The sequence below is a fragment of the Aeromonas sp. AE23HZ002T15 genome, assembly GCF_054165525.2.
On sequence record NZ_CM201342.1, the window covers coordinates 3,024,813 to 3,136,401 of the forward strand.

107 protein-coding genes, 4 tRNA genes and 1 pseudogene (2 of these 112 only partly in view) are annotated in these 111,589 nt (G+C 62.1%); 81 read left to right on the forward strand and 31 right to left on the reverse strand.

What is annotated here, in order from left to right:
• A protein-coding gene (gene lfiI, locus ACT5M9_RS14110; RefSeq protein WP_457982094.1) for a lateral flagellar FliI-like assembly ATPase LfiI crosses the window boundary here: on the forward strand, positions 1–1,138 show its 3' portion. The gene continues 194 nt to the left of window position 1, outside the view; only the last 1,138 of its 1,332 coding nucleotides appear in the window; the start codon falls outside the window, past its left edge; the stop codon is at positions 1,136–1,138.
• Positions 1,139–1,147: 9 nt separating this feature from the next.
• On the forward strand, positions 1,148–1,564 hold the full coding sequence (gene lfiJ / locus ACT5M9_RS14115; protein ID WP_438549422.1) for a lateral flagellar protein LfiJ: 417 nt from the start codon (positions 1,148–1,150) through the stop codon (positions 1,562–1,564).
• Between the two features lie 5 nt (positions 1,565–1,569).
• Here lfiJ and flgN read toward each other — a convergent pair whose 3' ends face one another.
• From flgN to flgA, 3 genes are all read right to left on the reverse strand, one after another.
• A complete protein-coding gene (flgN, locus tag ACT5M9_RS14120; RefSeq protein ID WP_457982095.1) occupies positions 1,570–2,013 on the reverse strand; it encodes a flagellar export chaperone FlgN in 444 nt (147 codons plus the stop codon).
• Entirely contained in the window at positions 2,010–2,288 is a 279-nt protein-coding gene (gene flgM, locus ACT5M9_RS14125; RefSeq protein ID WP_438549420.1) for a flagellar biosynthesis anti-sigma factor FlgM, read from the reverse strand. The genes flgN and flgM overlap by 4 nt, the downstream gene beginning before the upstream one ends.
• A 76-nt stretch (positions 2,289–2,364) precedes the next feature.
• Positions 2,365–2,988, reverse strand: a complete 624-nt coding sequence (gene flgA, locus ACT5M9_RS14130) for a flagellar basal body P-ring formation chaperone FlgA (protein ID WP_457982097.1) — start codon at positions 2,986–2,988, stop codon at positions 2,365–2,367.
• A 229-nt stretch (positions 2,989–3,217) separates the two neighbouring features.
• Here flgA and lfgB point away from each other — a divergent pair, with 229 nt between their 5' ends.
• The 12 genes from lfgB (at position 3,218) to ACT5M9_RS14190 (ending at position 12,988) form a co-directional block, all read left to right on the forward strand.
• On the forward strand, positions 3,218–3,607 hold the full coding sequence (lfgB, locus tag ACT5M9_RS14135; RefSeq protein WP_457982098.1) for a lateral flagellar basal body rod protein LfgB: 390 nt from the start codon (positions 3,218–3,220) through the stop codon (positions 3,605–3,607).
• 2 nt (positions 3,608–3,609) lie between these two features.
• The gene (gene flgCL, locus ACT5M9_RS14140) at positions 3,610–4,035 is read left to right on the forward strand and encodes a lateral flagellar basal body rod protein FlgCL (RefSeq protein WP_438549417.1); all 426 of its coding nucleotides are present in this window, start codon (positions 3,610–3,612) and stop codon (positions 4,033–4,035) included.
• A complete protein-coding gene (locus ACT5M9_RS14145; RefSeq protein ID WP_438549416.1) occupies positions 4,036–4,719 on the forward strand; it encodes a flagellar hook assembly protein FlgD in 684 nt (227 codons plus the stop codon).
• Between the two features lie 18 nt (positions 4,720–4,737).
• Positions 4,738–5,931, forward strand: a complete 1,194-nt coding sequence (gene flgEL, locus ACT5M9_RS14150; RefSeq protein ID WP_438549415.1) for a lateral flagellar hook protein FlgEL — start codon at positions 4,738–4,740, stop codon at positions 5,929–5,931.
• 10 nt (positions 5,932–5,941) lie between these two features.
• Positions 5,942–6,676, forward strand: coding sequence for a lateral flagellar basal-body rod protein LfgF (gene lfgF / locus ACT5M9_RS14155; protein ID WP_457982099.1), 735 nt, complete (start codon positions 5,942–5,944; stop codon positions 6,674–6,676).
• Between the two features lie 87 nt (positions 6,677–6,763).
• Complete coding sequence (gene lfgG / locus ACT5M9_RS14160; protein WP_438549413.1) at positions 6,764–7,549, forward strand: lateral flagellar basal-body rod protein LfgG; 786 nt, start codon at positions 6,764–6,766, stop codon at positions 7,547–7,549.
• Positions 7,550–7,560: 11 nt separating this feature from the next.
• The gene (gene flgH, locus ACT5M9_RS14165) at positions 7,561–8,220 is read left to right on the forward strand and encodes a flagellar basal body L-ring protein FlgH (RefSeq protein WP_457982101.1); all 660 of its coding nucleotides are present in this window, start codon (positions 7,561–7,563) and stop codon (positions 8,218–8,220) included.
• Between the two features lie 8 nt (positions 8,221–8,228).
• Positions 8,229–9,332 carry a lateral flagellar basal body P-ring FlgIL gene (gene fgIL, locus ACT5M9_RS14170; RefSeq protein WP_438549411.1) on the forward strand — a complete coding sequence of 368 codons (1,104 nt, stop codon included), beginning with the start codon at positions 8,229–8,231 and terminating at the stop codon, positions 9,330–9,332.
• An 8-nt stretch (positions 9,333–9,340) separates the two neighbouring features.
• Positions 9,341–9,739 (forward strand): rod-binding protein, encoded by a 399-nt coding sequence (locus ACT5M9_RS14175; RefSeq protein ID WP_438549410.1) that lies wholly within the window; start codon positions 9,341–9,343, stop codon positions 9,737–9,739.
• Complete coding sequence (lfgK, locus tag ACT5M9_RS14180; RefSeq protein WP_457982102.1) at positions 9,739–11,058, forward strand: lateral flagellar hook-associated protein LfgK; 1,320 nt, start codon at positions 9,739–9,741, stop codon at positions 11,056–11,058. Before ACT5M9_RS14175 ends, lfgK begins: the two co-directional genes overlap by 1 nt.
• Positions 11,059–11,068: 10 nt before the next feature.
• Positions 11,069–11,968, forward strand: a complete 900-nt coding sequence (gene lfgL, locus ACT5M9_RS14185; RefSeq protein WP_457982103.1) for a lateral flagellar hook-associated protein LfgL — start codon at positions 11,069–11,071, stop codon at positions 11,966–11,968.
• An 18-nt stretch (positions 11,969–11,986) separates the two neighbouring features.
• Positions 11,987–12,988 (forward strand): hypothetical protein, encoded by a 1,002-nt coding sequence (locus ACT5M9_RS14190; RefSeq protein WP_457982105.1) that lies wholly within the window; start codon positions 11,987–11,989, stop codon positions 12,986–12,988.
• Between the two features lie 57 nt (positions 12,989–13,045).
• On the opposite strand, the gene fliB is transcribed toward ACT5M9_RS14190, so the two are convergent.
• Positions 13,046–14,209: a flagellin lysine-N-methylase gene (fliB, locus tag ACT5M9_RS14195; RefSeq protein WP_457982107.1), complete on the reverse strand. Its 1,164-nt coding sequence runs from the start codon at positions 14,207–14,209 to the stop codon at positions 13,046–13,048.
• 207 nt (positions 14,210–14,416) lie between these two features.
• Here fliB and lafA (ACT5M9_RS14200) point away from each other — a divergent pair, with 207 nt between their 5' ends.
• From lafA (ACT5M9_RS14200) to ACT5M9_RS14250, 11 genes are all read left to right on the forward strand, one after another.
• The gene (lafA, locus tag ACT5M9_RS14200; RefSeq protein ID WP_457982108.1) at positions 14,417–15,280 is read left to right on the forward strand and encodes a lateral flagellin LafA; all 864 of its coding nucleotides are present in this window, start codon (positions 14,417–14,419) and stop codon (positions 15,278–15,280) included.
• Positions 15,281–15,450: 170 nt separating this feature from the next.
• On the forward strand, positions 15,451–16,314 hold the full coding sequence (lafA, locus tag ACT5M9_RS14205; protein ID WP_438549404.1) for a lateral flagellin LafA: 864 nt from the start codon (positions 15,451–15,453) through the stop codon (positions 16,312–16,314).
• A gap of 114 nt (positions 16,315–16,428) precedes the next feature.
• Positions 16,429–17,712, forward strand: coding sequence for a lateral flagellar capping protein LafB (lafB, locus tag ACT5M9_RS14210; protein ID WP_457982110.1), 1,284 nt, complete (start codon positions 16,429–16,431; stop codon positions 17,710–17,712).
• Positions 17,713–17,751: 39 nt separating this feature from the next.
• Positions 17,752–18,144, forward strand: a complete 393-nt coding sequence (lafC, locus tag ACT5M9_RS14215; RefSeq protein WP_438549403.1) for a lateral flagellar export chaperone LafC — start codon at positions 17,752–17,754, stop codon at positions 18,142–18,144.
• 120 nt (positions 18,145–18,264) lie between these two features.
• Positions 18,265–18,603 (forward strand): LafX, encoded by a 339-nt coding sequence (locus ACT5M9_RS14220; RefSeq protein WP_457982112.1) that lies wholly within the window; start codon positions 18,265–18,267, stop codon positions 18,601–18,603.
• Complete coding sequence (locus ACT5M9_RS14225; protein WP_457982113.1) at positions 18,600–19,673, forward strand: flagellar hook-length control protein FliK; 1,074 nt, start codon at positions 18,600–18,602, stop codon at positions 19,671–19,673. The genes ACT5M9_RS14220 and ACT5M9_RS14225 overlap by 4 nt, the downstream gene beginning before the upstream one ends.
• Before the next feature lie 40 nt (positions 19,674–19,713).
• Positions 19,714–20,172 carry a lateral flagellar basal body-associated protein LafF gene (gene lafF / locus ACT5M9_RS14230; protein ID WP_457982115.1) on the forward strand — a complete coding sequence of 153 codons (459 nt, stop codon included), beginning with the start codon at positions 19,714–19,716 and terminating at the stop codon, positions 20,170–20,172.
• Between the two features lie 3 nt (positions 20,173–20,175).
• Positions 20,176–20,886, forward strand: coding sequence for a lateral flagellar system RNA polymerase sigma factor LafS (gene lafS, locus ACT5M9_RS14235; RefSeq protein WP_457982117.1), 711 nt, complete (start codon positions 20,176–20,178; stop codon positions 20,884–20,886).
• Positions 20,887–20,936: 50 nt separating this feature from the next.
• Positions 20,937–21,794 (forward strand): lateral flagellar motor stator protein LafT, encoded by an 858-nt coding sequence (gene lafT / locus ACT5M9_RS14240; RefSeq protein ID WP_438549398.1) that lies wholly within the window; start codon positions 20,937–20,939, stop codon positions 21,792–21,794.
• Positions 21,794–22,741, forward strand: a complete 948-nt coding sequence (gene lafU, locus ACT5M9_RS14245; RefSeq protein ID WP_438549397.1) for a lateral flagellar motor protein LafU — start codon at positions 21,794–21,796, stop codon at positions 22,739–22,741. The genes lafT and lafU overlap by 1 nt, the downstream gene beginning before the upstream one ends.
• A complete protein-coding gene (locus ACT5M9_RS14250; RefSeq protein WP_438549396.1) occupies positions 22,728–23,186 on the forward strand; it encodes a hypothetical protein in 459 nt (152 codons plus the stop codon). Before lafU ends, ACT5M9_RS14250 begins: the two co-directional genes overlap by 14 nt.
• Here ACT5M9_RS14250 and ACT5M9_RS14255 read toward each other — a convergent pair.
• Positions 23,122–24,165 (reverse strand): lytic transglycosylase domain-containing protein, encoded by a 1,044-nt coding sequence (locus ACT5M9_RS14255; protein ID WP_527249219.1) that lies wholly within the window; start codon positions 24,163–24,165, stop codon positions 23,122–23,124. The genes ACT5M9_RS14250 and ACT5M9_RS14255 overlap by 65 nt on opposite strands.
• A 168-nt stretch (positions 24,166–24,333) precedes the next feature.
• Between ACT5M9_RS14255 and ACT5M9_RS14260 the strand changes: the two genes are divergently transcribed.
• The 20 genes from ACT5M9_RS14260 (at position 24,334) to mutT (ending at position 47,027) form a co-directional block, all read left to right on the forward strand.
• Positions 24,334–24,528: a hypothetical protein gene (locus ACT5M9_RS14260; protein ID WP_438549395.1), complete on the forward strand. Its 195-nt coding sequence runs from the start codon at positions 24,334–24,336 to the stop codon at positions 24,526–24,528.
• Between the two features lie 239 nt (positions 24,529–24,767).
• Complete coding sequence (gene mraZ / locus ACT5M9_RS14265) at positions 24,768–25,226, forward strand: division/cell wall cluster transcriptional repressor MraZ (protein WP_349920799.1); 459 nt, start codon at positions 24,768–24,770, stop codon at positions 25,224–25,226.
• The gene (gene rsmH, locus ACT5M9_RS14270; protein ID WP_318164269.1) at positions 25,227–26,165 is read left to right on the forward strand and encodes a 16S rRNA (cytosine(1402)-N(4))-methyltransferase RsmH; all 939 of its coding nucleotides are present in this window, start codon (positions 25,227–25,229) and stop codon (positions 26,163–26,165) included. It abuts the gene before it with no gap.
• Between the two features lie 3 nt (positions 26,166–26,168).
• Positions 26,169–26,483, forward strand: coding sequence for a cell division protein FtsL (gene ftsL / locus ACT5M9_RS14275; protein WP_318164268.1), 315 nt, complete (start codon positions 26,169–26,171; stop codon positions 26,481–26,483).
• On the forward strand, positions 26,480–28,243 hold the full coding sequence (locus ACT5M9_RS14280) for a penicillin-binding transpeptidase domain-containing protein (protein ID WP_318164267.1): 1,764 nt from the start codon (positions 26,480–26,482) through the stop codon (positions 28,241–28,243). The genes ftsL and ACT5M9_RS14280 overlap by 4 nt, the downstream gene beginning before the upstream one ends.
• Positions 28,227–29,708 carry a UDP-N-acetylmuramoyl-L-alanyl-D-glutamate--2,6-diaminopimelate ligase gene (murE, locus tag ACT5M9_RS14285; protein ID WP_457982120.1) on the forward strand — a complete coding sequence of 494 codons (1,482 nt, stop codon included), beginning with the start codon at positions 28,227–28,229 and terminating at the stop codon, positions 29,706–29,708. The genes ACT5M9_RS14280 and murE overlap by 17 nt, the downstream gene beginning before the upstream one ends.
• Entirely contained in the window at positions 29,705–31,060 is a 1,356-nt protein-coding gene (locus ACT5M9_RS14290; protein ID WP_457982122.1) for a UDP-N-acetylmuramoyl-tripeptide--D-alanyl-D-alanine ligase, read from the forward strand. Before murE ends, ACT5M9_RS14290 begins: the two co-directional genes overlap by 4 nt.
• The gene (mraY, locus tag ACT5M9_RS14295) at positions 31,054–32,136 is read left to right on the forward strand and encodes a phospho-N-acetylmuramoyl-pentapeptide-transferase (protein ID WP_349920805.1); all 1,083 of its coding nucleotides are present in this window, start codon (positions 31,054–31,056) and stop codon (positions 32,134–32,136) included. Before ACT5M9_RS14290 ends, mraY begins: the two co-directional genes overlap by 7 nt.
• A 3-nt stretch (positions 32,137–32,139) precedes the next feature.
• A complete protein-coding gene (gene murD / locus ACT5M9_RS14300) occupies positions 32,140–33,423 on the forward strand; it encodes a UDP-N-acetylmuramoyl-L-alanine--D-glutamate ligase (protein ID WP_457982123.1) in 1,284 nt (427 codons plus the stop codon).
• Positions 33,420–34,604: a cell division protein FtsW gene (gene ftsW / locus ACT5M9_RS14305; protein ID WP_438549391.1), complete on the forward strand. Its 1,185-nt coding sequence runs from the start codon at positions 33,420–33,422 to the stop codon at positions 34,602–34,604. The genes murD and ftsW overlap by 4 nt, the downstream gene beginning before the upstream one ends.
• Positions 34,601–35,668 carry an undecaprenyldiphospho-muramoylpentapeptide beta-N-acetylglucosaminyltransferase gene (murG, locus tag ACT5M9_RS14310; protein ID WP_457982125.1) on the forward strand — a complete coding sequence of 356 codons (1,068 nt, stop codon included), beginning with the start codon at positions 34,601–34,603 and terminating at the stop codon, positions 35,666–35,668. Before ftsW ends, murG begins: the two co-directional genes overlap by 4 nt.
• Before the next feature lie 100 nt (positions 35,669–35,768).
• Positions 35,769–37,223, forward strand: a complete 1,455-nt coding sequence (murC, locus tag ACT5M9_RS14315) for a UDP-N-acetylmuramate--L-alanine ligase (RefSeq protein WP_438549389.1) — start codon at positions 35,769–35,771, stop codon at positions 37,221–37,223.
• A 97-nt stretch (positions 37,224–37,320) separates the two neighbouring features.
• Complete coding sequence (locus tag ACT5M9_RS14320; RefSeq protein ID WP_457982127.1) at positions 37,321–38,073, forward strand: cell division protein FtsQ/DivIB; 753 nt, start codon at positions 37,321–37,323, stop codon at positions 38,071–38,073.
• A complete protein-coding gene (gene ftsA, locus ACT5M9_RS14325; RefSeq protein ID WP_349920811.1) occupies positions 38,054–39,313 on the forward strand; it encodes a cell division protein FtsA in 1,260 nt (419 codons plus the stop codon). Before ACT5M9_RS14320 ends, ftsA begins: the two co-directional genes overlap by 20 nt.
• Before the next feature lie 40 nt (positions 39,314–39,353).
• Positions 39,354–40,505 (forward strand): cell division protein FtsZ, encoded by a 1,152-nt coding sequence (gene ftsZ / locus ACT5M9_RS14330; RefSeq protein WP_005336147.1) that lies wholly within the window; start codon positions 39,354–39,356, stop codon positions 40,503–40,505.
• Between the two features lie 101 nt (positions 40,506–40,606).
• On the forward strand, positions 40,607–41,530 hold the full coding sequence (gene lpxC, locus ACT5M9_RS14335) for a UDP-3-O-acyl-N-acetylglucosamine deacetylase (RefSeq protein ID WP_438549387.1): 924 nt from the start codon (positions 40,607–40,609) through the stop codon (positions 41,528–41,530).
• A gap of 140 nt (positions 41,531–41,670) precedes the next feature.
• Complete coding sequence (locus ACT5M9_RS14340) at positions 41,671–42,576, forward strand: M23 family metallopeptidase (protein ID WP_457982128.1); 906 nt, start codon at positions 41,671–41,673, stop codon at positions 42,574–42,576.
• A 57-nt stretch (positions 42,577–42,633) separates the two neighbouring features.
• Positions 42,634–45,354, forward strand: coding sequence for a preprotein translocase subunit SecA (secA, locus tag ACT5M9_RS14345; protein ID WP_457982130.1), 2,721 nt, complete (start codon positions 42,634–42,636; stop codon positions 45,352–45,354).
• A gap of 72 nt (positions 45,355–45,426) precedes the next feature.
• Complete coding sequence (locus ACT5M9_RS14350) at positions 45,427–46,611, forward strand: tetratricopeptide repeat protein (protein WP_457982131.1); 1,185 nt, start codon at positions 45,427–45,429, stop codon at positions 46,609–46,611.
• A gap of 8 nt (positions 46,612–46,619) precedes the next feature.
• A complete protein-coding gene (gene mutT / locus ACT5M9_RS14355) occupies positions 46,620–47,027 on the forward strand; it encodes an 8-oxo-dGTP diphosphatase MutT (protein WP_457982132.1) in 408 nt (135 codons plus the stop codon).
• Positions 47,028–47,121: 94 nt separating this feature from the next.
• Here the strand turns inward: mutT and yacG are convergent, their stop codons facing one another.
• The 9 genes from yacG to ACT5M9_RS14400 all read right to left on the reverse strand — a co-directional run bounded on the left by yacG (position 47,122) and on the right by ACT5M9_RS14400 (position 54,834).
• The gene (yacG, locus tag ACT5M9_RS14360; protein WP_457982134.1) at positions 47,122–47,316 is read right to left on the reverse strand and encodes a DNA gyrase inhibitor YacG; all 195 of its coding nucleotides are present in this window, start codon (positions 47,314–47,316) and stop codon (positions 47,122–47,124) included.
• A gap of 12 nt (positions 47,317–47,328) precedes the next feature.
• On the reverse strand, positions 47,329–48,051 hold the full coding sequence (gene zapD, locus ACT5M9_RS14365; RefSeq protein ID WP_438549381.1) for a cell division protein ZapD: 723 nt from the start codon (positions 48,049–48,051) through the stop codon (positions 47,329–47,331).
• Positions 48,052–48,088: 37 nt separating this feature from the next.
• A complete protein-coding gene (coaE, locus tag ACT5M9_RS14370) occupies positions 48,089–48,703 on the reverse strand; it encodes a dephospho-CoA kinase (protein ID WP_457982136.1) in 615 nt (204 codons plus the stop codon).
• A gap of 18 nt (positions 48,704–48,721) precedes the next feature.
• Positions 48,722–49,594: a prepilin peptidase gene (locus ACT5M9_RS14375; RefSeq protein ID WP_457982434.1), complete on the reverse strand. Its 873-nt coding sequence runs from the start codon at positions 49,592–49,594 to the stop codon at positions 48,722–48,724.
• A gap of 79 nt (positions 49,595–49,673) precedes the next feature.
• Positions 49,674–50,915 carry a type II secretion system F family protein gene (locus ACT5M9_RS14380; RefSeq protein WP_457982138.1) on the reverse strand — a complete coding sequence of 414 codons (1,242 nt, stop codon included), beginning with the start codon at positions 50,913–50,915 and terminating at the stop codon, positions 49,674–49,676.
• Between the two features lie 119 nt (positions 50,916–51,034).
• On the reverse strand, positions 51,035–52,741 hold the full coding sequence (gene tapB / locus ACT5M9_RS14385) for a PilB family type IVa pilus assembly ATPase TapB (protein ID WP_457982139.1): 1,707 nt from the start codon (positions 52,739–52,741) through the stop codon (positions 51,035–51,037).
• A gap of 3 nt (positions 52,742–52,744) precedes the next feature.
• Complete coding sequence (locus tag ACT5M9_RS14390; protein ID WP_457982141.1) at positions 52,745–53,185, reverse strand: pilin; 441 nt, start codon at positions 53,183–53,185, stop codon at positions 52,745–52,747.
• A 317-nt stretch (positions 53,186–53,502) separates the two neighbouring features.
• Complete coding sequence (gene nadC / locus ACT5M9_RS14395) at positions 53,503–54,360, reverse strand: carboxylating nicotinate-nucleotide diphosphorylase (protein ID WP_457982143.1); 858 nt, start codon at positions 54,358–54,360, stop codon at positions 53,503–53,505.
• A gap of 3 nt (positions 54,361–54,363) precedes the next feature.
• Positions 54,364–54,834 carry a retropepsin-like aspartic protease family protein gene (locus tag ACT5M9_RS14400; protein WP_457982144.1) on the reverse strand — a complete coding sequence of 157 codons (471 nt, stop codon included), beginning with the start codon at positions 54,832–54,834 and terminating at the stop codon, positions 54,364–54,366.
• A gap of 135 nt (positions 54,835–54,969) precedes the next feature.
• Between ACT5M9_RS14400 and ampD the strand changes: the two genes are divergently transcribed.
• The 6 genes from ampD (at position 54,970) to ACT5M9_RS14430 (ending at position 64,022) form a co-directional block, all read left to right on the forward strand.
• Positions 54,970–55,539: a 1,6-anhydro-N-acetylmuramyl-L-alanine amidase AmpD gene (gene ampD / locus ACT5M9_RS14405; protein WP_457982145.1), complete on the forward strand. Its 570-nt coding sequence runs from the start codon at positions 54,970–54,972 to the stop codon at positions 55,537–55,539.
• Positions 55,540–55,817: 278 nt separating this feature from the next.
• The gene (pdhR, locus tag ACT5M9_RS14410) at positions 55,818–56,582 is read left to right on the forward strand and encodes a pyruvate dehydrogenase complex transcriptional repressor PdhR (RefSeq protein ID WP_438549373.1); all 765 of its coding nucleotides are present in this window, start codon (positions 55,818–55,820) and stop codon (positions 56,580–56,582) included.
• A 69-nt stretch (positions 56,583–56,651) separates the two neighbouring features.
• On the forward strand, positions 56,652–59,312 hold the full coding sequence (gene aceE, locus ACT5M9_RS14415; protein ID WP_457982146.1) for a pyruvate dehydrogenase (acetyl-transferring), homodimeric type: 2,661 nt from the start codon (positions 56,652–56,654) through the stop codon (positions 59,310–59,312).
• Positions 59,313–59,468: 156 nt separating this feature from the next.
• Positions 59,469–61,364, forward strand: coding sequence for a pyruvate dehydrogenase complex dihydrolipoyllysine-residue acetyltransferase (gene aceF / locus ACT5M9_RS14420; protein ID WP_457982148.1), 1,896 nt, complete (start codon positions 59,469–59,471; stop codon positions 61,362–61,364).
• 148 nt (positions 61,365–61,512) lie between these two features.
• Entirely contained in the window at positions 61,513–62,940 is a 1,428-nt protein-coding gene (gene lpdA, locus ACT5M9_RS14425; RefSeq protein WP_457982149.1) for a dihydrolipoyl dehydrogenase, read from the forward strand.
• A gap of 125 nt (positions 62,941–63,065) precedes the next feature.
• A complete protein-coding gene (locus ACT5M9_RS14430; RefSeq protein ID WP_438549369.1) occupies positions 63,066–64,022 on the forward strand; it encodes a GGDEF domain-containing protein in 957 nt (318 codons plus the stop codon).
• Here the strand turns inward: ACT5M9_RS14430 and ACT5M9_RS14435 are convergent.
• From ACT5M9_RS14435 to ACT5M9_RS14445, 3 genes are all read right to left on the reverse strand, one after another.
• Complete coding sequence (locus ACT5M9_RS14435) at positions 64,019–64,201, reverse strand: hypothetical protein (protein WP_100860585.1); 183 nt, start codon at positions 64,199–64,201, stop codon at positions 64,019–64,021. The genes ACT5M9_RS14430 and ACT5M9_RS14435 overlap by 4 nt on opposite strands.
• Positions 64,202–64,333: 132 nt before the next feature.
• Positions 64,334–65,980: a methyl-accepting chemotaxis protein gene (locus ACT5M9_RS14440; RefSeq protein ID WP_457982150.1), complete on the reverse strand. Its 1,647-nt coding sequence runs from the start codon at positions 65,978–65,980 to the stop codon at positions 64,334–64,336.
• Between the two features lie 123 nt (positions 65,981–66,103).
• Positions 66,104–68,014: a methyl-accepting chemotaxis protein gene (locus ACT5M9_RS14445; protein WP_457982151.1), complete on the reverse strand. Its 1,911-nt coding sequence runs from the start codon at positions 68,012–68,014 to the stop codon at positions 66,104–66,106.
• 262 nt (positions 68,015–68,276) lie between these two features.
• On the opposite strand from ACT5M9_RS14445, the gene ACT5M9_RS14450 reads away from it, so the two are divergent.
• The 4 genes from ACT5M9_RS14450 to ACT5M9_RS14465 all read left to right on the forward strand — a co-directional run bounded on the left by ACT5M9_RS14450 (position 68,277) and on the right by ACT5M9_RS14465 (position 76,897).
• Positions 68,277–70,583, forward strand: a complete 2,307-nt coding sequence (locus tag ACT5M9_RS14450; RefSeq protein ID WP_457982153.1) for a patatin-like phospholipase family protein — start codon at positions 68,277–68,279, stop codon at positions 70,581–70,583.
• 228 nt (positions 70,584–70,811) lie between these two features.
• Positions 70,812–73,409, forward strand: a complete 2,598-nt coding sequence (acnB, locus tag ACT5M9_RS14455; RefSeq protein WP_457982154.1) for a bifunctional aconitate hydratase 2/2-methylisocitrate dehydratase — start codon at positions 70,812–70,814, stop codon at positions 73,407–73,409.
• Between the two features lie 237 nt (positions 73,410–73,646).
• Entirely contained in the window at positions 73,647–75,197 is a 1,551-nt protein-coding gene (locus ACT5M9_RS14460; protein ID WP_457982156.1) for an EAL domain-containing protein, read from the forward strand.
• Between the two features lie 119 nt (positions 75,198–75,316).
• Positions 75,317–76,897: an EAL domain-containing protein gene (locus ACT5M9_RS14465; RefSeq protein WP_457982158.1), complete on the forward strand. Its 1,581-nt coding sequence runs from the start codon at positions 75,317–75,319 to the stop codon at positions 76,895–76,897.
• A gap of 26 nt (positions 76,898–76,923) precedes the next feature.
• On the opposite strand, the pseudogene ACT5M9_RS14470 reads toward ACT5M9_RS14465, so the two are convergent.
• A pseudogene (locus ACT5M9_RS14470) lies at positions 76,924–77,836 on the reverse strand (LysR family transcriptional regulator).
• Between the two features lie 77 nt (positions 77,837–77,913).
• Here ACT5M9_RS14470 and ACT5M9_RS14475 point away from each other — a divergent pair.
• The 4 genes from ACT5M9_RS14475 to ACT5M9_RS14490 all read left to right on the forward strand — a co-directional run bounded on the left by ACT5M9_RS14475 (position 77,914) and on the right by ACT5M9_RS14490 (position 82,739).
• Positions 77,914–78,531, forward strand: a complete 618-nt coding sequence (locus tag ACT5M9_RS14475; RefSeq protein WP_457982160.1) for a LysE family transporter — start codon at positions 77,914–77,916, stop codon at positions 78,529–78,531.
• A gap of 112 nt (positions 78,532–78,643) precedes the next feature.
• The gene (locus tag ACT5M9_RS14480) at positions 78,644–80,038 is read left to right on the forward strand and encodes a D-arabinono-1,4-lactone oxidase (protein ID WP_457982161.1); all 1,395 of its coding nucleotides are present in this window, start codon (positions 78,644–78,646) and stop codon (positions 80,036–80,038) included.
• A 71-nt stretch (positions 80,039–80,109) separates the two neighbouring features.
• A complete protein-coding gene (locus ACT5M9_RS14485; protein ID WP_457982163.1) occupies positions 80,110–81,237 on the forward strand; it encodes a CobW family GTP-binding protein in 1,128 nt (375 codons plus the stop codon).
• A 104-nt stretch (positions 81,238–81,341) separates the two neighbouring features.
• Positions 81,342–82,739, forward strand: coding sequence for a multidrug transporter subunit MdtD (locus ACT5M9_RS14490; RefSeq protein ID WP_457982165.1), 1,398 nt, complete (start codon positions 81,342–81,344; stop codon positions 82,737–82,739).
• A 78-nt stretch (positions 82,740–82,817) separates the two neighbouring features.
• On the opposite strand, the gene ACT5M9_RS14495 is transcribed toward ACT5M9_RS14490, so the two are convergent.
• From ACT5M9_RS14495 to folB, 3 genes are all read right to left on the reverse strand, one after another.
• Positions 82,818–83,306 (reverse strand): YbaK/EbsC family protein, encoded by a 489-nt coding sequence (locus ACT5M9_RS14495; RefSeq protein WP_457982167.1) that lies wholly within the window; start codon positions 83,304–83,306, stop codon positions 82,818–82,820.
• A 120-nt stretch (positions 83,307–83,426) separates the two neighbouring features.
• Positions 83,427–83,936 carry a 2-amino-4-hydroxy-6-hydroxymethyldihydropteridine diphosphokinase gene (gene folK, locus ACT5M9_RS14500; protein ID WP_457982168.1) on the reverse strand — a complete coding sequence of 170 codons (510 nt, stop codon included), beginning with the start codon at positions 83,934–83,936 and terminating at the stop codon, positions 83,427–83,429.
• A 26-nt stretch (positions 83,937–83,962) separates the two neighbouring features.
• Positions 83,963–84,334 (reverse strand): dihydroneopterin aldolase, encoded by a 372-nt coding sequence (gene folB, locus ACT5M9_RS14505; RefSeq protein WP_438549356.1) that lies wholly within the window; start codon positions 84,332–84,334, stop codon positions 83,963–83,965.
• A gap of 159 nt (positions 84,335–84,493) precedes the next feature.
• Between folB and plsY the strand changes: the two genes are divergently transcribed.
• The 8 genes from plsY (at position 84,494) to ACT5M9_RS14545 (ending at position 88,983) form a co-directional block, all read left to right on the forward strand.
• Positions 84,494–85,156: a glycerol-3-phosphate 1-O-acyltransferase PlsY gene (gene plsY / locus ACT5M9_RS14510; RefSeq protein ID WP_457982170.1), complete on the forward strand. Its 663-nt coding sequence runs from the start codon at positions 84,494–84,496 to the stop codon at positions 85,154–85,156.
• Positions 85,157–85,203: 47 nt separating this feature from the next.
• Positions 85,204–85,279, forward strand: a tRNA-Phe gene (locus tag ACT5M9_RS14515).
• Positions 85,280–85,330: 51 nt separating this feature from the next.
• A tRNA-Thr gene (locus ACT5M9_RS14520) sits at positions 85,331–85,406 on the forward strand.
• Positions 85,407–85,409: 3 nt separating this feature from the next.
• Positions 85,410–85,485, forward strand: a tRNA-Phe gene (locus tag ACT5M9_RS14525).
• 8 nt (positions 85,486–85,493) lie between these two features.
• A tRNA-Asn gene (locus ACT5M9_RS14530) sits at positions 85,494–85,569 on the forward strand.
• Positions 85,570–85,689: 120 nt separating this feature from the next.
• Complete coding sequence (locus ACT5M9_RS14535; RefSeq protein ID WP_457982171.1) at positions 85,690–86,022, forward strand: YegP family protein; 333 nt, start codon at positions 85,690–85,692, stop codon at positions 86,020–86,022.
• 276 nt (positions 86,023–86,298) lie between these two features.
• Complete coding sequence (ompA, locus tag ACT5M9_RS14540; RefSeq protein WP_457982172.1) at positions 86,299–87,309, forward strand: porin OmpA; 1,011 nt, start codon at positions 86,299–86,301, stop codon at positions 87,307–87,309.
• 330 nt (positions 87,310–87,639) lie between these two features.
• Entirely contained in the window at positions 87,640–88,983 is a 1,344-nt protein-coding gene (locus ACT5M9_RS14545; protein WP_457982173.1) for a potassium channel family protein, read from the forward strand.
• Positions 88,984–89,004: 21 nt separating this feature from the next.
• On the opposite strand, the gene ACT5M9_RS14550 is transcribed toward ACT5M9_RS14545, so the two are convergent.
• Entirely contained in the window at positions 89,005–89,337 is a 333-nt protein-coding gene (locus ACT5M9_RS14550) for a hypothetical protein (protein ID WP_457982174.1), read from the reverse strand.
• A 385-nt stretch (positions 89,338–89,722) separates the two neighbouring features.
• Here ACT5M9_RS14550 and ACT5M9_RS14555 point away from each other — a divergent pair, with 385 nt between their 5' ends.
• Positions 89,723–90,322 (forward strand): Yip1 family protein, encoded by a 600-nt coding sequence (locus tag ACT5M9_RS14555; protein WP_438549350.1) that lies wholly within the window; start codon positions 89,723–89,725, stop codon positions 90,320–90,322.
• 74 nt (positions 90,323–90,396) lie between these two features.
• Here the strand turns inward: ACT5M9_RS14555 and ACT5M9_RS14560 are convergent, their stop codons facing one another.
• The 4 genes from ACT5M9_RS14560 to treR all read right to left on the reverse strand — a co-directional run bounded on the left by ACT5M9_RS14560 (position 90,397) and on the right by treR (position 95,334).
• On the reverse strand, positions 90,397–91,002 hold the full coding sequence (locus ACT5M9_RS14560; protein WP_457982436.1) for a sugar O-acetyltransferase: 606 nt from the start codon (positions 91,000–91,002) through the stop codon (positions 90,397–90,399).
• 27 nt (positions 91,003–91,029) lie between these two features.
• Positions 91,030–92,691, reverse strand: a complete 1,662-nt coding sequence (treC, locus tag ACT5M9_RS14565; protein WP_457982175.1) for an alpha,alpha-phosphotrehalase — start codon at positions 92,689–92,691, stop codon at positions 91,030–91,032.
• Positions 92,692–92,764: 73 nt separating this feature from the next.
• On the reverse strand, positions 92,765–94,195 hold the full coding sequence (gene treB / locus ACT5M9_RS14570) for a PTS trehalose transporter subunit IIBC (protein ID WP_457982177.1): 1,431 nt from the start codon (positions 94,193–94,195) through the stop codon (positions 92,765–92,767).
• 191 nt (positions 94,196–94,386) lie between these two features.
• Complete coding sequence (gene treR / locus ACT5M9_RS14575; protein ID WP_438549347.1) at positions 94,387–95,334, reverse strand: trehalose operon repressor TreR; 948 nt, start codon at positions 95,332–95,334, stop codon at positions 94,387–94,389.
• A 137-nt stretch (positions 95,335–95,471) separates the two neighbouring features.
• Here treR and ACT5M9_RS14580 point away from each other — a divergent pair, with 137 nt between their 5' ends.
• The 4 genes from ACT5M9_RS14580 to ACT5M9_RS14595 all read left to right on the forward strand — a co-directional run bounded on the left by ACT5M9_RS14580 (position 95,472) and on the right by ACT5M9_RS14595 (position 98,607).
• Complete coding sequence (locus ACT5M9_RS14580; protein WP_457982179.1) at positions 95,472–96,422, forward strand: AEC family transporter; 951 nt, start codon at positions 95,472–95,474, stop codon at positions 96,420–96,422.
• A 95-nt stretch (positions 96,423–96,517) separates the two neighbouring features.
• On the forward strand, positions 96,518–96,712 hold the full coding sequence (locus ACT5M9_RS14585) for a heavy-metal-associated domain-containing protein (protein ID WP_438549345.1): 195 nt from the start codon (positions 96,518–96,520) through the stop codon (positions 96,710–96,712).
• Positions 96,713–96,840: 128 nt separating this feature from the next.
• Entirely contained in the window at positions 96,841–97,899 is a 1,059-nt protein-coding gene (ansB, locus tag ACT5M9_RS14590; RefSeq protein ID WP_457982181.1) for an L-asparaginase 2, read from the forward strand.
• Positions 97,900–98,019: 120 nt separating this feature from the next.
• Positions 98,020–98,607 carry a superinfection exclusion B family protein gene (locus ACT5M9_RS14595; RefSeq protein WP_457982183.1) on the forward strand — a complete coding sequence of 196 codons (588 nt, stop codon included), beginning with the start codon at positions 98,020–98,022 and terminating at the stop codon, positions 98,605–98,607.
• A gap of 61 nt (positions 98,608–98,668) precedes the next feature.
• Here the strand turns inward: ACT5M9_RS14595 and ACT5M9_RS14600 are convergent, their stop codons facing one another.
• The 4 genes from ACT5M9_RS14600 to ACT5M9_RS14615 all read right to left on the reverse strand — a co-directional run bounded on the left by ACT5M9_RS14600 (position 98,669) and on the right by ACT5M9_RS14615 (position 102,354).
• Positions 98,669–99,127 (reverse strand): methylglyoxal synthase, encoded by a 459-nt coding sequence (locus tag ACT5M9_RS14600; RefSeq protein WP_438549342.1) that lies wholly within the window; start codon positions 99,125–99,127, stop codon positions 98,669–98,671.
• 87 nt (positions 99,128–99,214) lie between these two features.
• Positions 99,215–101,320 carry a DUF885 domain-containing protein gene (locus tag ACT5M9_RS14605; protein ID WP_457982185.1) on the reverse strand — a complete coding sequence of 702 codons (2,106 nt, stop codon included), beginning with the start codon at positions 101,318–101,320 and terminating at the stop codon, positions 99,215–99,217.
• A 201-nt stretch (positions 101,321–101,521) separates the two neighbouring features.
• Positions 101,522–102,001, reverse strand: a complete 480-nt coding sequence (gene bfr, locus ACT5M9_RS14610) for a bacterioferritin (protein WP_457982186.1) — start codon at positions 101,999–102,001, stop codon at positions 101,522–101,524.
• A 146-nt stretch (positions 102,002–102,147) separates the two neighbouring features.
• On the reverse strand, positions 102,148–102,354 hold the full coding sequence (locus ACT5M9_RS14615; RefSeq protein WP_438549340.1) for a bacterioferritin-associated ferredoxin: 207 nt from the start codon (positions 102,352–102,354) through the stop codon (positions 102,148–102,150).
• Between the two features lie 138 nt (positions 102,355–102,492).
• Here ACT5M9_RS14615 and ACT5M9_RS14620 point away from each other — a divergent pair, with 138 nt between their 5' ends.
• From ACT5M9_RS14620 to ACT5M9_RS14645, 6 genes are all read left to right on the forward strand, one after another.
• Entirely contained in the window at positions 102,493–102,807 is a 315-nt protein-coding gene (locus ACT5M9_RS14620) for an HlyU family transcriptional regulator (protein ID WP_457982188.1), read from the forward strand.
• Entirely contained in the window at positions 102,804–104,873 is a 2,070-nt protein-coding gene (locus tag ACT5M9_RS14625; protein ID WP_457982189.1) for a tRNA(Met) cytidine acetyltransferase TmcA, read from the forward strand. Before ACT5M9_RS14620 ends, ACT5M9_RS14625 begins: the two co-directional genes overlap by 4 nt.
• A gap of 507 nt (positions 104,874–105,380) precedes the next feature.
• Positions 105,381–106,442 carry a cytochrome c oxidase subunit II gene (gene coxB / locus ACT5M9_RS14630; protein WP_457982191.1) on the forward strand — a complete coding sequence of 354 codons (1,062 nt, stop codon included), beginning with the start codon at positions 105,381–105,383 and terminating at the stop codon, positions 106,440–106,442.
• Between the two features lie 9 nt (positions 106,443–106,451).
• A complete protein-coding gene (gene ctaD, locus ACT5M9_RS14635; protein WP_457982192.1) occupies positions 106,452–108,050 on the forward strand; it encodes a cytochrome c oxidase subunit I in 1,599 nt (532 codons plus the stop codon).
• Between the two features lie 9 nt (positions 108,051–108,059).
• Complete coding sequence (locus ACT5M9_RS14640) at positions 108,060–108,614, forward strand: cytochrome c oxidase assembly protein (RefSeq protein ID WP_457982193.1); 555 nt, start codon at positions 108,060–108,062, stop codon at positions 108,612–108,614.
• A gap of 2 nt (positions 108,615–108,616) precedes the next feature.
• Positions 108,617–109,498 carry a cytochrome c oxidase subunit 3 gene (locus tag ACT5M9_RS14645; protein ID WP_457982194.1) on the forward strand — a complete coding sequence of 294 codons (882 nt, stop codon included), beginning with the start codon at positions 108,617–108,619 and terminating at the stop codon, positions 109,496–109,498.
• A gap of 8 nt (positions 109,499–109,506) precedes the next feature.
• On the opposite strand, the gene ACT5M9_RS14650 is transcribed toward ACT5M9_RS14645, so the two are convergent.
• The gene (locus tag ACT5M9_RS14650; protein WP_253627400.1) at positions 109,507–109,716 is read right to left on the reverse strand and encodes a DUF2909 family protein; all 210 of its coding nucleotides are present in this window, start codon (positions 109,714–109,716) and stop codon (positions 109,507–109,509) included.
• A gap of 73 nt (positions 109,717–109,789) precedes the next feature.
• On the opposite strand from ACT5M9_RS14650, the gene ACT5M9_RS14655 reads away from it, so the two are divergent.
• The 3 genes in view from ACT5M9_RS14655 to ACT5M9_RS14665 are tightly spaced (each overlapping or abutting the next) and all read left to right on the forward strand, a layout consistent with a single transcriptional unit that may run on beyond the window.
• The gene (locus ACT5M9_RS14655) at positions 109,790–110,488 is read left to right on the forward strand and encodes an SURF1 family protein (RefSeq protein ID WP_457982196.1); all 699 of its coding nucleotides are present in this window, start codon (positions 109,790–109,792) and stop codon (positions 110,486–110,488) included.
• Positions 110,485–110,970, forward strand: coding sequence for a hypothetical protein (locus ACT5M9_RS14660; protein ID WP_457982197.1), 486 nt, complete (start codon positions 110,485–110,487; stop codon positions 110,968–110,970). The genes ACT5M9_RS14655 and ACT5M9_RS14660 overlap by 4 nt, the downstream gene beginning before the upstream one ends.
• Positions 110,967–111,589 carry the 5' portion of a COX15/CtaA family protein gene (locus tag ACT5M9_RS14665; RefSeq protein ID WP_457982198.1) on the forward strand. Its footprint extends 388 nt past the window's final position, so the window shows 623 of its 1,011 coding nt (coding positions 1–623); it begins with the start codon at positions 110,967–110,969; the stop codon falls past the right edge of the window. Before ACT5M9_RS14660 ends, ACT5M9_RS14665 begins: the two co-directional genes overlap by 4 nt.

Sequence of the window (111,589 nt, forward strand, 5' to 3'; positions counted from 1 at the left end):
CTTCAACCGTGACATCTCCTATCTGATGCCGCTCCAGCCCATGAGCGGCCTCTATGCCGGTGCCCGGGTGCAGCCCATCGACGGCGAGGAGCGGATCCGGGTTGGCTCACACCTGCTCGGCCGGGTGCTCGACGGTCTGCTGCAACCCCTGGATGGCCGCCCCCTGCAGGAAGAGGGGGAAAGCGTCCCCCTGTTTGCCTCTCCCCCCAACCCCCTGCTGCGTACCCCGGTGCGGGAGCCGCTGGATGTGGGGATCCGCGCCATCAACGGCATGCTGACAGTGGGCAAGGGTCAGCGACTGGGGCTGTTCGCGGGATCCGGGGTCGGCAAGAGCATGCTGCTCGGCATGATGACCCGCAACACCAGCGCCCAGATAGTGGTGGTGGGCCTCATCGGTGAGCGGGGCCGGGAGGTGCGGGAGTTCATCGAGCACAGCCTGGGGGCCGAGGGGCTGGCCCGCTCCGTGGTCATAGCGGCGCCGGCGGATCAATCCCCCCTGATGCGGCTGCGGGCGGCCCAGCTGTGCCACCGCATCGCCGAGTATTTCCGTGAGCAGGGGCAGGACGTGCTGCTGCTGATGGACTCCCTGACCCGCTATGCCCAGGCCCAGCGCGAGATAGCGCTGGCGATCGGCGAGCCCCCCGCCACCCGTGGTTATCCCCCCTCTGTGTTCAGCATGTTGACCCAACTGGTGGAGCGGGCGGGGAACGGCACCCGGGCCGACGGCAGCCTGAGTGCCTTCTACACTGTGCTGGCGGAGGGGGACGATCAGCAGGATCCCGTGGTGGATTCGGCCCGTGCCATCCTCGATGGTCACATAGTGCTGACACGCCGGCTAGCGGAGGAGGGGCACTACCCCGCCATCGACATCGGCGCCTCGGTGAGCCGGGTGATGCCCCAGGTGGTGCCGCCGGAATGGCAGGCCCTGGCGGTCACCCTGCGCCAGCTCTGGGGACGCTATCAGCAGGTGCGCGAACTCCTGCCCCTGGGCGGCTACCAACCCGGCGCCGATCCCCAGATGGATGAGGCGGTGCAGCGTTACCCCGCCATCGCCGGCTTCCTGCAGCAGGGCATCCATGAGGAGACCCCCATCACCCAGGTGGTGGGGGCCTTGAAACAAGTGCTCGGCAGAGCCTAAGGACGCGGCGTGCTGAAATCCTATCTCGGCCTGCAACAGGATGCGCTGGACGCCATGGGCAAGGAGCGGCAGCGACTGCGGGAGGTGGCCATGCGCGAAGAGCAGCGGGTGCTGAAGCTGCAGGAGGTGATCGCGACCCTGCAGCCGGGCTCGGCCAGCTTCCATCCCCTGCTTTGGCAGAACAAGCAGCAGATGCAGGGGCAGTTGCGCCACCTGCTGGATCATCAGTTGCAACAATCATCCCTGGCCCGGCTGGATCTCTCCCGTCATGAGGGGCAGCTGCTCAAGCAGTTTGGCCGGGTCAAGGGGCTGGAGCTGTTGCTGGACAGGCGAGCCCTGGAGGCGCGTCAGCGGCAGGAGTCAGGGGATCAGCGCCAGCTCGACGAACTCGCCAGCCTGCGCCATCGCGCCCTGCAGGGGCGCTGAAGGGATCAATCGGGGAAGCGTTCCTGCCGGCCGTAGGCAGATTCCTGACCGAGCAGGCTGTTGATGGTCTCTATCTGACCGGCCAGCAGGCGGCCATTGTGTTCATTCTGGCGTCGGCACTGTTGCAGCAACAGCTCCAGCCGTTGCCACTCTCTCCCCACGCTCTGTTGCAGGGCATCGGGCAACTTGGCGATCAGCTTCGCCATCCCCTTCTCATCGGGCTTGAGCCCCAGCGCCAGCAGATGCTGACAGCGCTGCTGCGCCTCTTGCTGGATGTCGACCATCAGCCGGGTCTGCTGGTGGTTGTGGGCGGTCAGACCCTCGACGTCATGACTGGCCAGCAGACCGTGCTGGTTGAGCAGCAGTTGCTGCAACTGTGCGTAGCGCCCGCAATCCTGCTGAATGCCGATGATCAACTGTTTGACCCTCAGCTTGGGTGCCATGGTCATCGGCGGTGCATGTCCAGAATGGCCTGACCCAGGGCATCCATGTCGAGTTCGAGCTTGCCCTCGCTGATGGCCTGGCGGATCTGGTTGACCTTCTCCATGTCCACGTCCGGGGTAGAGGCGAGCTCGGCCCTTGCCTGATTGATGCTGTGTGCCCTGGTGCTGATCTGGGCGTCAGCCTGGGGGCTCCTGGACTGAGGCTGGGTCAGGGGGGCGGCATCCTGCTGGCGTTGCAGCTGGGCCTGGACATAGAGCGGATCGGTACGGGTGATTTTCATAACGTCAATTCCTGATGGTCTATCTATGACAGGCGACCCTTGGGCGCCCCAACTTGAATCAAACTCGCTTTCCGTCTCAAAAACGGGTTTCCACTTCCCCCTTGTCGATGACCCAGGCCTGGATCTCCTTGCCGGACTGGTTGTTGCGTACCCGAACTCCGTCGCCGATGGCCCCGCTCTCCAGCGCCCTGCCGCGGGTGGTGGCCGAGAAGTTCCCCTGACCAGCCCGGATCAGCACCCCTTCCCCCTCCCGCACGGCCCAGCTCTTCTGCAGATCCAGCTCGCTGATGAGCTGCCCCATCCTGAGATGACGATTGCTCTTGCTGCCTACCGGCGAATGGTTGCTGGGGATGAAGCCCCGCTGCAGCCGGCTGACATCCAGCTCCTTCTCCACCAGGTCGGCGGACTGGATGGCCCTCCCTTTCTGGATCTCCCTGGCGGTGACCCAGACCGGCATCATCAGGCTGACCTCGACTCTGGCCCTGAGTTGCCAGGCGGGCTCGGTGCACTCGACCAGATAGGGGCGTCGCCCCCAGGGCTGACGATACTGGCCCCCCGCCTGCAGCCTGATCTCCTGCTGGCAGGGGGGGAGGTGAGCCACCGCGGGGGAGAGCCAGACCTGATATTCCGCCGGGGGGCTCGGCCAACCCTGCTGCTGCAGGTAGTCGCTGAGGGCCGCACTGGCATCAGCCTTCAACATGCTCTCCAACTGCTGCGGCAGTGGCGCAGGCTCGGCCAGGAGCGGGCGCACCAGTAACGAGAGGCAGAGCAGACAGATCAGCTTCCATATGGGAAACGATGCTTCCCCTTTTGACCGGCAGGTCAATCGTCGGCGACTCCCTGATCGGCGGAAATAACGGATTTTCATGATTGGCATGAGTCTTGATAAAGGATGCACCGGTCTGACTGGTTCACAAGAAGGATGAAGCATGAGTATCTCATTTGACAGCGCGCTTGGGGTGCACCCCTATGCCCTCGATGTACGAGCGGATCGGGCACGTATTCTGGCAGGGAATCTGGCCAATGTGGATACCCCCGGTTATCTGGCGCGGGATGTGGATTACAAGAGCATACTCGGCCGGGTCGCCCAACAGGTCGCCGCCGGGGAGCAGGGGGCGGCCATCAGCCAGGGCGCCATGAGCAACGACATGCAGCATCCCCTCTATCGCATTCCCTACCAGGTCTCCATGGATGGCAACACCGCCGAGCTCAGCGTGGAGCAGAGCAAGTTTGCCAGCAATGCCACCGACTTCCAGACCAGCCTCACCTTCCTGAATATGAAAATCACCGGGATCGCCAAGGCGATCGAGGGCCGTTAATCATGTCGTTCAACCGAATCTATGACATCGCCGGCAGCGCCATGCGGGCACAGACAGTCCGTCTGGACACCGTCGCCTCCAACCTGGCCAACGTCGACAGCGCCGCCGGCAGCGAAGCCGCCGCCTTCCGGGCCATCAAGCCCGTCTTTTCTACCCTCTATCAGCGGGTGCAGGAGGCCGATGGGCTGGGGGCCGCCCAGGTGCAAATAGCGGGCATAGTGCAGTCGGATCGCCAGGTCGAGAAGCGACTGGAGCCGACCAACCCGCTGGCCGATGGCGAGGGCTTTGTCTACTACTCCAACGTCAACGCGGTGGAGGAGATGGCGGACATGATGAGCGCCTCCCGGGGGTTCGAGACCTCGGTGGAGGTGATCAACCGCATCAACAGCATGCAGCAGGGTCTGCTGCGACTGGGTCAGGGAGCGTAAATGAGCCTGCCACAAGTCAGCGGTCTGGACTCAGCCCGCAGCACCAGCCAGTACTCGGCGACCCCTGAGATCGCCAGCAATAACGCAGCCGCCGGCCAGGGCGTACAACTGCGCAACGAATTCCTGCAGATGATGGTGGCCCAGATCCAGAACCAGGATCCGACCAACCCGCTTGACGGCGCCCAGTACGTCACCCAGCTGGCGCAGTTCAGCATGGTGGAGGGGGTCGAAGGGCTCAAGGTGCTGCAGCAGAAGTCCATCAACATGATGGATACCCAGCAGGTGCTGCAGAGCACGGATCTCATCGACAAGGAGGTGATGGTGCCGAGCCAGACCCTGAGCCAGAAAGAGGAGAAGGCGATCCGCGGCCAGGTGGAGCTGGGCGGTGCGGCCGATGCGGTCGAGCTGAAGGTCTATGACAAGAACGGCACCCTGGTGGCCAGCAAGAGCTGGGGCGAGAGCAAGGCGGGCGGGCTGGACTACGAGCTGCCGACCCTGCCGGCCGGCGAGTACAGCTTCGAGGTGAAGGCCTCCCTCGCGGGTGTCGCCACCACCACCAAGAACTATGTGGCGAGCCAGGTGGAGCGGGTCAATCTGCCCGGCACCGGCGAGATCATGTTGCAAGTGGCGGGCGTCGGGGAAGTTCCCCTGTTCAGCGCCGTCCAGTTTGGCAAGTCGGCGTAATCAAATAGGAGCGAAACTGTGTCTTTTAGTATCGGACTGAGCGGCCTGCGCGCCGTCAACCAGGAATTGAGTGTCATCAGCAACAACGTGGCCAACGCCAGCACCGCGGGCTTCAAGTCCAGCCGTGCCGAGTTCGCCGCCATCTACGGCGGTGGCCAGGCCGGCGGGGTGGAGATGAACAATGTCTCCCAGAACTTCGATCGCAACGGGGACGTGACCCGGACCGGGCGCGGCCTGGATCTGGCGATCTCCGGCAGCGGCTTCTTCGTCCTCAAGGACAGCAACGGCCAGACCTCCTACACCCGGGCCGGCATGTTCCAGCGCGATGCCAGCAACTACCTGACCACGGCGAGCGGCACTCGCTTGCAGGGCTACACCACCAACGAGGCGGGTGAACTGCAATCCGGCGTGGTGGGGGACATCCAGGTCAAGGCCGGCAGCCTGCCCGCCAAGCCGTCAGACAGCCTGGAATTCGTGGCCAACCTCAAGGCGGATGCCAGCATCATCGATCAGACGGCGCATCCGTTCGACCCTGCGAAATCCGACAGCTTCAGCTACTCCCAGTCCAGCAAGGTCTATGACTCCCTCGGGGTTGAGCACACTGTCACCCAGTATTTCGTGAAGACGGGGGACAACACCTGGCAGGTCAACTACGCCTTCAACGGCGCCAAGACCGGCTCCCCGGTGACCATGGAGTTCAACACCAACGGCACCCTGAAGACGCCGACCACGGCCCCGGTGCTGAACCTGGCTCCTCCTGGCGCCGATCCCATCACCCTCAAGGCGGATCTGGCCAAGGTCAGCCAGTATGCCTCCGACTTCAACGCCACCCGCAACCAGTCCAACGGCTATGCGGCCGGTGATCTGACCGGGGTCCGGGTCGATGCCGACGGCGGCGTCTACGCCACCTTCACCAACGGTCAGAGCCTGTTGCAGGGTCAGGTGGTGATGGCGAACTTCACCAACCCGAACGGCCTGGTACAGGCCAACAACACTACCTGGCAGCAGTCGTTCAGCTCGGGCCAGCCCGTGCTGGGGGCGCCGGGCACCGGCACCCTGGGCACCCTGACCGCGGGGGCCTATGAGGCATCCAACGTGGATCTGACCGGCGAACTGGTCAGCCTGATGACCTCCCAGCGCAACTATCAGGCCAATGCCAAGACCATCAGCTCGGCCGACAAGATGACCCAGGTTCTCTTCAACTCCTTCTAAGGCGTGATGCGTGGAAAAGCTTATCTATACCGCCATGTCGGGGGCGCAACACAGCCTGATGGCCCAGCAGATCCGGGCGAACAACCTGGCCAACGTCAACACCGCCGGTTTTCGGGCCGATTTCGAGCGGGCCTCCGCCTATGCCCTGGCCGGTGACGGCTTCCAGAGCCGGGTCATGGCCCGGGAGGAGCAGGCGGGCACCGACTTCAAGCCGGGTGCCCTGATGCAGACCGGTCGCAAGCTGGATGTGGCGATCCGGGGTGATGGCTTCATCGCGGTACAGACCGCAGATGGCAAGGAGGCCTACACCCGCGCCGGCAACCTGGAGGTGGATGGCGAGGGTCTGCTGACCCTCAACGGCCGCCCCGTGTTGGGGGATGGCGGTGAGATGGTGCTGCCTGCCTATCGGGATCTCAGCTTCGGCAAGGATGGCTCCCTCAGCATCACCCCGCCGGGGGGCGGTGCCCGTCTGGATGTGGGTCGTCTCAAGCTGGTCAACCCGGATCCGGTGGAACTGGTGAAGGGGCAGGACGGCCTGTTCCGTCAGCGCCGGGGCGGCGATGCGGAGATCAGCGAACAGGTGGTGCTGGCGTCCGGCTTCCTCGAGGGAGCGAACGTGAACGCGGTGGACGAGTTGATCGGCAGCATGTCCCTGACCCGCAACTTCGAGCTGCAGGTCAAGCTGATGAAGACGGCGGATGAGCAGGCCAGGCAAGGGGCCAGACTGATCTCCGGTCAGGGCTGACAGAATGACGCAGGGTCGGTGTGACCGGCCTGCAAGAGATTGATGAGGGTGCCAGGCGCCCTCCCATGAGATGGTGGAGAGACGAGGATGCACGCAGCACTTTGGGTGAGTAAAACGGGTCTGTCGGCACAGGATGCCAAGATGGCCAGCATTTCCAACAACCTGGCCAACGTCAACACGGTCGGTTTCAAGCGCGATCGGGTGGCGTTCGAGGATCTGTTCTATCAGGTCCAGCGCCAGCCGGGTGCCCAGCAGGATCAGCAGAACCTGTCCCCCATCGGCATCCAAATGGGTAATGGTGTGCGGGTGGTCGGTACCCAGAAGGTGTTTACCTCGGGCCAGTTCCAGAACACCAACCAGGAGCTGGACATCGCCGTGGTCGGTGCCGGCTTCTTCGGGGTCGAACGCCCGGACGGTGAGACCGCCTATACCCGCAACGGCCAGTGGCATCGCAACGCCGAGGGGCTGCTGGTCAACTCCGACGGCCTGCCCATGCTGCCGCAGATCCAGATCCCCGACAACGCCACCAAGATCGCCATCGGCACCGACGGTACCGTCAGCGCGACCCTGCCGGGCCAGCAGGAGAACGTGGAGCTGGGTCGCATCACCCTGACCAACTTCTCCAACCCGGCCGGGCTGGAAGCCCTGGGGGGCAACCTCTACCGGGCGACCGGTGCCTCCGGCGAGGCCATCGAAGGGGTGCCGGGCGAAGAGGCCATGGGGGCCCTCAAGCAGTTCACCCTGGAGAGCTCCAACGTCAACGTGGTGGAGGAGATGGTGGACATGATCACCACCCAGCGCGCCTACGAGATGAACGCCAAGGTCGTCTCCTCCGCCGATCAGATGCTCAAGTTTGTCACCCAGGCGCTGTGATGATCAGGTCGATGTTGCGTTGCGCCGGATTGGCCCTGCTGCTGGGGGGCTGCTCCACCTATGAGTTGCAGGCCCCCGAGCCCGGTGACGAGAAGTGGGCTCCCTCCCGTACCCAGCTGACGAAGACGGGAATGGGGGAGGATGGCAGCCTCTACCGGAACGATTACATGATGACCCTGTTCCAGGATCGTCGTGCCTATCGCATCGGCGATATCCTCACCGTGATGCTGGAGGAGCGGACCCAGTCCAGCAAGAAAGCCAACACCAGCATGAACAAGAACAACAGCATCAATGTGCCCGCCCCCTCCATCGGTGGCGTGTCACGCCCCGACTGGGGTGCCTCGATCAGCGCCGATCGAGACTTCGATGGTGGTGCCACCTCCAGCCAGCAGAACACCTTGGCGGGGGCCATCACGGTCACCGTGGCCGAGGTGATGCCGAACGGGGTGCTGGGGATCCGCGGGGAGAAGTGGATCCGCCTCAACCAGGGGGATGAGTACATCCGTCTGGGGGGCATGGTGCGGGTCGAGGACATCGATCAGAGCAACCGCATCTCCTCCCAGCGCATCGCCGATGCCCGCATCACCTATGCGGGACGTGGCGCCCTCGCCGACAGCAACCAGATGGGCTGGCTGGCGCGCTTCTTCAGCTCCGCCTTCGCCCCCTTGTGAGGATTCCAATGAACAGATGGTGTATCGCCTTGCTCTGCTGCCTGCTGCCGGGCATTGCCGCCGCCGCGCCCGCCAAGCGGGCCCTGCTGGACATCGCCGATGTGCAGGGGATGCGAACCAACCAGCTGGTGGGTTACGGTCTGGTGGTCGGCCTCTCCGGCACCGGGGATCGTAGCCAGGTCAAGTTCACCGGCCAGTCCATGACCAACATGCTCAAGCAGTTCGGCGTGCAACTGCCCGATGACATCGACCCCAAGCTCAAGAACGTGGCCGCCGTGTCGGTGCAGGCGACCCTGCCGGCTCTGGCGGGCAAGGGGCAACTGGTGGACGTGACCGTCACCTCCATCGGTGATGCCAAGAGCCTGCGGGGCGGCTCCTTGCTGCTGACCCCCATGCGCGGCATCGACGGCGAGGTCTATGCGGTCGCCCAGGGCAACTTGGTGGTGGCCGGGGTCAAGGCGGAGGGGCAGTCCGGTTCCTCCGTGACCATCAACGTGCCGACCGCGGGCATCATCCCGAACGGCGCCATCATAGAGCGGGAGGCCGCCAGCAGCTTCTCTGACAAGCCCGAGGTCACCCTCAACCTGCATCAGCCGAACTTCAAGACGGCCCGCAACGTGGAGCGGGAGATCAACCGCCAGCTGGGGCCCGTGGCCAAGGCGGTCAGCGCCGGTCGCATCCAGATTGCGGCCCCTCGCGACGAGAGTCAGCGCATCTCCTTCATGGCCCTGCTGCAGGACATCGAGATCGACATGGGCAAGGAGAGGCCCAGGGTGGTCTTCAACAGCCGCACCGGCACCGTCGTCATGGGACAGGGGGTCAAGGTGCACAAGGCGGCGGTCAGCCACGGCAGCCTGACGGTGACGATCGGCGAGAGCCAGACGGTGAGTCAGCCCAACGCCTTCTCCAACGGCCGGACCACCACCACGCCGAACTCCCAGATCCAGGTTGACCGGGAGCGCAACAACATGTTTGTCTGGCCGGATGGCACTTCCCTCGAAGTGATCGTCAAGGCAGTGAATTCCCTGGGGGCGACCCCGGATGATGTCATGGCCATTCTGCAAGCCCTCGACGAGGCGGGAGCCCTCGAAGGCGAGCTGGTGGTCATCTAAGGATTGTTATGACCCGAATTACGTCCGAGCCTGGTTTCTATCAGGATCTCAATGAACTGCAGCAGATAAAGGGCAACCCGGATCAGCGGGCGGCCCTGGAGGCCGCCGCCGGCCAGTTCGAGGTGAGCTTCCTGCAGACTGTGCTCAAACACATGCGTTCGGCCTCCGACGCCATGCAGGATGAGGATGACAAGCTCATCAAGGGGCAAGAACTCTACCGCGACATGTACGACAGCCAGCTGGCCATGAGCCTGGTGAAGCGCGGCGGACTGGGCCTCAAGGAGCAGATGGTCAATCAGCTGGCCCCCACATTAAAGAATGCCGAGCCTGTGGTCGCTTCAGAATCCCAGACCCTGGCTGCCTTCAGTCAGCCTCTGAATTCGGCAAAAATGAGGAAAGTTGACTGATGTCGCTGCTCAATATCGGTTTTAGCGGACTCAACGCGGCGCAGATCGCGCTGAACGTCACCGCCCAGAATATCGCCAACGTCAATACCGTCGGTTACAGTCGCCAGGAGGCCATGATGGGCAGCCTGTCCGGTTTTGGCCGGCTGGACAACGGCATGGGGGTGGAGGTGACCGGGGTTCGCAGGATCACCGATGACTACCTGGTGTCCCAGCACTGGCGCAGCCGCTCATCGACCGGCTCCTCCTATGCCTTTCATCAGTACATCAACACCACCGAGCAGCTGCTCGGCAGCGAGTCCATGAACATCACCAAGGGGCTGGACAGCTTCTTCGCCTCCCTGAACGCCGCCCTCGACAGCCCGGAGACACCGGCCCAGCGCAGCCAGATCGTCAGCTCGGCGGGGGCCCTGGCCAACCGCTTCAATCAGCTGAACGAGAGCCTGGTGACCCAGGAGAAGCAGATCGACGATCAGCTGAACAGCACAGTCACTCAGGTCAACAGCTACCTGAAGCAGGTGGCGGAGCTCAACACCCAGATCGGCGAGCAGGCCTCCAAGGGGGTCAACACCTCGGCGCTGGAAGACAGCCGCGAGCAGATAGTGCGCGAGCTGTCGACCTTCATGGAGGTGCGGGTCAATCGCCAGAGCGACGGCTCGTTTTCCCTGAGTCTGCCCCAGGGCCAGCCCCTGGTGCTGGCGGGCAGCAGCAGTACCCTCTCCCTCACCGGCGACACCCTGAGCCTGAGCTTCGGGCCCCAATCCTTCGAGGTGCCCAAGCTGCAGGGCGGCACCCTGGCCGGGGTGCTGGAGTATCGCACAACTGTACTGCGCCCCTTGCGCGACGAGCTGAACCAGATCGCGAAGAAGCTGGCTGATGATTTCAACGCCAAGCAGGGGGGGGGGATCGATCTGAACGGTGATCCTGGCAAACCCCTGTTCAGTTACGATCCGCTCAATCCGTCCGGCACCCTCAAGGTGGCGGACGGCTTCACCGGTGATCACCTGGCCTTCGCCAAGGCGGGGGGCGGCACCGGGGACAACCGCAACCTGCAGGAGCTGTTGACCATCAAGGATGACCAGTATGACGCCTACAGTGCCCTGCTGGGCCGCATGGCGGTGCAGAGCGGCCAGGCCAAGGCGACCATGGAGGCGGACGCCAACATGGAGAAGCAGCTGGCCACCAAGCTCAGCAGCGTCAGCGGCGTCAACACCGACGAGGAGGGGGTCAAGATCATGGCCTACACCAAGGCCTATCAGGCCAACGCCAAGGTGATCAGCACTTCGGATCAACTCTTCAACTCCATCCTGAACATGTTCTGACGAGGCCAGCATGCGCATCAGTACCAACCAAATCCAGCTCAGCATGCTCGACAACCTGCAACATGGTTTCGGAGAGTATGCCAGGCTCGATCGCCAGATCTCGTCCAACAAGCGGATCCTGCAGCCCTCCGACGATCCCGTCGGCAGCGTGCAGCTGCTCGGCCTGAAGAAAGAGCAGGCGGCGATGGCGCAGTACCAGAAGAACATCGCCAATGCCAAGAGCCAGCTCTCCCAGGGGGAGATCCAGCTCGACACCATGACCAACATGCTGAGCCGTCTGCGGGATCTGACCCAGACCGCAGCCAACGGCTCCCTCTCCGAGGACGATCGCCGTGCCGTCTCCAGCGAGCTGGCCATCATCAAGGATGGCCTGCTGGATCTCGCCAACGCCCGCAACGAGAGTGGATCCAGCCTGTTCAGCGGCAGCCAGGTCGATAAAACCGCCATAGTGAAAGACCCAAGCGGTAATTATGTCTACCAGGGGGATGCCCTGGTGCGGGAGGTCGGTATCGCCAAGGGAGTGACGGTGGAGCTCAATCACACCGCCGACAAGCTGTTCATCCAGAACGGGGACTTCTTCAAGCAGCTCGACGACATGGTGGCCGCCTTCGACAGCGGTGCCGCGGACTCCGCCGATCAGGCCAGGGCCATGCTGGATCGCAGCCTGACCCTGCAAGACGACATCAGCCAGATGGTCAGCTCCATCGGTGCGCGGATCAACCTGCTGGATCAGGTCGACGAAGGGCACGAGGAGAAGAGTGTCTATAGCAAGGAAGTGAGCAATCAGATAGAGTCCCTCGATTATGCCAGTGCGGTGACCCAGCAGGCCCATGTGCTGATGGCGCTGCAGGTGCAGCAGCAGGCTTTCGCCAAGGTGAACGGCCTCAGCCTGTTCAACTACATGCCTTAAGCCTTTCAAGGAGCCAGGATGCAGATTCAACAAACCCGTCCGGGCGGTGTGGCCGAGACCCCGGCCCAGCCCAAACTGCACGGACGTCAGACTGCCCAGGCTACTTCTCCCCAGGTCACCCGCCACGAACGTCAGCCCAATGTCATCCGGCTCGACCGCTGGGCCCTGATCGGCACGGCGCAGCAGCGCATCGCCCATGCTCAGGGCAGTGAACAGGCCCTGAGCCAGGTCTGGGGCGAGCTGAAACGCCTGGAGCAGCAGCTCGGCCAGAACCGGGCGGCGAGCGGCGATCTGGTCTCCCGTCTCAAGCTGCTGGAAGAGAAGCTGACCCAGCCCCAGGCGCCGTTGACCTCCGAACTCAAGCCCCGCCTGCTGGCATCGGCCAGCGACAGCCGGGTGCACTACAGCGCGGATCGCCTCGATCTGCTGAGCCCCAAGTCGAGCGCCGAGCGGCTGGTCTTCTCCTTCCCGCAGACCAGCAGCGCCGTCGAGGTGCTGCTGCCGGCCGGGGCCAATGAGGCGGAAGCCGCCACCAGACTGGATCGGGCCCTGCGCAAGGAGCATATCCAGGCTCGTCTGAACGAGCTGGGCAAGCTGGAGCTGAGCGTGCCGGATCAGCACAGGCGCAAGCTGGACGAACCCGTGCTGCTGAGCGGGGAGGGGATCCGCATCCCCGCCGGCAACCCGGTCCCCGTGCAGTTCAAACCCAGGGCCGGTCAGCTGACCCAGCTAGGGGAGGGGCTCGACAAGGGGGAACTCAGGCAGGAGCAGCAGCGCCTGAAGCGGTTGCTCGGCGAGATCGAGCAGTCGGTGCGGGAGCTGAAGCAGTTCCGCCAGAAGATGGTGAAGCAGCTCGATCGCGTGAAGGCCCGCAGCCAGAACCTGCAGCAGGAGGAGCTGGAGCAGTTGCAAGGCAAGCTCAGCAATCAGCTTAAAGAAGGTGGCTTTATGGGGACCATGTCCGGCCTGCTGGCCCAGGCCAATGTGTCGCGTCAGAACGTGGTGGCCCTGCTGACCTGAGGCCGGCAGAGAGAGTCGAACTAAAAAAACCGCCAGCACTTGCTGGCGGTTTTTGTTTCATGGCTTGAGCAGGGCGTAGAGGCTCAGATCCGATGCAAAACCAGACTCGCTCAATCCCTGTTCTATGGTCTTGATAAAGCCCGCATTGTGCTGGCGTATGGTGTGATAGCTGTAGAACAGGTTGATGACATCCTGCTCTTCCAGCTCCTTCTCCATGGTCATCAGACACAGATAGCTGCGCAGCAGGAAGTAGTCGATGACCAGCAACTGATAGGCCTGGGCCGGGGTGTTCTGCTGCTGCGGGAAGTTGTGGTGGTAGACGTAGTAGAGCAGGTAGTTGTCCATGATCTGGGGACGGGCCGCCAGGAAGGGCGAGACCTTGTCGTACCAGGCCTGCTGCAACCGTGCGAGTTTCGCCTCATCATAGACCCCCTCCAGCAGCCGGTTGATCTTGTCGAGACAACCTTGCATGGTCTGCCGCCCACGCCTTCCCTGCGAGTAGGCCAGCAGCTGATGGGTGATGGTACGCAGCCCCCACCACTGCAACCGCGGCAAGACCGGCAGCTGGTCGAACATGGTGAGGAGCTCTCCCCGCTCGGCCAGAACGGCCACCTGATCCAGGAAGGCTTCGTGTGACAGCTGTGAAGGATCCCGGTGGACCAGCATGCCGATGAGCCACAGCCGTATTTCGACGGGTACCTCAGTGGCGGCCAGCACATGGATGCTCAGGCTGTGCAGGGTCGCCATGGCGGTCGAGGGGGGGGAGACGAACGGCAGGCGTTGATCCAGCTCGGTGACCTCGATCTGCATCGCCATGGGATCGAGCAGCAACTGCCGGCTGACCTCGGGGCAGGAGAGCATCAGGGATTTCCTGACCTGGTTGCCGATGCGTGAATGGGATCTGGGGTAGGTCTTGCAGGTATGGCTCAGTGCCTCGGCCCCGGCCTTGCTGTGGATCTGGCACAGACGGTTCTCATCGAGGAAGGGGCAGGCCCCCTGCTCATCGAGCTGGATCTCTCCCCAATGCTCATTGCTCTGTTTGACCTTGCGGATATGCAATTTGCTGAGGGACTGGACTGTGGGGTCCGGGTGCTTCTCATAGTTCCGGAAGGTCAGCTTGTCGATGCTGATGGTCCAGCTATGACAGCAGTTGTCCTCGCAGCGATCGCCTATGCACTGGAAATGTTTAACGAAGTGAGGGGTATAGAGAGAGGCTGCCATGTCGCTGTCCGGTGAGGGGAGGTGCCGCGATAAAAGCAATAACCATGCCGAATGCCCTGACTCTGTGGCAGTTTCATGGATTGTGACGGGCGCAGGAAGCGCAAAAAAATATGCGTCAAGCCGCCTACATTTCTGCAGGAAAGGGGTCGCCTATATCTGATGTCAACCTAACAGGCTGCAGTGCAGCGTCATATCGAGGAATACATCATGGGCTTGTCCATCCACACCAACTTCGCTTCTCTGACCACCCAGAGCCAGCTCAATACCACCAACAAGATGCTGGGCACCGCCATGCAGCGTCTGGGTACCGGTCTGCGCATCAACTCCGCCGCCGATGACGCCGCCGGCCTGCAGATGGCCACCCGTCTGCAATCCCAGTCCAGCGGCCAGAAAGTGGGCATGCGCAACTCCCAGGATGCCATCTCCATGATGCAGACCGGTGAAGGCGCCATGGACGAGATGAGCAACATCGTTCAGCGCATGAAGGATCTGGCTACCCAGTCTGCGAACGGCACCAGCACCGCCGAAGACCGCAAGGCCATGGACGCCGAGTTCACCGAACTGCGTGCCGAGCTGGACAACATCACCAACAACACCACCTTCGGTGGCCAAGAGTTGCTGAAGACCGGCAAGGGTTTCCAGGAAGATGTGACCTTCCAGATCGGCGGCACTGGTGCCGAGAAGCTGGAACTGAAAAAGACCGGCACCCTGGCCAAGGCGCTGGCAGAAGTCGTGGGTACCGGCAAGGGTACCGATGGTGCAGCCGTCAAGGCTGGTATCAGTGATCAGGCCAAGGCTACCGCCTCCATGGCCGAGCTGGACACCTTCTCCCAGAAGATCGGTGAGTCCCGTTCCGCCTTCGGTGCCAACATCAACCGTCTGGAGCACACCGTCAACAACCTCTCCAACATGAAAGAGAACACCGATCTGGCGAACGGCCGCATCATGGATGCCGACTTCGCCCAGGAGAGCACCAACATGACCAAGAACCAGATGCTGATGCAGGCTGGCATGTCCGTGCTGTCCAACTCCAACCAGATGACCGGCATGGTAACTTCCCTGCTGCGTTAATCCCTGTGGCACTCATCCCCGGGATGAGTGCCCTCTTCCTCCCGTTCTTCTCCTCTCTTTCCGCTTTTCCGCATATTTTTCCGATCTCCATTCAAGTCTTGGCCGATACCTGTCGCTTCTCACTCCCATAGGGTTACCCGCTGCATCGCAGCTTTTTTGAGGAGTAAATCATGGGTTTGTCCATTCACACCAATTTCGCTTCCCTGACCACTCAGAGCCAGCTGAACACCACCAACAAGATGCTGGGCACCGCCATGCAACGTCTGGGCACCGGTCTGCGCATCAACTCCGCCGCCGATGACGCCGCCGGCCTGCAGATGGCCACCCGCCTGCAATCCCAGTCCAGCGGCCAGAAAGTGGGCATGCGCAACGCCCAGGACGCCATCTCCATGATGCAGACCGGCGAAGGCGCCATGGACGAGATGAGCAACATCGTTCAGCGCATGAAGGATCTGGCTACCCAGTCTGCGAACGGCACCAGCACCGCCGACGATCGCAAGGCGATGAACGCCGAGTTCAGCGAGTTGCGCGCCGAGCTGGACAACATCACCACCAACACCACCTTCGGTGGTCAGACTCTGCTGGCCAAGGATCAAGGTTTCCAGAAGGCCGTGACCTTCCAGATCGGTGGCACCGCCGCCGAGAAGCTGGAGCTGAAAGACGATGGCGCCCTGGCCACCGCCCTCAAGGGGGTGATCGCCGATGACAAGGGTACCAAGGGTACTGCCGTCGCCGCCGGTATCGATGACCAGACCAAGGCCACCGCAGCCATGGCCGAGCTGGACACCTTCTCCAAGGGGATCGGCGAGGCGCGTTCCGCCTTCGGTGCCAACATCAACCGTCTGGAACACACCGTCAACAACCTCTCCAACATGAAAGAGAACACCGATCTGGCGAACGGCCGCATCATGGATGCCGACTTCGCCCAGGAGAGCACCAACATGACCAAGAACCAGATGCTGATGCAGGCTGGCATGTCCGTGCTGTCCAACTCCAACCAGATGACCGGCATGGTGACTTCCCTGCTGCGTTAATGAGTTGCCTGGCCACCTCGAGAGGGGTGGCCTTGTTATTGCTTGTGCGTTGGAAAGCACCGACCCGGTTTTTTCCAACGGGCATGCCACCGATAAGTTGATAAGGATGTGATGATGCAAGTAGATCCGGCCAGCATGGCGATGCAACTGGTAGCCATAGAGCGCCAGAACATGGACAAGCTGCTGAAGAAGCAGCTGGACAGCGTCAAGGGGCAGCAGAGCGCCATCAGCACGCTCACCACCAAGTTGTCGACCTTCCAGACCATGCTGAAGGATTTGAACAAGGCGACCAACCTGCAGGCCCAGAAGGCCACCATGTCCCAGGACGGGGTCATGACGGTCACCAGCAACGGCAAGGCCAGCTCGGGTCAGTACAACTTCTTCGTGGAGCAGCTCGCTCAGTCCCATCAGGTGGGTCTGGAGCTCGACAGCGATACCACCCCGCTGCCGACCGATGGCGTCTTCTCCCTGACGGTGAAGGGCAAGACCATCGACATCGATCTGGCGACCCTGCCGGCCGGCGCCACCGCCAAGGACCTGGTCTCCCACATCAACAATGCCAAGGACAACCCTGGGGTAAAAGCGACCCTGGTGCGCACCGATGGCAAGGTGAGCATGGTGCTGACCAGCAAGGAGAGTGGTGTGGAGAACGCCATCACCCTGGGCTACAGCGGCGATGCCAGCAATGGGCTGGGGACGGCCGTCGCCAGCAAGACGGACATCACTCAGGCACAGGATGCCAAGCTGCGCATGGGGGGGGACAACCCCCTGACCATCACCTCCTCCAGCAACAAGATAGAGAATGTGGTCGACGGCCTGACTTTCCAGCTGACCAAGGCCCAGAAGGCGGGGGATGCCCCCCTGATGGTGACCATAGATCAGGACAAGGAGGCGGTGACCGGTTCCCTCAAGAAGTTTGTCGACAGCTATAACGAGCTGATCGATGAGCTGGCCAAGATGACCTCCAGCGATCCCAAGGCGCCGGGGGCCCTCTCCTCCGACAGCGGGGTACGCAGCCTCAAGAGTGCCCTGTCCCGCAGCGTGCGCGAGCTGCCCAATGATCTGACCCTGGGCAGCCTCGGCATCAAGACCGACAAGGCGGGCAAGCTCTCCTTCAACGAGACCGACTTCAACAAGGCGCTGGAGAAGGATCCCGAGCTGCTCGGCAAGGCGCTGATGGGGGATGACGGCCTGCTCAAGCGGATGAGCGATTCACTCGATCCCTATACCAAGCGAGATGGCGCCCTGAAGGGACGCAAGACGGGTCTGGAGGCGAGCGAGAAGCGGGTGAACGAGCGGATGGAGGCACTGGATCGCCGTATGGAATCCGCGTATAAGCGCTACCTCAATCAGTTCACCACCATGAACCAGATGATGCAAACCATGGGCGCATTGTGAGTCGGTGAACACCTATTCTCCTGAATGAGTGAGTCTTTCATGTTTGAACCCCAAGATGGCTACGATGCCTATCAGTTCGCCGCCACCCAGGCCAAGGCGGCGAGTGCCGATCCGCACCAGCTGGTGCTGATGCTGATGGATGGATTGCTCGATGAAATGGCACGGGCCGAGGGCCACATCCTGGCCAAACAGTACGAGCGCAAGGGGCAGTCCATCAACAAGTGCCTGCAGATCCTGGGAGGGCTCGACAGCGCCCTCGACATGGACAAGGGCGGCGAGCTGGCCAGCAACCTGCACCGTCTCTACGACTACTGCGGGCAGCGGTTGTTCGAGATCAGCGTGGCCAACGATGTCGCCGGCTTCGCCGAGGTGCGCCGCATCCTGCTGGAACTGAAAGAGGGTTGGGAAGCGATGGCACGCCATCCTCGCTGAGGCGGAAGCCGTCTTTCCCCATAGTGTATAAACTGCCGTTAACTTGTTGAAATACAACAGCTACACATCTGGCCTGCTCCTTGCTAGTTGGCAGGGTCGTCTTATATCGGGGCCATCATCATGTCCATGACCGGGTCTGTGCATCCCAGCACGGAACAAGAGACGCGCCAGCGCCAGTTACTGGGGCTGGGGCGTCTGATACTACAGCAGGCCCGTGCCGGGCAGTGGGATGCGGTGCGCCTGGCGGATCAGCGCCTCGCCCAGTTCATCGGTCATCTGCGTCAACACCCCGCCCTCTGGCAGGCGCTGGCACCGGCCCGCGATCAGGTTCGCGGCTGGCACCAGGAGGCCTTCTCGCTCTGCGAGCAGGAGACCAGGCTGCGCAAGCAGGAGTGGCAGTCCCTGTCCGACAAGCGGGAAGGGCTGCAAGCCTATGACGAGGCGCAAACATGGGCATGATCCCCTTGATCGCGGCCGAGCCGGTCGCAACTTCGTCATCGAGCGGCTTTACCCGTCTCTCCCGTCAGCCCGACGGGCAGGGGGAGGCTTATCAGCCACTGGATCTCCCGCTGGAGGCGAGCCCCCCCCCCGTCGTAGAGGAGATGGCCGTCAGAGAGCCTGACGGCGAGACGACAGATCAGCCCCTGCCCGAGGTGGTGGAGCAACTGCACGCCTTTACCCATATGCCCCCTGTGTTTATCCGCCATGAAGAGGCGTCGCGGCTGCTGGCCGCCCGTCAATCGGCGGATCCCGCGCCCCAAAGCGTCACCATTCATGAGGTCGGAGACGGCTCCCCGTCCGTCTCGGCGGCGCTGCGCGCCCTGTCACGCTTCGAGCGGCAGGAAGCCGAACGGACACCAGTGGTACTGCCTACCGAAATGAGCAAGGAGAGAGTCCCCCAGCTCACGGGAGAGGCCGCCAGGATGCTGAGCCAGTCGATGGGCCAGGACGGCAAGCCGCCACTCACCGACAAGCTGGTTGCAGGTTTGCCGCCCCTGCCGGGGGCGGAGGGGAGATCCGAGCGGGATGGGCTGATCACCGACCTCAAGGCCATGGCCGGGCAGTCGGTGCCCACCTCCTTGACCCGAGCGGCGGAATACCAGTGGGCGCCGGCCCGTCTGGCGGACAACCCGGTCCAGTGGGGCCAGCAACTGGTCGAGGTGCTCAAAGACAAGGTCGAACTGCAGGTGAACCAGAGCATCAAGCAGGCTCACATCCGCCTCGACCCCCCTGAGCTGGGCCGCCTGGAGCTGACCGTCAGGATGGACGGCGATCGCCTCAACGTGCAGCTCAACGTGACCAACCCGGCGGTGCGCGAGGCCCTGATCCAGTCGATGGAGCGGTTGCGCATGAGCCTGGCCCCCCATCATGCCGGCGGGGTCGAGGTGAATGTGGGCCAGGGGGGTGAGCAGGAGCGGGGAGAGCGCTGGCAGCAACAGGACGGGATCCTGGCTGGGCGGCGACAGTGGCAGGAAGAGCCCGGCTCGGCGGACGAGCTTGCCCGGGACTGGCTCAATACCTTGGTTTGATTTTTCCATTATCCAGCGATAGCGAGAGTGATTTCATAATATGCGGCGAGTCATGAAGTGGTTGATGATGGTGATAATGGCCCTGTGCCTGCTGGTGGCGCTGGCCTACGGCGCTTATCTCAAGCGGGATACCCTTGCCGTCTGGCTGGGGCTGGCGGAGGCCAAGCCCGAGCTGAGCAAGACCCCGCTGTTCAAGCCGATGGAGCGTTTCGTCATCAGCCTCGAGGGGGACAGCGAGCCCCACTATCTGGTGCTGGAGCTGGCGCTGGTCACCCATAACCCCGCCCAGCTCGAGACCCTCAATGAGCTGACCCCCCTGATCCGCAATGCCATGGTGCAGTACTTCAGCCACCGCTCCCACGATGCGGTGAAGCAGGAGCTGCAGAACATCTCGGCCCTGCAGTCCTCCCTGCTCAGCAAGCTGGTCGCCACGCTGCAGGGGTATGGCTACAAGCCCTATCTGGATGAGGTGCTGGTCACCAAGGTGCTGGTGCAATAGGGCATGATGGACGCCGGCTGGGATACCCATGACGATCTCACTGTCTCGCCCCCCCGTACCGGCGAGCAGGCGATCTTGACCCGTTACCTGTCACTGGTGAAGCGGGCCGCCAGCCACCTGCGCAGCCAGGTCTCGGCCAGCTTCGATCAGGAAGACATGGAGCAGGTCGGCATGATGGGTCTGCTGGAGGCCTGGCGCCGCTACGGCAGCGAGCCCGATGCCCAGTTCGAGAGCTATGCCTTCAAGCGGATCCGCGGTGCCATGCTGGACGAGCTGCGCCGCCTCGACTGGCGCCCCCGCCAGCTGCGTCAGCAGGTCCATGGCCACAATCAGGTGCAGCGTGAGCTGTTCAACCGCCTCGGCCGCAACCCGACCGAGCAGGAGCTGGCCGATGCGCTGGCGTGCTCCGTCGAGGAGGTGCGCCAGCTCGCTTACGCCAGTCAGGCCGAGGCCCTGCAGAGTCTGGAGGAGTGGCTGGAGAACGGCGGCAAGGCCCCGACCATGGAATCCGATGACGTGGACATGGCCATGACCCTCAGCAAGGTGCTTCGCTCCCTGGACAAGCGGGAGCAGCTGCTGCTCTCCCTCTACTACCAGCAGGAGCTGAACATGAAGGAGATCGCCCTGGTGCTCGGCCTGACCGAGTCGCGGGTGTGTCAGTTGCACAAGCAGTGCGTCCTTCAGCTCAAGCAGCGTTTGGTCGATTCCATATAAATAGCGCCTCTCCCCCGCGGTGAGGCTTGTTGAATTCTGCGGGAGCATCCATGCAAAAACAGATTGGTCTTGGTGTCATTTTCATTTGTGTGCTGGGGGGCTTCATGATGGCCGGTGGCCGCCCCATCGCCCTGTGGCAGCCAGCCGAACTCATCATCATCATAGGTGCCGCCGCCGGCTCCATGTTCCTCGGCAACTCCAAAGAGGTGATGCACGAGATGTGGCGCCAGGTGAAGCTCTGCTTCAAGTCCAACAAGGATGAGAAGGAGATCTACCGCGAGCTGCTGACCCTGATGCATCAACTGCTGGAAGAGACTCGCAGCAAGGGCATGAAGGCGCTGGACGAGCATGTGGAGAATCCGCAGCAGAGCTCCGTCTTCCTGATGTATCCCCAGGTCTCCGAGGATCCGCAGCTGCTCGGTTTCATCATCGACAACCTGCGCCTGCTCGGCATGGGCAAGATCACCCCCCACGAGCTGGATACCATCCTGGAGCAGGAGATCATGGCCATCGAGGAGGACATGCTCAAACCCTCCCATGCCCTGCACAAGACGGGGGAAGCCTGCCCCGGCTTTGGCATCCTGGCCGCCGTCATGGGGATCATCATTACCATGCAGCAGCTCGATGGTCCCCTGAGCAACATAGGGGTCCATGTGGCCGCCGCCCTGGTGGGCACCTTCATCGGCATCTTCCTCTGCTACTGCCTGCTGGAGCCCATCAGCAACGCCATGGAGGAGATGGTCAAGCGTCGCATCGGCATGCTGATGTGCATCAAGTCGATCCTCATCGCCCAGCTGCGCGGCAAGACCCCGCTGCTCTCCGTCGATGCGGGCCGCAAGATGCTGGAGCCTGACGTGAAACCCAGCTTCCTCGAACTGGAAGACTGGGTGACGAACAGGGCCATGTGATGCGCAACCACGAGCAGATCATCATCAAGCGCCAGCAAAGGCGCAGCAGCGGGCCCAAGAGTGGCGGCGCATGGAAGGTCGCCTTCGCCGATTTCACCCTGGCGATGATGGCCTTCTTCATGGTGCTCTGGATCCTGGCGGTCTCCAGCCAGGAGGAGCGTGAGGTGGTGGCCAGCCGCCTGCGGGACTACAGCATCATGGACAGCGAAGCGAATCCATTCGACATCAGAAACAGCCCCTATCCGGTGGATCTGGGGGGCAATCCGTCCGTGCTGGAGGAGCTGAGCCCCCAGTTCGTGGAGGAGGGACAGCGCATGCCGAGGCACATGGAGCGCAATCGCAGCATCTTCAATGATGGTGCCGAGGGCGGCTACGAGAGCCTGCTGGTCGGGAAGATCGAGGGGGAGGCGCAGATGAAGCAGCTGGCAGGCTTCATCGGCTCCATGGCGGATCAGATGCAGGCGAAGAACAATCTGGAACTACAACTGGTGCCCCAGGGTCTGCGGATCCTCATTCGCGACGATGACGAGCGGGAGATGTACAGCCGCGGCAGTGCCCGCATCAGCCCCTTCTTCCGCCATCTGCTGATGGCGCTGGCCCCCGTCTTCCAGCGGGTGGAGAACCGGGTGATGATCTCCGGACACACCGACAGCACCCCCTTCGCCGGGGACAACTACAGCAACTGGGAGCTCTCCTCCGATCGGGCCATGATGGCAAGGCGGGTGCTGCTCGCCGGCGGTATGCCGCCGGAGCGGGTCGGCCAGGTGGTCGCCATGTCGGACACCATGCTGGAGAATACCGCCGATCCCAGGGGCAGTCAGAACCGCCGCATCGAGCTGCTGGTGATGACGACCCAGGCGGAGAAGAATCTGGAACAGCTATTCAGTACCCAAACCCAAGCCGCCACTCAGCAAGCCAAGGATGCCACTGCCCATGGGAACCCCTGATACCGAACTACCGGAATGGACCGAGTTCAACGATCCTAGACGCAAGGTCCCCCGCTGGTATCTGCACGACGGCTCCACCCCCCTGGAGTCCCAGAGCTGCGGCATCGCCGCCCGCCTCATGGTCTCCGGGCTGCTGTTCGACAAGAGTATCGGCCGGGCGGTGATCAAGGACATAGGCCCGGGCGGGGTCGGCTTCCTGACTCCCTCCCGTTTCACTCTGCCCGATGTGGTCAGCCTCTCCCTGTCACCCAAGATAGTGCTGGAGTGCCAGATCACCCACAGGCGCCCCATCGGCCAGTACCTCAGCTTCTATGGTGCACGCTGGGCCAATCCAGCATCCGTGGATCTCGCGCCCGTGCTCAGCCACTGGCGCCACTGCTTCATGGCGCCAGCAGAGGGCGGGCCTGCTTCAATCCCAGCGGATCCGGCAGCGGCGCAAGGCTGAGGCCGCCGCGCCCCATGTCCAGCCCCCTCGCCGGTTGCAGCAGCAGGGGGTCGTGCAGACTCTCGAGGGATACCGCCCTCATCAGCAGTGGCTTGTCACTCGGCCGGGTGCCGCCGGGCGCCTGACTGCGGCCATAGACGATGGGGCAGTTGGTCACCCCCTGACCGTCCGGCAGTTGCCAGGCGGGGTTCCAGCGGCTGGCCTCGTTCATGGCGATCCCCTTGGCCAGTGCCCAGCCGAGCAGCGAGCAGTTGCCCGGCTGCCGCCATACCTGGATGTCACTCCCCTCCTGCCAGGATGGCAGGGCGAACTGATAATGTGCCGCCCTGTCCAGCAACTGTGACAGGGCGATGAAGCGCGCCACATAGAGGCGTGTCTCGGTCGGCAGCGACAGTTCCCACAGATTGCGTGTTCCCGCGTTGATGACGGCCTTCAGCACCCGCCCTTCCCCTGCGTTATAGGCCGCCAGTGCCAGCAACCAGTCCTGACCGAAGAACTGATACAGCCAGCCGAGATAAGAGAGTGCGGCCTCGGTGGACAGGGGCAGGGAGTAGCGGCCGTCATAGCCAGGTGTCATGGGGACGGTGAAGCGGGCAGCGGTATCCGGCATCAGCTGCCAGGGGCCGGCGGCTCCCGCCGAGGAGATCACATCCAGCCGATAGCTGCTCTCGATCAGGGGGAGAAAGGCCAGCATGGAGGGGAGCTTGCGCGCGCTGACCTGCTGCTCCACCCAGCGGATCATGGGCTGGGACTGGGCGATCCTGCGCTGCAGATGGCCGCGTTGCTGCAACAGATACTGAGTCTGCTGGCTGACCAGCTCTGCCCCCGATCCTCCTATGGGGGTAGGAAAGCCGGCGCGCCAATGATAATTATCATAGGAGTAACAATGAGTGCTGATGAGCAGCGACAAGGGGGCGAGCAGACGAAACGATAATTTAATCAGGAGAGAGACAGTCTGGCGGGGTGATGATAAAAACATGATGAATCTCAACAGTTTTTGACAATTTCTGTCGACTGTTCATGTGGTATCCAGGACGTGATAAGCATGGTAACACGAGTAAAAAAGACCCCAAAGACGGGTAGGGCGATTCAGAAGTTTCTGCTTTATCTGATCCTTATTAATTTCGGTTTGATGTGGCTCTATGTCATGTATGCAGATGAGCTGACATTCGGCTCCAATCTTCTGCTGACTTTTCTGATCATCCTCTATAACCTGCTGCTCTGTCAGCTGGTGGTACTGCGCGCCCGGCGGGCGGGGGATGGCTATATCATCTATCCCGTGGTGGGGGTGAGCATCATACTCTGTGCCGTCGTGCTGTTTCGCTTCATTATTTCCCCCTGATGGCGGTTATTTGGCGCTGCTCCTTGCGGGGATGAATTAAATCCAGTCATGAATAACTCTTGAAAAATCAATTCATTTAATCGGCAGTGCCTCACTGCTGCGTCAATATGTTCCCCATGCCCGAGATCCTTGCTTGAAAAGCCCTCTGCTCGTCCTTAAACTTCATGGTGGAGAAAAGTGGATCAAAGTGGTTTTATCGGGCGATTTGCCTCCTTAAACTCACCTTCGGGGACTGCAATTTGTTGCGTGGCGCTCACGCCATCAGCCTGGACAGCAAAGGGCGACTGGCGATTCCGACCAAATATCGAGACTGGCTGCGCGACGAGTGCGACGGCCAGCTGGTCTGCACCATCGACATCGCTCACCCCTGTCTGCTGCTGTATCCCCTGAATGAATGGGAAGAGATCGAGCGCAAGCTCAAGACGCTTTCCAGCACCAACCCCGCGGAGCGCCGCCTGCAACGTCTGCTGCTTGGCAACGCCATCGAGTGCGAACTGGACGGCAATGGCCGTTTGCTGCTGAGCCAGCCGCTGCGCAATCACGCCGGGCTGGACAAGAAAATCATGCTGGTGGGCCAGCTCAACAAGTTTGAGTTGTGGGATGAAGCCCGCTGGCAGCAACAGATCAATGACGATATCCAGGGCCTGCCCGAGGACGATTGGGCAAGTTCACCACGACTACAGGATTTCTCTTTATAAATGACCCAAGCCGCTGAACACATCACAGTGCTGTTGCACGAAGCCGTCGAAGGGCTGGCCATCAAGCCGGACGGCGTCTATGTCGACGGTACCTTTGGCCGGGGTGGTCACTCTCGTCTCATTCTCGAAAAACTCGGCCCACAGGGCCGCCTGATCGCCATAGACCGGGATCCCCAGGCCATTGCCGAGGCTGCCAAGATCCAGGATCCCCGCTTCGAGATCGTGCACGGCCCCTTCTCCGGCATCACCTCCTATCTGAGTGAGCGCGGGCTGCTCGGCAAGGTCGACGGCTTCCTGCTGGATCTCGGTGTCTCTTCCCCCCAGCTCGACGACGCCGAGCGTGGCTTCAGCTTCATGAAGGACGGTCCGCTGGACATGCGGATGGATCCCACCTCCGGCCAGAGCGCGGCCGAGTGGCTGGCTCGCGCCGATGTGGACGACATCGCCTGGGTGCTGAAGACCTTCGGTGAGGAGCGCTTCGCCAAGAAGATCGCCCGCGCCATCGTCCACGACCGGGTCACCGAGCCCTATGTGCGCACCCGCCAGCTGGCAGAGATGATTGCCCGGGTCAATCCGAGCAAGGAGAAGGGCAAACACGCCGCGACCCGCAGCTTCCAGGCCATCCGCATCTACATCAACAGCGAGCTGGACGAGATCGAGACAGCGTTGAACGGTGCCCTGCAGGTGCTGGCCCCCGAGGGGCGCCTCTCCGTCATCAGCTTCCACTCCCTGGAAGACAGGCTGGTCAAGCACTTCATCCGCAAGCACGAGAAGGGACCCGAGGTGCCGCACGGCATCCCGCTGACCGAGGCTCAGCTGGCGGGTGGTCGCAAGTTGAAGTCGGTCGGCAAGGCGCTCAAGCCCTCCGATCATGAAGTCACCGAAAACACGCGCGCACGCAGCTCGGTGCTGCGGGTCGCCCAGCGTCTGGCGGATTGAGTCATGAGCGAGGTGCGCGTTCATCTGGCCAAGGAGATCATCGGGGATCTCTGGCGTCACAAGCTGCAGGTGGTGCTGGCCATCGCCGTGCTGGTCACCGCTTTCGCGGTGATCCTGGTGACCAACATGACCCGGGGCCTGACCGCCAAGCAGAATGATCTGATGGCGGAAGAGGACAGGCTCAACATCGAGTGGCGGCACCTGCTGCTGGAGCAGGGCACCCTGGCCGAGCACTCCAGAGTGGCGAGCCTTGCCATGGATAAATTGCAGATGGCTCGCCCCCTGGTGACCACCGAGAAGGTAATAACTCAACCATGAAACGCAAGGCCGCCACCAGGGCACCGGCAAAAGAAAAAGCCAAGGCTAAAGCACCGTCACTCTACCCGTGGCGCTTTCGCACGCTGGTATTTTTCATCGGCATCGCCTTTGCGGGTCTGATCCTGCGTCTGGCCTGGATCCAGGTGATCGATCCCGACCGCCTGCGCCAGGAAGGGGACATGCGTTCACTGCGTACCACCTCCACCCAGGCGGTGCGCGGCATGATCACCGATCGCAACGGTGAGCAGCTGGCAGTCTCCGTACCCGTGGAGGCGGTCTGGGCGGATCCCAAGACGGTACACGAGACCGGCGCCATCCATAACGAGCGCGCCTGGCTGGCGCTTTCCGCCGTGCTCAAGCTCGACATCAATACCCTCAAGCACCGCATCTCCAACCCCAGCAAGCGGTTTGTCTACCTGCAGCGGCAGGTGACGCCGGCAGTGGCGGAATACATCAAGGGCCTCAAGCTCGGCGGCATCTACCTGCGTCCCGAGTCCCGCCGCTTCTATCCGACCGGCGAGATCAGCTCCCACCTGGTGGGGGTGACCAACATAGATGGCAGCGGGATCGAAGGGATAGAGCGCAGCTACAACGAGTGGCTGACCGCGACCCCGGGGGAGATGCGGGTGCGCAAGGACCGCCAGGGCCGCGTCATCGAGCGCCTCGGCCTGGTCAAGGAGGGCAAGAACGCCAACGATCTGCAGCTCAGCATCGATCAGCGGGTGCAGGCCCTGGCCTACCGCGCCCTCAAGCGAGCCACCGACGAGAACAAGGCGACCTCAGGCTCCATGGTGATGCTGGACGTGAAGACCGGCGAGGTGCTCGCCATGGTCAACACCCCCTCCTACAACCCGAACAACCGGGGCCAATACCAGAGCTTCCGGGTGCGCAACCGGGTGGTGACCGATACCTATGAGCCGGGTTCCACCGTCAAGCCCCTGATCCTGCTGAGTGCTCTCCAGGCGGGCGTGACCAGCTGGAAGGACACCATCCAGGGCGGCCCCCTGTTTATCGGGGCCAAGCAGATCCGTGACGTGAGTATCCACAAGGCGACCAACCTGTACGACATACTGCGTTACTCCTCCAACATCGGCATGTCGCGCATCGCCCTGCGTATGCCGGCCCAGGAGATGATCAATACCCTCAGCATGGTCGGCTTCGGCATGGATACCGGCAGCGGTCTGATGGGGGAGAGCAGCGGCATGCTGCCCCAGCGTCGGCGCTGGTCCGATATCGAGCGGGCGACCCTCTCCTTTGGCTATGGTCTGCGGGTCACCCCGCTGCAACTCGCCTCCGCCTATGCCACCCTGGCCAACAAGGGCAAGCGGGTGCCCCTCTCCATCATCAAGGTGACCACACCGCCCAAGGGTGAGCAGGTCATCGATCACAACAACGCCACCGCCATGCTGCAGGCGCTGGAGTACGTGGTGGACAATGCCATTCCCAAGGCCAAGATCCCCGGCTACCGGGTCGGTGGCAAGAGTGGTACCGCCAAGGTCGCCGTCGCCGGCGGCTATGGCAAGGACTACATGGCCTGGTTCGCCGGCTTCGCCCCCGCCAGCAACCCTCGCTTCGTCATGGTGGTGGTGATCAACGAGCCCAAGGGCAACGCCTATTACGGCGGCGCCGTGGCGACTCCGCCCTTCGCCGAGGCCATGGGTGGCGTGTTGCAACTCTTCAATATTCGTCCCGACGCGGTCCCCACCGAGGTACCCGCCAAACTTGCCCGTACGGAGGCCTCTCTTGCACCGCGCACTTGATGATCTGCTGCGCCCCTTCGGCATTCATGCCCCGGCGCTCCCCCTCACCGACCTCCAGCTGGACAGTCGGCGGGTTGGGCCCGGTTCTCTGTTCGTGGCCGTGCGCGGCCACCAGGTGGATGGCAGAGGCTTTATGGAACAGGCGGTGGCTCGGGGAGCCGCCGCCGTGCTGTTTGAGGAGGACGGTGAATTCGTCCCCCCTGCGCTCTCTGTGCCCTGCTTCGGAGTCCCTGATCTGCCCGCCAGGCTCTCCGAGCTGGCCGGCCATTTCTACCGGCAACCCAGCGACAGGCTGCAACTGGTCGGTATCACGGGTACCAATGGCAAGAGCACCACGGCACTGCTGGTCGCAAACTGGCGCACCCTGCTGGGGGGCAAGGCCGGGGTGATGGGCACCATAGGCAACGGCCTGTTCGGCGAGCTGGTGGAGGCGCCGAACACCACGGGCAGCGCGGTAGAGGTGCAGGCCACCCTGGATGCCTTACGGCAAGAGGGGGCTAGCCTGGTGGCGATGGAGGTATCCAGCCACGGTCTGGTACAGCACAGGGTGGCGGCACTGCACTTTGCGGCGGCGGCCTTCACCAACCTGAGCCGGGATCATCTGGACTATCACGGCACCATGGAAGCCTATGGCGCGGCCAAGGAAGGGCTGATCAAGCTGGTAGACGAGCCCTGCGCCGTCATCAATGCGGATGATGAGCTGGGCAGGCGCTGGTTGTCCCGCTACCCCGCTGCGGTGGCCTTCGGGGTGAATGGTCCCATCGCCAACCATAGCGGGCGACAGTTGACGGCGCAGGATCCCCAATTTCACCAACAAGGTTTTCACACGCAGATTAACTCCAGCTGGGGGAATGGTGTATTATCCGCCCCCTTGCTCGGCCGCTTCAACGTCAGCAATGTGCTGGCGGCCATGGGCGTGATGCTGGTGCTCGGCTACGACTTCGACGCCCTGCTGGCGAGCGCCCCCAGGCTGCAACCCGTGACCGGTCGCATGGAGTGCTTCGGCGGTGGCGATGCGCCGCTGGCCGTGGTCGATTATGCCCATACCCCGGACGCGCTGGAGAAGGCGCTGCAGGCCCTGCGGGTGCACTGCGAAGGCGAGCTCTGGTGCCTGGTGGGCTGCGGTGGCGACCGGGATCGCGGCAAGCGTCCCATGATGGCGGCCATGGCAGAGCAGTATGCGGATCGCGTGATCCTGACCAACGACAATCCCCGTACCGAGGAACCGGCCCAGATCATGGCGGACATGGTGGCGGGTCTTCGCGATCCCGGCACCGTGCAGATCGAGCACGACAGGGTCAAGGCGATCGCTCTGGCACTGTCTCAGGCGAGCAAACAGGACATCATCCTGGTGGCCGGTAAGGGCCACGAGGATTATCAGATCATTGGAACCGACAAGCGGCACTACAGCGACCGGGAAACCGTCGCCGCCGCTTTGCACACATTATTGGAGTCATTCAGATGATGACCCTCAGGCTTGCCGAGCTGGCGCAGGCGCTCGATGCCCGTCTGGTTGGCGATGACGCCGAGATCACCGCGGTCAGCACAGATACCCGCACCCTGGGTGCAGGTGCGCTGTTTGTCGCCTTGCGCGGCGAGCGTTTCGACGCCCACGACTTCTGCGATCAGGCGGTCGCGGCCGGCGCCTCCGCCCTGCTGGTGGAGCGTGAACTGCCGTTGGCTGTGCCCCAGCTGATCGTGGCCGACAGCCTCAAGGGGTTGGGACGTCTGGGCAGGCTGGTGCGCGAGCGCATCAACCCCAAGGTACTGGCCATCACCGGAAGCTGCGGCAAGACCACGGTCAAGGAGATGGCGACTGCCATCCTGCGCCATGAAGGGGAGGTGCTGGCCACCGCCGGCAACTTCAACAACGAGGTGGGCGTCCCGCTCACCCTGCTGCGCCTCGAGCCGCAGCACCAGTTCGCCGTGATGGAGCTGGGGGCCAATCACCCCGGCGAGATCGCCTGGACGACGTCGCTGGCCAAGCCCGATGCTGCCATCATCAACAACGTGGCGGCCGCCCACCTGGAGGGCTTCGGCTCCCTGGAAGGGGTGTTCCACGCCAAGAGCGAGATCTTCGAAGGTCTGGGTGAAGGCGGTAGCGCCATCGTCAACGCCGACAACGAGTTCTGGCCGAAGTGGCAGGTGAAGGGTATCCATTGCGCCTTCTCCGTCGAAGATCAGAGCCAGCCGTTCCATGCCCGCGACATCAGCTTCAACGCAGAGGGCTGTGCCCAGTGCACTCTGGTGACCCCGCAGGGGGAAGTCAGTCTGACCCTGGCCATTCCCGGTCGCCACAACGTGGCGAACGCCCTGGCGGCGACCGCCGGCTGTCTCGCACTCGGCGCGTCGCTGGCCTCGGTCAAGGCGGGGCTGGAGCAGATGGCACCGGTCAAGGGCCGCTTCTGCGTGCAGCGCTGGGGTGGTCTCACCCTGGTGGACGACACCTACAACGCCAGCGTGGAATCCGTGCTGGCGGGCATCGACGCCCTGACCGCCATGGCAGGCTACAAGGTGCTGGTGTTCGGTGACATGAAGGAGTTGGGTGAGGAGTCCGCCGCGCAGCACGCCCGGGTCGGACGCCACGCCAGCGAGTGCGGCCTCGATGCCGTGCTGACCGTAGGGGAACAGAGTCGCCACACCGCAGATGCCGCGGCTGGTCGACATTTCGATAACAAGGCGTCGTTGTTTGAAGTGCTTGCGCAAATGATAAATACACACCCGGAAATCTCAATCTTGGTCAAGGGCGCCCGTGGCTCCCGCATGGAAGATATCGTCGAGATGGTCAAAGACCGTCAGGAGTCAGCCACATGCTAGTCTGGCTGGCGGAACTGCTGACCCCGCACTTCACCTTCTTCAACGTCTTCTCCTACCTGACGTTTCGCGCCATCCTGTCGATCATCACCGGCCTGGTGGTGGCGCTCTGGATGGGGCCGCGCCTCATCCGCCGCCTGCAGATCATGAAATTCGGCCAGGTGATCCGCAACGATGGCCCCGAGTCCCACCTGAGCAAGAAGGGCACCCCGACCATGGGGGGCCTGATGATCATCGCCGCCATCTTCACCTCGGTGCTGCTCTGGTGTCGCCTCGACAACCCCTATGTCTGGCTGGTGCTGTTCGTGCTCGGTGCCTACGGCGCCATTGGCTTCGCCGATGACTACCTCAAGGTGGTGCGCAAGAATACCGACGGCCTGATCGCCCGCTGGAAGTACTTCTGGCAGTCGGCGGTGGCGCTGGCGGTGGCCGTCTTCCTCTACGCCACGGCGACCCACGACGGTCAGACCCAGCTGGTGGTCCCCTTCCTCAAGGATGTGATGCCCCAGCTCGGCCTGATGTTCATCGTACTGACCTACTTCGTCATCGTCGGCACCTCCAACGCGGTCAACCTGACCGACGGCCTGGACGGTCTCGCCATCATGCCGACCGTGATGGTGGCGGGGGGCTTCGCCCTCATCGCCTGGGCGACCGGCAACGTCAACTTCGCGAACTACCTGCACATCCCCTATGTGCCCTACACCTCGGAGCTGGTGATCGTCTGTACCGCCATCGTCGGGGCGGGTCTGGGCTTCCTCTGGTTCAACACCTACCCGGCCCAGGTCTTCATGGGGGACGTGGGATCTTTGGCATTGGGTGGTGCGCTCGGCACCATAGCCGTGCTGGTACGCCAGGAGTTCCTGCTGGTGATCATGGGGGGCGTCTTCGTGATGGAGACCGTCTCGGTGATCCTGCAAGTGGGCTCCTACAAGCTGCGCGGCGTGCGCATCTTCCGCATGGCACCCATTCATCACCACTATGAGAAGAAGGGCTGGCCGGAGCCGCGCGTCATCGTGCGTTTCTGGATCATCACCCTCATGCTGGTGCTGCTCGGCCTCGCCACCCTGAAGGTGAGGTAAGCCATGGTCATCATCATCGGACTCGGTAAAACCGGACTCTCCTGCGTCGACTACTTCCTCGGCCGAGGCATCACGCCGCTGGTGATGGACACCCGTGCCAATCCGCCGGGCAAGGATCAACTGCCCGCCGGGGTGGAGCTGGTTCAGGGGCTGGATGGGGAGCGCCTCAAGCAGGCCCACATGATAGTGGCGAGCCCGGGCATAGCGCTGTCGACCCCCGAGCTGAAGGCGGCGGCCGAGTTCGGGGTGCGCATCGTCGGCGACATCGAGCTGTTCGTGCGTGAGACCCAGGTGCCCGTCATCGCCATCACCGGCTCCAATGGCAAGAGCACGGTCACCACGCTCGTGGGGGAGATGATCGCCGAGGCCGGCCTCAAGGTCGGTGTGGGTGGCAACATCGGCACCCCGGCACTGGATCTGCTCAAGCAGCCGATGGATCTCTGTGTGCTGGAGCTCTCCAGCTTCCAGCTGGAGACCACCCACAGCCTGCGCGCCGCCGCCTCCGTGGTGTTGAACCTCAGTGAAGATCATATGGATCGCTACGCCGGCATGGCCGACTATCGCGCCGCCAAGCAGGAGATCCATCAGCATTCCCAACACATCCTGGTCAACCGGGACGATGCCCAGACCCTGCCCGACGTGGGCCAGGTGTGGCAGAGCTTCGGGCTGGACTGCAACGGCTATGGCCGCTGCGAGCTGGATGGACGCTTCTGGCTGACCCTGCACGGTGAGCCGCTGTTGGCGGTGGACGAGATGAAGATCGTCGGCGCCCACAATCAGGCCAACGCCCTGGCCGCCATGGCCCTGTGTGATGCGGTGGGGATCCCCCGCGAGCCGCAACTGCGGGTGCTGCGCCGCTTCGAAGGCCTGCCTCACCGCGCCCGCTTCGTGCGGGAGGTGAACGGGGTGCGCTGGATCAACGACTCCAAGGCCACCAACGTGGGGGCGACCCTGGCCGCCGTGGCCGGGGTGCGTGAGTCGGTCAAGGGCCGTCTGTTGCTGCTGGCCGGTGGTCAGGGCAAGGGGCAGGACTTCGGGCCGGTCCAGGCGCTGCTCGGCACGCAGATCGATCACATGTATTGCTTCGGGCAGGATGCGGACATACTGCTCGCCCTGGGTGAGCAGACCGAGCGGGTGGCTGATCTCGATGCCGCCATCGCCAAAGCCGCCGCCGACGCTCGGCCCGGTGACTGGGTGCTGCTGGCCCCTGCCTGCGCCAGCCTGGATCAGTTCAAGTCCTTCGAAGCGCGCGGTGATCGCTTCACCGAGCAGGTACAAAAGTTATGAACGCCCTTCGCGTCATAGCAGGTTTCCTGCAACGCCTGTTGTTACCGGCGCGCCCCGCCGGTCTCTTCGATCGGCAGTTGGTGGTGCTGGCGCTGGCGTTGATGTCCGTGGGCCTGGTGATAGTGGCCTCGGCCTCCATTCCGGAGGGGATCGCCATCAACAACGATCCCTTCATGTTCGTCAAACGCCACGGTCTCTTCCTGGTGATGGCGCTCGGTATCTCCTGGTTCGTGCTGCAGGTGCCCATGGCCCGCTGGCAGCAGTACAACGGCCCCATGCTGCTGCTCGCCATCGTCATGCTGGTGCTGGTGCTGCTGGTGGGTCGCAGCGTCAACGGTTCTGTGCGCTGGCTGCCGCTCGGTCCCTTCAACCTGCAGCCGGCTGAATTTGGCAAGCTGGCACTCTTCGTCTATCTGGCGGGCTATCTGGTGCGCCGCCAGAGCGAGGTGCGCGAGCGCTTCATCGGCTTCATGAAGCCCATGGCGGTGCTGTTCGTGGTGGCCATCCTGCTGCTGGCCCAGCCCGATCTGGGCTCGGTGGTGGTGATGTTCGTGACCTCGCTCGGCATGCTGTTCCTGGCGGGGGCGCGGCTGGTGCAGTTCATCGGCCTCATCCTGGTGGGGGTGAGCGCAGTGGTGACCCTGATCATCGCCGAGCCGTACCGGATGCGGCGGGTGACCTCCTTCCTCGACCCCTGGGCCGATCCCTTCGGCAGCGGCTATCAGCTGACCCAGTCCCTGATGGCATTCGGCCGTGGCAGCTGGTTTGGCGAGGGGCTCGGCAACTCCATCCAGAAGATGGAGTACCTGCCGGAGGCGCACACCGACTTCGTGTTCGCCATCCTGGGGGAGGAACTCGGCTACGTGGGGGTGCTGGGGGCGCTCTTCCTCATCTTCGCGCTGGCGATCAAGGCGCTCAAGCTGGGTCACCAGGCGCTGGTGGCCGAGCGACTGTATGAAGGCTATCTGGCCATCGGCATCGGCATCTGGTTCAGCTTCCAGACCTTCGTCAACGTGGGGGCGGCCAGCGGCATGATGCCCACCAAGGGGCTGACACTGCCCCTGGTCAGCTATGGTGGCTCCAGTCTCATCATCATGATGGTGGCGGTGAGCATGTTGATTCGTATCGATTTCGAGTTGCGCCAGGCCAGTGCCCAGGCGCGCGTGCGGGAGGTTTCGTGAGCAAGACGTTGCTGGTGATGGCGGGCGGTACCGGGGGACATGTCTTCCCCGGCCTGGCCGTGGCCGATCGCCTCAAGGCCCAGGGTTGGACCGTTCACTGGCTCGGCACCGCCGACCGGATGGAGGCCGAACTGGTGCCCGCCCACGGTTACCCCATCTCCTTCATCGACATCCAGGGGGTGCGCGGCAACGGCATCAAGCGCCTGCTGGCTGCGCCCTATCGCATCGTGAAATCCGTGCTGCAGGCCCGTCAGGTGCTCAAGACCATCAAACCCGATGTGGTGCTCGGCATGGGGGGCTTCGCCTCGGGCCCGGGCGGCGTCGCCGCCTGGCTGTCCGGCATCCCGCTGCTGCTGCATGAACAGAATGCGGCGGCCGGTATGACCAACAAGCTGCTGGCCCGCATCGCCAAGCGGGTGCTGATGGCCTTCCCCGGGGCCTTCGCTCCCAATGCCCGTACCGCCGTGGTCGGCAATCCGGTGCGACCCGAGGTGGTGGCCCTGCCGGATCCCCAGCTTCGCAGCGGCGCCGAACCCCTGCGCCTGCTCATCGTCGGTGGCAGCCTGGGGGCCAAGGTGCTCAACGAGCAGGTGCCGCCTGCGGTCGCCGCAGCCGGTGTACCCATCCTGGTGCGCCATCAGACCGGCAAGGGCAACAGAGACGCTGTGGCTGCGGCCTACGCCCAGCACGGGGTCGATGCCGAGGTGAGCGAGTTTATCAAGGACATGGCTGACGCCTATGCCTGGGCCGATCTGGTGGTGTGCCGCGCGGGGGCCTTGACGGTCTCCGAGGTGGCTGCCGCCGGTGTCGCCGCCATCTTCGTGCCGCTGCCCCACGCGGTGGACGATCACCAGACCCGCAACGCCCTGACTCTGGTCGACGGCGGTGCGGCCGAATTCCTGCCCCAGTCCGAGCTGACGCCGGCCTCCCTGGCCGCGCGTCTCTCCTGGCTCGCCGGGCGCAGAGAAACCCTGTTGAACATGGCCCAGGCCGCCCGTCGCGTCGCGATTACCGATGCCGCAGAGCGGGTTGCCGATGAGTGCAAGCGGCTTGCGGCCCACTAAGAGAATGATGATCGAGACTGCACCGGCCGCGCCGCGCAGTCTGGTTCCCAAGATTGTTGATGTCGCCGAGCGGTTTGCGGTGGACTAAAGAGAGAAGACTATGACCAAGGTTGAACTGGCAAAACTGCGTACCGTGATCCCCGAAATGCGCCGCGTGCGTCGCATCCACTTTATCGGCATAGGTGGCGCCGGTATGGGCGGGATCGCCGAAGTGCTTGCCAACGAGGGGTATCAGATCTCCGGCTCCGATCTGGCGCGCAACGCCGTGACCGAGCGTCTGGCCTCCCTCGGTGCCCACATCTTCGTGGGCCACAGCGCCGAACACGTCAACGAGGCGAGCGTGGTCGTAGTCTCCACCGCCATCAAGCAGGACAACCCCGAGCTGCTGGCCGCCCGTGAGCTGCGCATCCCCGTGGTGCGCCGCGCCGAGATGCTGGCGGAGCTGATGCGCTTCCGCCACGGCATCGCCATCGCTGGCACCCACGGCAAGACCACCACCACCAGTTTGGTGGCAAGCATCTATGCCGAGGCGGATCGGGATCCGACCTTCGTCATCGGCGGCCTGCTCAACAGCGCCGGCACCAATGCCCGTCTGGGGAGCAGCCGTTACCTCATCGCCGAGGCGGACGAGAGCGACGCCTCCTTCCTGCATCTGCAACCCATGGTGTCCATCGTGACCAACATCGAAGCGGATCATATGGACACCTATGGCGGTGACTTTTCCAGGTTGAAGGCGACCTTCATCGACTTCCTGCACAACCTGCCCTTCTACGGCCTGGCCGTGGTCTGCGTGGATGACCCCGTGATCCGCGGCCTGCTGCCGGAGATCGCCCGTCCGACCCTGACCTATGGCCTGTCCGATGACGCGGATGTGCAGGTGCTGGACTTCGCCCAGACCAGCAACCGCAGCCGCTTCCGGGTGCGCCGCAAGGACGCTGGCGAGCTGCTGGTGACCCTGAACCTGCCCGGGGTGCACAACGCCCTCAACGCCGCCGCCGCCATCGCGGTCGCGACCGAAGACGGCATCGGCGATGACGCCATCATCCAGGCCCTGGCCAAGTTCGAGGGGGTGGGGCGCCGCTTCCAGCAATACGGCGAATTCGAGACCGGTCGCGGCAAGGCCATGCTGGTGGATGACTACGGTCACCACCCGAGTGAGGTCAAGGTGACCATCAACGCCGCCCGCGCCGGCTGGCCCGAGAAGCGCCTGGTCATGGTGTTCCAGCCCCACCGCTACAGCCGTACCCGGGATCTCTACGAAGATTTCGCCGACGTGCTCTCCAAGGTGGATGTGCTGGTGATGCTGGAGGTCTATGCCGCTGGCGAGGAGCCAATCCCGGGTGCCGATGGCCGCGCCCTGTGCCGTACCATCCGCTCCCGTGGCTCGATGGAACCCATCTTTGTCGCAACGCCGGACGATGTCCCGGCGGTGCTGGCGGATCTCATCGGCGAGGGGGATCTGGTGCTGACTCAGGGGGCAGGGAACGTCGGGGCGCTGGCCCGTCGTCTCGGCGAGATGAAATTGAGCGTGGATAGCATGAAATCCGGTGCCTGAGGGCCCAATGAGTATTTTGACCGCCAAGCCGGCGCCTATATAATGGCGGACCGGTCTGCAAGTGGCCGACATGGCGCGTTAAACGGGGATCGATCGGGTGGAGGCAAGGGCACAAGGGCGCACCAAGGGGGGCTTCATCGCCGGGGTGGCATTTTTCATCCTGGTCATGTGGGGGCTCTACCAGACTGCGCTGGATGTTAAAGACTGGCTGACGGATGCCAGTCGGTTGCCCATGAGCGAGCTGTTGCTGCAGGGGCAACACGAATATTTGCAAGCCGATGAGCTGCGTGACGCCGTGCTGGATGGCGCCGAGCTGCGCAACTTCTTCGAGCTGGATGTGAACGAATTGCAGGCGCGCTTGAACGCGCTGCCCTGGGTGGCCCAGGTGTCGGTCCGCAAGAAGTGGCCGAACAAGATCAAGGTCTACCTCACCGAGCAGGATGTGGCGGCCCGCTGGAACGGCAACCGCTTCGTCAACACCAAGGGTGAGGTGTTCAGTGCCCCGGACAGGGTGAAGAAGCCCCTGATGCAGTTGTCCGGGCCCGATGATCAGGCCGCCAAGGTGCTGGAAGCCAGCCATCAGTACGAGACCTTGCTGGCTGCCAAGGGATACAAGTTGATTGGGGTGAATCTGACCCCCCGCCATGCCTGGGAACTGACCCTGGATGGCAACATTCAGCTGTTTGTGGGGCGCTCGGATATCGCGCTTCGTCTGCAGCGGTTTATCGATGCCTTCCCGGTCATCGAACCCCGTGAGCGGGTTGCTTACGTGGACCTTCGATACGACACCGGAATGGCAGTTGGCTGGAAGAAAAGCGAAGAGAAAGTGAATGACCAACACCGCAGATAGAAATTTGATTGTCGGACTGGATATCGGCACGACCAAGGTGGCGGTACTGGTTGGCGAAGTGCTGCCGGATGGCGAGCTCAATGTCATCGGCATGGGTAGCCATGCCTCACGCGGGATGGAGAAGGGCGGGGTCAACGATCTCGACTCCGTGGTCAAGTCCCTGCGCCGTGCGGTGGAAGAGGCAGAAATGATGGCCGACTGCCAGATCAGCTCCGTCTATCTGGGCCTGTCAGGCAAGCACATCGATTGTCGCAACGAGACCGGCATGGTGCCCATCTCCGATGAGGAGGTGACCCAGGAGGACGTGGACAACGTCATCCACACCGCCAAGTCGGTGCGCCTGTCCGATGAGCTGCGGGTGCTGCACGTGCTGCCCCAGGAGTTTGCCATCGACTATCAGGAAGGGATCAAGAACCCGGTCGGCCTGTCCGGTGTGCGGATGGCGGCCAAGGTGCACCTGATCACCTGCCACAACGACATGGCTCGCAACATCGAGAAGTGTGTCGAGAAGGTGGGTCTGCGGGTGGATCAGCTGATCTTCTCCGCCCTGGCGTCCAGCTATGCGGTGCTGACGGAAGACGAGAAGGAGCTGGGTGTCTGCGTGGTGGACATAGGTGGTGGCACCATGGACATGTCGCTGTTTACCGGCGGTGCCCTGCGTCACACCAAGGTGATCCCCTACGCCGGCAGCACGGTGACCAGCGATATCGCCTACGCCTTCGGCACGCCGCCCCTGGACGCGGAGGCGATCAAGGTGCGTTACGGTTGCGCCCTCGGCCGTCTGGTCAGCAAGGAAGACAATATTGAAGTCCCCAGTGTCGGCGGTCGTCCGGCGCGCAGCCTGCAGCGGCAGACACTGGCTGAAGTGATTGAACCCCGTTACACCGAGTTGCTCTCCATGGTGAATGATGAGCTGGTGCGGGTGCAGAGTGAGTTGAAGGCACAAGGGGTCAAGCATCAGCTGGCAGCCGGTGTGGTACTGACCGGTGGCGCAGCCCAGATCGAAGGCATTGTGGAGTGTGCGGAGCAGATCTTCCAGAGCCAGGTCCGGGTGGGTGAGCCCATGAACATACGTGGATTGAGCGATTACGTGCAGGCGCCGGTGTACTCGACCGCGGTCGGGTTGCTGCAGTACGGCCGAACCAATCAATCCACCGGCAATAACAAGGAATATGCCGCCAAGGCAAGCGTAGGTGGGCTGGTCAAACGGGTCAGCAACTGGTTGCGTGGCGAGTTCTAAGAGATTTTGCGTCAGTCAGCAAATAAAGCGGAGAGACAACATGTTTGAATTTATGGATAGCCACACTGACGAAGCCGTCATCAAGGTGATAGGTGTGGGTGGCGGCGGCGGCAACGCAGTCGAACACATGGTTCGTCAAAACATCGAGGGTGTTGAGTTCATTACCGTCAACACCGACGCCCAGGCCCTGCGCAACTCCAGTGCCAACACCACGCTGCAGATCGGTGGTGGCATCACCAAGGGTCTGGGCGCTGGCGCCAACCCGGAAGTGGGTCGCGACGCCGCCATGGAAGACAGGGAAGCGCTACGTGAGCTGCTGACCGGTTCAGACATGGTGTTCATCGCCGCCGGCATGGGTGGTGGTACAGGGACGGGCGCAGCCCCCATCGTGGCCGAAGTGGCCCGCGAGATGGGTATACTGACAGTTGCTGTCGTGACCAAGCCGTTCTCCTTCGAAGGGAAGAAGCGGATGGGCTTCGCCGCCCACGGCATCGAAGAGCTGTCCAAGAACGTCGACTCCCTGATCACCATCCCCAACGACAAGTTGCTGAAGGTACTGGGTCGTGGCATCTCCCTGCTGGACGCCTTCAAGGCGGCCAACGACGTGCTGCTGGGCGCGGTACAGGGCATCGCCGAGCTGATCACCCGTCCGGGCCTGATCAACGTCGACTTCGCGGACGTCCGTACCGTGATGCGCGAGATGGGTACCGCCATGATGGGTACCGGCTCCGCCTCCGGTGACGACCGCGCCGAAGAAGCGGCCGAGAAAGCCATCTCCAGCCCGTTGCTGGAAGACGTGGATCTGGCCGGTGCCCGTGGCATCCTGGTCAACATCACCGCCGGCATGGACATGACCATCGAAGAGTTCGAGACCGTGGGTAACGCGGTCAAGGCCTTCGCCTCCGAGAACGCGACCGTGGTCGTTGGTACCGTCATCGACCCGGAAATGCACGACGAACTGCGCGTGACCGTGGTCGCTACCGGTATCGGTGCCGAGCGCAAGCCTGACATCACCCTGGTCAAGAGCAGCCAGGTGCAAGAGCGCCCGGTGCGTCAGCCCCTGGTGAGCGACATGATGCAGGGCCGCGTGATGGACGAAGCCCCGGCCAAGGTGGTGAACGCCGAGCCGCAGGCTCGCCGTGAACCGGATTATCTCGACATTCCTGCGTTCCTGCGCAAGCAAGCTGACTAAGTCTCTGATGGCTCTGGTTTGTTTGTTGCTTAAGGATTGTGCTAAGATGGCCCGGCAACGACCATCTGGTCAGGAATTTGAGCTGTTAAGCGGATACGCCCATGATTAGACAAAGAACCTTGAAAACGAGTGTCCAGGCCACCGGTGTGGGCCTGCATTCGGGCCGGAAAGTCACAATGACGTTCCGTCCGGCGCCTGTTAACACAGGGATCGTTTACTTGCGTACCGATCTGAATCCTGTGGTAGAGCTGCCAGCCAACGCCGATCAGGTACGTGATACCGTGCTTTGTACCGCTCTGGTAAACGAAGCCGGTGTCCGTGTGTCGACCATCGAACATCTGTCTGCCGCCCTGGCCGGGATGGGGATCGACAACCTCTACGTCGAGGTTGACGCACCCGAGATCCCGGTGATGGATGGCAGTGCGCACCCGTTCATCTACCTGCTGCAAGAAGTGGGTATTCGTGAACAGAATGCACCCAAGCAGTTCGTGCGGATCAAGCAGAGCGTCCGGGTTGAAGACGGCGACAAGTGGGCGGAATTCCACCCCTATCGCAACGGCTTCAAGATGGATCTCGAGATCGATTTCCAGCATCCGGTGTTTGAAGGCCGCAACCAGCGTTGCGTGCTGGACTTCTCCGGCAGCTCCTTCGTGAAAGAGATCAGCCGTGCCCGTACCTTCGGCTTTATGCGAGACATCGAGTACCTGCGTTCCCAGAACCTGGCGCTGGGCGGAAGCCTGGAAAACGCCGTGGTGCTGGACGACTACCGGGTACTGAACGAAGATGGCCTGCGCTACGAAGACGAATTCGTGAAGCACAAGATGCTGGATGCGATCGGTGACCTCTATATGTGTAACCGCAGCATCATCGGTGAATTCCGTGCCTACAAGACGGGCCATGCCCTGAACAACAAACTGCTGCGTGCCTTGCTGGCCAAGCAGGAGGCCTGGGAACTGGTGACCTTCGAGGCGGAGGGCGAGAAAGCGCCCATCGCTTACTACGATAACGGTCTGGTTCTGGCCTGATAGCTGTGCAACAGGACGTCGGTCACCTCTCCGCACCGACGTCCTGTCATTTGTTTATTCCATCCTGTAATACCGATTATCTCCCGGTTTTATTACCCGTGCAGGCTCCTGGCCTCACCTGACCGAGCAGACAAATTTCTATGAGCATTACCCTGATCCTCCACGGTAAGCAGCACCGCAAGTTGCACTTACCCAAACAACGTCTGGCCTGGGTCGGCGGTATTCTCTTCTCCCTGTTGGCATTGGGTGGTGGCTGGCTCTGGCAGAGCTGGCACCAGAAGATGGAAGCGCTGGAAGTGGCGCTGGTCCTTGCACAGCAGCAAAAATCGACTCAAAGCGCCGATGAGGCCCGTGAACAGCTCGCCATGCTGGCCGCCCAGGTGGGCACCATGCAGGGGCAGCTGGGTCGTCTCAACGCCCTCGGCGAACGGCTGACCGAAAAAGCCGATCTCGATCCCGAGGAGTTCAACTTCAAGGAGCTGCCTCCCATGGGCGGCCCCTCCTATGATGCGGATCTGGAAGTCAGCCTCAACGAGCTGCAGGACTCCATGGCGCACCTCAACCGTCAGCTCAGCAGCCGCGAAGAACAGCTGTCGGTACTTGAATCTTTCATCATGAATCACCATATCACCGATGCCGGTTTTATTTCCGGCTCGCCGGTCAAGCAGGAGCGGGTCTGGATCTCCTCCGGCTTCGGTGGCCGGGTCGATCCGTTCAACGGCCGTGCCAAGATGCACAAGGGCGTGGACTTCCGGGGCAAGCCCGGCACCCCCATTCTGGCGACCGGCAAGGGGATCGTCAGCTGGGCGGGACGTCACCCGGAGTTTGGCAACATGGTGGAGATAGACCATGGCAATGGTCTGGTGACCCGTTACGCCCACAACTCCAAGTTGCTGGTGGACGTGGGCACCCTGGTCGATGAAGGCCAGAAGATAGCCCTGATGGGGCGCACCGGTCGCGCGACCGGGGTTCATTTGCATTACGAAGTGTTGAAAGATGGTCGTCAGGTCAACCCCGCACGCTTTCTGAACGCCAGACGGGGTTAGGTTTTTTCTTCAGGTTCCAGTGACGGAACGCTTATATAACCAAAATAGTTGGTACCCATGATTAGCACACTGCTCACCAAGATTATCGGCAGCCGGAACGACAGAACGCTCAAGGCTTTGCGCAAAATTGTAAAACAGATCAATGCGATGGAGCCTCAGTTCGAGGCGCTGTCCGATCAGGAGCTGCAGGCCAAGACCGCTGAGTATCGCCAGCGCCTGGAGCAGGGTGAGACCCTTGAGCAGCTGCTGCCGGAAGCCTTCGCCACCGTGCGCGAAGCCTCCCGCCGGGTGTTCGGCATGCGTCACTTCGACGTCCAGCTGATCGGTGGCATGGTGCTGAACTCCAACCGCATCGCCGAAATGAAAACCGGTGAAGGTAAGACCCTCACCGCGACCCTGCCCGCCTACCTGAATGCCCTCTCCGGCCGCGGCGTGCACGTGGTGACGGTGAACGACTACCTGGCCAAGCGTGATGCCGAGGCGAACCGCCCGCTGTTCACCTTCCTCGGCATGACGGTGGATTGCAACGTGCCCGGCATGGATGCATCCCAGAAGCGCGACGCCTATGCCGCCGACATCACCTACGGCACCAACAACGAATTCGGCTTCGATTACCTGCGCGACAACATGGCGTTCTCGCCGGAGCAGCGTGTGCAGCGTCCGCTCAACTACGCGCTGGTGGATGAGGTGGATTCCGTGCTCATCGATGAGGCCCGTACCCCGCTCATCATCTCCGGCCCGGCGGAAGACAGCTCGGCCATGTACATCCAGGTCAACAAGCTGATCCCGCTGCTGGTCAAGCAGGACAAGGAAGACTCCGAGGAGTACACCGGTGACGGCCACTACACGGTGGACGAGAAGAACCGTCAGGCCCTGCTGACCGAGAACGGCCAGATCTTCGTGGAAGAGCTGCTCAAGAAAGAGGGACTGCTGGCGGAAGAGGACTCCCTGTTCTCCGCCACCAACATCAGCCTGCTGCACCACGTCAACGCAGGCCTACGTGCCCACACCCTGTTCGAGCGCAACGTGGACTACATAGTCCAGAAGGATGAGATCGTCATCGTCGACGAACATACCGGCCGTACCATGCCGGGTCGTCGCTGGTCCGACGGCCTGCACCAGGCGGTCGAGGCGAAGGAAGGGGTCAAGATCCAGAACGAGAACCAGACCCTGGCCTCCATCACCTTCCAGAACTACTTCCGTCTGTACGACAAGCTGGCGGGCATGACCGGGACGGCGGATACCGAAGCCTTTGAATTCCAGCAGATCTATGGCCTGGATACCGTCGTCATCCCGACCAACAAGCCGATGGTGCGCAAGGACATGGGCGATCTGGTCTACCTGACCGCCAATGAGAAGTATGCCGCCATCATCGAAGACATCCGCGGCTGCGTCGAGCGCGGCCAGCCGGTGCTGGTGGGTACCGTCTCCATTGAGAACTCTGAGCTGCTGTCCGGCATCCTGACCAAGGAAAACATCCCGCACAAGGTGTTGAACGCCAAGTTCCACGCCATGGAGGCGGAGATCGTCGCCCAGGCGGGTCAGACCGGTGCCGTCACCATAGCGACCAACATGGCCGGTCGTGGTACCGACATAGTGCTCGGCGGCAACTGGCAGGCGGAGATCGCCGCCCTGGAGAACCCGAGCGACGAACAGATCCGCGAGATCAAGGCCGCCTGGCAGGTGCGTCACGACGCCGTGCTGGCCGCCGGCGGTCTGCACATCATAGGCACAGAACGCCACGAATCCCGCCGTATCGACAACCAGCTGCGCGGCCGTTCCGGTCGTCAGGGTGACCCGGGCTCCTCCCGTTTCTACCTCTCCATGGAAGATACCCTGATGCGGATCTTCGCCTCCGATCGCGTGACCGGCATGATGAAGAAGCTGGGCATGGAAGAGGGGGAGGCCATCGAGCACCCCTGGGTGACCAAGGCCATCGAGAACGCTCAGCGCAAGGTGGAGGGTCGCAACTTCGACATCCGTAAGAACCTGCTCGAGTTCGATGACGTAGCGAATGACCAGCGCAAGGTGGTCTATGAGCAGCGCAACGAGCTGCTGGATACCAACGACATCTCCGAGACTATCCACGTCATCCGTGACGACGTCTACGGCGCCATCATCGACGAGTACATCCCACCCCAGTCCCTGGAAGAGATGTGGGACGTGCCGGGTCTGGAAGCGCGCCTGAAGTCCGACTTCGCGCTGGATCTGCCGCTGCAGCAGTGGCTGGCGGAAGACGACAAGCTGTATGAAGAGAAGCTGCGCGAGCGCATCCTGGAAGAAGCCACCAAGCTCTATGCCCACAAGGAAGAGCTGGTCGGCAAGGACGTACTGCGCAACTTCGAGAAGGCGGTGATGCTGCAGACCCTGGATGGCCTGTGGAAGGAGCATCTGGCGGCCATGGATCACCTGCGTCAGGGCATTCATCTGCGCGGCTACGCCCAGAAGAACCCCAAGCAGGAGTACAAGCGCGAGTCCTTCGATCTGTTCACCCAGATGCTGGAAACCCTCAAGCGCGACGTGGTCAGCATCCTGAGCCGGGTACAGGTCCAGGAGCGCGATGTGGAAGCGATGGAAGAGCACCAGCGCCAGCAGGCGGAAGCCGCTCCTCGCACCTACACCCATGCCGCCGCCGAGAACCAACTGGCGGACGAAGAGGGTCAAGAAGAGGCGGTTCCCGTCACCTTCGTGCGGGACGAGCAGAAGGTGGGGCGCAACGACCCTTGCCCCTGCGGCTCCGGCAAGAAGTACAAGCATTGCCACGGTCAGTTGACCTAAGCCTTTGCCATGATTGATGCACCGCCTTCGGGCGGTGCATTCATTTCAGGGACCAGCATAAGGAGAGTGAAGATGAGCAAGGTGCCGACGGGGTGGTGCAGGGAGGCCCACGCCAGCTGGTTGCAAGGGGATCGCCAGCAGGCGGTGCAGCAGGTGCTGGCGCGATTGAATGCGCAGCAGAGCAAGCCCGTGCCCCTGCAACTGCAGTTTGCCTACTACCTCTTCCTGTGCGGCGATCCTGGCTCTGCCGCCCAGGTGCTGGAACAGGCGCACGGGGTCGCCCCCGATGACATCGAGGTGCTGCGCAACCTCTGTGTCTGCCTCTCCCGAGCGAACCAGCATGAGCGGGCTCTGGTGCATCTGGAGGAGCTGGCAAGGCGCGTGCCGGACGATTTTCTGGCTCAGGATGGGCTCTGTACCTGTCTCGCCAAGCTCGGTCGCCACGGCGAGGCGGCGCAGGCGGGTACCCGGGCGCTGATGCTGAAGGACCGAGTTAGTTCCTCCTCACCCGTGGGCTGGTCTCTTCCCGCGATGAGCCCGGATGCCTGGCTGGCGACCCAGGGGGAGCGTCAGAACGTCATCGCCTTTTCCCTGTGGGGTCGGGAGCCCCGCTACCTGAGGGGAGCGCTCGACAACGTGCTGGCGGCCGCCTATCTCTACCCGGGCTGGCGGGTGCGTTTCTACGTGGACGAGAGTGTGCCGGCGGAGCTGCTGGCCTGCCTGCGGGAGCACGGTGCCGAGGTGATGATGCAGTCCGCCGGCCAGTCTCTACGGGAGCGACTCTGCTGGCGCTTCCTGGTGGCCAACGATCCCGGGGTCGGGCGCTTCCTCATCCGTGATGCGGACTCCGTGCTGAGTGCGAGGGAGCGGGTGGCCGTCGATGCCTGGCTTGCATCGGGACGCTGGTTCCATATCATGCGTGACTGGTGGAGCCATACCGATCTGGTGCTGGCCGGCATGTGGGGCGGGGTGGCCGACGTCCTGCCCTCCCTGGCGCCGTGGGTGACGGCTTATCGGTCAGGCAATATGGAGACGCCGAACATCGATCAGTGGTTCCTGCGCGATTGCCTGTGGCCTTATCTGCGTCAGAGCAGCCTGATCCACGATCGCTGCTTCACCCCGCCAGGGTCGACACCCTGGCCCCTGCCTTCCCCGTCGGGGAGCGAGCACGTGGGGCAGAATATCTTCATGGCCCAGGGGGCATTGCAGGCCGGTCGCCTGACTCCCTGGATGGCCAGATTGTCATCTTTACGTTGAGGACGAAAATGGAAGCGAAGAAACGGATCTGGGTGGCGGTCGGCGTCATCGAGAATGAGAAGGGGGAGATCTTCCTCGCCAAACGCTCCTCGGATCGCCACCAGGGTGATCGCTGGGAGTTCCCGGGGGGCAAGGTGGAGTCGGGGGAAGACCTGCTCACAGCCCTGGACAGGGAGCTGTGGGAGGAGATCGGGATCCGGGTGCAGGATTGCAGCCCCTTCATGGAGCTGCACCACGACTACCCGGACAAGCAGGTGCTGCTGGATATCTGGAAGGTGACTCGCTTTGATGGCGAGCCGTTTGGCAAGGAGGGGCAGGAGTGCCGCTGGGTGCCGCTGGCCGCCCTGCACGAATACCGGTTCCCGGATGCCAACGGCCCCATCGTGACCCGGTTGCAGCAACAGCTCGTACCCTGAGGGGTGAAGGGGCACACCAGACCCGGATAAGGGGTCGTGCTCCGTCACCAGCACCATGAAAAAAGGGCCCATCGGGTCCTTTTTGCTGCGCGGCTTATTGCCACTGCTCCCCTTCTTCGGGGTAGGGCAGCAGCTCGGGATCGATCTCGCCGGGAATGCGCTTTTCTTCGTCGGCCCATTCACCGAGGTCGATCAGCTGGCAACGCTTGCTGCAGAAGGGACGAAACGGGCTCTCGGGAGTCCATTCAACCTCGCTCTGGCAGGTGGGGCATTTTACCTTGGTGACCATGTCGTTCTCTCCTTAGCAGCAGGCGAGCTGGAAGGGCACGTCGCCGATCTGCTGCTCGGCGGTGGGCAGGAAGCGCAGGGCGAAGCGGTTCTTGTGGCCGCTCAGGGTCGGGTAGCAGGACTGGCCGCCGGGCAGGCGGATGCGGATGAGCTCGGCACCCTCGGCCGTGTCCTGGAAGAAGCCGTTGGTGGCGACCTGATCGCTGAAGTTGCCGGACTCGCGCCACAGGCGCAGCAAGAGCGTAATGGCGTTCATCAGCAGATTGATGTCGCTGAGCCACTGCTGCATCTGCTGGTGGCGGGTGATGGCCGGGGTCACCAGCCAGTGGTGCAGCTGGGGCACGTCGAAGGCACAGAGGCCGCCGGGAATGGAGAAACGCTGGCGGATGGAGCCGAGCAGGCGATCCTCTTTCAGGCGAGCACCGGGGCGAGGGGAGTGCAGCAGGCTGCGGGAGAGCTGGGTGCTCTCCTGCTGCATCCGCTGGATCTGCTCGAGGTCGACGTCAGGCAGGCTGGCCCAGTGGCTCAGGCGCTGGCCGAGGCGCTCCAGATCCTTGATCAGATCGGCGCGCAGGTCACCGCGCTCAAGCAACTCCTGCAGATCGAACAACCCCTTGAAGAAGGCGATGTGTGCCCAAGGCTGGTCACTCTCCAGATTGTCGCGGATCTGGGAAAACAGGGACTCCAGACGAAGATAGGTCCGGCTTTTTTCATTGAGGGGGAAGTCGTAAATCATGCCTAATCCTGGCCAGCCATAAACCGGCCTAGTGTACTCAGTGTTGGGGGGCTTGTTGAGAGGCAAACACCAGATATGTTCGGTGCAGCGCTAAAATCCGTGCAGAAATGGTCTCACTCGACCCATTCTGGTTGTCCAGCACGTCATCCGCGGCCGCGAGGCGCTCTGCCCGGCTCGCCTGGGCCGCCAGTATGGCCTCGGCCTGGGTGCGGCTGATACCGTCACGCCGACAGGTGCGCTCGATCTGGGTCTCTTCATCCACATCGATGACCAGTACCCGATCGGCGAGGCCGGTGAGCCCGTTTTCGACCAGCAGGGGGACGACCAGCAGGCAGTAGGGGGAACTGGCTGCGGCGCACTGGCGCAGCATCTCGCTGCGGATCTGCGGGTGAAGCAGGGCATTCAACCACAGCTTCTCCTCCGGGTGGTTGAAGATGCGTTCGCGCAGGGCCCGTCTGTCCAGGGTCCCATCTTCCTCCAGCATGTCGGCACCAAAATGGTCGGCGATGGCCGCCAGTGCCGGGGTGCCGGGCTCCACGACTTCACGGGCAATCACATCGGCGTCGATCACGTCGATGCCGAGCGCCGCAAACTGGTTGGCGACCGTGGTCTTGCCACTGCCAATGCCGCCGGTAACCGCTACCACATACATCCTTCAAACCTCGCTTCGTCAGAGCACCCAATCCAGATACCAGCGGGTGATGCTATCGCCCCACAGCAGCGCGATCCAGCCCGCGATGGCGAGATAGGGGCCGAAGGGGATGGGATTGGCCTGATGGTGCTTGCGAAGCGCGATGAGCCCGATGCCGATGACGGCGCCGACCAGGGAGGAGAGCAGCAGCACTATGGGCAGGGCCTGCCAGCCGAGCCAGGCGCCGAGGGCCGCCAGCAGCTTGAAGTCCCCATACCCCATGCCCTCCTTGCCGGTGAGCAGCTTGAAGGCCCAGTAGAGGGTCCAGAGCACCAGATAGCCCGCCATGGCGCCGATGACCGCATCCCCCAGCGAGACAAAGCCACCCAGCAGGTTGAACAGCAGCCCCCCCCACAGCAGGGGCAGGGTGAGTTGATCCGGCAGCAGCATCTTGTCCAGATCGATGAAGGTGAGCGCGACCAGGGTCCAGGTCAGGGCAAGGGCGGCGAGGGCCCCCCAGCCCGGGGATAGAGTGGCCGCAACGGCCACCGACAGCAGGGCCGTCAGCAACTCGACAAGGGGGTAGCGCATCGAGATCGGCGCCTGGCATTCACGGCAGCGCCCCCTGAGCCAGAGCCAGCTCAGCAGGGGGATATTCTCGATGGCCGTGATGGGATGTCCGCAGTGAGGGCAGGCGGAGCGTGGCACCATCAGGTTGTAAGGGGCAGTTGGAGTGGCTTCGGGCTCGCTGTCGAAGTAGCCGTGGTATTCGGCCTGCCAGTCGCGCTCGAGCATGATGGGTAGGCGATGGATGACCACGTTGAGGAAGCTGCCGATCATCAGGGAGACGAGGAAGATCAGGGAGAGGTAGAGCCAGGGCAGGGCCTGAGCCAGTTCGATGAGAGAGGCCATAGTCAACCGAGTTTGTTGGAAAGGGGCTGCGAGTGCACCGGAGCTGGCTGATCGTGGCCGGCCACTCGCGCGCAGGGGGTTAGTGTATCACAGAGCCCAGCTTGAAGATGGGCAGGTACATGGCGACCACCATGCCGCCGACCAGCACCCCGAGGACGACCATGATGACGGGTTCCAGCAGGCTGGTGAGGCCATCGACCATGTCGTCCACCTCTTGTTCGAAGATTGTCGCGACCTTGGAGAGCATGTCGTCGATGGCGCCGGACTCCTCACCTATCATCACCATCTGGATCACCATGTCGGGGAAGAGATCGACGGTGCGCATGGCGACGTTGATCTGCATGCCCGCCACCACTTCGTTGCGGATAGCCATGATGGCGGTGCGATAGACATAGTTGCCGGAGGCACCGGCGGACGAGACCAGCGCATCCACCAGGGGGATGCCGGCGGAGAAGGTGGTGGAGAGGGTACGGGCGAAGCGGGCCATGGCCGCCTTGTGCAGTATCGCTCCGACGATGGGGATGCTGAGCAGGAACTTGTCCGTGTTGTCGCGTACCTTCTGGGAGCTGCGCCAGGCCCGCACGTAGAGGAAGATAGCGAGGCCTATGCCACCGAAGATCACATACCACCAATTCTGCATGAAACGGGATATGCCGATGACAAATTGGGTGAAGATGGGGAGCTCTGCGCCGAAACTCTTGAAGATCTCCTCGAATTGCGGAATGACGAACAGCAGCAGTATGGAGGTGACTATGATGGCCACCAGGATGACCATGGCCGGGTAGAACAGCGCCTTCTTGATCTTGGACTTGAGCGCTTCGCTCTTCTCCCGGTAGGTGGCAATCCTGTCGTAGATGGTCTCCAGGGCTCCGGAATGCTCCCCTGCTTCCACCAGATCGCAGTAGAGGGCATCGAAGTGACGAGGGTGGCGACGCAGCGCCTCGGACATGGGGGTACCTGTCTCCACATCGGCGGCAATCTGCCCAATCAGCTCACGCACTGCTGCCTTTTCATGGCCGCGGGCGATGATCTGCAGGCTCTGCACCAGAGGGACACCGGCAGAGAGCATGGTGGTGATCTGACGGGAGATGACGGCGATGTCCATGGGCTTTATCTTGGCGCCGCCCTTCGAAAACAGACCCTGGCCCTGCTTGCTGACCTTGGTGACGTTGACTCCCTGCTTGCGAAGTTCGGCTTTGACGGTGTTGATGCTGTCAGCCTGCAGCTCACCGGAGATCTTCTGTCCCTTCCGATTGACTCCGTGCCAGCGGAAGGAGAAGACTTTTTTCTGGGCATTCTGTTTGTGCGCTAATGTTGCCATCACTGCATCCTGCAATTGGGCGACGGTGGCCGGGTGATATGGCTTCCAGTCCAGTTCATCTTGGCTTGAAGAGCGTCATCGGAGCCGATGTGATCTAAACCCGATGATCCTGAAAAGCTTCAGTTGGTGGTGATCCTATTTATTTCGGCCAGGCTGGTGATCCCCAGTCGGGCCTTCTCGAGACCAGAGGTTCGCAAGCTGCGCATGCCCTCCTTCTGGGCGATGGCGGCGATCTGCAAGGAGTTGGCTCCCTGCATGATGAGCTTGGCGATATTGTCGGACATCAGCATGATCTCGTAGATGCCGACCCGTCCCCTGTATCCCCCCGAACACTCCTTGCATCCCACGGGTTTGAATAACCGCAATCCTGCGACTAGCTGTTGTTGGCTGAAACCGAGCTCCTGCAGTTCGGCATCGGGCACCATCTCGGGGACCTTGCAGTGCTCACAGAGTTTGCGGGCCAGGCGCTGGGCCATGATGAGGGTCACCGAGGAGGCGATGTTGAAGGCGGGCACCCCCATGTTCATCATCCGGGTCAGGGTTTCTGCCGCCGAGTTGGTATGCAGGGTGGAGAGCACCAGATGGCCGGTCTGGGAGGCCTTGATGGCGATCTCGGCGGTCTCCAGATCCCGGATCTCCCCCACCATGACGATGTCCGGATCCTGGCGCAGGAAGGAGCGCAGGGCGCTTGCGAAGGTGAGACCGGCCTTGGGGTTGATCTGCACCTGATTGACCCCTGGCAAGTTGATCTCCACCGGATCTTCTGCGGTGGAGATGTTGACCTCGTGGGTGTTGAGAATGTTGAGGCCGGTATACAGAGACACCGTCTTGCCAGAGCCGGTGGGACCGGTGACCAGGATCATGCCCTGTGGCTTGGATAGGGCGTTCAGGTATTGGGCTTTCTGCCTCTCATCGAAGCCAAGCTGATCGAGATTGAGGCGAGTCGCTGAGGAGTCCAGCAAGCGGATGACTATCTTCTCCCCCCACATGGTGGGCAGGGTGTTGACCCGCATGTCCATGGATTTGCTGCGGGACAGTTTCAGCTTGATCCTGCCATCCTGCGGCAGGCGCCGCTCTGCAATGTCGAGCTTGGCCATCACCTTGAGGCGGGCCGCGAAGCGGTTGGACAGGTTGACCGGTGGGGTGGCAATCTCGTGCAATATGCCGTCGATGCGAAAGCGGATCCGGTACTTGGCCTCATAGGGCTCGAAATGCAGATCCGAGGCCCCACGCTTGATGGCATCGATCATGATCTTGTGGATGTATTTGACGATGGGGGCATCGTCATCCGCGGTATTGACCCCCTCATCGAGGCGTGAGTCTTCGTGGGAAACCTCTAGTTCAGAGATCTCGGCTTCATCGATATGCGCCACCCCGAGGACGTCCTGCTCACTCTCCATCAACTTGGCGATCGCAGTGGTCAGCTTGATCTCTTCGACCAGCAAGGCCTCGGTGTGCAGCCCGAAGCTGAAGCCGAAATCCTCCAATGCCGACACATTGGTGGGATCCGACATGGCTATATAGAGGGTGTGCCCCTGGGTGTAGATGGGCAGTACGTGGTGCTTTTCAATCAACTTCTGATTGAGGTATTTCTGCGGGATCTCGGCGAGATCGAAGGCGGACAGATCCAGCAGAGGTACCCCATACTCCAGCTCGCAAAAATCGGCGAGCGCCTTGCTGTCGAGAATATCGTTCTCGATCAGAAAGGTCACAAAAGGCTTGCGCTGTGCCTTGGCCTGGCTCAGATAGCGTAGTGAGTCCGGCTCACTGAGGAGGGAAGAGGCGGCCAGGCTGGTGGCCAGGCCGCTATTGGGGCTAGAGGTCATGCGTTAGCAGATACCGGTACTGGTGCAGGTACTACCACTAGCTGCTTGGGCCCAGATAACTTGGCCATTGTTGAATGTCCCTTGCAAAATATAGGTATTTTCTGTGGAGGCAAAGGTAGAGGTTTTACCCGTAGCGGTAATGTTTACAGCTGCACTGCTACCACCAATATTCACGGCAGATACATAGCTATCTACCGAGGATGAGCCACTCACTGCTGCCGGGATACCGTTAGAGCCTGCAGTAAAGCAACTAGCCAAGCTCCCATCTCTTTGCGCACATACTTCGACGGCAGTTTTAAAGGCGCCTGTTGCTGAGACTACCTCCGAAAATTTCGCCTTCTTGGTATAGGTTTGGTACGCAGGCAGGGCGATAGCGGCCAGAATGGCGACGATCGCGACCACTATCATCAATTCAATAAGGGTAAAACCCGACTGTTTCTTCATGTCAAATATCCTTTTTTCCATGGTTCCTGAGAAGTGCCGGTGGAATTCTATCCACACGCCAGTATCTTATCCGAGCGTTTCGGGTTGGCAACAGAGGTTGCCCCCTTGTTAAGCACTTTTCTGCCGTTTCGTGAAAAACATAAGAAAATCAAAGATTAAAAAGCCTCTAATGACTCTTTTTATCGAGGGGAGGGCCCATTTCACACTCCTTATGTCGTGGGATCCTGCATAAAGAAAAGGCGCCTGTGGCGCCTTTTGCAAGTTTCGAGTCCTGTAATATCTGGCAGAGCCGCCAAATGGCGTTGTACCCGCCGGCATCAGACAAAGCGCATCGACAGATCCAGTGCCCGCACATGCTTGGTCAGGGCGCCCACCGAGATAAAGTCGACGCCGGTGGCGGCATAGCTGGCCAGGGTCTCCAGCGTCACATTGCCGGAGACCTCCAGCTTGGCACGGCCCTGGTTCAGGGCAACCGCCTCTTCCATCATGGGCACGTCGAAGTTGTCCAGCATCACTATGTCAGCCAGGGCCGCCAGGGCTTGCTCCAGCTCGGCCAGAGATTCGACCTCCACTTCCACCGGCTTGCCCGGATTGAGGTGGCGAGCCTGGGTGATGGCCTTCTCGATACCGCCACAGGCGAGGATGTGGTTCTCCTTGATGAGATAGGCATCAAACAGGCCGATGCGATGGTTCTTGCCACCGCCGCAGGTGACGGCATATTTCTGTGCACTGCGCAGGCCAGGCAGCGTCTTGCGGGTGTCGAGCAGGCGACAGTCCGTGCCTTCCAGCTCGGCCACGTAGCGGGCGGTGAGGGTGGCCACGCCGCTGAGGGTCTGCACAAAGTTTAATGCGTTGCGCTCGCCGGTCAGCAGCGCCCGGGCCGGGCCGTGGAGGCGGAACAGCTCCTGATTGGGGGAGAGTCTCTCGCCGTCTTGCACCAGCCACTCCACTCTGACTTCGCCGCCGAGCTGGGCAAACACCTCGTCGACCCAGGGCTGGCCGCAGAAGACACCGGCTTCACGGGTGATGACCCGGGCGGTGGAGACGCGATCGGCCGGGATCAGCTGGGCCGTGATGTCGGCGCTGGCATCCGGTTGATCCAGCGCGGTGAGGGCATCGCCCAAGTCTTCGAGTAGTGCGGCGCGCACGGCGCGGCTGATGTCCTGTTGTAGCATGCCTTATTCCTGCAAGGGTCTGAGAAGCAGTTGCCTCTCCTTTTGGCGTAATTCCAGCCGGCCGAGGGCATTCATGCCCACCAGGATCTCTTCCCCGTCGGTGGCCGGATTGATAAAGACGGTCAGATCGTACAAGGTCAGCGGGCCCATCGCCAGGCTTTCGATCCGGCTGGTCTGGACCTGGATCTCCCCGGCGGCTGTCTTGACTCGGCTGAGGCCGGTGGGGGTGAGACCGAGGCGCTCCGCCACCTGGCTTGGTATGGTCACCAGGGTAGCGCCCGTGTCCAGCAGCAGTTGCACCGGCTGACCGTTGATGGCACCCTCCAGACGATAGTGGCCGCTGGCATCGGCCTTGAGCAGCAGATCGCCGTCGGCGGTCACCCTGGGCTTGGCGCTGGAGTAGAAGTAGAGGGTCAGCAGTCCCAACAGGGAGAGCCAGGCCAGCAGCCAGAGCCGGCGTGCCATCGGGTGCATATAGGATCCGGTATCGCGGGATGGGATGCCTCAGCCTAACACAATTTTACCCATGGATTCAGAGGCTTGTTGCCGGTTTTTGACGGGATGAACGAGCCGCCCTGAGTGCCAGTTTCTATCTGGATCGAGTCGACGATGACGCAGCCCATAGCCCTTTTCTCCATAGATGCAGACGGTTGGTGCGAGCAGGCCCGCCGGGTGCCTTCCCCCCATCATAACGAGCGGGTCAGCCCGGATGACGTTTCCCTGCTGGTGGTGCACGGCATCAGCCTGCCCCCCGGCCAGTTTGGCGGCCCCTGGATAGACGATCTCTTCCTGGGCAGGCTGGATCCCGCCGCTCACCCCTATTTCGCCGACATTCATCAGCTAAGGGTCTCGGCGCACTGCCTGATCCGCCGGGACGGCGAGCTGGTGCAGTACGTGCCGTTTGGTGCCCGCGCCTGGCATGCGGGGGTGTCGAGCTGGGAGGGGAGGGAGGCCTGCAACGACTTTTCCATCGGCATCGAACTGGAAGGTACGGACGAGCTGCCCTATTGCGATACCCAGTACGAGGTGCTGGCAGGGCTCAGTCGGGCCATTTCTCGGCACTATCCGTCAATTACCGCTGAACGAATCGTGGGTCACTGCGACATAGCGCCAGGGCGCAAGACGGACCCTGGATCGAGTTTCGAATGGATTCGGTATAAAGGAATGCTCAACTTCTAGCAGCAATCTGCAACATTAGTTTGTGTTTTTAAAATCAATGGCTTGCCTCAGAGGTGAGCCATTTTTCATGCTGTTGGCCAAATGTTACCTGCAAAACGCCCCGAAAATATTGGTCTGACCATTTTCTATGAGCTAGGTCATAAATCCCCTTTTTTACCCCTAAAGCAGTAGCTTTAGATCTTGATGCAGATCATATTTCGGGTGGACTTTTCCCATGCCCTCTGCTAATTTTCGCCCCATTCATAGAATTGGTAATACCAATTTAACAAAGTAGCCCCATGCCCTATATCAAGATTACTCAGCCCAAACTGGCCGACGCCATCGTCGCCGAGCTGGAAAGCATGATTCTGGAAGGCAGCTTGCAGCCGGGGCAGAAATTGCCCCCCGAGCGTGAGCTCGCCATCCAGTTTCAGGTTTCGCGCCCATCCCTGCGCGAAGCCATCCAGCGTTTGGAGGCGAGAGGGCTCTTGTACCGGCGCCAGGGGGGCGGCACCTATGTGCAGAACGCCTTGAGCAAGGGGATTGCGGATCCCCTGTTCGAGCTGCTCAGCACTCACCCGGAAGCCCAGTACGACCTGCTGGAGTTTCGGCACGCGCTGGAAGGCATCTGTGCCTACTATGCCGCGCTGCGGGGAACGGATGCCGATTTCGAGCGTATTCGGCTGGCGCAATCCGCCATCGAAGAGGCTGGCCAGCAAGGGTCGCTGGTGGCCGAATCGGCCGCCGTCACCCAGTTCTATCTGGCGGTGGCCGAGGCCTCCCACAACGTGGTGCTGCTGCACCTGTTGCGGGCCATGGGCCCCATGCTCGAACAGAACATTTTACGAAATAACGAGATTTTGAATCGCCGTCCGGGAGTGGTAGCCAAGATCCGTCGCCATCGTGCGTCACTGATCGAGGCTATCCTGTCGGGGGCTCCGGAGCGGGCCAGGGCTGCTTGTCATGAGCACCTGGCCTTTATCGAGGACACCTTGTTGGATATGCAGAGGGAAGACAGCCGGATCCAGCGATCCATGCGTCGGATCCGTCAGCAGGAAAACTAATCCTAACAAGGCTTTATTGTCGAATTCTTGCGCATCTTAACCGCCGTGCAATAACAATAGGAACCAGCCATGTCTGATATCCTGAAGAACGATGTGGACCCGATAGAAACGCTGGAGTGGCTTGCCTCTCTGGAATCCCTGCTGCGTGAAGAGGGTCCGCAACGCGCTCAGTTCATCCTTGAACAACTGGCCGAGAAAGCCCGCATCAGCGGTGTGGACGTGGCTGAAAAGGCAAATCGCGACTACATCAACACCATCCCTGCCAGCGACGAACCGGCTTACCCGGGCGACCTGGAGATGGAACGTCGCATCCGCGCCATCATCCGCTGGAATGCCATGATGATAGTGCTGCGTGCCTCCAAGAAAGACCTGGACCTCGGCGGTCACATGTCTTCCTTTGCCTCTTCCGCGACCATCTATGAAGTCTGCTACAACCACTTCTTCCGCGCTCGCAGCGAGAAGGACGGTGGCGATCTGGTTTACTTCCAGGGTCACATCTCCCCGGGTATCTACGCCCGTGCATTTGCCGAAGGTCGCCTGACCGAAGAGCAGCTGGACAACTTCCGTCAGGAAGTGGACGGCAAGGGTATCCCTTCCTATCCGCACCCGAAACTGATGCCGGACTTCTGGCAGTTCCCGACCGTTTCCATGGGTCTGGGCCCCATCGCCGCCATCTATCAGGCTCGCTTCCTGAAGTACCTGACCGACCGTGGCATCAAGGATTGCTCCGAGCAGACCGTTTACGCCTTCCTGGGTGACGGCGAGATGGACGAGCCGGAAGCCAAGGGTGCCCTGACCGTTGCCGTGCGCGAAAAGCTCGACAATCTGGTATTCGTGGTCAACTGCAACCTGCAGCGTCTGGACGGCCCCGTTGTCGGTAACGGCAAGGTCATCAACGAGCTGGAAGGCCTGTTCTCCGGCGCCGGCTGGGATGTCACCAAGGTCATCTGGGGTCGCAAGTGGGATGAGCTGCTGAAGAAAGACACGTCCGGCAAGCTGATCCAGCTGATGAACGAGACCGTGGACGGCGACTATCAGACCATGAAGTCCCGTGACGGCGCTTACGTTCGTGAGCACTTCTTCAACCGTTATCCGGAAACCGCCGCGCTGGTCAAAGACATGACCGACGAGGAGATCTTCGCCCTGAACCGCGGTGGTCACGACCCCCGTAAATTGTTCGCCGCCTTCTCCAAGGCCGCAGCGACCAAGGGCAAGCCGACCGTCATCCTGGCCAAGACCATCAAGGGTTATGGCATGGGCGAAGCGGCCGAAGGCAAGAACATCGCTCACCAGGTCAAGAAGATGGATCTGGGCTCAGTGCGTCACCTGCGCGATCGCTTCAACCTGCCGGTCACCGACGAGCAACTGGAAGAGCTGCCGTACCTGAAGATCGAAGAGGGTACCGAAGAGCACAAGTACCTGCACGCCCGTCGTGCCGCGCTGAAGGGCTATGTACCGACCCGTCTGCGCGAGACCACCACCAAGCTGGAAATCCCGGCTCTGGATGCCTTCGGCCCGCTGCTGGGTGAGCAGGCGCGCGAGATCTCCACCACCATGGCGTTCGTGCGTTCTCTGAACGTGATGCTGAAAGACAAGTCCATCGGCAAGCGCATCGTTCCGATCCTGGCTGACGAAGCCCGTACCTTCGGTATGGAAGGTCTGTTCCGTCAGATCGGCATCTACAGCCCGCACGGTCAGCAGTACACCCCGCAAGACCGTGACATCGTCTCCTACTACAAGGAAGACAAGCAGGGTCAGGTTCTGCAAGACGGCATCAACGAGCTGGGCGCCATGTCCTCCTGGCTGGCTGCTGCGACCTCTTACAGCACCAACGACTGCCCGATGATCCCGTTCTACATCTACTACTCCATGTTCGGCTTCCAGCGGATCGGCGACATGGCGTGGGCAGCCGGTGACCAGCAAGCCCGTGGCTTCCTGCTGGGCGCGACCTCCGGTCGTACCACCCTCAACGGCGAAGGTCTGCAGCACGAAGATGGTCACAGCCACATCCTGGCCGGCACCATCCCGAACTGCATCTCCTACGATCCGTCCTACGCCTATGAAGTAGCGGTGATCGTACAGGACGGTCTGCGTCGCATGTACGGTGAGAAGCCGGAGAACGTCTTCTACTACATCACCACCCTGAACGAGAACTACGCCATGCCGGCCATGCCGGAAGGCGCCGAGGAAGGCATCCGCAAGGGTATCTACAAGCTGGAATCCGTGGCCGGTAACAAGGCCAAGGTACAGCTGCTGGGTTGTGGCTCCATCCTGGGTCACGTGCGCACCGCCGCCCAGATCCTGGCCACCGAGTACGGCGTGGGTTCCGACGTGTTCAGCGTGACCTCCTTCAACGAACTGGCCCGTGACGGTCAGGACGCGGATCGCTGGAACATGCTGCACCCGACTGCAGAAGCTCGTGTACCGTACATCGCCACCGTGCTGGGTTCCGAAGCGACCATCGCCGCGACCGACTACATGAAGTCCTTCGCCGATCAGGTGCGTGCCTTCGTACCGACCGAGAACTACCGTGTACTGGGTACCGATGGTTACGGCCGTTCCGACAGCCGTGCCAACCTGCGTCGTCACTTCGAAGTGAACGAGTTCTACGTAGTGGTAGCTGCCCTGACCGAACTGGCCAAGCGTGGCGAGATCGACAAGCAGGTAGTGGCCGACGCCATCGCCAAATACGGCATCGATGCCGACAAGGTTAACCCGCTGCACGCATAAGAGAACGGAGGAGCCGTCCGGCATTGCGCCGGGCGGCTCCTTGCCCGATTCGGTGACAGTAGAAGCAATGGCCGTTATCTGTTTTGGCAGTCGTTCATATGCCGAACGGGCCCTTGCATAGGTTAACGCGACAGACGCGTAAGAGGATAAAGCACAATGTCCAAACAGATTATGGTGCCGGATATCGGTGCCGATGAAGTTGAAGTGACCGAGATCATGGTCGCCGTGGGTGACAAGGTCGAACTGGACCAGTCCCTGATCGCCGTGGAAGGTGACAAAGCCTCCATGGAAGTACCGGCCCCTGCCGCCGGTATCGTCAAAGAGATCCTGATCAAGGTGGGCGACAAGGTTGCCACCGGTTCCCAGATCATGATCTTCGAAGCCGAAGGTGCGGCCGCTGCCGCGCCGGCTCAGGCTGCTGCCCCGGTTGCCGCCGCTGCGCCGGCCGCCCCCGCCACTGCCGCTCGCAAAGACGTGCACGTGCCGGACATCGGTGACGACGAAGTCGAAGTGACCGAGCTGATGGTTGCCGTGGGCGACATGGTCGAAGCCGACCAGTCCATCCTGGCCGTGGAAGGCGACAAAGCCTCCATGGAAGTACCGGCACCGTTCGCGGGCCGCGTGGTCGAGATCAAGGTTGCCGCCGGCGCCAAGGTCTCCACCGGTTCCCTGGTGATGGTATTCGAAGTGGCTGGCGCCGCGCCTGCCGCCGTCGCTGCACCGGTTCAGGCCGCCGCTCCCGTGGCTGCAGCCCCTGCCGTTGCCGCCGCCAAAGACGTCAACGTGCCGGACATCGGCGGTGACGAAGTGGAAGTGACCGAGATCATGGTCGCCGTGGGTGACAAGGTCGAAGCCGACCAGTCCCTGATCGCCGTGGAAGGTGACAAGGCTTCCATGGAAGTGCCTGCGCCGTTCGCCGGTGTGGTCAAAGAGATCAAGGTGAAGGCGGGTGACAAGGTCTCCACCGGATCGCTCATCATGGTATTCGAAGTGGCTGGCGCCGCCCCTGCCGCCGCCCCGGTTGCTCAGACTGCTGCTCCCGTAGCCGCACCTGTTGCTGCCGCTGCGCCGGTTGCTCAGGCCGCCGCTCCTGCTGCTGCCTCTTCTGACTTCGTTGCCAACGATGCCTACGTGCACGCCTCTCCGGCGGTGCGTCGTCTGGCCCGTGAGTTCGGCGTCAACCTGGCCAAGGTGAAAGCCTCCGGTCGCAAGGGTCGCATCGTCAAAGAAGACGTGCAGGCCTATGTGAAGGATGCGGTCAAGCGCGCCGAGTCCGCGCCTGCTGCCGGTACCGGCACTGGCAACGGCATGAGCGTACTGCCGTGGCCGAAGGTGGACTTCAGCAAGTTCGGTCCGGTCGAAGAGCTGGAACTGACCCGGATCCAGAAGATCTCCGGTCCAGCCCTGCACCGCAACTGGGCCATGATCCCGCACGTCACCCAGTTCGACGAAGCCGATACCACAGAGCTGGAAGCGTTCCGCAAAGAGCAGAACATCCTGGCCGAGAAGCAGAAGCTGGACGTGAAGATCACCCCGCTGGTGTTCATCCTGAAGGCGGCCGCCAAGGCCCTGGAAGCGCATCCGCGCTTCTGCAGCGCCCTGTCCGAAGACGGCACCAAGCTGATCATGAAGAAGTACATCCACATCGGTGTGGCGGTAGACACTCCGGGGGGCCTGGTGGTTCCGGTGGTTCGCGACGTCAACAAGAAGGGTATCTTCGAGCTGTCCCGCGATCTGGCCGAGATCTCCAAGAAGGCTCGCGCCGGCAAGCTGACCGCTGCCGACATGCAGGGTGGTTGCTTCACCATCTCCAGCCTTGGCGGCATCGGTGGCACCAGCTTCACACCGATCGTCAATGCGCCGGAAGTGGCCATCCTGGGCGTCTCAAAGTCCGACTTCAAACCGAAGTGGAACGGCAAGGAGTTCGAACCGCGCCTGATGCTGCCGCTGGCCCTGAGCTATGACCACCGCGTCATCGACGGCGCCGACGGTGCTCGCTTCATCACCACCCTGAGTGGTGTGTTGTCCGACATTCGTCGACTGGTCCTGTAAGTGAGAGGGTGGGCCCAAAGCCCACCCTTTCTACTTCTCATTTCATTAACAGGATTGTAAACTTGCCCCGTTTTTTTCACGGCTGCAGCCGCCTTGTCTGGCATAAGACTGTGCTGTCCGGGGATATAAGAACGACAAAGAGGTCATGATGAGTAAAGAAATCAAAACCCAGGTCGTAGTACTGGGTGCTGGCCCTGCCGGTTATTCCGCTGCCTTCCGCGCCGCTGATTTGGGTCTGGATACCATTATCGTCGAGCGTTACTCCACCCTGGGTGGCGTCTGCCTGAACGTGGGCTGCATCCCGTCCAAGGCGCTGCTGCACGTTGCCAAAGTGATCGAAGAAGCCAAGGCGCTGGCCGAGCACGGCATCGTCTTCGGTGCCCCCCAGACCGACATCGACAAGGTGCGTCTGTGGAAAAAGAAGGTCATCAACCAGCTGACTGGCGGTCTGGCCGGCATGGCCAAGATGCGTAAAGTCCAGGTCGTGAACGGCTTCGGCAAGTTCACCGGCCCGAACACCCTGGAAGTGGAAGGTGCCGACGGCAAGACCACTGTCACCTTCGACAACGCCATCATCGCCGCGGGTTCCCGCCCGGTGAAGCTGCCCTTCATCCCCCATGAAGATCCGCGCGTATGGGACTCTACCGATGCGCTGGAACTGACTACCGTACCGGGCAAGCTGCTGGTCATCGGTGGCGGCATCATCGGCCTGGAGATGGGTACCGTGTACTCCTCCCTGGGTTCCGAGATCGACGTGGTGGAGTTTGCCGACCAACTGGTTCCGGCTGCCGACAAAGACATCGTCAAGATCTACACCAAGCGCGTTGCCAAGAAATTCAACATCATGCTGGAGACTAAGGTCACCGCAGTTGAAGCCCGTGCTGACGGCCTGTACGTCTCCTACGAAGGCAAGCACGCCCCGGCCGAGCCGGTACGTTACGACAACGTGCTGGTCGCCGTCGGCCGTGTGCCGAACGGCAAGATGCTGGATGCCGAGAAGGCTGGCGTCACTGTGACCGAGCGCGGTTTCATCGAGGTGGACAAGCAACTGCGTACCAACGTGGCTCACATCCATGCCATCGGTGACATCGTCGGCCAGCCGATGCTGGCTCACAAGGGTGTGCACGAAGGCCACGTGGCGGCCGAAGTCATCGCCGGCAAGAAGCACTACTTCGACCCGAAAGTGATCCCGTCCATCGCCTACACAGAGCCAGAGATGGCCTGGGTCGGTCTGACCGAGAAGGAAGCCAAGCAACAGGGCCTGAACTTCGAAGTCGCCACCTTCCCCTGGGCAGCCTCTGGCCGTGCCATCGCCTCCGACTGTGCCGACGGCATGACCAAGCTGATCTTCGACAAGGAGAGCGGCCGCGTCATCGGTGGTGCCATCGTGGGTACCAACGGCGGGGAACTGCTGGGTGAGATCGGTCTGGCCATCGAGATGGGTGCGGACGCCGAAGACATAGCGCTGACCATCCACGCTCACCCGACTCTGCACGAGTCCGTGGGTCTGGCCGCCGAAGTGTTCGAAGGCTCCATCACCGACCTGCCGAACGCCAAGGCCAAGAAGAAGAAATAAACCCCTTCTTCCTGCCGATAAAAAGCCGCTCCCTGGAGCGGCTTTTTTGTTTTATGAGGGCAAAAGAGATTTGTTCGAGGCTGTTTGCTATGCTGAGACCTGTCATCCCAACTGCCGATACGCCCATGCAGATCCCCCTCATACCCGAATACGAACAGCAGCGCCTCGATGGCCTGCGTCGCCTCGCCATCCTGGATACCACGGCGGAGGAGCGCTTCGATCGCATCACCCGGATGGCGCGCAACATGTTCGAGGTGCCCATCTCCCTCATCTCACTGGTGGATGAGGAGCGGCAGTGGTTCAAGTCTCGCTGCGGCCTGGATGCGCAGGAGACCCCGCGTGACATCTCCTTCTGTGGTCACGCCATCCTCGGCGAGGGGATCTTCGTGGTGGAGGACGCGACCCGGGATCTGCGCTTCGCCGACAATCCCCTGGTGCTGGGGGCTCCCCATATCCGTTTCTATGCAGGCTGCCCCCTGCAGATCGCCGGCGGCCACAAGGTGGGGACCCTCTGCCTCATCGATCGCAAGCCGCGCCATCTGGATGAGCGCCAGCAGTCTCTGCTGACGGATCTGGCGGGCATGGTGGAGCACGAGCTGGCCGCCATCCAGCTGGCGATCCTGGATGAGCTGACCGGCATCACCAATCGTCGCGGCTTCGTCATGCTGGGGCAGAAGTGCCTGCTGCTCTCCCATCGGCAGGGGAGGGAGGCGAGCCTGCTGTTCCTCGACCTCAACCGCTTCAAGGAGATCAACGACACCCTGGGGCACGAGGTGGGGGACGATGCCCTGCGCCAGATGGCGCTCTTGCTCTCCAGGGTATTTCGCAACGCGGACATCTTCGCCCGGCTCGGGGGGGACGAGTTCGTGGTGCTCTTGCCAGGGATGGGCCCCGAGCAGGTGTCCAGCGTGCTGGCCCGCTTCGAGGAGGCGCTGGTGATTTTCAATCGGGAGGAGGGCAAGCCTTACCAGCTACTCTGCTCCACCGGTGTCGCCCACTATGATCCGCTGCTGCCGCCGGATCTGGAGCTGCTGCTGCAGCAGGCGGACAAGCAGATGTACGACCGTAAAAAAAGGCGCTAACAGCGCCCTTTTTTCGCCTGCCCCGGTGGGCAGAAGGTTCCATAACCCCCGCGGTCACCGTCGCTGACCCGGATCCTGGTATCGTCCACACTGACGTCGGCGCCGTGTACCCGCACCGGTCCGCTGCTGCAGGCGCTGAGCAGCCCCCCCAGCAATATCATCACCATCAACTTGCCCATAAAACCTCCTCTTATTTTCATGATTATGAGGCATTTTCATGGGCGAATGGAGGCGCTTTCGGCACGGTGCGTCACGGCTTGCCGTGGATGTGAAAGAGGGCGCCGTGGCGCCCTCTCGATGGGTGAGCGGCCTCATAGCCGGAAGTTGCCGACCAGCTTGTCGAGCTCGCCGGAGAGCTGCTGAAGGCTGCGGCTGGATTCGGTCAGCTGGTGGGCGATGTCGGCGGTCTCCATGGTGAGCTGGTTGATGTCCTCCACGTTGCGGTTGAGCTCGCCGACCACGCTGGACTGCTCCTCGGTGGCGGTGGCGACCTGGATGTTCATGTCGCTGATCTGGGTGATGTGACCGGTGATCTGACCGAGGGCCGCATTGGCCTCGTCGGCCTGGCCGACCACGGCCTGGCTCTGGTTGCGCCCCTGAGCCATGGCGCTGACGGCGCGGGCGCTCTGCTCCTGCAGGCTGTTGATCATGGTCTGGATCTCAGCGGTGGAGGCGGCGGAGCGGCTGGCGAGGTTGCGCACCTCGTCGGCGACCACGGCGAAGCCGCGGCCCTGCTCGCCGGCGCGGGCGGCCTCGATGGCGGCGTTCAGTGCCAGCAGGTTGGTCTGCTCCGAGATGCTGCGGATGGTGTCGAGTATGCTGCCGATGGAATCGGTCTGGTTGGCAAGTGACTCGATGACGCCGGCAACTTGCTCGATTTCCGTGGAGAGGCCGACGACGCCGTGGCGGGCCTGGGCCACCACCAGGGCCCCCGCATCGGCCTGCTCGTTGGCCTGCTTGGCCACGTCGGCGGCGAGGGACGCATTGCCGGCGATCTCGGTCACCGTCGCCCCCATCTCGTGGATGGCGGTGGCCACCTGCACGGTGCGATCCCGCTGGGCGGTGCAGTTGTGTTGGGTCAGCTGGGCCTTGGTTGCGAGGTCATTGGCGGTGGCGGCCACCTGACGGGAGTTGCTCGCCACCTGTTCGATGGCGCCGTGAATGCGGGCCACGAACTGGTTGAAGCTGCGGCCTATCTCGGCCAGCTCATCCTTGCCGCTGAGACTGGCGCTGCTGTCCAGCGCCAGGTGGCGGGCCACGTCCCCGATGTGCTGTTGCAGGAAGGAGACCCGGCTGCGCAACCCGATCAGGATCAGGGTCGAGACGAGCAATGAGATGGCGAGGGCGACGACTATGATGGCGATCATCTGGCTGCGGCCGCCGCCATAGCTGCGCTCGCTCAGCTCGTTGCGCTGCTGCGCCTGCTGGATCAGCCCGTCGAGCAGGGCGTTGGCCCCCTTGCGCATGGTCCCATAGCTCTGGCTGTAGCGATCCCGATAGAGGGCGCGAGCCTCATCCATCCGGTTGTCCGACAGTGCCTGCAACATGGGGGTCAGCTCGTCGCGCTCCATGGCGGTGAACTGATCGAGCAGGGCCTGTGCCTCGGCGCGGGCGGCGGGGTCGACCTGGGCATTGACCGCCTGCTCCATGGCCTGGCGCATCTCGGGAATATCCTCCTCGCGGGTCTCCTTGACCCGGGTCAGCACTCCCTTCTCATCTCTCAGGGAGGTCTCCTGCAGCAGCATCATGTCGATGCCGACCCGCATACGCGGAATGCGGGAGGCCACTTCCGCCATGGCCCGCATGGGGGTCGCGGTATTCTGGAACAGCTCGTCGGCCTGCTGCTTGATGTGTCCCATGCTGCGCAGGCCGGCCGCGCCCACCAGCAGCAGGGCGAGGCAAGGTACGGTGACCGCCAGGATGAGTTGGTTTTTGATGGTGAGCTTGCCAGCCAGCATGTTGACTCCTTGGTTTGTTGTTGTGTCGCTAATCTAGCGGCTTGTCATGACAGTCGTTGTCATGGTCGGAGCGGCATTCCATGCCGCCCCGATAAAACAAGAGCGCCGAAGCGCTCCTGATGATCACAACCTGAAGTTGCCGACCAGCTTGTCGAGCTCGCCGGAGAGCTGTTGCAGGCTGCGGCTGGACGCCGTCAGCTGGTGGGCGATGTCGGCGGTCTCCATGGTCAGCTGGTTGATGTCCTCCACGTTGCGGTTGATCTCGCCGACCACGCTGGACTGCTCCTCGGTGGCGGTGGCGACCTGGATGTTCATATCGCTGATCTGGGTGATGTGCCCGGTGATCTGGCCGAGCGCCGCGTTGGCCTCGTCGGCCTGGCCGACTACCGCCTGGCTCTGGTTGCGACCCTGGGCCATGGCGCTGACGGCGCGGGCGCTCTGCTCCTGCAGGCTGTTTATCATGGTCTGGATCTCGGCGGTGGAGGCGGCGGAGCGGCTGGCGAGGTTGCGCACCTCGTCGGCCACCACGGCGAAGCCACGGCCCTGCTCGCCGGCGCGGGCAGCCTCGATGGCGGCGTTCAGCGCCAGCAGGTTGGTCTGCTCCGAGATGCTGCGGATGGTGTCGAGTATGCTGCCGATGGAGTCGGTCTGGCTGGCCAGAGACTCGATGACACCGGAGACCTGTTCTATCTCGTCCGACAGCCCGACGATGCCGTGACGGGCCTGGGCGACCACCAGGGCCCCCGCATCGGCCTGCTCGTTGGCCTGCTTGGCCACATCGGCGGCGAGGGACGCATTGCCGGCGATCTCGCCGACCGTTGCTCCCATCTCGTGGATGGCGGTGGCCACCTGCACGGTGCGATCCCGCTGGGCGGTACAGTTGTGCTGGGTCAGCTGGGCCTTGGCGGCCACCTCGTTGGCGGTGGCGGCCAGCTGGCGGGAGTTGCTGGCCACCTGTTCGATGGAGGCGTGGATCTTGGCGACGAAGTTGTTGAAGCCGGTGGCAACCTGGCTCAGTTCATCGCGGCCTTCCACCCTGAGACGCTGGGTCAGATCCCCGTCACCACTGCCGAGTTCCCGGAACAGTCGCGCCAACTCGTTGAGGGGGCGGCTGACGGAACCTGCGAGTACGACCCCGAGCAGCCCCATGCCGACGGCGATGGCCAGGCTCACCAGCAGGATATGAAGCCTGGCGTTATTGAGTTCGGCATAGATCTCCGCTTCCGGCACCTGGGCCACCAAATACCAGTCGAGCAGCGGGATATAGCTGGTGGCCAGCACCACGGCCTGGCCGTCCACCTCGGCGTGGGTGGCGGCGAAGGGCTGCTTGGTCAGCAGGCTGCCGGCCCCCGGGCCAGCCAGCTGGGTCAGGCTGTCGCGGTCGATGCGGGCCGCATCCGGGTGCAGCTTCACCTTGCCGCTGCCGTCGGTCATGAAGACGAAGCCGCTGTCACCGATGCGGAAGTTGGCGAGCATGCTGACCATGCTGTCGAGGGACTTGGCGAGCCCCGCCAGGCCGCGACCATTCAGCTGCTGGAAGTTGACGAACAGCTTCACCTCGCCGTTGGTCTCCCGGAAGATGCTGAGCATCAGGTCCTGCTGGCTCTTGGTGTAGTCGTAGAACCAGTTGTCCTGCTCATGATTGAGGACGCGCAGGAAGCCGTCCTGGTTGTAGTAGGCGGCGCTCTGGCGGTCGGCGAAGGAGGCGGTGACCAGGCCGTACTGGGCCGTCATGTCCTTCAGCTGCTCGATGAGGATGGGTTCCTGCTCCTTGGGCATGCCACGGGCGACCCAGTCCAGCACGAAGCGATCGTTCGCCAGCTGTTTGGCGGCGCCGGCGACCGAGGTCAGATCCCGCTCTATCTCTTTGCCGATGCGCTGGGTCAGGTTCGGCAGCTCCTGCTCGAACATGCGCGCCTCGATCAGCTGCTGGGCGGAGCGCTGACTGAAGTAGCCCACCAGGAGGCAGGAGAGCGCCACGGCCAGGATGACGGTGGCCAGAATTTTCTGTTTGAGTGTCAGGCTTGCAAACATAGGGTGACTCGGGAATGTGGGCCTAGGGATGAGTTCATATTAACGGCTGGCCAAGCCTCCCCTTGAGTCATGGTTGGCGTTTATTGCCGATTAACGTTTGCGCTCACAGCAGGTTGGGACTGGTTTGACGCCAGCTCTCTCCTGGCGCCGCCAGCCGCTGCCAGATGAAATCTCGCCAGCACAGTCAGTTACGGTTACAGTTCCTCATCTGAGGGTGAGCATCGCGGCTCACTCGGCTCGCACTGGAACCATGGACACTCATATGCGCATCTTTCCTCTGGGATGGACCCAACTACTAATGCTCTTGCTGACCGCCACCCCTCTCATGGTGGCGGCCCAGAGCCCGGATCCCGCCAAGCCGAATGGCGGTGTCAGGGGAGAGAGACCCAAGGTCGCGCTGGTATTGAGCGGTGGCGGCGCCAAGGGGGCGGCCCACATCGGGGTGCTCAAGGTGCTGGAGGAGAAGCGGATCCCGGTGGACATCGTCGTGGGGACCAGCATGGGGGCCTATGTGGCGGGCATGTATGCCATGGGGCTCAGCGCCGAGGAGGTGGAACGCACCACCCTCGCCATCGACTGGAACAAGGGCTATCAGGACAAGGTCGGCCGCAACGAGCTCTCCCTGCGCAAGAAGCAGCAGAGCGAGAAATACCAGCTGCGCACCGACATCGGCATCAACGGGGATCAGACCCAGCTGCCCGATGGCTTCTTCCAGGGCCAGTCCATGGCCAGCCTGCTGCGCCACGCCACCTCCAACCTGCCGGTACAGAAGAGCTTCGACAACCTGCCCATCCCCTACCGCGCCATGGCCACCGACATGGAGACGGTGACCCCCTTCGTGCTGGATCATGGCAGCCTGGCCAAGGCGATGCAGGCCTCCATGTCCATCCCCGGCGCCCTCAAGCCGGTGGATTGGGAGGGGCGCATCCTGGCCGACGGCGGCACAGTCAACAACATGCCGGTGGACGTGGCCAAGGCCATGGGGGCCGACGTGGTGATCGCGGTGGACATAGGAGCCAAGCTGCGGACCCGCGAGTCCCTCAAGTCCGGGCTGGCCATGATAGACCAGCTCACCACCTACATGACCCAGGTCGGCACCGAGAAGCAGAAGGCCCTGCTCGGGCCCAAGGATGTGTTACTGAGCCCGGAGTTTGGCGACATAGGCATCGCCGATTTCGCCCGCATGCCGGACGGGATCAGGATAGGGGAGGAGGTGGCCCTGCGCGCCTCCAGCCAGCTGGACGGGCTCTCCCTCTCTCCCGACGCCTATGCGGACTACCGCAACCAGAAGCTGAGCCGCCGCGCCGAGCGCAGTGGCCAGCCGGCCTATTACATCGACAAGGTGGAGATCATCAACAAGTCGCGTCTCTCGGACGAGACGGTGCGCGCCATGTTGAAGGTGCGCCCGGACAAGGTGCAGACCTATGACAGCCTGGAGGCCGGGATCCGTCGCCTCTACGCCCTGGAGTCCTTCGATCGCATCACCTATGAGGTGGAGGAGCGGGACGGCGAGAACGTGCTGGTGGTCAACGCCAGCGAGAAGAACTGGGGGCCGGGTTATCTCAACTTCCAGCTCGGCTTCTCCGACGACTTCGAGAGCAACTCCAACTACAACGTCGGCATGTCCTACACCCTCACCAACGTCAATGACTGGGGCGGGGAGTGGCTGACGGAAGCCTCCCTTGGCACCGCCAAACACCTCAAGACCGACTTCTACACGCCGCTGGAGCCGTCCCAGACCTACTTCGGCGAGGCGAGCCTGGCCTACGACAAGACCAAGCGCCGGGTCTTCTTCACCGAAAATGAGGTGAAGGCATCCAGCACCAGCGCCAGCGTCAGCTACCTGGACTCGGAGTACAGCTTCACCAGCGTGGATCTGGCCCTCGGCTGGAATCGGCAGCCCTGGAGCCGTTTGTCCCTTGGGCTGGAAGGCCAGGTCGGCAGCGTCGATATCCAGAACCTCTCCGATGCGGATGCGGATGCCTCCGCCTGGGGCCCCTATGTACGCTTCGAGCACGATACCCTCGACAGCCGTTACTTCCCCTACGAGGGGGTCTACTGGGACATCAAGGGGGGCTACTCCTACCTCAAGGTCGATCCCACCGGCGAGCCGAGCGAGAGCACCGAGGGCCTCAACTACCACCTGGCGATGATCAAGCCCTGGTCCTGGGGCCGCCACAGCCTGAACCTGCTGCTGGAGGGGGGCGGTTCCACCTCCGAGGAGGAGATTCCCCTGTTCGTACAGGATCTGGGGGGCCTGTTCCGGTTGTCCGGCTTCCAGCACTATCAGCTGAGCGGGCGCTACAGCCTGTTCGGTGGGCTGCGTTACATCTACCGGGTGGCAGACAATGACTTCGGCGCCTTCAAGGCCCCCCTCTTCCTCGGGGGGTCTATCGAGCAGGGGGGCGTCTGGAACAGCGGCAAGCAGATCAGCCTGGAGTCCTCCTATACCGCCGGCTCCGTCTACGTGGGGGTGGAGAGCTTCCTCGGTCCCATCTTCCTCGGTTACGGCATGGCGGAAGGGGGGCATGAGATGTTCTATCTGCAGCTCGGCACCACCTTTGAATAGAGGTGAAATGCTGACGTTTTGTTAACAATCGCCAAGCGCATTTTTTGTGCTCTTAAAAAAACCGAACAACCTTAGATGGTTATGTTGTTTCGATGAATAACTGTACAGGCTTTGGATTTTAATTAGTCGTTAAAACTTATATAGTGGGGGGCACCCTACGGGTGTCCCGCAAGGACGATCGCCGCGAGCTTGGGCGAACCCAAAAAAAAGACCAAAGAGGAATTAGTCGTGCTTGAAACATACCGTAAACACGTCGAAGAACGTGCCGCCGAGGGCGTGGTTGCCAAACCTCTGGATGCAGAGCAAGTCGCCGCCCTGGTTGAGCTTCTCAAGAACCCGCCCGCCGGTGAACAAGATTTCCTGAAAGAGTTGTTGTCCTCCCGTATTCCCCCGGGTGTGGATGAGGCGGCCTATGTGAAGGCCGGCTTCCTCACCGCCGTCGCTAAGGGCGAGGCCCACTCCCCGATCCTGACCGCCGCCGAAGCGGTCGAGCTGCTCGGTACCATGCAGGGCGGCTACAACATCCAGCCGCTGATCGACCTGCTGGACGATGCCACACTGGCTCCTCTTGCTGCCAAGGGCCTCTCCCACACCCTGCTGATGTTCGACTCCTTCCACGACGTGGAAGAGAAGGCCAAGGCGGGCAACGCCCACGCCAAGCAGGTGCTGCAATCCTGGGCCGATGCCGAGTGGTTTCTCAATCGCCCGGCCCTGGCCGAGAAGATCACCGTCACCGTGTTCAAGGTGACCGGCGAGACCAACACCGACGACCTGTCGCCGGCACCGGATGCCTGGTCCCGTCCCGACATTCCGCTGCACGCCCTGGCCATGTTGAAGAACGCCCGCCCCGGCATCACCCCGGACAAGGACGGCGTCATCGGCCCCATCAAGGCCATCGAAGAACTCAAGCAGAGCGGCTTCCCCCTGGCCTATGTCGGTGACGTGGTCGGTACCGGCTCTTCCCGCAAGTCCGCCACCAACTCCGTGCTCTGGTTCATGGGTGACGACATCCCCCATGTGCCGAACAAGCGCGCCGGTGGCGTCTGCCTCGGTGGCAAGATCGCCCCCATCTTCTTCAACACCATGGAAGATGCCGGCGCCCTGCCCATCGAGGTGGACGTCTCCAAACTGGAGATGGGCGACGTGATCGACATCTTCCCCTACGAGGGCAAGATCAAGCGTCACGGCACCGACGAGGTGCTGGCCCAGTTCGAACTGAAAACCGAAGTGCTGATCGACGAAGTGCGCGCCGGTGGCCGTATTCCGCTCATAATCGGCCGCGGCCTGACCGACAAGGCGCGTGAAGCGCTGAGTCTGCCGTTCTCCACCGTGTTCCGTCGCCCGCAGCCGGTGGCCGATACCGGCAAGGGCTTCACCCTGGCCCAGAAGATGGTGGGCAAGGCGTGCGGCGTGAAGGGAATTCGCCCGGGCACCTATTGCGAACCCAAGATGACCACGGTCGGCTCCCAGGACACCACGGGCCCGATGACCCGCGATGAGTTGAAAGACCTGGCCTGCCTCGGCTTCTCCGCCGATCTGACCATGCAGTCCTTCTGCCACACCGCGGCCTATCCCAAGCCCATCGACGTGCAGACCCACCACACCCTGCCGGACTTCATCATGAACCGCGGCGGCGTCTCCCTGCGTCCGGGCGACGGTGTCATCCACTCCTGGCTGAACCGCATGCTGCTGCCGGATACCGTGGGTACCGGTGGTGACTCCCACACCCGTTTCCCCATCGGGATCTCCTTCCCGGCGGGCTCTGGTCTGGTGGCCTTCGCCGCCGCCACCGGCGTGATGCCGCTGGACATGCCGGAATCCGTGCTGGTGCGTTTCAAGGGTGAGCTGCAACCTGGCATCACCCTGCGGGATCTGGTCCATGCCATTCCCTACGCCGCCATCCAGCGCGGTCTGCTGACCGTCGAGAAAGCGGGCAAGAAGAACATCTTCTCCGGCCGCATCCTCGAGATCGAAGGTCTGCCGACCCTGAAGGTGGAGCAGGCATTCGAGCTGGCCGATGCCAGTGCCGAGCGCTCCGCCGCCGGTTGCACCATCAAGCTGGATAAAGAGCCGATCATCGAGTATCTGAAGTCCAACATCGTGATGCTCAAATGGATGCTGTCCGAAGGCTATGGCGACGTGCGCACCATTACCCGTCGTATCAAGGGGATGGAAGAGTGGCTGGCGAACCCGGTATTGATGGAAGCGGACAAGGATGCCGAGTACGCCGAAATCATCGAGATCGATCTGGCCACTATCAAGGAGCCCATCCTGTGTGCGCCGAACGATCCGGACGATGCCCGTCTGCTGAGCACGGTCGCCGGTGACAAGATCGATGAGGTGTTCATCGGTTCCTGCATGACCAACATCGGCCACTTCCGTGCCGCCGGCAAGCTGCTGGAGAAATACCAGGGCGAGCTGCCGACCCGCATGTGGATAGCGCCGCCCACCAAGATGGACAAGGATCAGCTGACCGAAGAGGGTTACTACGGCATCTTCGGCCGGGTCGGTGCCCGTATCGAGATCCCGGGCTGCTCCCTGTGCATGGGCAACCAGGCGCGGGTTGCGGAAGGTGCCTCGGTGGTTTCCACCTCCACCCGTAACTTCCCGAACCGTCTGGGCAAGGGCGCCAACGTCTATCTGGCCTCTGCCGAGCTGGCTGCCGTTGCCGCTATCACCGGCAAGATCCCGAGCGTGGACGAGTACCTGCAGTACGCCAAGTCCCTGGACGCCACCGCGGCGGATACCTATCGCTACCTGAACTTTAACGAGATCGCCTCCTACACCAAGAAGGCCGACGAAGTGATCCTGCAGCAAGCGGTATAAACGCCAGACTGGCAGAGTCCATCTGATAAAAGCCCCGGCCATGCCGGGCTTTTCTTTTGGCGCCAAGGGGAGAGGGGCTCGTTCACTGCGCAATTTTTCACCTCCTTGATCAAAAACTGATCTTGCACCAGAGATGGGGCAGGGGAGCGCTATATGATGCAGCGCCTTTATCACACCCCTGAGGGGGCCTCTTCGGGGCAAGGCATTCGTCCTCTCTGCCTATAGATCTGGTTACCTATGCTGCTATTCGGATTTGACGCCTCCCAGCCCTGCTGGCGCCTGCTCTGCGCCGCCCTGATCTTCGTCCTGCCCGTCTCGCTCGGGCTCTGGGAACTACACACCAACTATTTGAATACCCTGAGTAAACAGTCCGAGTCCGCGGCCAGCCGGGCGCTGACCCTGATGGAGCTAATGCTGGATCACGCGGAGGAGAACAATCGCAACATGTTCCCCCTGCTCAACCATCCCTGCGAGACGGCGCTCTTCACCATGCGCAGGCGGGTGGTGCTGGCCCCCTTCGTGCGTACCAGCAATCTCATCGCCGACAACGGGGTCTACTGCAACTCCCTGCTGGGGAAGGTGAACTGGCTGGACGACAGCGTCGGTTACAGCGACGGCCTGTTGCGGCTGCTGCCTGGCAACTTTGTGTTGCCGCGTTACCCCGTGCTGGCGGTGCGCAGCAGCGCCGGCCATGGTGCCGTGCTCAGCACCATAGACAGGGAATACATCAAGCTGATGCTGACCCTGAGTGCCCCCGCCAAGGGAGAGGTGCTGCTCAACGTGGGCAACAGCTGGCTGAATCATCAGGGGGAGCTGATGGTGCAAGATCCCAAGCTGCCGACCCTGGCGACCCATGATCTCAAGTCGAGCCGCTACCCCCTCTCCATCTACGCCGGCATGGACTTGCCCTCGGTGTGGCGGGCGCTGTGGCAGGTCAGGCATCTGACCATCATGCTGCTGCTTGGCTTCTCCCTGTCCATCTCCCTGCTGGTGTGGTGGCTGCTGGGTCGCCCCGGCTCCATGGAGGGGGAGCTGAAACGGGCGCTGCGCACCAAAGAGTTTCTGCCCTACCTGCAACCCCTGGTGAGCTGCGGTGATGGTCGGGTCGTGGGAGCCGAGGTGTTGATGCGTTGGCAGCATCCGACCTCTGGTCTGATCCGGCCGGATCTCTTCATCCCCCAGGCGGAGGAGTGTGGCATCATAGTGCCCATGACCCGGTCATTGATGCAGACGGTGGCCCAGCAGCTGGGCAACTGGCAGGAGAGCCTGCCCGCTGGCTTTCATATCGGCTTCAATATCAGCGCCGTTCACTGCCGGGATCTCTCCCTGCTGGCGGAGTGTCGCGCCTTTCTGGATCACTTCGCCCCCGGGGGGATCACGCTGGTGCTGGAGCTGACCGAGAGGGAGCTGCTGGTGGCGGGCAGCCACACCCTGGGGCTGTTCAAGGGGCTCGATGAGATGGGGGTCAAGCTTGCCATCGATGACTTCGGCACGGGTCACTCCAGCCTGCGCTATCTGCAGCAGTTCCACGTGGACTATCTCAAGATAGATCAATCCTTTATCGGCCGGATCGGCACCGAATCCCTGTCCGAGCATATCATCGACAACGTCATCGATCTTGGCTCCCGGTTGGGTCTGGCGCTGGTGGCCGAGGGGGTGGAGACCCGGGCGCAGGCCGATTACCTGCGCGGCAAGGGGGTCGACTATCTGCAGGGCTACCTGTTTGGCAGGCCGGCGCCGTTGTCGCAGTTCTGCGAGGGGCTGCTCTCCCGGCATCGCGCGGCCTAGACGGGGCATAGCCCTGACCAGAAGAGGGCAGGGCGTCTGAATTGGTTGTTTTTTGTTCTATTAGGGGTGGGTTCAGTGTCGGGCGCTAAACTGGTCGCCCTTTTTTCACTGGATCCGTCATGCCTTATTACCCCAGGTTCGATACGGCCCACCCCTGGTTGCGCCTGCTCCTCACCCTGCTGGTATTCATTGTGCCCATGCTGCTTGGCAGCTGGGGGATGTATGTCCATTACCAGCGCAATCTGCAGCTGGAGTCGAAGGCGGCAGCGACGCATACCATAGTGCTGCTGGAAACCATGCTGAGTCACGCGGACGAGGCCAATCGCAAGGTGTTGCCCCTGCTGGATCAGCCCTGTGAGCCCGCCCTGCCCACACTGCGCGAGCAGGTGGCCGAGGTACCCTTCGTGCGCTCGGTCAACCTGGCCCGTCAGGGCAGCATCTACTGCACCTCCTTCTTCGGCACATACCGGATGCCCTATTCGGTGGCCGGCTTCGCCAAGGGGATGCTGCAACTGGGCAACGTTAGCCCCATGCGGCCGGATCACCCCTTCCTGGTGGTGCGTGCCGTCGAGGGGAGACGGTCGGCCCTCAGCGTCATCGACGGGGACTACCTCTGCTTCATGCTGAGCCTCAACGATCCCTCCCTCGAGATCATGCTGAAGGTCGGCGATCGCTGGCTCGACAAGCGGGGCAACTTCTTCCAGCATCCCCCCGCGTCGTCCCGCCAGGCCGAGGTCATGCTGGGCTCACAGGAGTATCCTTTCTCCATCTTCACGGGGCACAGGATTGCCTCGCACTGGCAAGGCCTGCTGCAGAGCCACAAGTTTGGGCTCTGGTTGCTGACCGGGTTCAGCGCCGGCTTCGCCCTGCTCATCTGGTGGCTGCTGGGTCGCCCCCGCTCCCCAAACAGCGAGCTGGCCCGTGCCCTGAAGGCCAGAGAATTCGTCCCCTTCCTGCAGCCGCTGGTGGACTGCGACGATGAGAGCATAGTGGGGGCCGAGGTGCTGATGCGCTGGCAGCATCCCGATGCGGGCCTGATCCGCCCGGATCTCTTCATTCCTCAGGCGGAGGCGAGCGGCCTGATCGTGCCCATGACGACGCAGATCATGGAGGAGGTCGCCAGAGAATTGGGGGCGCAGCGAGCCCTGTTGCCCCGGGGTTTCCATATCAGCCTCAACATCAGTGCGGCCCACTGCCGGGACATGGCGTTGCTCGATGAGTGCCGCCGCTTCCTCGCCCACTTCGCCCCCGACCAGGTGGTGTTGGTGCTTGAGCTCACCGAGCGGGAACTGCTGGTGGCGGATAGCCACACCCTGTCGCTGTTCGGGCAGCTCAGCGAGTTGGGGGTCAGGCTGGCCATCGATGACTTCGGCACCGGCCACTCCAGCCTGCTCTATCTGCAGCAGTTCAATGTGGACTACCTCAAGATCGATCAGTCGTTCATCGGCCGAATAGGCACCGAATCTCTGTCCGAGCACATAGTCGACAACGTGATCGATCTGGGAGGCCGGCTCGGCCTCTCCCTGGTGGCCGAGGGGGTCGAGACCCGCCAGCAGGCGGACTATCTCAAGGGCAAGGTGACCTATCTGCAGGGCTACCTGTTCGGTCGCCCGATCCCGGTGCGCCAGTTCAATGAGGCGCTAAGGGATCGGATGGTTGCTGTCGTCTCCGATGAAGCAGGGCCCTCTCCCACCGAGTAGGGGAGAGCCAGAAGCAGCCCCCATGACTAAGACTCAAGAGAAGTAAGCCAGTTGGCCAGAATCTCATGGGGGCTGCCCGGCTCGGGTTTTTGGGGGGCGAGCAGGTGATAGTGGCTGCCATCTCGGCAAAAGCCGAGGGGGGCGGCCAGCAGACCCGCAGCGATGTCATCGTTGACCTGGCGGTAGGGGCCGATGGCGACCCCAAGGCCGGCGATCGCCGCCTGCAGGCTGAAGTAGAAGTGGTCGAAGCTTTGGCCGGGAGCCTCCTCATCCCAGGCTTGTCCAGCCTTCGCAAGCCACTCCTGCCAGGCATGGGGGCGGGTGCGGGTGTGCAATCGGGGGGTTGAAGATCGCAGGTGCAGCCCGTCTGTCCCCGGCTCGAAGAAGTGCTCCACCTTTCCCGGTTGGCAAACGGGGCCGGTCAGTTCCTCGAATAGTGGTTGGCTGTGAAGATCCTCCGGCCATTGGAAATCGTTGCGCCGGATGGCGAGATCGATGCCGCTGTCGAAGCTGAGGGGGGCCCCCCCCCGCCATCAGATGCACATCCAGCTCGGGATGGAGGACCTGAAAGGCGGGCCAGCGCGGGATCAACCAGCGCATCAGCAGGGTCGGTTCACAAGAGATGACCAGGGACTGGGGGCGGGCGCTCTGGCGCAGCACCTGGGCCGTCTGCCGGATCCCGCCCAGCCCCTCCTTGACCGACTGATAGAGACGCTGACCCGCTCCGGTGAGGAAGACCCGGCGCTGGCGTCGCTCGAACAGCGGGATCCCCAGATCTTCTTCCAGCAGGCGTACCGCTCGGCTGATGGCCCCGTGGGTGAGGTGCAGCTCATCGGCGGCGCGGCTGAAGTTCTCGGTACGGGCCGCCACCTCGAAGCAGCGCAAGGCCGTCAGAGAGGGGAGGGATAGGCTTTTATGTGAGTTATTCTCACTATTCATGTCAGAAGTTATCGTTCGTTATTGACGTGGATGCCCAATAAAATAGCCGATATCACTTCTTCCCAGGATTATTTTTCATGACCGAACTGTTAGCCGTCATGGCCATCACCTTGCTTGCCGTCATCAGCCCGGGCCCCGATTTTGCCATGGTGTCTCGCAACAGCCTGCTGAGCTCCCGCCGTACCGGCGTGTTGACGGCGACAGGCATCGCCGCCGGGGTCTGTGTGCATGTGACCTATACCCTGTTGGGGGTCGGCCTGTTGATCCAGCAATCCCTCTGGTTGTTCAACCTCATCAAGCTGTCGGGGGCCGCCTACCTCATCTTCCTCGGTATCAAGATGCTGCGGGCCAAGCCTGTGCTGGATGGAGAGGTGGCGAGCCAACCCCCCTTGTCTAGCCTGGGGGCACTGCGCAGCGGTTTTCTAACCAATGCCCTCAATCCCAAGACCACCATCTTCATCGTCAGCCTGTTCATGCAGGTGGTGCAGCCGGGCACCTCTCTCGGTGTTCAGCTCGGTTACGGGGTCTTCATCGTGCTGGCCCACGGGGCCTGGTTCGGTGCCGTGGCGCTCTTTTTCTCCACCCCGGCGGTACGGGCCCGGCTGCTGGCGGTGCGTCACTGGATAGACAGAGTCTTCGGTGCCCTGCTGGTGGGATTCGGCGCCCTGCTGGCCTTCAGCGGGGCATCGCGCTGAGCCACCTGGGCCCGCCCATTCTCATCCACGACTGTAGGGGCTTGTTTTCCATGCCTTGGCGGGCGCTTTTCGGTAGAATTGCTGCTCACTTCGAAGTCAGATGAGGCGCGGTATGACGGTCAGGTTCCAGGCATTTCACAGCATCAAGGCGATTGGCAATCGGGAGGTGCTGTTCAACTGGTCCAGGACCAATCCCCTCGGCGCCCTGGATCAGGTGTGGCGCCCCAGGAGCCGCGACGAGCTGCAAGCACTGCTGCGGGAGCACCCGGAGCGCAAGCTGCGCCTGATCGGCTCCGGCCTGTCGTTTGAGCCCATCCACAGCGTCTATGCCGAGGGCAAGCAGGCGCTGCTGGTGGATCTGCACCACCTGCGGGGCCAACTCGCCAGCACGGCCGATACCGTCACCTACCAGGCGGGCACGCCCCTCGACACCGTCTACGCCGATCTTGTCGCCATGGAGCGGATGCTGCCGGCCTCTCCGGGGGTCATCGGTATCCAGACTCTGGGCGGCGCGCTCAGCACCGGCACCCACGGCCAGGGGCTGCACCAGTCCGCCCTGTGTGATGCGGTGGCGGCCCTGACCGTGATGTTGGCGAGCGGCGACATCATCCGGGTGGATCGCACCGATCCGCGCTTCGGCGCCTTCGTGATGGGCATGGGGATGCTGGGTATCCTGCTGGATGTGACCCTCAACACAGTGCCAAACCGCATCATGCGCTGCACCAAGTTCACCACCGACTACCCCTTCCTGCTGGCGCACAACGAGCGCCTCAACCGCGAGCATAGCTTCGTGAAGAGCTGGTGGTTCGCCTGGACCGGTGAGAGCCACATCTGGCTGGTGGATCCCGCCTCCGAGGAGGAGGTGGACCGCTATCGCGCCGGGGGCAGCGAGCCCCTGCTGCTGGAGGGGGACGTGGACGGGCGCATGAACGCCACCATAGATGCCACCCTGCAGAAGATGGCCAAGGACACCAAGGATGAGGCCAGGGCCGGGGAGCACTTCGAGACGGTGCGCCGCTTCAAGGATGCCTCGGATCTCGTGGGCAACGTCTACCAGATCCTCTGCAAGGGGATACCGGCGCCCCAGATCAACTGCGAGGTGGCTGTGCCCCTCGAGCGAATGGGGGAGGCGCTGGAGATCCTGCAGGCCTGGCAGGAGGCCAATCCCGGTGTGCTGCACTATCCCTTTATTTTGCGCTGCACCGGTCCCTCCGAGGCCTGGCTCAGTGCCGCCTATGGCAAGTCGGTGTGCTGGATTGGGTTCCTGGTCTATCTGGCGGCGGACGGCACCTTCGTCGGGGGTTCCATGGAGCAGATGCGCGAGCTGCAACAGCTGCTGGTGCCGCTCGGCGGCACCCCGCACTTTGGCAAGCATCTGGCGATGGATCTCTACGACTTCCCGGCCCTGCTGCCGCGTTGGCACGACTTCCTGGCCCTCAAGGCCGAGCTGGACCCCCATGGCCGCTTCGAGAATCGCTGGCTCAGCGATCTGTTTGCCAACCGGTGAGGAATTGACATGACCGATATGAAAGATACCCGTGCGCTCATCGCCCTGCCGATCAAAGGTGAGTAACTGATATGACCGATATGCAAGATACCCGCATTCCCGTCACCCTGCTAACCGGCTTTCTCGGCAGCGGCAAGACTACCCTGCTGAACCACTGGGTGAAGCAACCCGAGCTCGGCGAGTGCGCCGTGCTGATCAACGAGTTCGGCTCCGTGGGGCTGGATCACCACCTGGTGCAGCAGGTGGACGAGCAGGTGGTGCTGCTCGATTCCGGCTGTATCTGCTGCTCGGTGCAGGGCTCTCTGGTGGAGGCGCTGCAGGGGCTCTTCATGAAGGCGATCCAGCGGAAAATCAAGCCTTTCAAGCGGCTCATCATCGAGACCACGGGCCTCGCCGATCCGGCCCCCGTGCTCTTTACGCTGAGGGAGGAGGGCTTTATCGCCCAGCGGTACCGCTTCGATGGCACAGTCACCGTGGTGGATGCCGGCCATATCGAGCAGCAACTGGCGGCTCAGTACGAGGCGGTCAAGCAGGTGGCGCTGGCGGACTTGCTGGTGGTGAGCAAGGGGGATCTGGTGGATGCCGATACTCTGGATAGGGTGGAAGCCCAGTTGGGGGCCCTCAACCCCGCGGCTCCCATAGAGCGGGTCAACAACGGCGTGCTCTCGCCCCTGGTGCTGGAGAAGCTCGGCGCCTACAACGAGGCGGCGGGGCGCGACGTGCGCCAACTGCTGGCCTGGCTGCGCACCGAGTCCCCGAAACAGGGGCTGGCCTCCCCCATGCAGCCCAAGATGAAGCCCTTCGCCGCCAAGGTGGGCACGGCCGCGCCCACCCATTTCGACCACGGCGACATAGAAAGCTTCTCCCTGCGCATCGGCGAGCCCCTCAAACCATCCCGCCTGCTGGCGGCCATCGATGCGGTGCAGGCTCAGTACGGGGATGCCCTGCTGCGGCTCAAGGGGATCTTGCTGCTGGAGGGGGAGAGCCAGCCCGTGGTGATCCACGGCGTGCACGGCCAGCTCTATCCTCTGCAGACCCTGGGGGAGTGGCCGGAGGGGCGTGCCCAGTCCAGGCTGGTCTTTATCGTCAAGAGCCGGGACAGGGGGGGGATAGAGCAGCTGTTCCTCGAGACCCTGAAGGCGCCAGAGCCCAGCCTGGAAGATCAGCTCAGAGCCATGCTGGGCCAACCCGACCAATGATTTTTTGATGTGACCCGCCCTAGTGCGGGTCTATTTTTAGGCAACGTATCTTCGGGCCCACAGATTTCAGACCGAGGATCCTCAGGCCAACAAGAGGTGGCTTCATGTCCGACAACCCGCACCTGGTGACCCCGGCCCAACGCAAGTGGCTGCCCCTGCTGACCGCGGTGGGCTTCTTCATGCAGACCCTGGATGGCACCATACTCAACACCGCCCTGCCCAGCATGGCGGCGGCACTGGGGGAGAGCCCGCTGCAGATGCAGTCCGTGGTCATCGCCTACATGCTGACGGTGGCCCTGCTGATCCCCGCCTCCGGCTGGTTGGCGGACAGATTCGGCACCCGCCGGGTCTATCTGGCGGCCATCCTGCTGTTTACCCTGGGCTCCCTGGCCTGCGCCGCCGCCAACACCCTGCCTATCCTGGTGGCGGCACGGGTGCTGCAAGGGGTGGGCGGGGCCCTGCTGATGCCCATAGGACGGCTCGCCGTGCTGCGGGTCTACAGCAAGCACGAGTTGCTGCGGGTGATGTCCTTCGTGACCATACCGGGTCTGCTCGGGCCCCTCATCGGTCCGGCGCTGGGGGGCTGGCTGGTGGAGGTGGCGAGCTGGCACTGGGTGTTCCTCATCAACCTGCCGGTGGGCATCATCGGCTTCATCGCCAGCTGGAGCTTCATGCCTGAGCTGAAACAGCAGACCGCCAGGTTCGATTGGCAGGGTTTTGTGCTGTTCAGTATCGGCATGGTGTTGGTATCCGTCGGTTTGCAGGGGCTGGGGGAGCACAGCATATCGACAGGCTGGGCCCTGTTCGCCGTCCTGTTCGGTCTCGCCGCCATGGCGAGCTACTGGCTCTATGCCGCCAATGCCGAGCAACCCCTGTTCAGTCTGGCGCTGTTCAAGACCTCCACCTTCGCCATCGGCATCTGGGGCAACCTGTTCGCCCGCCTCGGCAGCGGCGCCATGCCCTTCCTCACCCCGCTCTTCCTGCAACTGGGGCTGGGGTTCTCCCCGAGCAAGGCGGGCATGACTATGATCCCCACCGTGGTCGGCGCCATCCTGACCAAGACCCTGGTCAACAAGCTGATCCCCCTGGTGGGCTATCGCCGCATCCTGATCGGCAACACCCTGGCGCTGGGGGTCATGATCGCCAGCTTCTATTTCATCGACAATCAGGTGCCCCACGCCGTGCTGCTGATCTGGCTGGCGGTGTTTGGCGCCATCAACTCGTTGCAGTTCTCCGCCATGAACACCCTCACCCTGCAGGACTTGAGCCCTGAGCATGCCAGCAGCGGCAACGGCCTGCTGTCCGTGGTGATGCAGCTCTCCATGAGCCTGGGGGTGGCCATCGCCGCCAGCCTGCTCGGGCTCTTCTCCGCCGGCAAGCCGGCGGGGGACAGCGAGTTCTGGCTCGGTGGCTTCCACCTCACCTATCTGTGCATCGGCCTGATGTCCATGCTGGCGGCGCTGATCTTCGCCCAGCTGGCCAGGCAGGAGAAAAAGGGGTGAGTTGACGCCCTTCTCCCCGGGATGTGGGGAGAGGGGCTGCGCGGCTGTTAAGCATCGCCAAACGCCGGGAGGCGGGGATCAGGCCTCCTGGGTGGAGAGGTAGCTGACCGGGCAGGGCAGTTGGGTCAGCACCTCGGCCAGGTGCTCGGTGGCCAGCAGGAAGGTCTGCTCCGGGTGACCCGGGGTCCAGGTGAAGGCCTCATGGGTCAGCAGGAGGGGGTCTACCAGCAGGGGGATGTCGGCGCGGGGCAGGAAGGGACAGACCGCCCCCGGCAGGCAGCCGATCTCCGCCTGCATCTCCTCGGCCGTGCAGATGGAGGGCTTGGCCCCGAGGCTCGCCTTCACCGCCTTGTTGTCGAGCCGCCCGTCCCTATGGGTCAGCAGCAGGGCGAAGCGACCATCCTTGAACTTGAGAAACAGGGTCTTGCTGAATTCGGCCTGCCAGCCGAGGCGGGCCTTGACCCTCTCATCGGTGGCGTAATCCAGTATGGGTTCGTGTTGATAGCGCTGGTGGGGGAGGTCCGCCAGCAGCTGGCAGTTGAAGTCGTGAATGGTGTCGAGTGGCATGGTCGTCTCCTGTATGGGCTCATACTGCCAGCCGGTCGGGCCCGAGCCCAATCACCCTTTCTTATGACGGATAAGGGAGGGCAGACAAACAACGAGGGCACCCCGGGGTGCCCTCGTCGATCACTGCGGCTGCAACTCGCGCGCTTCCCACTGGAAGGGGATGGGGCAGAGCTGCTGGGAAGCCTTGTCGTAGCACTCCCACAGTTCGCCCAGGGTTCGGCCATCGACGGGATGGCGAAGCCCGGGGGCCAGCTCCGCCAACGGCCAGAGCACGAAGGCGTTGGTGAGGATCTCGCCGCGGGGCAGGGCGATCGGCACCTCGCACACCAGATCCCCGTAGAGCAGCAGATCCAGATCCAGGGTGCGGGGGGCGAACTTCTTGGCGTCCGGCTCGCGGCCGTGGGCAAACTCCATGGCCCGCAGCCGCTGGCACAGGCTCGATAGCGGCAGCATCGTGTCGGCGCCCACCACCAGGTTGTAGAAGGGACGGCCATTGAAGCCCACTGCCGCACTCTCGAACACCCGGGAGACCCGGAGTGCACCGAACTCGGCATGCAGGGCATCGAGCCCAGCCCGGATGTGGCGCTCCCGCTCTATGTTGGAACCCAGGCTGATGTAGATGCGGGTCATGCGGTCATCCTCCCGGCAGGGGGCGCTCACTGCGCGCTCGCGGCCGGGGTGCGGTGACGCAGGATCTCGACACCGACCCCGGCGGCATTGGGGACGGCGGTCGGCTTGGTCAGGGTGACTCTGACCCAGTGCACGCGCTCGTCGGCCAGCACCAGGCCGGCGACCTGCTCGGCCATGGTCTCGACCAGTTCGACGACAGTGTTGGCTGCGTGATCACAGATCTTGCGAGAGAGGGTGGCGTAGTCCAGCGCCAGATTGATATCGTCGGTTGCGGCGGCGGGTCTGTTATCGAAGCCCATCTCGAGGTCGAAGCTGAGCTTCTGGCGAATGCCCTTCTCCCACTCATATACCCCTATGGTGGTCAAAACCTCGAGTCCGCGAATAAACACCTTGTCCATGACAGTACTTCTTCTTTACTCTTGATGGGCTGTGAAAACAGCGCAGGGATGCTGGCCTGGCAAGCAGATTGCCGCTGACGGTCGGTTTGGGCGACGCGCCCAGGCCAGAGAATGTGGCCCGCATCATACCCCATTCATATCGTGGTAAAAACGACCAAGATGACGGCCCTGACGATTTTAATGATTATTCTGGCCTACCTGGGTGGTTCACTGTCCAGTGCCGTGCTGGTTTCCCGCTTCACCGGGCTGCCTGATCCCCGGGATCACGGCTCCCACAATCCGGGGGCGACCAATGTGCTGCGCCTCGGCGGCCGGCTGGCGGCGCTGATCGTCCTGCTGCTGGATGTGCTCAAGGGCATGGCCCCCGTCTATCTCGCCTGGTATCTGGAGATAAAGCCCGTCTACCTCGGCTTCATCGGGGTGGCGGCCTGCCTCGGCCACATGTATCCCCTCTTCTTCCATTTCCGCGGCGGCAAGGGCGTCGCCACGGCGCTCGGCACCATGCTGCCCATCGGCTTCGCCATGGGGGGCGCGGCCATCGCGACCTGGCTGCTGGTGCTGCTGGTGAGCGGCTATTCCTCCCTGGCCTCCATCGTCACCGTGCTGCTGACCCCGCTTTTCACCTATCTGCTCAAACCTGAGTACACCCTGCCGGTCTCCCTGCTCTCCTGCCTCATTCTCATCCGCCATCACGAGAACATCACCCGCCTGCTGAGAGGGGAGGAGTCTCGTCTCTGGGGGCGCCGCGGGGCGTCTTCTGCCACGGAAGTGACAGAAATGGATGATGCTGCGCAAAAAAGAGACGAACGAGACAAAAAGTGAAATTTCCCGTTGACCACCTGCCGTAAAATCCGTTTAATAGCGCCCACGCCCAGATAGCTCAGTCGGTAGAGCAGGGGATTGAAAATCCCCGTGTCGGCGGTTCGATTCCGTCTCTGGGCACCAATTTTGGTGCCATGAAATAAAAATTTGTTCATGCACAATGGTTTAAAGTGTGCCGGCTTAGCTCAGTAGGTAGAGCAACTGACTTGTAATCAGTAGGTCACCAGTTCGATTCCGGTAGCCGGCACCATTTGCCCAGATAGCTCAGTCGGTAGAGCAGGGGATTGAAAATCCCCGTGTCGGCGGTTCGATTCCGTCTCTGGGCACCACTTACAATTCCTCCTTAGTTCAGTCGGTAGAACGGCGGACTGTTAATCCGTATGTCACTGGTTCAAGTCCAGTAGGAGGAGCCAATCCAAGAGACCCTTGTCGCAAGACAAGGGTCTTTTTTTATGTTTTTCGTTCTCCGTCGTCGTGCCGATGAAAAGCAGGCTAGCCTGATAGGCGCACCCACTGATGGCGAGGAGAAGACGATGGGAAGCTATGAACTGAAGCTGGCCAAGAACGACCAGTTCTATTTTGTGCTCAAGGCGGGCAATGATCAGGTGATCCTAAATAGTGAGATGTACACCAGCAAGGCGGCGGCCCAGAACGGCATCGCCTCGGTCCAGACCAACTCCCCGGAGGCGGGGCACTATGATCTGAAAGAGGCGGCCAATGGTCAGTATCACTTCACGCTGAAAGCCAGGAATCATCAGGTCATCGGCTCCAGTCAGATGTATGCCAGCAAGGCATCGGCACAAAATGGCATTCAGTCGGTACAGACCAATGGCCCGACCCAGACCATCAAGGATCTGACCATCTGATCCGCTGTTTGCCGATATGGATCAAGAGCGCCGCGGCGCTCTTTTTCATTTGGGCCGGCCCATGGTGCCCACGCCCGACCCAGCCCGTTCATCCCGGGTTGCCCGGTACAACTGGGCTCCTGCCTCGGGCCGAAGAGAAAGAATGCATCAAAAACAGACAGCCGATCTATTGCAAAGCATTCAGGTACTTAAGCTCCTGTACAAGGTTCAACCGGTACAATGGTGCTCATTCAGAACAAGGGCGACACGCCTGCAACTAGCATCGACGAGGCTGTAATGAACGTAAGACTGAAACCTGTATGGATTGCACTGGCATTGGCGACTACGGCTGCACACGCAAGCGACGACATCTACTTCGGTGCCGGTGTGGGGGCGACCCACTTCAATGGCCTGAACAAGATCGAAGGCATCAACACCGGTGAAGAAGATGCGGCGGCTGCCAACATCTTTGCAGGGTACAACTTCAACGAATACTTTGGTTCCGAGCTGGGCTACCAGTACACAGGTCGTGGCAACACGGATGGCAACCGTTACGAAAGCCAGGGCGCCACCCTGTCCGGTATCGCCCGTCTGCCCCTCGGCGAGAACTTCTCCCTGTTCGGTGAAGCGGGTGCTTACTGGGGCCATACCGACGGTCTGGGTACCAGCGACAGCAAGGTCTCCCCGCTGGCCGGTGCCGGTCTGACCTACAAGGTCAACGATGCGCTGGATCTGCAGGCTCGCTATCGCTACATGTGGGATGTGGCGGATCTGACCACCCACACCGGCGAGCAGTACAAGTCCAACCAGAGCGTGACCACCCTGGAAGCCGTCTACCATCCGTTCCGCACCTCCTATGTCGCACCGGTGGCGGCCCCCGTGGTGGAAGAGGCGCCGGCCCCCGTGGTGGTCGAGAAGAACTTCACCCTGAGCTCTGACGTCCTGTTTGCCTTTGGCAAGGCGGACCTGAAGCCGGAAGGGGTAGATGCCCTGAATGGTCTGTACCAGCAGATCACCGAATCCCAGCCCAAGGATGGCAGTGCCATCGTCGTGGGTTACTCGGACCGCATCGGCTCCGAGGCATACAACCAGAAGCTGTCCGAAGAGCGTGCCCGCAGCGTGGCGGACTTCCTGGTGAGCAAGGGGCTGCCAGCCAGCAAGATCTCCGTCGAAGGGCGCGGCGAAGCCGATCCCGTGACCGGCAACCAGTGTGACGGCGTCAAGGGCAAGAACGAGCAGATCGCCTGTCTCTCCCCGGATCGCCGCGTGGAAGTGCGCGTCTCCGGTGTGCAGGAAGTCCAGCAGTAAGCTGACCCTGTCCGGATGATATGAAGAGGGGATGCCACGGCATCCCCTCTTGTTTGTCTGAGATGCAGCGGGCGGCTGGCGCCGTATGGATGATGGCTCTGGCAGCCACTCTCCGTGCTCACCCCTTGTCCAGGCGGGCAGCAAGCTGTCGCAGCCTGCCCTTTCTTTATTCCCTATCAGTGACTTACCTCTCTATCCTCGCCTAGTATGGTGGCGTAATGGACGTTGACCACGCCGATCCCCTGCCGGCCACACAGGCCAAGGTTCTCAGTACCTGACCTTCTCTCTCGGACTATGCCTGGCAGGACCTATTTGCTATCGAGGTAATGTATGAATGCAACCGAGCTTTGGCAGCTCTCCCCCGAGCAGTTCAACGAATGGCGCCGGGAGAACGACTATCCCCTGATCTGGGAACTGCTGACGGCCTCGCTGCCCCATTTCGGCGACTGGATGACGGAGCAGAAGGTCGACAAGGCGGTCATCTTCCAGATCGGCATCGCCCGTTTCATCAGCTCCCGCTGCGTACTCAGCCTCTGCGTCTACATGAGTGACGACAAGATCCGCCTGTACGAGACCGCCTCAGGCGCACTGGAGTCCCTGCGCAAGAGCGGGCTCATCCGCTCCGAGTCCCGTTTCGAGCCCTATCTCATGTGGCTGGCCGGCAAGCATGGCAAGGATCAGGCGAAGAGGGTGCAGAGCCTGCTGTCGGTCTCCGAGAACAACAAGGGGGAGGCGCAGGTGCTCGGTAGGCATCGTCTGCTCAATATCGGTGGCGTCGCCCTGCAGAGCCCCATCATCTCAGGGCGCCTGCTCGACTTCACCTGTCTCGACGAGCTCTCCCTGGATGGCGCCGTCAACAACTCCAAGGTCTATCTGTGGCACTGCTCGGCCAAGGGGGTCAGGGTCAATGGCGGCGTCATCGGGCTGGATCTGTTCGATTCCCTGCTGTGGGACCACAGGGCCTGGGCCAAGAAACGAGAACTGGCGCTGGAGGACGGGGTGTTTCAAGACTTCACCATAGAGTGCGAGGAGATCCGCTTCCACTCGTCCCGGGCCGTGTTGAAGAACTTCAACGTCAGTGCCAAGAACTTCGATGCCACCATGGAGCACACCAACCTGGACAAGGTGCAGGTCAGCTACAACGAGAATGGCCGGATCGACCACAGCGAGGCGAGCAAGCTGTACCGCAATGCGAAGCGGCTCTTCTCCAGCGTGGGGGACACGGTCGATGCCGGGGAGTGTTACTACCAGGAGAAACTGCACGAGATGAAGTCCCTGGCGAGCCCCAGGGAGCTGTATAAAGACAGTTGGCTGCGCAGCGGTCCTCTGAAGAAGGGGATCCTCTCCCTGCTCTGTTATCTCAAGTGCGCCTCCAAGTTCATCAGCTTCATCACCTGGGGCTTTGGCGAGCGACCCATCCGCAGTCTGCTGATGTCCATGGTGGTGATCCTGCTGGCGACCCTGACCTACTTCTTGGCGCCGGAATCCGTCACCCATGGCCACCTCGGCCGCTCCCTCTACTTCAGCATCGTCACCTTCGTGACCCTGGGCTACGGGGACATCTCCCAGACCTCGTCGCCGCTCCAGCTGCTGTCGGCCATAGAGGCGTTCAGCGGCATGTTCCTGACCGGTCTCTTCCTCGCGGGTTTCGCCTCCAAGACCAAGCAGTATTGACGGCCTGGCGGGGCATCCCGGTCAGGTCGCTAGCACGATGCCCTGCATCTTCAGCCAGAATGCTTCCTGGCAGGGGTTGTGAAACAGCTTGTGGGAGGGGCTGATGGGGTGGGGGCTGGCGATGACCCTGTAGCTTATCCAGCACTCGGCGCAGAGTTGCAGGGACGGGGCATCGTCTTGTTCTTTCTGATGGCAGATGACGACCCCGTCGGCAAACCAGTAGTGGGTCTGCCGATGGTGGATCAGGGTCCCATCCTGGTCCTGCTCGAGATGGGACTCGCTCTGCTGGCGGATGATGGTCGCCGGCCCGGCTTGCCGGTGGATGGCCGTGAGATAGGTGCTGAGCTGATGCATCGCCGTCCTTGTGTGAATGGGGTAGGCGTCGAGGCTGGGAGTCTAGCGCGCGGCGTCGATGGCGACAACGGGCATGACGGCAAGCGGGAAAGGGTCTAAGTCCGTACCCGGATCCCGGCAGCCAGGCGCTTGCGGAGCCCCGTCAACCACGCCTTCCTGACTGGCGAAGAGGCTACCCGTCAGTGCGAAGCCCGGCCATGGCGCCGGGCTTCGCTGTTTCCGGGTTCCCGCCCGCGGCTTGACGCCTTGGGCCATGAGCGACTTTATTTAAAGCGCGTGGCCGTGCCCTCTGCCTTGGCCAAACAAGGGATGCAAGGAACAACAAGAGAGAGGAACGAGAGCGGTACCGATCGGTCAACCATCACAGCAGATAAGGAATAACGCTATGATATTGAATCATTTATGGGGACTGTATGCCCATCCTCACACCGAATGGCATACCATAGACGAGCGACACGACAGCTTCAGGAACAGCCTGACCCACATCCTGATCGTGGCCCTTATCCCGTCAGTCTGCGCCTACTACTCCGCCGTGCACATCGGCTGGAGCATAGGGGTCGGTGATCCCATCAGATTGACCGCGGACAGCGCCTTCGTGCTGTCGGTGGCCATGTATCTGGCCCTCATCGTCGGCGTCTTCGCCCTCTCCTACCTGGTTCACTGGATGGGTCACACCTTCGGGGCCGACCCCAGCTACACCACCTCCCTCGAACTCGCGGCCTATACCTCGACGCCCCTGTTCATGGTCGGTTTCTCCGCCTTCTTCCCCCACCTCTGGTTCGTGATGATCATCGGTCTCATCGGGCTCAGCTACTCCGTCTACCTGCTCTACATAGGGGTGCCCATACTGATGCACATCACCAAGGAGCAGGGTTTCATCTATGCGAGCTCCGTGGTCACCGTGGGTCTGGTGCTGCTGGTCTGCGTGCTGGCGAGTACCGCCATCCTCTGGGGATCCGGCTTCGGACCCGTGTTTATGCATTAACCAGGAAATAAATAGGAATAAAAAAGGCGCCATCAGGCGCCTTTTTCATGGTTTGCGGGGCGAGCTGGTTCCGACTAGGCGCCCGCCAGCTCCTCAGCCGTCATGGGGCGCAACACCTTGCAGGGATTGCCTGCCGCGACCACCCCGGCCGGTATGTCTTTGGTGACCACGGATCCCGCACCGATCACGCTGTTGTCCCCTATGGTGACGCCGGGACAGATGACGGTGTTGCCGCCTATCCAGACGTTGTTGCCGATGCGCACCGGCTTGCCGAACTCGACCCCGGCCACCCGAGGAACGACGGCTACCGGGTGGGCGGCCGTGTAGATCTGCACCCCGGGCGCCAGCAGCACGTTGTCGCCGATATGCACCTCGCACACATCCAGGATGGTGCAGTTGACGTTGGCGTAGAAGTTCTCGCCCACATGGATGTTGGCGCCATAGTCGCAGAAAAACGGCGGATTGATGGCGCACGCCTCGCCCCGGCTGCCGAGCAGATCACTCAGCAGGACATCCCGCTCCGGCTTCTCCTGCCAGCGGGTGTTGAAGCTGTGATAGAGGGCGCGGCAGCGCTCCCGCGCCGTCTTGAGTTCGGGGTTGGCGGCATCATAGGGCTCGCCGGCCACCATCTTTTGCCACTCCGGGCCCCTTCCGCTCAGCGTTTTATGTGGCTCAACCATCATTTCTGTATTCATCTGTGTCATCGACTATTCCATCAACCAGATAACTGACTCGTAGGGGCGCAGGGTACAGGATTGCGGCTGCTCCGGGCTGTCCGGGTAGTTGCCAAGGAGCAGTCGTCCATTGCCGGTCGGCAGGCCGCTGGGGAGGGCAAACTCGGCCGGCTCCCCATAGAAGTTGCTCACCACCAGCAGCGCCTTGCCTTGCCAATGGCGGGCGTAGGCCCAGAGGCGCGGGTGGTCCGGCAGCAGTTCCTGATAATCCCCCTGGGTGAAGATGGGGTGCGCCTTGCGAAGGGCGATCAGATCCCGATAGTGCCAGAACACGGAGTCGGTGTCCGCCAGCGCGGCTTCTGCGTTGATCGTGGGGTAGTTGGCGGCGGGTTTGAGCCAGGGAGTGCCTTGGGTGAAACCTGCGTTGGGGGAATTGTTCCACTGCATGGGCGTGCGGGAGTTGTCCCGGGACTTTGCTCCCAGGATGGCGAGGATCTCGGCCTCGCTCATGCCTTCCGTCTGCTTGATGGCGAAGATGTTGCGGCTCTCCACGTCCTGATAGTCATGGATGCTGCCATAACCCGGATTGGTCATGCCGATCTCCTCCCCCTGATAGATATAGGGGGTGCCCTGCAGGCCGTGCAAGGTGCTGGCCAGCATCTTGGCGGCCACCACGCGATGTTCCCCCTCGTCGCCGAAGCGGGAGACGATGCGCGGCTGATCGTGGTTGCACCAGAACAGGGCCGACCAGGCCTTGCCGTGCATGCCGCTCTGCCAGTGGTTGAAGATGCGCTTGAGCTCGAGGAAATCGAACGGCGCCTTGGTCCACTTGTCCCCATTCGGGTAGTCGACTTTCAGGTGATGGAAGTTGAACACCATGGAGAGCTCGGAGCCATCCAGCGCGCCGTAGCGCTGGCAGTGCTCCAGGGAGGTGGAGGACATCTCGCCGACCGTCATGGCACCCACCGGGGCGAACACCTCGCGGCTCACGTCCTGCAGGAACTCGTGGATGCGTGGCCCGTCCGTGTAGAAGCGGCGGCCGTCGCCACTGTCATCGTTCGGGAAGCGCTGATCCTTGGAGATGAGGTTGATGACGTCGAGACGGAAGCCATCTATGCCTTTATCGGCCCAGAAGTGGATGATCTTCTTCACTTCTGCCCGCACCGCCGGGTTTTCCCAGTTCAAGTCCGCCTGCTCGCGGGCAAACAGGTGCAGGTAGTACTGGCCGGTGGCGCTATCCAGCTCCCAGGCGCTGCCGCCAAATTTGGAAATCCAGTTGTTCGGCACGCCGCCGTCCACCGGATCCTTCCAGATGTAGTAGTCGCGGTAGGGACTGTTCTTGTCCCCCAGAGCGGATTGGAACCAGGCGTGCTCGGTGGAGGTGTGGTTGACGACGATATCCATGACGATGCGGATGCCGCGCTCATGGGCCGCCGCCAGCAGGGCCTCGAAGTCCGCCATGGTGCCGTAGGCCGGGTCGATGTTCAGGTAATCGGCGATGTCGTAGCCGTTGTCCACCTGGGGGGAGACGTAGACGGGGGTCAGCCAGAGGGCGTCGACGCCGAGGGTCTTGAGGTAATCGAGGCGGGCCATGATCCCCTTGAGGTCACCGGTGCCACGGGCACCGCTGTCCTGAAAGCTCTTGGGGTAGATCTGGTAAATCGTGGCGCTCTGCCACCAGGGTGTCTGGCTCATGGTCATGTTCTCGTGTTGCTTGGTAAGACGAGGCGCAGCACGGGGCTGCGCCTCGTATTCTTCTATCCGGGGATCAGGCTGCGGTCAGCTCCAGTTTGCCGGCGGCTTGCTGGCGCTTGTAGACCAGCAGGGTCAGCACGGCGGGGACGACGATGGCCACCAGCATGGCGATGGCGTAGATGCCCCAGTATTGCGGCTGGATGGAGAGGATACCCGGCAGGCCGCCGACCCCGATGCCGTTCGCCATCACGCCGGCGAAGCCACAGATGAGGGCTGCACAGCTCGAGCCCACCATGGCGCACAGCATGGGGAACTTGTATTTGAGGTTGATGCCGTACATGGCCGGCTCTGTCACCCCGAGGTAGGCGGAGATGGCGGCAGGCACCGAGATCTCCCGCTCATTCTCCTTGCGGCTGATCAGGATGATCCCCACCACGGCGGAGGCCTGGGCGATGTTGGAGAGGGCGATCAGCGGCCAGATCGGGGTACCACCCATGCTCTGCATCAGCTGCAGATCCACCGCGTTGGTGGTGTGGTGGATGCCGGTGATGACCAGGGGCGCATAGAGGAAGCCGAACAGGGCGGCGCCTATGGGGGCGAAGGATCCTGTCATGGCGGCCTTGGCGGCGAAGCCGACGCCCTCGCCGATCCAGCGGCCGAAGGGGCCGATGAGGGCGTGTGCCACGATCACCGCCAGCAGCAAGGAGATGAATGGCACTATCACCAGGTAGAGATAGGCCGGGATGATGCGCTTGAGGTTGGTCTCCACCCAGGCGAGGAAGACACCCGCCAGCAGGGCCGGGATGACCTGGGCCTGATAGCCGACCTTCTGGATGACGAACAGGCCGAAGTCCCACACTTCCGGGGTCTGCTGGCCGATGCCGTAGGCGTTCATCAACTGCGGAGAGACCAGGGTGACACCCAGCACTATCCCCAGGATCTCTGAGCCCCCCATCTTCTTGACCGCGGACCAGCAGACGCCGACCGGCAGGAAGTGGAAGATGGCTTCACCCAGCAGCCAGAGGAAGGCGTGGACCTGGGCCCAGAACTGGCTGATCTCGGTGAGGGTGTGGGTGCCGTCGTCGAACATCTTGATGTCGCCGATGACGTTGCGAAAGCCCAGGATCAGGCCGCCTGTGATGATGGCGGGCAGCAGGGGCACGAAGATCTCCGCCAGATGGGAGATGCCGCGCTCCAGCGGGTTCATGTTCTGGCGCGCCGCCTGCTTGGCGCTCTCCTTGCTGGCGCCGCTCACGCCTATCTCCTGGGTGAGCGCCTTGTACCAGTCCTCCACCTCGTTGCCGATGACCACCTGGAACTGGCCACCCTGAGTGAAGCTGCCCTTCACCGCCGGTATGGTCTCGATGGCCTTGGAATCGGCCTTGGCCGGGTCATTGAGCACGAAGCGCAGCCGGGTCAGGCAGTGGCTGACGGTGGCTATGTTCTCCTTGCCGCCGATCTTGTCGATGAGCTGGGCCAGATGTTGTGCGTTGATCTTGGACATGAGTCTTCCCTCTGTGACTCCAGTGAGTTTGGTATGCATCACCCTGTAGGGCCAACCTGCCGGCCCGAGCGTTCTTGGTATAGTTCCTATTTAGCATGCTACCAATTTCTCCCGGCAGAAATGGGAACGTTCCCATTTCGTGGGCGATCTCACAAAACGAGTGATTTTCACTCAACGACGAGTGATGGGGGTCACGGCAGCCGGCTGGGGGCTATGGTGGCCTGGGGGGGCAGGTTCTGCTCTATCTGACCGAGCAGCTGGCGGGTGGCCTGCTCGCCGGCCCCCTTGTAACCGAGGTCCAGGCTGAGGGCGTTGGGGAACAGAAAACCGAGCAGGGGGTTGTTGCCAAGGCCGGTGACCAGCACCTCGCCGCGGCCCTGCTCCTGCAGGTACTTGGCCGCCCCCATGGCGAGGGTGTCGCTGGCGCAGACCAGGGCCTGGGTGCTTGGGGTGAGCAGCTCGGCCGCCAGCCGATAGCCACTCTGCAGGCTGAGATCCCCGAGCGCGCTGCGGGCTGTCAGCCCCCGCTCTGCGCAGTGGGCGAGGTAGGCGTCGAGGCGGCGCTGGCCCGTGGTGAGATCCGAGACGTCCACCCCGAGGTAGGCGATGTCCCGGGCTCCCCGTTGCTCCAGCTGGGCCAGCATGGTGTGCACGGCGCCGGCATCGTCGAAACAGACTGAGGAAAATCCTGGAAATTCCCGCGCCACCAGCACCAGCTTCTCCCGATATGGGATCATGGCGTCGTAATCGAGGTCGTTGAAGGCGAACAGTATGATGCCGTCCACCCCGCGCCGCGCCAGCACCGCCAGATGCTCGCTCACCTTGTCAGGGGAGAACTTGCTCTCCATCAGCACGGCGTCATAGCCGCGGGCATAGAGGGTCTCCAGCATGCCGCGCACCGCCTGGTTCTCCGAGCTCGAATCGAGTCGCGAGACTATGATGCCCACCACCTGCTGGCTCTGGCTGCGCATGGCGCGGGCCGACTTGCTCGGCACGAAGCCGTGCTGGGCGATAACCTGCTCCACCTTCTCCCGGGTCTGGGGTTTGACCTTGGGATCCTGGTTGAGCACCCGGGAGACGGTCGACTTGCCGACACCCGATAGGCGGGCGATGTCGAGGATGGTCAGTTTCTTTTCCATAACGGGTGCTCGGGCGGTGAATTGCCCACATTGTTGTGATTAACCCCTGTGAATACAAGCCCATGGCGTTAGAATGACCGCTCCCCCCTCTCCATTTCGGCGACGGCCTGCCGCTCGCTACGCACAGGACGCGCATCATGGATCTGTTGGCAAGTCTGCACTTCTCCCTCTCCATCACAGGCCCCATCTGCATGGTGCTGGTGCTCGGCATCTGGCTCAAGCGCCTGGGTCTCTTGCCAGACAGCTTCGTCGAATCCGCCTCCCGCCTGGTGTTTCAGGTCACACTGCCGGCCCTGCTGTTCCTCAGCATGGTACGCACGGACTTCTCCACCATGCCGAGCCCCTGGCTCATCCTCTACGGCCTGTTGGGCACACTTGCGGGGTTTCTGGTGCTCGAGCTGCTGGCGACCCGCTTCATCGGCGAGCAGAAACTGCGAGGCATCTTCGTGCAGGGTAGCTTTCGCGGCAACATGGGGATCATGGGGCTGGCCTATGTGCAAAACGCCTACGGTCCTGAGGGGATAGGCGCCGCCGCCCTGCTGGTGGGGGCGGTGACCGTGCTCTACAACATCCTGGCGGTCATCACCCTCACCCGTAGCCTGGGGGGAGGGCGGGGGATCAAGCCCATCCTGAAGGGGATAGTCAAAAACCCGCTCATCATCGCCATCCTCTCGGCGCTGCCCTTCGGCCTGCTCGGCATAGAGTTGCCGTCGCTGGTCATCAACACCGGCAACTACTTTGCCAACATGACCTTGCCGCTGGCCCTGCTCTGCACCGGCGCCAGCCTCAACCTCAAGGCTTTGCGCGGCGGCGCCGGCCTGACCGGCTGGGCCACCGCCAACCGACTGTTCTTTATCCCCGTGCTGCTGGTCATGGGGGCCTGGGCACTCGGCTTCAGCACCCAGGCCCTCGGCATCCTGTTCCTCATCAGCTCCACCCCGACGGCGGCCGCCAGCTATGTGATGACCCGCGCCATGGGGGGTGACAGCGTGCTCGCCGCGAACATCATCGCCACCACCACGCTCGGTTCGCTGGTGAGCACCAGCCTGGGGGCGGCGCTGATGAACTATCTGGGCCTGATGGGCTGATGATACGAGACCCGCTGATTGTGGAGAGGCGGGGCTTGACCTTGCCGCTGGCGGCAGCTTTAGGCTGGGATCACATTCACGAGAGGAGAGAGCACATGACCATCGAACTCAATGTATCCGGTATGTCCTGCGGCGGTTGCGCCGCCAGCCTGCAAAAGGCCCTGCTGGCCCAGAGTGCCGTCACCCAGGCCAAAGTCGATTTCGACAGCAGCAAGGCCGTGGTGGAGAGCAGCCTCAGCAAGGCCGAGATCATCGCCCTGATCGAGGCCAAGGGCTTCTCGGTAGAGTGACCTAACACTATATAGGTAAAAAACAGACCAATATTCTGTTTACTTGTTTTTATTGGTGAGAATGATCACTTAAATTCGTTTTAAAAAGCATAAAAATGCTGCAATCAACCCATCAGAAGGATTGCAGCATGACCCTCCCTATCCGCAAGACCCTGCTCGCCGCCGTACTCGGCCTGACCCTTTCCCCCCTGGCCATGGCCCTGCCCAGCGTGCACATACTGGCGACCGGCGGCACCATAGCCGGGGCGGGTCAGTCTGCGACCCAGTCCAACTACGAGGCTGGCAAGGTGGCCATCGAGACCCTGATCGCCGCCGTGCCCGAGATGAAGAACGTGGCCGAGGTGCAGGGGGAGCAGGTGGTCAAGATAGGCTCCCAGGACATGAACGACGAGGTGTGGCTCAAGCTCGCCAAGCGGGTGAACGAGCTGCTGGCCAAGGATGACGTGGACGGCATCGTCATCACCCACGGCACCGACACCATGGAAGAGACCGCCTACTTCCTGAACCTCACCGTCAAGAGCGACAAGCCGGTGGTGCTGGTGGGCGCCATGCGTCCCTCCACCGCCATGAGTGCCGACGGTCCGCTGAACCTCTATAACGCCGTGGTCACCGCCTCGGATCCGAGCTCCAAGGGTCGCGGCGTCATGGTCGCCATGAACGACACCGTGCTGGATGCCCGTGACGTCACCAAGACCAACACCACAGGGGTGCAGACCTTTGCCGCGCCGAACTTCGGCCCGCTCGGCTACATCCACAACGGCAAGATAGACTACCAGCGCAGCCCGGCTCGCCTGCACACCAGCAAGACCCCGTTCGACGTGAGCAAGCTCGACAAGCTGCCTCAGGTCGGCATCGTCTACAACTATGCCAACGCCACCGATCTGCCCGCCAAGGCCATGGTGGACGCCAAGTTTGACGGCATCGTCAGCGCCGGGGTGGGCAATGGCAACCTCTACCACAGCCTGTTCGATACCCTGGCCAAGGCGAGTGAGGACGGTATCCGGGTGGTGCGCTCCGCCCGCGTGCCGACCGGTGCCACCACCCTGGACGCCGAGATCGACGACGACAAATACGGCTTCGTGGCCGCCGGCACCCTGAACCCGCAGAAGGCGCGCATCCTGCTGATGCTCTCCCTGACCCAGAGCAAGGATCCCAAGCAGATCCAGCGCTGGTTCCAGGAGTTCTAACCACACGTTATCGGATGGATCCCGCGGGAGGCTCAGGCCTCCCGTTTTCATTGCTCACGCCTTGGCACACTCATTGCTATGGATAGACCACTGTCCACAATGCTCTGGGAAGGATGAACGATGAAACGGTGGATCCAACATTTCTATCAGCTGAACCGCCTCAACTGGCTCATGGTCTGGCTGCTGCTCTGCTGCAGCATCATACTGCTGTTCCCGGCGGGCCTGATGAAGGGGGCCGTCAGCCAGTGGGCCAACGCCCATGCGGCCTGGCTCGGGGTCGGCATGCTGATCGCCGTCTCCTACTTCTGCAGCCAGGGCTTTTTGATCTTCTGGGAGTGGGCCTGCGACGAGTGGCAGTCTCGCCGCCAGCAGGATCAGCTGGCCCAGATGATCGGCTTCCTCGACTTCAACGAGAAGGCTGTGTTGCGCGAGTTCGTGCTGCAGCGCAAGAGCGTCATAAACCTGCCGATCACCGAGCCCGCCGTCAAAAACCTGATGGATGCAGGCGTGCTCACCTATGCCTACGGCAAGCCGGTGCGGGAGAAGGATGACGAGAACCAGATCCGTGCCCTGATGATAGCGCTGCCGGCACGGCCGCTGCTCACCTACAAGGTGCTGGGGCTGTCTCGCGGCAAGATGAGCGACGAGCAGGTGGAACAGATCATGAACGCCAGACCCAAGTTCGCCCAGAAGAGCTTCCAGCGCTGAGGCGCATTCATCCTGAATAAAAAAAGCCGGACGCTGTCCGGCTTTTTGCTGTCTGGGGATCTTACTCGGTTCTGGCTTTCAGGTAGCCGGCATAGTCCGGCACCTGTACGCTGAACGCGCGCTGCATGTGCGGGCTGTCCATGATGAAGTCTGCGGTCGCCTCATTGGTGGCGACCGGGATGTTCCATACCGCTGCGAGGCGCAGCAGGGCCTTCACATCCGGATCATGGGCCGCGGGGTTGAGGGGATCCCAGAAGAAGATCATCACGTCTATCTTGCCCTCGGCGATGAGGGCGCCGAGCTGCTGATCGCCCCCCATGGGGCCGGAGAACAGACAGGTGATGGGCAGCTGTGCCTGCTTGCCGAGCAGGGTCCCCGTGGTACCGGTGGCATAGAGATGGTGGAGCTTGAGCTCCTCCTTGCGCCTCAGCACCCAGCTCAGCAGGGGGGCCTTCATGTTGTCGTGAGCCACCAGGGCTACCCGTTTGTGGGGCGCCATCTCACGTGCGATCAGTTCCATGGGATCATCCGTAGCAAAATGATGGGAGTAGGGCCGTATCCTAATCGAAAGCGGCGCCCGCTGTCTTGCCGGGCGCCGTAACTGTGATCACTTCGACTCTTCTATCCACTGCCGGTTCTTCTGCTCCAGCACTGAGATGGGCAGCATGCCGAATTCCAGCACCTGGTGGTGGAAGGCCTTGAGGTCAAACTGGCTGCCAAGGGCCTGCTCGGCACTCTCCCGCATCCGGATCAGGGCCAGCTGGCCCGCCTTGTAGGAGGTGGCCTGGCCGGTATAGGCCATGTAGCGCGGCACCTCGGAGCTGATGTCTCCCGCCCCCAGCGCCGAGTTCTCCTGCATGTAGCCGACGGCCCTGTCGTGACTCCAGCCATACCAGTGGATGCCGGTATCCACCACCAGCCGCATGGCCCTGAGCATCTCCTCGTTGAGTCGCCCGAAGTACTGCAACTGGTTGTTGAAGGCAGGCGAGCCTTCGACCTTCACATCCCCCACCCCCGGATCGTAGAGGCCACGACCCTGATAGAGGCCCATGTCGTGGTCCGCCAGGTACTCGGTGTAGAGCGCCCAGCCCTCCGCATAGGCGGTGTAGGAGGCGTTCGCCACGTACTGCGGGAAGTCGGGATCCTTGGCCGCCAGCTCCTGGGCTATGGTGATCTGGAAGTGATGGCCGGGGGCTCCCTCGTGGGCCAGCAGGGTGCTGATGTTCCAGCTCTGCAGGCCATAGGGGTAGTAGGTGTTGAGGAAGAACTGCCCCTTGCGGCCGGTCTGGGGGTTGCCGTCCTGATACCAGGCGACGCCGCCGTAGGGCGCATCCTCGTAGGAAACCGGCACGACATCGTAATCCAGCTTGGGAATGGTGCGCTCGGAATCGAAGAAGTCAGGCAGCACCTGGGCGGCCTTGCTCTTGAAGGCGTTGTACTCCGCCAGAGCCCGCTCATGCTCGGCCAGTGCCTGCTGCTGGGGTTCGCTCAAGGTCGCGCCGGCTGCGTTATCCGGGTTCAGACCGGCTGACCAGACCGCCAACGGGTTCTGGTAGAAGAAGCCCGGCTCGTTCAAGTAGCGGAAGAAGGCGTAGATCTGGCCGCTCTGCTTGCTCTGGGCCACATCCTCGCTGTCGCACTTGCCGACGGTGTGGCAGACCTTGACCATGGCGCCGAAGATCCGGGTCACCTCGGCCAGCCCCAGCTCGTGCACCTCTTCCGGCGTCATCTCGGTGGTGGTGTGTTTCTTCAGCAGCCAGCGATACCAGTCGCGACCATCCGTCATGCCGCAGAAGCCGTCATCGCATTCGCCGTTGCCGAGGCGTACCCCATAGGCACCGCCATGCTGGTAATCCAGATAGTCTCGCAGCGCCAGATAGCGGCCGTTGATGCTGTCCAGCACGGCCTTGTAGTCGGTGCGCAGCGTCTCGTCGGCATCCCCTGGCAGTTGCTGCCAGCCGAGGTAAGATCCCGCGATCGCTTCCCCATCCAGCTTGCCGTTGAGCTGGGCCAACAGCCGGTCCACCAGCTCGTCCGGCAGGGTATTGCCCTGGGCGCTGCCGAGTTCAAACTGCTGCTTCACCTCGGTCAGATAGGCGTCATAGGCCTTGAGCCAGACGAGATGCTCCTGATACCAGGCGAGCGGTGCAGTGGCCGCCCGTGCCTTGGCGGACTGTGCTGGAGCTGCTGCCGTGCGGTCGAGATCCCGCCGCCAGCTGGCATCCCCCGGTGCCACCCGCTCGGCCGAGCTCTGGGCGAAGTAGTCGAAGCCGCGCTCGACGGTGCGTGCCGCCCTGCCGCTGGCGGGTGCGGCCCCGACCTCGTCGGCCAGATCCACCACCCGGTTGCGGAAGTGATGGATGGGGATCTGGGATTGAGGCAGTTCATAACCTTCCAGGTTGATCTGCAGATCCCAGCGGATCATGTCGTAGAACAGCCGGTCCCGTTCGCTCAGCACGCTCGTGTCCAGGGCATCCAGTCGCTTGAGCAGGGAGGCGTTGAGGGCCTTGCGTTTGGCGATGCTCGCTGCATCGATCGCGAACCCGTAGGGATCCAGCGCCTGGCTCTCGCGCAGGGCCTCGTCCATGGTTTGCATCAGGGTCGCCTTGGTGGCGACGGGATCCGCCGGTGCCTTGGAGCTATTGTCGTTACAGGCGGTGAGGGAGAGGGCGATGGCGCAACCCAGCGCCACCTTGTTGAGTGAGAGGTACATGGTTTAGTCCTTTAATGCCTTGTTATTATGAGTCCCCTTGAGGGGTTCCAATAGTGCACCTTTAGACCACCGCCTTTTGCGACTCACTTAACAAAAATAGCCTTGTATTTCATATGGATAGTCATGATGAAAAGCTATGCGGCCAGAAATAAAAAACCCGCCTGAGCGGGTTAAGAGTCGGTCATCTCATGCCATAACTATTCAGGACGATTCCGAGTGCAGCTGGGATTGTTGATAGTTTTCCAGACCGATGCGATCGATGAGGTCCAGCTGGGTTTCCAGCCAGTCCACATGTTCCTCCTCGTCCTCCAGGATCTCCTGGAACAGGTCACGGCTGACGTAGTCATGGGCTGATTCGGCATAGGTGATGGCCACCTTCAAATCGGGGATGGCATCCATCTCCAGCGAGAGATCGCAACGCAACATCTCGTCGACCGTCTCACCGATGCGCAGCTTACCCAGATCCTGCAAGTTGGGTAGTCCTTCCAGAAACAGTACCCGCTTGACCAGTTCATCGGCATGCTTCATCTCATCGATGGACTCGTGGTATTCCTTGTGCCCGAGCCCCTTGAGGCCCCAGTCATCGTAGATGCGGGCATGCAGGAAATACTGGTTGATGGCCACCAACTCATTGGCCAGCACCTTGTTGAGGTGGGCAATGATTTTGGGATCTCCTTTCATCGACATTACTCCTTATGTTCGTGCCTTATGGAGGCAGCGATCACTAGAGCTTAGTCCAGAAAAGTGACAATAGGAGTGCTGGCGATTTGGCTCGCCCGAGGATACAAGGATCCGGCTGACGGATCAGGGAGGGGAGAATTCAGGTATCAAGCCACTTCGTAATAGAGCTGGGCCCGATCCGATTCCATCTTGTTGCGTTCGGTGGCGATGATCTCCATGGCCATGCGTACACACTTGCCACATTGGGCACCCACTTCCAGCGACTCTTTCAGCTGTCTGAATTCTGTCTTGCCTGCCTGTACCGCCTTGCGGATCTGGGTATCTGTGATGCCGCGGCACAAACACACGTACATAATACTGACCTCATACTGGAATGAGGGAAAATCTAAATGAGAATGGTTTGCAGTGCAAATACCGATTGGTAATAAGATCCCCCGCTTGCCAGCTATTCTCCCCTTGGGGACAATGCGGCCATCAGAGAGGAGAGGATGATGCTCAAGAAACTGTTCAATGCCCTGTTCAACAGCCAGGTGGAGCCAGCCGTCGAGGTGACCCCGACCGAGTACGCCGGTTATCTCATCTACCCCGAACCCATGGCGGAAGGGGGCCAGTATCGACTGGCCGGCCGCATCACCAAGGAGGTGGATGGCGAGGTGCTGACCCATAGGTTCATTCGCTCAGACCTGTTCGTGAATCCAGCCGATGCCGAGCGCTTCATGGTGCAAAAAGCCCATACCTTCATCGATCAGATGGGGGAGAAGATGTTCGAGCCTCGCACCCGAGGTGGTGATCCCGCCGCCTCATGAACCCCGTTGACGCAAGCGCGCTGCGCCACTCCCTCGCTCGCTGTGGCGAGAGGCGACTGGTCTGGCTGGAAGGGGGGGAGGCCGATTGCATCGCCCGGGCCGAGTCCTGGCTGGGGGAGGCGGTGTTCTGGCTGGGTGAGGGTCCTGCCCGCCATGATCCCATGCCGGCCGCCAAGGCGCTGCAACGACTCGGCCAGGAGTGCGACACGCTCGTCTTCAATGCCTTCAGCGGTTTCCATCCCGATGCCTTCGGTGCCCTGGCGGGTACCTTGCGCGCCGGTGGCTTGCTGTTGCTGCTGACCCCCCCGAGGGAGAGCTGGCCCACCTACCCGGATCCGGACAGAGTGCGGTTGGTCACCCAGCCGGAGGACGCTAGCAAGGCTGGGGTTGGTTTTATCGCCCGCCTGGTACGGCTGCTGGCAGGGGATCCCGCCACCTTGCTGAGTCCACCTGGGGAAAACGGTCACTGGCGGCCGCTGGGGCCGGATCGCCTGCTGAGCGAGGATCAGGCCTGTGCCCTGCCCGCCATCCACAGAGTGTTACATGGCCATCGCCGCCGCCCCCTGGTGCTCAGCGCGGATCGCGGTCGGGGAAAGAGCGCCCTGCTCGGTCTCGCCGCCGCCGACTTGCTGCGCCAGCATCCGAACCTGCAGATAGCGGTGACGGCCCCCTCGCAGGGAACGGTTGCCACCCTCTTCGCTCACGCCGCGGCCGGACTCGATACCCGCGAGGAGAGGCTGGAAGGGCTGGAGTATGTGTCGCCGGATCGGCTGGTGCAGGGAGATCTGCAGCCTGATCTGCTGCTGGTGGACGAGGCGGCAGCCATCCCGACCCCGCTGCTGGAGGCCATGCTGGCCCGTCACAGTCGCATCGTATTCGCTACCACCGAGCATGGCTACGAGGGGACAGGGCGCGGCTTTCATCTGCGTTTCAAACGGGCTCTGGATAAGCAGGCCCCGGGCTGGCAGGAGTTGCACCTGAGCGAGCCCATCCGCTGGAGCCGGCACGATCCCCTGGAGCCCCTGGTGTTTCGCCTGCTTGGCCTTGATACGGACGTCTTGCCGCCGCTGCAACCGATAGCACCCGCCTGGCGTTTGCTGGAGCGGGACAGGCTGGCCGAGGACGATGAGCTGCTCGGCCAGGTATTCGGCCTGCTGGTGCTGGCTCATTACCAGACCAGTCCGAGCGATCTGAGATACCTGCTGGAGAGCCCGGATCTCGACATCCATTTGCTGGAACAGGATCAGCGCTTGCTCGGGGTTGCCCTGGTGGTGCGCGAGGGCAAGATAGATCCCGTCCTGGCTCAGGATATTTGGGCGGGGCGAAGGCGTCCCCGTGGCCATCTGTTACCCCAGTCCCTGCTGGCCCACGCCGGCTTCGTGACGGCGGGTGAGCGCAGCTACGCCAGGGTGATGCGCATCGCCATCCATCCGAGCCTGCATCGCCATGGCTTGGGCTCAATGCTGCTGGGCAAGCTGGAGGCCCATTATCGGGCACTCGGGTTTGATTATCTGGGGTCGGCCTTCTCCGCCAGCGCCGATCTGCTGCCGTTCTGGCACAAGGCTGGTCTCAAGACCCTGCGCATCGGCCTGCAGCGGGATGCCGCCAGCGGCTGTCACGCAGCCCTGCTGCTCAAGGCGCTGAAAGCGGAATGGGAGCCCGAGCTGGCCCAGTGGCGCCAGCGCTTCCTGCATCAGTTGCCAACCCTGCTGGCGGGGGAGCTCAAGATGCTGGAGACGGAGATCGTCTGGCAGTGCCTGCAAGGAGAGCCTATCAGGGGACTCGCGCCGGACGAGTTTGGCCGCCTGGAGCTGGAATGTTTCGCCCACCATCACAAGCCGTTCGAGCTGTGTCAGCCCAGCCTGCAACGCTGGCTGGCGAGTCACACGGCTGTGTTGGATGCATTGACTTCGGACGAGCGTCGCCTGCTGATCGGGAGCATCTGGCAGTATGCCCCCTGGACGGATCTGGCCAGAGCCTTGGGTCTGGCCGGCAAGCCCGCGCTCATCAAGGCTCTGCGCAGCCTGCTGGCTCGTCTGCTGGAGAAGGACGGGCCGACGGGCTGAGACCCGGGCGGGATTTCCATAGGGGTCTAAACGCGCGTTTCATGGAGGCATCAGGCCGGTGGAACCGTCGATACAGATACTGGGGGCCAACAGGCCCCTCGTTCGTTGATGGTCTGGCTTGATGATACCTGTCCTTCCCCAGACTCGGCCTGGGGCGAGAGAAGGGTTACCCGGCTGACTAAGATGCCTCCGTCAGGGCCATCATGACCTTCATACCCCGTACTCAATACCATCACTTAAATCCCTGAATCGCGCCAACTGCTCTGATGAGTTTCTCATGGGGCTGCGCCATTTTGGTTTTTTCGGAATATGGACTAATACTTGATCGTGGTAATGATTTTAATAAATGCATTATTTTCAGGTGGTTAGCATTATCAGTGGTTAATGTGTGCCATCTTTTCTAACGTGCACAGGGAGTGCAATGTGGGAAAAAATGCAACTAGCCATGGCCCATGGATCGTCGGTTTCATTGCTGGTCCTGTTTCTGCCAGCGACCTGACATTCAATATGACGCGTGGGGCCACCGCCATCAGCCAGCAGGTCTATGACCTGCACATGACCATCTTCTACATCTGTTGCGTGATCGGCTTGCTGGTGTTTGGCGCCATGCTCTGGTCCATCGTCCGTCATCGTAAATCCCGTGGTGCCAAGGCAGCCCAATTCCACGAGAGCACCCGCATCGAGCTGCTCTGGACCGCCATTCCTGTGTTGATCCTGGTAGCCATGGCGGTGCCCGCCACTTCAACCCTGCTGAAGATGGAAGACACCTCCAAGGCCGATCTGACCGTGCTGGTCACCGGCTCCCAATGGAAGTGGCACTACAAGTACCTCGAGCACCCGGTGGAGTTCTACTCCCTGCTGGCTACCGACAGGAAACAGATCAAGGGTGAACAGCCCAAGGGTGACCACTACTTGCTGGAGGTCGATCAGCCGCTAGTGCTGCCCGTCGGCAAGAAGATCCGCTTCCTGATGACTTCGGACGACGTCATCCACTCCTGGTGGGTGCCCGCCTTCGCGGTGAAACGGGATGCGAATCCCGGCTACATCAATGAGTCCTGGACTCGGATAGACAAACCGGGCACCTACCGGGGTCAGTGCGCCGAGCTGTGTGGCAAGGATCACGGCTTCATGCCCATCGTCGTGGTGGCGAAATCCGCCGAGGAGTTTGATGGCTGGATTGCCAAGACCGCAGGGGAGCAGGCGGCCGCTAAGGCGCAGCAGCAGGATCTGGCGAGCCAGACCATGACCCTGCCCCAGGCCATGGAGATCGGCGAGAAGGTATTCCTCGGCCACTGCGCCGCCTGTCACCAACCCGCCGGGACCGGGTTGCCCGGTATTTTCCCCGCCCTCAAGGGCAGCAAGGTCACCACTATGGCGGAAAATAGGAACCATCATCTGGATCTGGTGCTCCATGGCAAGAGCGGGACGGCCATGCTCGGCTTTGGCAAGCAGCTCAGCCTGCAGGAGGTGGCCGCCGTGGTGACTTACGAGCGCAATGCCTGGGGCAACAATACCGGCGATGTGGTTCAGGCTGCCGAGGTGCAGTCCATCTTGAAACAGGACAAGTGAGGCGTCGGCATGAGTGATGGAATCATGGATACCCCGCACGGCGAGCACGCCCATCAGCCAGCGACGGGTCTGAGGCGCTGGCTATACACCACGAATCACAAGGATATCGGCACCCTCTATCTGCTGTTCGCGCTGACCATGTTCTTCACCGGCGGTGCCATGGCCATGGTGATCCGGGCCGAGTTGTTCCAGCCCGGGCTGCAGCTGGTCGAGCCCCTGTTCTTCAACCAGATGACCACGGTGCACGGCCTCATCATGGTGTTTGGCGCCGTGATGCCGGCCTTTACCGGCCTCGCCAACTGGCTGATCCCCATGATGATAGGGGCGCCGGACATGGCGCTGCCCAGGATGAACAACTGGAGCTTCTGGATACTGCCGTTTGCCTTCCTGATCCTGCTGTCGAGCCTGTTCATGGAGGGAGGCGGCCCGAGCTCGGGATGGACCTTCTACGCCCCATTGTCGACCAAGTACAGTGGAAACAGTACGGCGCTGTTCGTGTTCGCCATCCACATCATGGGGATCTCCTCCATCATGGGGGCCATCAACGTCATCGTGACCATCTTCAACCTGCGGGCGCCGGGCATGGGCTGGATGAGGATGCCGTTGTTTGTCTGGACCTGGCTAATCACCGCCTTCCTGCTCATCGCCGTCATGCCGGTGCTGGCGGCGGCGGTGACCATGGTGCTGACGGACAAGTACTTCGGCACCAGCTTCTTCGATGCGGCCGGGGGCGGGGATCCCGTGATGTTCCAGCATATCTTCTGGTTCTTCGGCCACCCCGAGGTCTACATCATGATATTGCCGGCGTTCGGCATCGTCTCCAGCATCATCCCGACCTTTTCCCGCAAGAAGCTGTTCGGCTATCGATCCATGGTCTATGCCACCAGCAGCATAGCCCTGCTCTCCTTCATGGTGTGGGCCCACCACATGTTCACCACCGGGCTGCCGGTGGTGGCCGAACTGTTCTTCATGTACACCACCATGCTGATCGCGGTGCCGACCGGGGTGAAGGTGTTTAACTGGGTCGCCACCATGTGGCGCGGTTCCCTGACCTTCGAGACCCCCATGCTGTTTGCCATCGCCTTCATCACCCTGTTCACCATAGGCGGCTTCTCGGGGCTGATGCTGGCCATGACGCCGGCGGATTTCCAGTATCACGACACCTATTTCGTGGTGGCCCATTTCCACTATGTGCTAGTCACCGGCGCCGTCTTCTCGATCCTGGCTGCCGCTTACTACTGGCTGCCAAAATGGACAGGGCACAGGTATGACGAGCGGCTGGGGCAGTGGCATTTCTGGTGCTCCCTCATCTCGGTGAACATGTTGTTCTTCCCCATGCACTTCGTCGGGCTGGCGGGTATGCCCCGCCGCATCCCGGACTACGCGCTGCAGTTTGCCGACTTCAACATGTTCATCAGCCTGGGGGGTTTCGCCTTCGGGTTGTCTCAACTGCTCTTCGTCTGGGGAGTGGTCAAGTGCATCCGGGGAGGGGAGCCGGCGACGGATCGGGTGTGGGAAGGGGCCGAGGGGTTGGAGTGGACCCTGCCATCGCCGCCTCCCTATCACAGCTTCAAGGTTCCGCCCGAAATCCGGCCGGATGAGCACTAGGGAGGCCCCATGAACCAAGTCAATCATGGGCCGCTGCTCAGGAAGCTGGCCCTGATCATCGTCCTCATGTTCGGGTTCGCCTTCGCACTGGTCCCCCTGTACGACGTCTTTTGCAGGATCACCGGGCTCAATGGCAAGACGGCGGATCGGCCGGCCACGGCGGAGCGCGCCGTGATCGACGACAAGCGGACCATACAGGTAGAGTTCCTGGCCCATGCCGACACCCAGATGCCCTGGCAGTTCAACGGGGAAACCCAGCGCCTGTCGGTGAAGCCTGGTGAGATGAGGCAGGTCAACTTCAAGGTGTTCAACCCGACAGACAGCACCATGGTGGGCCAGGCGGTTCCCTCTGTCTCCCCGGGCACTGCCGCCGTTTATCTAAAGAAAGTGGAGTGTTTCTGCTTCAACCGTCAGGAGTTGAAGGCGGGGGAGAGCAAGCTGATGCCCCTCAAGTTTTACGTAGACCCTGCCCTGCCCGACGATATCAACACCATCACGCTCTCCTATTCGCTCTATGACATCACAGAGTCCAAGCCGGCACCGGCGCTAGCGCAGAGGAAATAACCATGGCCAAGGCGACCCAGACTTACTATGTTCCCGAGCAGAGCCGCTGGCCCATCATAGGTGCCATGGCCCTGTTCCTGCTGGCCTTCGGGGCCGGTCACCTGGTCAACGAGGTCGCCAGCAAGCAGACGGGGATTGGTGGCTACCTGATGCTGGGGGGCGTCGCCCTGCTGGTCTTCATGTTGTTTGGCTGGTTTCGCCACATCATCCAGGAGTCCATGACAGGGCTCTACAGCCCCCAGATGGACAGATCCTTCAGGCAGGGCATGGTCTGGTTCATCTTCTCCGAGGTGATGTTCTTCCTGGCCTTCTTCGGGGTGCTGTTCTATGCGCGGCAGTTGGCCATGCCCTGGCTGGATGGCGCCGGCAACAAGGCGATGACGGCGCAACTGCTCTGGCCGGACTTCTCGGCCCACTGGCCCATGCTCAAGACACCGGGCGGCACCACCACCCAGGCGATGCCCTGGCACGGCATTCCGCTCATCAACACCCTGATCTTGCTCAGCTCCTCCGTCACCCTGCTGTTCGCCCATACCGGCCTGGAGAACAACCAGCGTACTCGTCTCAAGTGGATGCTGTTCGCCACCCTGCTGCTGGGGGGAAGCTTCCTGTGGTTACAGGGTTATGAATATATGCATGCCTATCGGGAACTGGGACTGCGGCTGGATTCGGGGATCTATGGCAATACCTTCTTCATCCTGACCGGTTTCCACGGCCTGCACGTCACCCTGGGCACATTGTTTCTTGGCATCATCTGGCTGCGTATCGTGCTGAAGGATCACTTCACCCCCGAGCGTCACTTCGCCTTCCAGGCCGCCGCCTGGTATTGGCACTTCGTTGACGTGGTCTGGCTCTGTCTCTTCGTCTTCGTCTATCTGTTGTGAGGCCGGTTTCAGTAAGGACGGGGGTTGGGTTCCAGCCAGCCCATCGCCAGGGAGAGCAGCAGGATGACGACCACCAGCAGGGAGAAGAAGACCCGTCGACCCAGAGGGGCCGACATCCTCCTGGTCGCCTGATCCGTGGTCATCATCAGCCAGAGGGCGTGGAACAGCTGCCCTATGATGAGCAGCAACATGAGCACCAGCACTATCTTGATCAACATGTTAGGGCCTCGTGATATGCGTGAAGCGGCGACATGGCACAAGCAAGGACCACTCCATCGACGGCGCTGGCTGGTGCTGTTATTCACTCTGGGTGCCTCGGCCATTTTGTGCAAGCTGGCCTTCTGGCAATGGCAACGGGCGGCGGAGAAAGAGGCCTGGCTGCAGCAGGTGGCCGCGGCGCAGCAATCGGCGCCCCTGACGCTGGATAGGCTCGACTGGCGTGAACCGGAGCGGCTCGATGGTGCCGTGCTGAGTGGGCAGGTGGCTTGGCTTCGGCCTTACATCTGGCTGCTGGACAATCAGGGGATGGAGGGGGAAATCGGCTATGACGTCATCATCCCGGTCCGGGCCGATGACGGCACGGCCTTGACCGGCACAGCTTCGTCGAAGGAACCCCTGCTTCTGGTTAATCTGGGCTGGATAGCGGCGCCGGCCAGTCGGGATCAGTTGCCAACGCCCGCGATCCCGTCTGTGCTGGCACTGGATGGTCTGCTGCGAATTAAGCCTGGTGGCCTGCTACTCGGCCAGAACATAGAGAGCGGTCCCTATCCGAACCGGATCCAGTCCGTCAGAGTCGCCAGCCTGAGTGAACAGACAGGTTTGCCCCTCGCCGACGCCATTTTCTATCAAAAGAGTTCCCCGTTTCTCTACCACTACCAGCACAACGTCATGCCTCCCGAGAAACACAGGGCCTATGCGTTGCAATGGCTGGGGCTGGCAATGGTGATGCTGGTGGGGGGGCTGGTGCTGACAAGGAGGGTCTCGTCATGAACGAATGGGCTAGATGGAAGGTACCGCTCGCCTTTGCGCTGGTGATCCTGCTGCCCGTATTGCTGGCGGCGCTGACTCTGCATCAGGGCTGGTATGAGGCCGGTACCCGCAGCAAGGGACAGTGGTTGCAGAGGGAGGTCTATCTGCTGCCACCGCTCTCGACACATGAGAGTCAGTGGCGTCTGGTCTATCTGGAGCCTGAACGTTGTGAGGCTCTGTGCCAGCAGGTGCCTGCCCTGATGCAGCGGATCCAGAGCGCTCTGGGGCGCAATGGGGACAAGCTGGCACTGGTGCCCCTCCCGTTGTCATCCCTTGGCACAGCCAAAGGATTGCAGGCGGATGAGTTGATGCTGGTAGATCCCCAGGGGCTGGCCATATTGCATTACGAGGTACCGGACAACAGCAGTCAGTGGCCCCTGTTTGGCAAGGCGGTGCTGTCGGATCTGCAGCAGCTGCTCAAGTACCAGCGAGGCGTGCAATGAGACTGCAGCAGAGATTGGCCTCGATCGCCATCGCACTGGCCGTGCTGGTCATTCTGCTCGGCGCCTATACCCGGCTCACCGATGCGGGGCTTGCCTGCCCCGACTGGCCAGGCTGTTACGGCTCCCTGGCCATTCCCCATTCGGCGCAGGCCGAGCGGGCGGCCATGCTCTATCCGGATACCCCGCTGGAGCCCCACAAGGCCCGCAGCGAGATGGTGCATCGCTACTTCGCTGGCATGCTGGGGTGCCTGATAGCGGCCCTGTTCCTGTTGAGCTGGCGGCAGGGGGGGCGTCTGCGCATTTACGCCGGTGGACTGCTTTTGCTGGTGATCGGGCAGGCGGCGCTAGGCATGTGGACAGTGACTCTGGCACTGCACCCCCTGGTGGTGACGACACATCTGCTCGGTGGCTTTGCCATCCTGACCCTGCTGTGGCTCTATCGCTGCGAGTTGGGGCAAGCCCGCCAAGCCATCGTCTGTGGCCAGGGGCTCACCTGGTTGGGTACTCTCGCCTGCGGCATGCTCTTGATCCAGATTGCCCTGGGAGGCTGGACCTCATCCAACTATGCCGCCATGGCCTGCGCCGAATTTCCCCTGTGTCACTCCGGTTGGCAGCAACA

What these genes read in the sequence shown, in the direction of transcription:
- flgN (WP_457982095.1), bottom strand. Translation starts at nt 2,013, where the DNA reads ATGACCATGGCACCCAAGCTGAGGGTCAAACAGTTGATCATCGGCATT.
- flgM (WP_438549420.1), bottom strand. Translation starts at nt 2,288, where the DNA reads ATGAAAATCACCCGTACCGATCCGCTCTATGTCCAGGCCCAGCTGCAA.
- flgA (WP_457982097.1), bottom strand. Translation starts at nt 2,988, where the DNA reads ATGTTGAAGGCTGATGCCAGTGCGGCCCTCAGCGACTACCTGCAGCAG.
- lfgB (WP_457982098.1), top strand. Translation starts at nt 3,218, where the DNA reads ATGAGTATCTCATTTGACAGCGCGCTTGGGGTGCACCCCTATGCCCTC.
- flgCL (WP_438549417.1), top strand. Translation starts at nt 3,610, where the DNA reads ATGTCGTTCAACCGAATCTATGACATCGCCGGCAGCGCCATGCGGGCA.
- ACT5M9_RS14145 (WP_438549416.1), top strand. Translation starts at nt 4,036, where the DNA reads ATGAGCCTGCCACAAGTCAGCGGTCTGGACTCAGCCCGCAGCACCAGC.
- lfgG (WP_438549413.1), top strand. Translation starts at nt 6,764, where the DNA reads ATGCACGCAGCACTTTGGGTGAGTAAAACGGGTCTGTCGGCACAGGAT.
- flgH (WP_457982101.1), top strand. Translation starts at nt 7,561, where the DNA reads ATGTTGCGTTGCGCCGGATTGGCCCTGCTGCTGGGGGGCTGCTCCACC.
- fgIL (WP_438549411.1), top strand. Translation starts at nt 8,229, where the DNA reads ATGAACAGATGGTGTATCGCCTTGCTCTGCTGCCTGCTGCCGGGCATT.
- ACT5M9_RS14175 (WP_438549410.1), top strand. Translation starts at nt 9,341, where the DNA reads ATGACCCGAATTACGTCCGAGCCTGGTTTCTATCAGGATCTCAATGAA.
- lfgK (WP_457982102.1), top strand. Translation starts at nt 9,739, where the DNA reads ATGTCGCTGCTCAATATCGGTTTTAGCGGACTCAACGCGGCGCAGATC.
- lfgL (WP_457982103.1), top strand. Translation starts at nt 11,069, where the DNA reads ATGCGCATCAGTACCAACCAAATCCAGCTCAGCATGCTCGACAACCTG.
- ACT5M9_RS14190 (WP_457982105.1), top strand. Translation starts at nt 11,987, where the DNA reads ATGCAGATTCAACAAACCCGTCCGGGCGGTGTGGCCGAGACCCCGGCC.
- fliB (WP_457982107.1), bottom strand. Translation starts at nt 14,209, where the DNA reads ATGGCAGCCTCTCTCTATACCCCTCACTTCGTTAAACATTTCCAGTGC.
- lafA (WP_457982108.1), top strand. Translation starts at nt 14,417, where the DNA reads ATGGGCTTGTCCATCCACACCAACTTCGCTTCTCTGACCACCCAGAGC.
- lafA (WP_438549404.1), top strand. Translation starts at nt 15,451, where the DNA reads ATGGGTTTGTCCATTCACACCAATTTCGCTTCCCTGACCACTCAGAGC.
- lafB (WP_457982110.1), top strand. Translation starts at nt 16,429, where the DNA reads ATGCAAGTAGATCCGGCCAGCATGGCGATGCAACTGGTAGCCATAGAG.
- lafC (WP_438549403.1), top strand. Translation starts at nt 17,752, where the DNA reads ATGTTTGAACCCCAAGATGGCTACGATGCCTATCAGTTCGCCGCCACC.
- ACT5M9_RS14220 (WP_457982112.1), top strand. Translation starts at nt 18,265, where the DNA reads ATGTCCATGACCGGGTCTGTGCATCCCAGCACGGAACAAGAGACGCGC.
- ACT5M9_RS14225 (WP_457982113.1), top strand. Translation starts at nt 18,600, where the DNA reads ATGATCCCCTTGATCGCGGCCGAGCCGGTCGCAACTTCGTCATCGAGC.
- lafF (WP_457982115.1), top strand. Translation starts at nt 19,714, where the DNA reads ATGCGGCGAGTCATGAAGTGGTTGATGATGGTGATAATGGCCCTGTGC.
- lafS (WP_457982117.1), top strand. Translation starts at nt 20,176, where the DNA reads ATGATGGACGCCGGCTGGGATACCCATGACGATCTCACTGTCTCGCCC.
- lafT (WP_438549398.1), top strand. Translation starts at nt 20,937, where the DNA reads ATGCAAAAACAGATTGGTCTTGGTGTCATTTTCATTTGTGTGCTGGGG.
- lafU (WP_438549397.1), top strand. Translation starts at nt 21,794, where the DNA reads ATGCGCAACCACGAGCAGATCATCATCAAGCGCCAGCAAAGGCGCAGC.
- ACT5M9_RS14250 (WP_438549396.1), top strand. Translation starts at nt 22,728, where the DNA reads ATGGGAACCCCTGATACCGAACTACCGGAATGGACCGAGTTCAACGAT.
- ACT5M9_RS14255 (WP_527249219.1), bottom strand. Translation starts at nt 24,165, where the DNA reads ATGTTTTTATCATCACCCCGCCAGACTGTCTCTCTCCTGATTAAATTA.
- ACT5M9_RS14260 (WP_438549395.1), top strand. Translation starts at nt 24,334, where the DNA reads ATGTATGCAGATGAGCTGACATTCGGCTCCAATCTTCTGCTGACTTTT.
- rsmH (WP_318164269.1), top strand. Translation starts at nt 25,227, where the DNA reads ATGACCCAAGCCGCTGAACACATCACAGTGCTGTTGCACGAAGCCGTC.
- ftsL (WP_318164268.1), top strand. Translation starts at nt 26,169, where the DNA reads ATGAGCGAGGTGCGCGTTCATCTGGCCAAGGAGATCATCGGGGATCTC.
- ACT5M9_RS14280 (WP_318164267.1), top strand. Translation starts at nt 26,480, where the DNA reads ATGAAACGCAAGGCCGCCACCAGGGCACCGGCAAAAGAAAAAGCCAAG.
- ACT5M9_RS14290 (WP_457982122.1), top strand. Translation starts at nt 29,705, where the DNA reads ATGATGACCCTCAGGCTTGCCGAGCTGGCGCAGGCGCTCGATGCCCGT.
- mraY (WP_349920805.1), top strand. Translation starts at nt 31,054, where the DNA reads ATGCTAGTCTGGCTGGCGGAACTGCTGACCCCGCACTTCACCTTCTTC.
- murD (WP_457982123.1), top strand. Translation starts at nt 32,140, where the DNA reads ATGGTCATCATCATCGGACTCGGTAAAACCGGACTCTCCTGCGTCGAC.
- ftsW (WP_438549391.1), top strand. Translation starts at nt 33,420, where the DNA reads ATGAACGCCCTTCGCGTCATAGCAGGTTTCCTGCAACGCCTGTTGTTA.
- murC (WP_438549389.1), top strand. Translation starts at nt 35,769, where the DNA reads ATGACCAAGGTTGAACTGGCAAAACTGCGTACCGTGATCCCCGAAATG.
- ftsA (WP_349920811.1), top strand. Translation starts at nt 38,054, where the DNA reads ATGACCAACACCGCAGATAGAAATTTGATTGTCGGACTGGATATCGGC.
- ftsZ (WP_005336147.1), top strand. Translation starts at nt 39,354, where the DNA reads ATGTTTGAATTTATGGATAGCCACACTGACGAAGCCGTCATCAAGGTG.
- lpxC (WP_438549387.1), top strand. Translation starts at nt 40,607, where the DNA reads ATGATTAGACAAAGAACCTTGAAAACGAGTGTCCAGGCCACCGGTGTG.
- ACT5M9_RS14340 (WP_457982128.1), top strand. Translation starts at nt 41,671, where the DNA reads ATGAGCATTACCCTGATCCTCCACGGTAAGCAGCACCGCAAGTTGCAC.
- secA (WP_457982130.1), top strand. Translation starts at nt 42,634, where the DNA reads ATGATTAGCACACTGCTCACCAAGATTATCGGCAGCCGGAACGACAGA.
- ACT5M9_RS14350 (WP_457982131.1), top strand. Translation starts at nt 45,427, where the DNA reads ATGAGCAAGGTGCCGACGGGGTGGTGCAGGGAGGCCCACGCCAGCTGG.
- mutT (WP_457982132.1), top strand. Translation starts at nt 46,620, where the DNA reads ATGGAAGCGAAGAAACGGATCTGGGTGGCGGTCGGCGTCATCGAGAAT.
- yacG (WP_457982134.1), bottom strand. Translation starts at nt 47,316, where the DNA reads ATGGTCACCAAGGTAAAATGCCCCACCTGCCAGAGCGAGGTTGAATGG.
- zapD (WP_438549381.1), bottom strand. Translation starts at nt 48,051, where the DNA reads ATGATTTACGACTTCCCCCTCAATGAAAAAAGCCGGACCTATCTTCGT.
- coaE (WP_457982136.1), bottom strand. Translation starts at nt 48,703, where the DNA reads ATGTATGTGGTAGCGGTTACCGGCGGCATTGGCAGTGGCAAGACCACG.
- ACT5M9_RS14375 (WP_457982434.1), bottom strand. Translation starts at nt 49,594, where the DNA reads ATGGCCTCTCTCATCGAACTGGCTCAGGCCCTGCCCTGGCTCTACCTC.
- ACT5M9_RS14380 (WP_457982138.1), bottom strand. Translation starts at nt 50,915, where the DNA reads ATGGCAACATTAGCGCACAAACAGAATGCCCAGAAAAAAGTCTTCTCC.
- tapB (WP_457982139.1), bottom strand. Translation starts at nt 52,741, where the DNA reads ATGACCTCTAGCCCCAATAGCGGCCTGGCCACCAGCCTGGCCGCCTCT.
- ACT5M9_RS14390 (WP_457982141.1), bottom strand. Translation starts at nt 53,185, where the DNA reads ATGAAGAAACAGTCGGGTTTTACCCTTATTGAATTGATGATAGTGGTC.
- nadC (WP_457982143.1), bottom strand. Translation starts at nt 54,360, where the DNA reads ATGCTACAACAGGACATCAGCCGCGCCGTGCGCGCCGCACTACTCGAA.
- ACT5M9_RS14400 (WP_457982144.1), bottom strand. Translation starts at nt 54,834, where the DNA reads ATGCACCCGATGGCACGCCGGCTCTGGCTGCTGGCCTGGCTCTCCCTG.
- ampD (WP_457982145.1), top strand. Translation starts at nt 54,970, where the DNA reads ATGACGCAGCCCATAGCCCTTTTCTCCATAGATGCAGACGGTTGGTGC.
- pdhR (WP_438549373.1), top strand. Translation starts at nt 55,818, where the DNA reads ATGCCCTATATCAAGATTACTCAGCCCAAACTGGCCGACGCCATCGTC.
- aceE (WP_457982146.1), top strand. Translation starts at nt 56,652, where the DNA reads ATGTCTGATATCCTGAAGAACGATGTGGACCCGATAGAAACGCTGGAG.
- aceF (WP_457982148.1), top strand. Translation starts at nt 59,469, where the DNA reads ATGTCCAAACAGATTATGGTGCCGGATATCGGTGCCGATGAAGTTGAA.
- lpdA (WP_457982149.1), top strand. Translation starts at nt 61,513, where the DNA reads ATGAGTAAAGAAATCAAAACCCAGGTCGTAGTACTGGGTGCTGGCCCT.
- ACT5M9_RS14430 (WP_438549369.1), top strand. Translation starts at nt 63,066, where the DNA reads ATGCAGATCCCCCTCATACCCGAATACGAACAGCAGCGCCTCGATGGC.
- ACT5M9_RS14435 (WP_100860585.1), bottom strand. Translation starts at nt 64,201, where the DNA reads ATGGGCAAGTTGATGGTGATGATATTGCTGGGGGGGCTGCTCAGCGCC.
- ACT5M9_RS14440 (WP_457982150.1), bottom strand. Translation starts at nt 65,980, where the DNA reads ATGCTGGCTGGCAAGCTCACCATCAAAAACCAACTCATCCTGGCGGTC.
- ACT5M9_RS14445 (WP_457982151.1), bottom strand. Translation starts at nt 68,014, where the DNA reads ATGTTTGCAAGCCTGACACTCAAACAGAAAATTCTGGCCACCGTCATC.
- ACT5M9_RS14450 (WP_457982153.1), top strand. Translation starts at nt 68,277, where the DNA reads ATGCGCATCTTTCCTCTGGGATGGACCCAACTACTAATGCTCTTGCTG.
- ACT5M9_RS14460 (WP_457982156.1), top strand. Translation starts at nt 73,647, where the DNA reads ATGCTGCTATTCGGATTTGACGCCTCCCAGCCCTGCTGGCGCCTGCTC.
- ACT5M9_RS14465 (WP_457982158.1), top strand. Translation starts at nt 75,317, where the DNA reads ATGCCTTATTACCCCAGGTTCGATACGGCCCACCCCTGGTTGCGCCTG.
- ACT5M9_RS14475 (WP_457982160.1), top strand. Translation starts at nt 77,914, where the DNA reads ATGACCGAACTGTTAGCCGTCATGGCCATCACCTTGCTTGCCGTCATC.
- ACT5M9_RS14480 (WP_457982161.1), top strand. Translation starts at nt 78,644, where the DNA reads ATGACGGTCAGGTTCCAGGCATTTCACAGCATCAAGGCGATTGGCAAT.
- ACT5M9_RS14485 (WP_457982163.1), top strand. Translation starts at nt 80,110, where the DNA reads ATGACCGATATGCAAGATACCCGCATTCCCGTCACCCTGCTAACCGGC.
- ACT5M9_RS14490 (WP_457982165.1), top strand. Translation starts at nt 81,342, where the DNA reads ATGTCCGACAACCCGCACCTGGTGACCCCGGCCCAACGCAAGTGGCTG.
- ACT5M9_RS14495 (WP_457982167.1), bottom strand. Translation starts at nt 83,306, where the DNA reads ATGCCACTCGACACCATTCACGACTTCAACTGCCAGCTGCTGGCGGAC.
- folK (WP_457982168.1), bottom strand. Translation starts at nt 83,936, where the DNA reads ATGACCCGCATCTACATCAGCCTGGGTTCCAACATAGAGCGGGAGCGC.
- folB (WP_438549356.1), bottom strand. Translation starts at nt 84,334, where the DNA reads ATGGACAAGGTGTTTATTCGCGGACTCGAGGTTTTGACCACCATAGGG.
- plsY (WP_457982170.1), top strand. Translation starts at nt 84,494, where the DNA reads ATGACGGCCCTGACGATTTTAATGATTATTCTGGCCTACCTGGGTGGT.
- ACT5M9_RS14535 (WP_457982171.1), top strand. Translation starts at nt 85,690, where the DNA reads ATGGGAAGCTATGAACTGAAGCTGGCCAAGAACGACCAGTTCTATTTT.
- ompA (WP_457982172.1), top strand. Translation starts at nt 86,299, where the DNA reads ATGAACGTAAGACTGAAACCTGTATGGATTGCACTGGCATTGGCGACT.
- ACT5M9_RS14545 (WP_457982173.1), top strand. Translation starts at nt 87,640, where the DNA reads ATGAATGCAACCGAGCTTTGGCAGCTCTCCCCCGAGCAGTTCAACGAA.
- ACT5M9_RS14550 (WP_457982174.1), bottom strand. Translation starts at nt 89,337, where the DNA reads ATGCATCAGCTCAGCACCTATCTCACGGCCATCCACCGGCAAGCCGGG.
- ACT5M9_RS14555 (WP_438549350.1), top strand. Translation starts at nt 89,723, where the DNA reads ATGATATTGAATCATTTATGGGGACTGTATGCCCATCCTCACACCGAA.
- ACT5M9_RS14560 (WP_457982436.1), bottom strand. Translation starts at nt 91,002, where the DNA reads ATGGTTGAGCCACATAAAACGCTGAGCGGAAGGGGCCCGGAGTGGCAA.
- treC (WP_457982175.1), bottom strand. Translation starts at nt 92,691, where the DNA reads ATGAGCCAGACACCCTGGTGGCAGAGCGCCACGATTTACCAGATCTAC.
- treB (WP_457982177.1), bottom strand. Translation starts at nt 94,195, where the DNA reads ATGTCCAAGATCAACGCACAACATCTGGCCCAGCTCATCGACAAGATC.
- treR (WP_438549347.1), bottom strand. Translation starts at nt 95,334, where the DNA reads ATGGAAAAGAAACTGACCATCCTCGACATCGCCCGCCTATCGGGTGTC.
- ACT5M9_RS14580 (WP_457982179.1), top strand. Translation starts at nt 95,472, where the DNA reads ATGGATCTGTTGGCAAGTCTGCACTTCTCCCTCTCCATCACAGGCCCC.
- ACT5M9_RS14585 (WP_438549345.1), top strand. Translation starts at nt 96,518, where the DNA reads ATGACCATCGAACTCAATGTATCCGGTATGTCCTGCGGCGGTTGCGCC.
- ansB (WP_457982181.1), top strand. Translation starts at nt 96,841, where the DNA reads ATGACCCTCCCTATCCGCAAGACCCTGCTCGCCGCCGTACTCGGCCTG.
- ACT5M9_RS14595 (WP_457982183.1), top strand. Translation starts at nt 98,020, where the DNA reads ATGAAACGGTGGATCCAACATTTCTATCAGCTGAACCGCCTCAACTGG.
- ACT5M9_RS14600 (WP_438549342.1), bottom strand. Translation starts at nt 99,127, where the DNA reads ATGGAACTGATCGCACGTGAGATGGCGCCCCACAAACGGGTAGCCCTG.
- ACT5M9_RS14605 (WP_457982185.1), bottom strand. Translation starts at nt 101,320, where the DNA reads ATGTACCTCTCACTCAACAAGGTGGCGCTGGGTTGCGCCATCGCCCTC.
- bfr (WP_457982186.1), bottom strand. Translation starts at nt 102,001, where the DNA reads ATGAAAGGAGATCCCAAAATCATTGCCCACCTCAACAAGGTGCTGGCC.
- ACT5M9_RS14615 (WP_438549340.1), bottom strand. Translation starts at nt 102,354, where the DNA reads ATGTACGTGTGTTTGTGCCGCGGCATCACAGATACCCAGATCCGCAAG.
- ACT5M9_RS14620 (WP_457982188.1), top strand. Translation starts at nt 102,493, where the DNA reads ATGCTCAAGAAACTGTTCAATGCCCTGTTCAACAGCCAGGTGGAGCCA.
- ACT5M9_RS14625 (WP_457982189.1), top strand. Translation starts at nt 102,804, where the DNA reads ATGAACCCCGTTGACGCAAGCGCGCTGCGCCACTCCCTCGCTCGCTGT.
- coxB (WP_457982191.1), top strand. Translation starts at nt 105,381, where the DNA reads ATGACGCGTGGGGCCACCGCCATCAGCCAGCAGGTCTATGACCTGCAC.
- ctaD (WP_457982192.1), top strand. Translation starts at nt 106,452, where the DNA reads ATGAGTGATGGAATCATGGATACCCCGCACGGCGAGCACGCCCATCAG.
- ACT5M9_RS14640 (WP_457982193.1), top strand. Translation starts at nt 108,060, where the DNA reads ATGAACCAAGTCAATCATGGGCCGCTGCTCAGGAAGCTGGCCCTGATC.
- ACT5M9_RS14645 (WP_457982194.1), top strand. Translation starts at nt 108,617, where the DNA reads ATGGCCAAGGCGACCCAGACTTACTATGTTCCCGAGCAGAGCCGCTGG.
- ACT5M9_RS14650 (WP_253627400.1), bottom strand. Translation starts at nt 109,716, where the DNA reads ATGTTGATCAAGATAGTGCTGGTGCTCATGTTGCTGCTCATCATAGGG.
- ACT5M9_RS14660 (WP_457982197.1), top strand. Translation starts at nt 110,485, where the DNA reads ATGAACGAATGGGCTAGATGGAAGGTACCGCTCGCCTTTGCGCTGGTG.